Genomic DNA, 114,255 nt, shown 5'->3' on the forward strand with positions numbered 1-114,255 from the left:
AAGCAGACCCGCTTCACCTACAGCGATGTCGCCAACCGTTCGATCAACGGCACCCTGGTCCGCTCCATCAACACCACGGTGGTCGCGCTGCTGCCGGTCGCCGGCCTGCTGTTCATCGGTGGCGGCTTCCTCGGCGCGGGCACGCTCAACGACATCTCGCTGTCGCTGTTCGTAGGCCTCGCGGCCGGTGCGTACTCCTCGATCTTCATCGCCACGCCGCTCGTCGCCGACCTCAAGGAGCGCGAGCCGCAGATGAAGGCCCTGCGCAAGCGAGTCCTGGCCAAGCGCGCCCAGGCCGCCGCCGAGGAGGAGCTCGCGGAGGCCCGCGGGGACGCCGCCGGTGACCCCGAGGACGCCACCCCGGCCGTCGTCGGACCGCGCTCCACGCGCCGCCGTCCCTCGGGGAAGCGCCGATGACCGACATCCAGGAGCTGCTGCTCAGCCGCATCCGTGACGTGGCCGACTATCCGGAGCCGGGCGTGATGTTCAAGGACATCACCCCGCTCCTGGCGGACCCGGCGGCGTTCACGGCTCTGACGGACGCGCTGGCGGAGATCGCGGAGCGCACGGGTGCCACGAAGATCGTCGGCCTGGAGGCCCGCGGCTTCATCCTGGGCGCCCCGGTCGCCGTCCGCGCTGGGCTGGGCTTCATCCCCGTACGCAAGGCGGGCAAGCTCCCCGGAGCGACCCTGGCCCAGGCGTACGACCTGGAGTACGGCTCGGCGGAGATCGAGGTCCACGCCGAGGACCTGACCGGCGACGACCGCATCCTGATCGTCGACGACGTCCTCGCCACCGGCGGCACGGCCGAGGCCGCGATCCAGCTGATCCGCCGCGCGGGCGCCGAGGTGGCGGGCCTGGCGGTCCTGATGGAGCTGGGCTTCCTGGCGGGCCGCCCCCGCCTGGAACCGGCCCTGGAGGGCGCTCCACTGGAAGCGCTGCTGGTCGTCTGAGGTCTCGGACAGCACGGAAACGGCCGTCCTGGTATATCCAGGGCGGCCGTTTCACGCCCCGCGAGGGGCGGGGGGAACCGCGCGACCAGCCCCCACGGCGCGGCGGCCTGCAACGAATCAGAGGCTCATCGACCCCTCACGTTTCACCGGTAGACGGTCCTCACATCGGCCTGAAGGCGATCCCGAGCCGCAGGCTCGCTACCATGGGTTCTCCGGAGCCTGATCGGGGGACCCGGTTCGCGCACGAGGAGTCCTCTTGCCAGACGAGGCCCAGCCACTGACCGCCGCCAAGCCCGAGCCCGCCTCGGGCTCCGCGGCGACGCCCGCGAAGAACGCCACGCAGGGCTCGGTCGAGCACGCCCAGTCCGCGCCCGTCGACAAGTCGGCCGAGCAGCCACGCCCCAAGCCGGCCCCGCCCGAGCGTCCCGCGCCCGCGTCCGCGCCCCCCGCCTCCACGCCTCCCGCGGTCCGCCCGCCCGCCGGTCAGCCCGCCCGCTCCGGCTCCTCCAACCGCGTCCGCGCCCGCCTCGCCCGTCTCGGTGTCCAGCGCTCCAACCCGTACAACCCGGTCCTGGAGCCCCTGCTGCGGATAGTGCGCAGCAACGACCCGAAGATCGAGACCGCGACGCTCCGCCAGGTCGAGAAGGCCTACCAGGTCGCCGAGCGCTGGCACCGCGGCCAGAAGCGCAAGAGCGGCGACCCGTACATCACGCACCCGCTCGCCGTCACCACCATCCTCGCCGAGCTCGGCATGGACCCGGCCACCCTCATGGCCGGTCTGTTGCACGACACGGTCGAGGACACCGAGTACGGCCTCGACCAGCTGCGCCGCGACTTCGGCGACTCGGTCGCCCTGCTCGTCGACGGTGTCACCAAGCTGGACAAGGTCAAGTTCGGCGAGGCCGCGCAGGCCGAGACCGTGCGCAAGATGGTCGTCGCCATGGCCAAGGACCCGCGCGTCCTGGTCATCAAGCTCGCCGACCGCCTGCACAACATGCGCACCATGCGCTACCTCAAGCGCGAGAAGCAGGAGAAGAAGGCGCGCGAGACGCTTGAGATCTACGCGCCGCTCGCCCACCGCCTGGGCATGAACACCATCAAGTGGGAACTGGAGGACCTCGCCTTCGCGATCCTCTACCCCAAGATGTACGACGAGATCGTGCGTCTGGTGGCCGAGCGGGCGCCCAAGCGCGACGAGTACCTCGCCATAGTGACCGACGAGGTGCAGCAGGACCTGCGCGCGGCCCGCATCAAGGCGACCGTCACCGGCCGCCCGAAGCACTACTACAGCGTCTACCAGAAGATGATCGTCCGCGGGCGCGACTTCGCGGAGATCTACGACCTGGTCGGCATCCGAGTCCTCGTGGACACCGTCAGGGACTGCTACGCGGCCCTGGGCACCGTCCACGCCCGCTGGAACCCGGTTCCGGGGCGGTTCAAGGACTACATCGCGATGCCCAAGTTCAACATGTACCAGTCGCTGCACACCACGGTGATCGGACCCAACGGCAAGCCCGTCGAACTCCAGATCCGCACCTTCGACATGCACCGCCGCGCCGAGTACGGCATCGCCGCGCACTGGAAGTACAAGCAGGAGGCCGTCGCCGGCACCTCCAAGGTCCGCTCGGACCAGCCGCGGACCACCGGCAAGGACGACCACCTCAACGACATGGCGTGGCTGCGCCAGTTGCTGGACTGGCAGAAGGAGACCGAGGACCCCGGCGAGTTCCTGGAGTCCCTGCGCTTCGACCTGTCGCGCAACGAGGTCTTCGTCTTCACGCCCAAGGGCGACGTGATAGCGCTGCCGGCCGGCGCCACCCCCGTGGACTTCTCGTACGCGGTCCACACCGAGGTCGGCCACCGGACGATAGGGGCACGCGTCAACGGACGCCTCGTTCCCCTCGAATCCACCCTGGACAACGGCGACTTGGTGGAGGTCTTCACCTCCAAGGCGGCCGGCGCGGGACCGTCCCGCGACTGGCTGGGCTTCGTCAAGTCACCGCGCGCCCGCAACAAGATCAGGGCCTGGTTCTCCAAGGAGCGCCGCGACGAGGCGATCGAGCAGGGCAAGGACGCCATCGTCCGCGCGATGCGCAAGCAGAACCTGCCGATCCAGCGCATCCTCACCGGCGACTCCCTGGTCACGCTCGCGCACGAGATGCGCTACCCCGACATCTCCGCCCTGTACGCGGCGATCGGCGAGGGCCATGTCTCCGCGCAGAACGTGGTGCAGAAGCTGGTCTCCGCGCTCGGCGGCGAGGAGGCCGCCACCGAGGAGATCGACGAGTCGGTTCCGCCGACCCGCGGTCGCAGCCGCAAGCGCCGTTCCAGCGCCGACCCCGGTGTGGTGGTCAAGGGCGTCGACGACGTGTGGGTCAAGCTCGCCCGTTGCTGCACCCCCGTACCCGGCGACCCCATCATCGGTTTCGTCACGCGCGGTAGCGGCGTATCGGTTCACCGCAGCGACTGTGTCAACGTGGAGTCACTGTCGCGCGAGCCCGAGCGCATCCTCGACGTCGAGTGGGCGCCCACCCAGTCCTCGGTCTTCCTGGTCGCCATCCAGGTCGAGGCCCTCGACCGCTCCCGGCTCCTCTCCGACGTCACCCGCGTCCTGTCCGACCAGCACGTCAACATCCTCTCCGCGGCCGTCCAGACCTCCCGCGACCGCGTCGCCACCTCCCGCTTCACCTTCGAGATGGGCGACCCCAAGCACCTCGGTCACGTCCTGAAGGCGGTCAGGGGAGTGGAGGGCGTCTACGACGTCTACCGCGTGACGTCGGCGCGCACCAGGTCGTAAGGCATACGACGACGAGGGCCCCGTACGCGATGTACGGGGCCCTCGTCGTCGTAGCGGAGGTTTCCTGGCTTCCTAGCCGCCGAACTCGTGCAGACCCTTCAGCGCCTGGTCGAGCAGCGCCTGGCGGCCCTCCAGCTCACGCTCCAGCTTGTCCGCGCGGGCGTTGTTGCCCTGGGCGCGCGCCTGCTCGATCTGGCCGCGGAGCTTGTCCACGGCGGCCTGGAGCTGGCCCGTCAGACCCTCGGCACGCGCGCGTGCCTCCGGGTTCGTGCGACGCCACTCGGTCTCCTCGGCCTCCTGGATGGCCCGCTCGACGGCGTGCATCCGGCCCTCGACCTTGGGGCGGGCGTCGCGCGGGACATGGCCGATGGCCTCCCAGCGCTCGTTGATCTGACGGAACGCGGCACGCGCCGCCTTCAGGTCGGTCACCGGGAGGATCTTCTCGGCCTCGTCGGCCAGCTCCTCCTTGAGCTTGAGGTTCTCGCCCTGCTCGGCGTCGCGCTCGGCGAAGACCGAGCTGCGGGCGGCGAAGAAGACGTCCTGGGCGCCGCGGAAGCGGTTCCACAGGTCGTCCTCGTGCTCGCGCTGGGCGCGGCCCGCGGCCTTCCACTCCGCCATCAGCTCGCGGTAGCGGGCCGCCGTCGGACCCCAGTCGGTGGAGTTGGACAGCGCCTCGGCCTCGGAGACCAGCCGCTCCTTGGTCTTGCGGGCCTCCTCGCGCTGCGCGTCCAGCGAGGCGAAGTGCGCCTTGCGGCGCTTGGAGAACGCCGACCGGGCGTGCGAGAAGCGGTGCCACAGTTCGTCGTCCGACTTGCGGTCCAGACGCGGCAGACCCTTCCAGGTGTCCACCAGGGCCCGCAGCCGCTCGCCGGCCGCCCGCCACTGGTCGGACTGCGCCAGCTCCTCGGCCTCGACGACCAGCGCCTCCTTGGCGTGCCGGGCCTCGTCGGACTGCTTCGCGCGCTGCTGCTTGCGCTCCTCGCGACGCTTGTCGACGGTCTCCACGAGCTTGTCGAGCCGCACCTTGAGGGCGTCCAGGTCGCCGACCGCGTGGTGCGCGTCGACCTGCTCGCGGATGTGGTCGATGGCTACCTGAGCGTCCTTCGCGGACAGATCGGTGGTCTTCACTCGCTTCTCGAGGAGGCCGATCTCGACCACCAGGCCCTCGTACTTGCGCTCGAAGTAGGCCAGCGCCTCCTCAGGGGAGCCGGCCTGCCAGGAACCGACGACCTGCTCGCCGTCGGCCGTACGCACGTACACGGTCCCCGTCTCGTCGACGCGGCCCCACGGGTCGCTGCTCACAGCGCCTCCTCCACATGATGCCGGCGGAAGGCTTCAGCGCCCCCGGGCATCGTCCACAGTTTCGTCACGGCCAACATAGGCGACCGGCGGGTTGCCTGTCCGCATCCCGCGCGACCGAAATTTCGCTGCTGAGGGTCAGGATTTGCTGACCGTTGCCTTGTTGATCACGACCGTCGCGTTGGGAGCGCCGTCACCCGCGCCGGTGTTCTCACCTGCGGCGGCGATCTTCTTCAGGACGGTCATGCCGGATTCGGACACGGTACCGAACGGTGTGTAGTTGGCCGGCAGTGGACTGTCCTGGTAGACGAGGAAGAACTGGCTGCCGCCGCTGTTCTTGCCCTCGCCCGTCTGGGCGTTGTACTGGTTCGCCATCGCGACCGTGCCGGCCGGGTAGGTGTCGCCCTTGAGCGACTTGTCCTTCAGATTCTCGTCCGGGATCGTGTAGCCGGGGCTGCCGCTGCCGCTGCCCGTCGGGTCGCCGCACTGGAGCACGTAGATGCCGTTGGTGGTGAGCCGGTGGCACTTGGTGTGGTCGAAGTAGCCCTTCGACGCCAGGAAATTGAACGAGTTCACGGTGTGCGGGGCCGCGGACGTCTTGAGCGCTATGTCGATGTCGCCGCAGGTCGTCGCCAGCTTCATCGTGTACTTCGCCGACTTGTCGATCGTCATCGCCGGCTCCTTCTTCCACGTCGCCGTCTTGACCTTGCCCTCGGCGGCCTTCTTGCACGGATCGGAGACCGCGCTGGGCGTGGCGGACGCCGACGCGCTCGCGTTGGCCTTGTCGTCGCCGTCGTCCTTGAGGACACCGGTCGTGTAGAGCGCCAGGCTGCCCACCACGATCACGCCGAGCACCGACGCGATCACGGAGTTGCGCATGCGGGCCTTGCGCCGCGCGGCGGTGCGCCGCTGCTGCTGCCGCAGAAACTTCTCCCGGGCGAGCTGCCGCTTCCGCTGTTCCTGGGTGACCACCGGGTTCTCTCCTCATGCGTCTCGTACGCCGACTGGGACGCGTGCGTCTTATGAGCCGACCGCCTGCGTGTGCCCCGTACCGTATATGGGTTCGCTGAGGAAACGGCAGCGCCGGTAGGCTCTCACCACAGGTGCAGCCGTTTTGAGGCCACCGCAGTCCGCACTTATCGACACAACGAAGGACGATCGTGCTCATTGCCGGGTTCCCCGCCGGGGCCTGGGGGACGAACTGTTTTCTCGTCGCCCCCGCCGCGGGTGAGGAGTGCGTGATCATCGACCCGGGCCATCAGGCCGCCCAGGGAGTCGAGGAGACGCTGAAGAAGCATCGGCTCAAGCCCGTCGCCGTCGTCCTCACCCATGGCCACATCGACCATGTGGCCTCGGTCGTCCCGGTCTGCGGCGCGCACGACGTGCCCGCGTGGATCCACCCCGAGGACCGGTTCATGATGAGCGACCCCGAGAAGGCGCTCGGCCGCACCATCGGCATGCCGCTCCTGGGCGAGCTGGCCGTGGGGGAGCCCGACGACGTCAAGGAGCTGACGGACGGGGCGAAGCTGGAGCTGGCGGGCCTTGAGCTCACCGTCGCGCACGCGCCGGGCCATACCAGGGGGTCGGTGACCTTCGGCCTGCCCGAGACGGCGGACATCCCGCCGATCCTCTTCTCGGGCGACCTGCTGTTCGCCGGCTCCATCGGACGCACCGATTTCCCCGGTGGCTCCATGGACGACATGCTCGAGTCCCTGGCCCGCGTGGTCCTGCCGCTCGACGACTCGACCGTGGTGCTGCCCGGCCACAACGAGCAGACGACCATCGGCCGTGAGCGTGCCACCAACCCGTATCTGCGGCAGGTGGCAGCCGGCCCGGGAGCGGATGTCGACGCTCCCCGACGAGGAATGTGACGAGACCTTCCGTGAGCACCTTCAAGGCCCCCAAGGGCACGTACGACCTGATCCCGCCGGACAGCGCCAAGTTCCTCGCGGTCCGCGAGGCGATCGCGGCCCCGCTGCGCAACTCCGGCTACGGCTACATCGAGACGCCGGGCTTCGAGAACGTGGAGCTCTTCGCACGCGGTGTCGGCGAGTCCACCGACATCGTCACGAAGGAGATGTACGCCTTCGAGACCAAGGGCGGCGACCAGCTCGCCCTGCGCCCCGAGGGCACCGCCTCCGTGCTGCGCGCGGCCCTGGAGGCCAACCTGCACAAGGCGGGCAACCTCCCCGTCAAGCTCTGGTACTCGGGCTCGTACTACCGCTACGAGCGCCCGCAGAAGGGCCGTTACCGCCACTTCTCCCAGGTGGGCGCCGAGGCGATCGGCGCCGAGGACCCGGCGCTGGACGCCGAGCTGATCATCCTGGCCGACCAGGCGTACCGGTCGCTGGGCCTGCGTGACTTCCGCATCCTCCTCAACAGCCTGGGCGACAAGGAGTGCCGTCCGGTGTACCGGGAGGCGTTGCAGAACTTCCTGCGCGGCCTCGACCTCGACGAGGAGACGCTGCGCCGGGCCGACATCAACCCGCTGCGCGTCCTGGACGACAAGCGCCCCGACGTCCAGAAGCAGCTCGGCGACGCCCCGCTGCTCCGCGACTACCTCTGCGACGCCTGCAAGGCGTACCACGAGGAGGTCCGCGAGCTGATCACGGCCGCCGGCGTCGCCTTCGAGGACGACCCGAAGCTGGTCCGCGGCCTGGACTACTACACCCGTACGACCTTCGAGTTCGTCCACGACGGTCTGGGCTCCCAGTCCGCGGTGGGCGGCGGCGGTCGCTACGACGGCCTGTCCGAGATGATCGGCGGCCCGGCGCTCCCGTCCGTGGGCTGGGCCCTCGGCGTCGACCGCACGGTCCTCGCCCTGGAGGCGGAGGGCGTCGAGCTCCAACTCCCCTCCACGACCAGCGTCTTCGCGGTGCCGCTCGGCGAGGAGGCCCGCCGGGTCCTGTTCGGCAAGGTGACGGAGCTGCGCAAGGTCGGCATCGCGGCCGACTTCTCGTACGGGGCCAAGGGCCTCAAGGGTGCGATGAAGAACGCCAACCGCAGCGGCGCCCGCTACACGGTCGTCGCCGGCGAGCGCGACCTCGCCGACGGCGTGGTCCAGCTCAAGGACATGGAGTCCGGCGAGCAGACGGCGATCGGCGTGAACGAGATCGTGGCCGAACTGGAGGCCCGTCTCGGCTGACGGACCACCACTGGGGCCGGGCGGCGATGCGCTGTCCGGCCCTCAGGTCTTCATCAGGCCGGTGACCAGAACCAGCCAGATCGCCGCTCGGCGACCGCCTCCGCACGGGTCCGTACGACGGTCGGGGTCATCGCGCGTCCTCCTGTCGGGTCAGCCGGAGGTACCCGCCGGGCCGCCGGGTCGAAGCCGGTCGTCGGCTCGTCCAGGAGCAGGACCGTCAACTCGGCGGGCGTCGATTCGTCCTGTCGGACGATTCCCCCACGGGACCTCCACGCGCGCGTGCCGTTCACCGGAACCACGTTGAGCACGGACACCTCGTCCGCGTCCCGGTCGTGATGGCCCTGGAGGATCTCCACCGTCGTGCGCTTGCCCGCGCCGCTGGGCCTCAGCAGCCCGAACACCTCGCCCCTGGCGATGCCGAGATCGATACCGTCGACCGCGGTCACGTCCCCGTACTGCTTGCGCAGCCCCGTACGTCCACCGCGAGTTCGTTCGCGTGTGCCGTCATGCGTTCGAGGGTCGGCCGGAACCGAGCGTTCAGGGACGACCGCGCGTACTTCCTTATCTCCAGCGAACGGTGGGCAGAGCCCTGGGTACGGCACAATGGCCCTGCCCGAAGAAGGTCCAACTCTCAAGCAGACGGAATCGGCGTGATGAGCAAGACGACAGTCAAGGACGTCTCCACCGAGCCCGAGCCGGACCGCTCGGCCGCCGAGCCACGGACGGTGGGCGGCAGCCGTGCCTTCGCCATCCTGCTGGTACTCACCGGCGCGGCCGGCCTGCTCGCCGCGTGGGTCATCACGTTCGACAAGTTCAAGCTCCTCGAAGCCAAGGTCGAGGGCAAGACCTTCACGCCCGGGTGCAGCCTGAACCCCGTGGTCTCCTGCGGCAGCGTCATGGAGTCCAAGCAGGCCGCCGTCTTCGGCTTCCCCAACCCGATGCTCGGTCTCGTGGCCTACGGCATCGTCATCTGCGTCGGCATGAGCCTGCTCGCCCGGGCCCGCTTCCCGCGCTGGTACTGGCTGACCTTCAACGCCGGCACCCTCTTCGGTGTCTCCTTCTGCGCCTGGCTGATGTTCCAGTCCCTGTACCGGATCAACGCGCTGTGCCTGTGGTGCTCCCTGGCGTGGGTCGCGACGATCATCATGTTCTGGTACGTGACCTCGTTCAACGTGCGCAACGGCTTCATCCCCGCCCCGCGCTGGCTGAAGAGCTTCTTCGGCGAGTTCACCTGGGTCATGCCGGTCCTGCACATCGGGATCATCGGCATGCTGATCATGACGCGCTGGTGGGACTTCTGGACCAGCTGACACCGCGGGCCGCGTTGTCAGTGCGGTGACTTAGGGTTCTTGACGTGGAGCCCGATCTGTTCACCGCCGCCGCCGAAGAACGCCAGGAGAAGGACCCCGCCGGGAGCCCCCTGGCGGTCCGGATGCGCCCGCGCACCCTCGACGAGGTGGTGGGCCAGCAGCATCTGCTGAAGCCCGGCTCGCCCCTGCGCCGCCTGGTCGGCGAGGGTGCGAGCGGCCCGGCCGGGCCGTCCTCGGTGATCCTGTGGGGCCCGCCCGGCACCGGCAAGACGACCCTCGCCTACGTCGTCTCCAAGGCCACCAACAAGCGCTTCGTCGAAATGTCGGCGATCACCGCGGGCGTCAAGGAGGTCCGCGCGGTCATCGACGGCGCCCGCCGCGCCACCGGGGGATACGGCAAGGAGACCGTCCTCTTCCTCGACGAGATCCACCGCTTCAGCAAGGCCCAGCAGGACTCCCTGCTCCCGGCCGTCGAGAACCGCTGGGTCACCCTCATCGCGGCGACCACCGAGAACCCCTACTTCTCGGTGATCTCCCCGCTCCTGTCCCGGTCCCTCCTCCTCACCCTCGAACCCCTCACCGACGACGACCTGCGCGGCCTGCTCCGCAGGGCCGTCACCGACGAGCGCGGCCTCAAGGGCGCCGTCACCCTCCCCGAGGACACCGAGGACCACCTCCTGCGCATCGCCGGCGGTGACGCCCGCCGTGCGCTGACCGCACTGGAGGCCGCCGCCGGGGCCGCCCTCGACCAGGACGAGAGCGAGATCAGCCTCCAGACCCTGGAGCAGACGGTCGACCGCGCGGCCGTGAAGTACGACCGCGACGGCGACCAGCACTACGACGTCGCCAGCGCCCTGATCAAGTCCATCCGAGGCTCGGACGTCGACGCCGCGCTGCACTACCTGGCCCGCATGATCGAGGCCGGCGAGGACCCCCGCTTCATCGCCCGTCGGCTCATGATCTCCGCCAGCGAGGACATCGGCCTCGCCGACCCGAACGCGCTGCCCATCGCGGTCGCCGCCGCCCAGGCCGTCGCCATGATCGGCTTCCCCGAGGCCGCCCTCACCCTCAGCCACGCCACCATCGCCCTCGCGCTCGCCCCCAAGTCCAACGCCGCGACCATGGCGATCGGCGCCGCTCTGGACGACGTACGCAAGGGAATGGCGGGATCCGTGCCGCCCCACCTGCGGGACGGGCACTACAAGGGCGCCGCCAAGCTCGGGCACGCGCAGGGGTACGTGTATCCGCACGACCTGCCCGAGGGCATCGCCGAGCAGCAGTACGCCCCGGAGGAACTCAAGGACCGCGAGTACTACGCGCCGACCCGGCACGGCGCGGAGGCGCGGTACGCGGACGCCGTCGAGTGGACCCGTAAGCACCTCGGTCGCAAGCGGTCCTGAGCAGCCTGTAGAATCCCTCGAAGTGCTGTGTCCCGTGCAGTCAGAACGGGACGGTCAGCCGGAACCCCCAGGGGTTCCAGGAGCGTCGCGCACCGATCGAATGGTGTCGCGGGCCGCCCACCACCACTCACCAGCTGGTGAGACCGGTAGGTGGGCCACTCGCGTGCTGCACGTATGTGCCCAGACCAGGGAGCGGCTGCCCACCAGGCCCGGCAACGGACCCGGAGGGTTTCCCCGGCTGCGGATGCGACCTCCCGCAACCCTGACAAGCCGAACACTGAGAAATGAGAGATTGTGGCGAACCAGTCCCGCCCCAAGGTCAAGAAGTCGCGTGCCCTCGGCATCGCGCTGACCCCGAAGGCCGTCAAGTACTTCGAGGCCCGTCCCTACCCGCCGGGCGAGCACGGCCGTGGCCGCAAGCAGAACTCGGACTACAAGGTCCGTCTGCTCGAGAAGCAGCGTCTGCGTGCGCAGTACGACGTGTCCGAGCGTCAGCTCGTCCGCGCCTACGAGCGTGCCTCCAAGGTGCAGGGCAAGACCGGTGAGGCCCTGATCATCGAGCTCGAGCGCCGTCTCGACGCTCTGGTCCTGCGTTCGGGCATCGCCCGCACGATCTACCAGGCCCGCCAGATGGTCGTCCACGGCCACATCGAGGTCAACGGTGGCAAGGTCGACAAGCCGTCGTTCCGCGTCCGTCCCGACGACGTCGTGATGGTCCGCGAGCGCAGCCGCGAGAAGACCCTCTTCTCCATCGCCCGCGAGGGCGGCTTCGCCCCCGAGGGTGAGACCCCGCGCTACCTCCAGGTGAACCTCAAGGCCCTGGCGTTCCGCCTGGACCGTGAGCCGAACCGCAAGGAGATCCCGGTGATCTGCGACGAGCAGCTCGTCGTCGAGTACTACGCCCGCTGATCACCAGCAGGCCGTAGCACACGCACCACCTCAGCCCGCCGTCTCCCCGCCCTTCCGGGCGCGGGAGGCGGCGGGTTCGTGCATGCTCACGGGGCCTCGCGCATGCCGTGCCTGCCCGCGAGGGCCGGGCAGCGGCGCCGGCGGCCACCCCAGCGCACGGGCCACCGCCGCCTCCCGGTCGAGCCGGGCCCCTTCCCGTACGCACTCCTCGTACCGCTCGTCGCCCAGCCGTTCCCGCGCCGTCGCCTCGCACAGCTCGTGCGGGGCGTTGTAGTAGGCCGAGCCGAACAGCGGCAGCCCCACCGAGGGCCACATCGCCCCCGCCGCGCCCAGCAGCACCGCCGCCTCGGCGGCGTCCGCGGCCTCGCCCCGCGCGGCCGTGACCAGGGCCAGCAGCTCGATCGACAGCACCGAACCCAGCAGATCGCTGAAGGCGTGCGCGGCACCGAGGCAGTCGGTGAGCAGCTCCCGGGCGCCGGTCAGGTTCCCCTCGGTCCAGGCCGCGTACGCCAGCACATACAAGGCGTACGACCTGGTCCAGCGCTCCCCGTGGTCCTCGCAGACCCGGCGGACGTCCTCGCACAGCTTCACGGCCTCCGGCAGATCGCCCTGGAAGGCCCGCGTCATCGCCAGCTCGACCTGGCCCATCAGTACGTTGCTGTTGAGCTCGCCGATCTCCTGGTAGCGGTCTAGCGCCGAGCGCAGCAGCGTTTCTGCGCGGGGCATGTCGTCCGTGACCAGCGCCAGACAGCCGGTGCGGTGCACCGCGTAGGCGATCGCCGTCGGGTTCGCCGAGCGCTCCGCCTCCTCCCGGCACTCCTGGAGCGCGGCCAGCGCGGGCACCTTGTCGCCCTGGAGGATCGCCACATAACCGAGCACCCACAGCGCCTTCAGCCGCGACAGCTCATGGTCGGACTCCAGCTGCACGGACTGCTCCAGCCAGTGCCGGCCCTCCGACAGCCGCCCGCAGCCGACCCAGTAGAACCAGAGTGAACCGGCGAGGTACTGCCCCAGATACGCCTCGTCCGGGTCGGCCAGACAGCGCTCCAGGGCGCAGCGCAGATTCGGCAGCTCCGCCTCGATCCGCGCCGCCACCTCGCCCTGCCGCGGTGAGAACCAGTCCAGCTCGCACCAGGTGGCCAGGCCCAGATACCAGTCGCGGTGGCGCCGGCGCAGCCGGTCCGCGTCCCCGGTCGCCTCCAGCCAGTCCTCGCCGTACGCCCGGACCGTGTCCAGCATCCGGTAGCGCACCCCCGCCGTCGTCTCCTCGCGCGCGACCACGGACTGCGCGAGCAGTTCCGTCAGCACGTCCAGGACGTCCTGCTCGGCCAGGCCGTTGCCACTGCACACGTACTCCACGGCCTCCAGGTCGAACAGCCCGGCGAACACCGAGAGCCGCGACCACAGCAGCCGCTCCTCGGGCGTGCACAGCTCGTGGCTCCAGCCGATCGCCGTGCGCAACGTGCGGTGCCGCGCCGGGGCACCGTGGGCCGCGCCCGTCAGCAGCCGGAAGCGGTCGTCGAACCGGGCCAGCAACTGGGCGGGGGACAGGGCCCGCAGCCGCCCGGCCGCCAGCTCGACGGCGAGCGGGATGCCGTCCAGCCGCCGGCACAGCTCCCGTACGTCGGGATCGTCACCGACGGCCGCACCCTGCCTGCCCGCGCGGTCGACGAAGAGCTCCACGGCCTCGTCCTCGCCCAGCGGCGCCAGCGCGAACACCCGCTCGCCCGGCACGGACAGGGGTCTGCGGCCCACGGCGAGCACGGTGAGCCCCGGCACCCGGCCCAGCAGGTCCGTCACCAGCTCGGCGCACGCCTCGACGAGATGCTCGAACCCGTCCAGGACGAGGAGCAGTTGCCGGCCGGACCCCGTGAGATGCGCGAGCAGCGTCTCGCGCGGCAGCCGTGTGGTGTGGTCGGTCAGCCCCAGCGCCTGAACGACCGCGTAGTCGACGAACTCCGCGTCGCGCACCGGCGCCAGTTCGACCCGCCAGGCCGCCCTGCCCAGGGCCGCCCGGGCCGCCAGCCGTGACTTGCCCACGCCACCTGCGCCGGTCACCGTCACCAGGCGTGAGGTCTCCAGCAGTCGGGACAGCGCGGCGAGTTCGGCCGTGCGGCCCACGAACGCGTCCAGTTCGAGAGGCAGATTGCCGTCGCTGAGCCGATCATCCCGCATAGGACACGGAGCGTACTGAACCGTATTCACTCCGTACAATCGCTTCGTGCAACTCGGGCCCGCGCGGACGGTAATCCGGTGCGGAGCCGCGCCTGGGGCGCGATAGGCTCGGGCCACTGTTTTTTCTAGGTTCCGATGTTCAGAGCACGTATCAGGGAGCGGGTGCGCAGTGTCCGGTGGAGAGGTGGCCGGCATCCTGGTGGCCGTCTTCTGGGCGATCCTGGTCTCCTTCCTCGCCGTCGCGCTGGCGAGGCTGGCCCAGACGCTCAGGGCGACCACCAAGCTGGTGGCGGACGTGACCGACCAGGCCGTACCGCTCCTCGCGGACGCCTCCTCGGCGGTGCGCTCCGCGCAGACCCAGCTCGACCGGGTGGACGCGATCGCCTCCGACGTCCAGGAGGTCACCTCCAACGCCTCCGCGCTCTCCACCACCGTCGCCTCCACCTTCGGCGGCCCGCTGGTCAAGGTCGCGGCCTTCGGCTATGGCGTGCGCCGGGCGATCGCAGGCCGCAAGGACGACGTGCCCGCCAAGACGCCCCGGCGTACCGTGATCGTGGGCCGCACGGTTCCGGCCGGTCGGCGGAACCAGCGGAAGAAGGGCTGAGAGCCAACCGATGTTCCGCCGTACCTTCTGGTTCAGCACGGGCGTCGCCGCCGGTGTGTGGGCCACCACCAAGGTCAACCGCAAGCTGAGGCAGCTGACCCCGGAGCACCTCGCCGTCGCCGCGACGAACAAGGCGATCGAGGCCGGGCACAAGCTCAAGGACCGTGCGGTGGGCTTCGCGCTCGACGTCCGCGACAACATGGCCCAGCGGGAGGAAGAGCTGGGGGAGGCGCTGGGCATCAACGCGAACCCCGAACTCCCCGCGCCCCGGCGGTTCGCCGCCATCGAGAACCGCAACAACCCGAAGTACGCCGAGGGATCGACGTACAAGACGTACCCGTACAACCGGAATGAGGACCACTGATGGAGTCGGCCGAGATTCGCCGCCGCTGGCTGAGCTTCTACGAGGAGCGCGGTCACACCGTCGTCCCTTCGGCGTCGCTCATCGCGGACGACCCGACTCTGCTCCTGGTCCCCGCCGGCATGGTCCCCTTCAAGCCGTACTTCCTCGGTGAGGTCAAGCCGCCGTGGGCGCGCGCGACCAGCGTGCAGAAGTGCGTGCGCACGCCCGACATCGAAGAGGTCGGCAAGACCACCCGGCACGGCACGTTCTTCCAGATGTGCGGCAACTTCTCCTTCGGCGACTACTTCAAGGAAGGCGCCATCAAGTACGCCTGGGAGCTGCTCACCAGCCCCCAGGACAAGGGTGGTTACGGCCTGGAGCCGGAGAAGCTCTGGATCACCGTCTACAAGGACGACGACGAGGCCGAGCGCATCTGGCAGGACGTCATCGGTGTGCCGAAGGAGCGCATCCAGCGCCTCGGCATGAAGGACAACTACTGGTCCATGGGCGTCCCCGGCCCCTGCGGCCCCTGTTCCGAGATCAACTACGACCGCGGCCCCGAGTTCGGCGTCGAGGGCGGCCCCGCCGTCAACGACGAGCGGTACGTGGAGATCTGGAACCTCGTCTTCATGCAGTACGAGCGCGGTGAGGGCATCGGCAAGGACAACTTCGAGATCCTCGGAGAGCTGCCGAGCAAGAACATCGACACCGGTCTCGGACTTGAGCGTCTCGCCATGATTCTGCAGGGCGTGCAGAACATGTACGAGATCGACACCTCCATGGCCGTCATCAAGAAGGCCACCGAGCTGACCGGTGTCGCGTACGGCGACGCCCATGACTCGGACGTCTCCCTGCGCGTGGTCACCGACCACATGCGTACGTCGGTGATGCTCATCGGCGACGGCGTCACCCCCGGCAACGAGGGCCGCGGTTACGTGCTGCGCCGCATCATGCGCCGCGCCATCCGCAACATGCGCCTGCTCGGCGCCACCGGCCCGGTCGTCCAGGAGCTGGTGGACACCGTCATCGCGATGATGGGCCAGCAGTACCCGGAGCTCGTCACCGACCGCGAGCGCATCGAGAAGGTCGCCCTCGCCGAGGAGGCCGCCTTCCTCAAGACGCTCAAGGCCGGCACCAACATCCTCGACACCGCGGTCACCGAGACCAAGGCCTCCGGTGGCAAGGTCCTCGCCGGTGACAAGGCGTTCCTGCTCCACGACACCTGGGGCTTCCCGATCGACCTCACCCTGGAGATGGCCGCCGAACAGGGCCTCTCCGTGGACGAGGACGGCTTCCGGCGCCTGATGAAGGAGCAGCGGGAGCGCGCCAAGGCGGACGCCCAGGCCAAGAAGACCGGCCACGCCGGTGCCGGTGCCTACCGTGAGATCGCGGACAGGACCGGCGAGACCGAGTTCATCGGCTACGCGGACACCGAGGGCGAGTCCACGATCGTCGGCATCCTCGTCGACGGCGCCTCCTCCCCGGCCGCCACCGAGGGCGACGAGGTCGAGATCGTCCTGGACCGCACCCCGTTCTACGCCGAGGGCGGCGGCCAGATCGGCGACACCGGCAAGATCAAGGTCGACTCCGGTGCCGTCATCGAGATCCGCGACTGCCAGAAGCCGGTTCCGGGCGTGTACGTCCACAAGGGTGTCGTGCAGTTCGGCGAGGTCACCGTCGGCGCCAAGGCCCAGGCCTCGATCGACGCCCGCCGCCGCACCGCCATCGCCCGCGCCCACTCGGCCACCCACCTCACCCACCAGGCCCTGCGTGACGCACTCGGCCCGACGGCCGCCCAGGCCGGTTCCGAGAACCAGCCCGGCCGCTTCCGCTTCGACTTCGGCTCGCCGTCCGCCGTTCCGACGGCCGTGATGACCGACGTCGAGCAGAAGATCAACGAGGTGCTCGCGCGCGACCTCGACGTCCGCGCCGATGTCATGGGCATCGACGAGGCGAAGAAGCAGGGCGCCATCGCCGAGTTCGGCGAGAAGTACGGCGAGCGCGTGCGCGTCGTGACCATCGGCGACTTCTCCAAGGAGCTGTGCGGCGGCACCCATGTGCACAACACCTCGCAGCTCGGCCTGGTCAAGCTGCTCGGTGAGTCGTCCATCGGCTCCGGTGTCCGTCGTATCGAGGCTCTCGTCGGTGTCGACGCGTACAACTTCCTCGCCCGGGAGCACACGGTCGTCGCCCAGCTCCAGGAGCTGATCAAGGGCCGTCCGGAGGAGCTGCCGGAGAAGGTCTCCGCGATGCTCGGCAAGCTGAAGGACGCCGAGAAGGAGATCGAGAAGTTCCGCGCGGAGAAGGTGCTCCAGGCCGCGGCCGGTCTCGCCGAGTCCGCGAAGGACATCCGTGGCATCGCCGTCGTGACCGGCCAGGTCCCGGACGGCACCACCGCCGACGACCTGCGCAAGCTGGTCCTCGACGTGCGTGGCCGTATCCAGGGCGGTCGGGCCGCCGTGGTCGCGCTCTTCACCACGGCCAACGGCAAGCCGCTGACGGTCATCGCCACCAACGAGGCCGCCCGCGAGCGTGGCCTCAAGGCCGGTGACCTGGTCCGCACGGCCGCCAAGACCCTCGGCGGCGGCGGTGGCGGCAAGCCGGACGTCGCCCAGGGCGGCGGCCAGAACCCGGCCGCGATCGGCGAGGCCGTCGAGGCCGTCGAGCGTCTGGTCACGGACACCGCGAAGTGACGATGCGCAGAGGGCGTCGACTCGCGATCGACGTCGGGGACGCCCGGATCGGGGTCGCCTCGTGCGACCCCGACGGGATCCTCGCCACTCCGGTGGAGACGGTCCCGGGCCGGGACGTCCCGGCCGCCCACCGCCGGCTGAAGCAGTTGGTGGAGGAGTACGAACCGATCGAGGTCGTCGTCGGACTCCCCCGCTCCCTCAAGGGGGGCGAGGGCCCGGCCGCGGTCAAGGTACGAGGCTTCGCCCAGGAGCTGGCCAAGGGCATCGCGCCGATCCCCATCCGCCTGGTGGACGAGCGGATGACCACGGTCACGGCCAGCCAGGGACTGCGCGCCTCGGGTGTGAAATCCAAGAAGGGCCGCTCCGTCATCGATCAAGCAGCCGCTGTGATCATCCTTCAGCAGGCGCTCGAATCCGAACGGGTGTCAGGTAAAGCACCCGGAGAGAGCGTCGAAGTGGTCATCTGATCGCGATACGGTAACGTTCCGCGCGATCGCGGCGCTGTTCGAACAGGTGCCGCACAGAGAGAGGCGGAACGGATGCCGAGCCACAAGCCGCGCGACCGCCGCCTCGCGGCTCTAGGGGATCGATGACTGAGTATGGCCGGGGCCAGGAAGGCTCCGAACCGTGGCATCCGCAGGACCCGTATTACGGGGACGGCGGATGGGAAGGGCAGCAGGGCCACGTCGGCCAACAAGCTGCCTACGGCGGCCAGCCGCAGCACTTTCCGCAAGCGCCGCAGCAGCCGGAGTACGGCGACTGGGGCACCGGCCAACAGGCCGACTACGGTCAGGCGCAGCAGCAGTACCAGCAGCAGCACTACGACCAGCAGCACCAGCAGTACGACCCGAGCCAGCAGCAGTACGACCCGAACCAGCAGTACGGCCAGCAGCAGTACGCGCCCCAGCAGCCTCAGCAGCAGTACGACAACAGCGCCTGGGGCACCGGGACGCACACGCATGTCCAGTACACGGACCCCTCGGACCCGTACGGCCAGCAGGCCGCCGCGTACGGCGCCGGTGACCAGCCCGACTACTACGGCACCCCCGACGCGTACCCCCCGCCGGAGCCGCCGAGCCGTCGCCGCGCCGAGCCGGAACCGCAGCGGACGGACTGGGACCCCGGCCCCGACCAGGGCGAACACGCCTTCTTCGCGGGCGGCGGGGACGACGACGGCGCCGACGATGTCGATGACGAGGGCGGTCGTGGCGACCGTAAAGGCCGCGGGGGCAAGAAGCCGAAGAAGCGCCGCAGTGGCTGCGCCTGCCTGGTGGTCGTGCTGGTCTTCGGCGGCGGGCTCGGAGGCATCGGCTATTTCGGCTACCAGTTCTACAAGGATCGTTTCGTCTCGGCGCCGGACTATGCGGGTGACGGTACCGACACGACGGTGTCGATCGTTGTCCAGAAGGGGGCGGGCGGCGCCGACATCGGGCGATTGCTGAAGGCGAAGGGTGTCGTCAAGAGCGTCGACGCGTTCGTTTCTGCGTTCACCCGGAACGAGGGGGAGAAGAAAGTCCAGGCCGGCGCCTATCTGCTGAAGACGCAGATGTCCGCCGAGAGCGCCGTGAAGATGATGCTCGACCCGAAGAGCCAGAATGCCGTGATGGTCACGCCGGGTCAGCGCAATATCGCGGTCTACAAGCTTATCGACGACAAACTCGGCCTGAAGTCCGGTGCCACCCTCAAGGTCGCCAAGGCGGATTACAAGAGCCTCGGACTTCCGGACTGGATGGAAGTCAACAGCGAGATGAAGGACCCGCTGGAGGGCTTCCTGTATCCGGGCACCTATCCGGCGGCCAAGGGCATGAAGCCCGAGACGGTCCTGAAGGACATGGTGGCCGAGGCCACCAACAAGTACGACTCGCTCGACCTGGAAGCCAAGGCCAAGACGCTCAAGCTCGACAGCCCGATGGACATCATCACCATCGCGAGCCTTGTCCAGGCCGAGGGCAAGACCACCGACGACTACCGCAAGATGGCGGAAGTGGTCTACAACCGCCTCGACTACGCGAACCAGCAGACCTATGGATCGCTCCAGTTCGACTCGACGTACAACTACGCGAAGAACGAGAGCAACATCGACATCAGCGAGTCGGAGATCAGCAAGGACAAGGACCCGTACAACACGTACACCAACAAGGGTCTGCCGCCCGGCCCGATCGGGAACCCGGGCGCCGACGCGCTCAAGTCGACGCTGAATCCCACCGACGACGGCTGGTACTACTTCGTGGCGACCGACGGCGTGAGCAAGACAGAATTCGCCAAAACGCACGCAGAGTTCCTGAGACTCAAGGAAAAGTTCGATGAAAGCAGGGGCAACTGACGCCCGCCGGGCCGCTGTGCTCGGTTCGCCCATCACCCACTCCCTCTCCCCGGTGCTCCATCGAACCGCGTACGAGGAACTGGGGCTCAAGGGCTGGTCGTACGACCGCTTCGAGATCGACGAGGCCGCGTTGCCCGGGTTCTTCGCGGAACTCGGGCCCGAGTGGGCCGGACTGTCGCTGACCATGCCGCTGAAGCGGGCCGTCATCCCGCTGCTCGACGAGATCAGCGAGACGGCCGCCTCGGTCGAGGCGGTCAACACGGTCGTGTTCACCGAGGACGGCCGCAAGGTCGGCGACAACACCGACATCCCCGGCATGGTCGCGGCGCTGCGTGAGCACGGCATCGAGACGGTGGACTCCGCCGCGATCCTCGGCGCCGGCGCGACGGCGTCCTCGGCGCTGGCCGCGCTGGCCCGGGTCTGCACCGGTGAGGTGGTCGTCTACGTCCGCAGCGAGGCCCGCGCCGCCGAGATGCGGCAGTGGGGGGAGCGGCTGGACGTGGAAGTCCGTACGGAGGACTGGTCCGCGGCGGCCGACGCACTGCACCGGCCTCTGGTGATCGCCACCACCCCGGCCGGCACCACGGACGCCCTGGCCTCCGTGGTCCCGGAGCGGCCCACCACCCTCTTCGACGTGCTGTACGAGCCGTGGCCCACCCAGCTCGCGGCGCGCTGGTCGATGTTCGGCGGGGCCGTCGTCAGCGGCCTCGACCTGCTGGTGCACCAGGCGGTGCTCCAGGTCGAGCAGATGACGGGGCACCGACCCGCCCCCGTGGACGCCATGCGGAAAGCGGGCGAGCAGGCGCTGGCGGCCCGCTAGGAACCTCCGGATTCCGCAGGGGGAACCACGCGGCAGAGTGACGGCATCGCCTGAGCCTTGCTAGTGGATGGCCGTCCGCCTGGTGGACCGGCGGCCGGACATGTCCGTGGGACGTGGGAGGATCGAAGGTGGCGGGCCCGGGCCGCGCACCTGGTCACGCCATTGCCGTACGCGAGGACGCGCGTACGCAGGGCAGTACGAGGGCGCGAGCATAGAGGAGCACCGTTGAGCAGGTTGCGCTGGCTGACCGCGGGGGAGTCCCACGGTCCCGCACTCGTAGCGACGCTGGAGGGTCTGCCCGCCGGCGTGCCGATCACCACGGAGATGGTGGCGGACCACCTGGCCCGGCGTCGGCTCGGCTATGGACGCGGTGCCCGGATGAAGTTCGAGCAGGACCAGGTCACCTTCCTCGGTGGCGTCCGGCACGGCCTCACCCTCGGCTCGCCGGTCGCCGTCATGGTGGGCAACACCGAGTGGCCCAAGTGGGAGCAGGTCATGTCGGCCGACCCGGTGGACGAGGAGATCCTCGCCGGGCTCGCCCGTAACGCCCCGCTGACTCGCCCGCGTCCTGGTCATGCCGACCTCGCGGGGATGCAGAAGTACGGCTTTGACGAGGCTAGGCCGATCCTGGAGCGTGCCTCGGCGCGTGAGACGGCGGCGCGGGTGGCGCTGGGCGCGGTCGCCCGGTCGTACCTGAAGGAGACGGCCGGGATCGAGATCGTCAGCCATGTCATCGAGCTGTGTTCGGTGAAGGCGCCGCAGGGTGTGTACCCGACCCCGGCCGATGTGGAGAAGCTGGACGCCGATCCGCTGCGCTGCCTGGACGCGGACACGTCGAAGGCGATGGTGGCGGAGGTCGATCAGGCCCACAAGGACGGCGACACCCTCGGTGGTGTGGTCGAGGTCCTGGCCTACGGCGTCCCGGTCGGCCTCGGCTCACACGTCCACTGGGACCGCAAGCTGGACGCCCGCCTCGCCGGTGCGCTCATGGGCATCCAGGCCATCAAGGGTGTCGAGATCGGCGACGGGTTCGAGCTCGCGCGCGTGCCCGGTTCCAAGGCGCACGACGAGATCGTCAACACGCCCGAGGGCATCCGCCGCGTCTCCGGCCGCTCCGGCGGTACCGAGGGCGGCCTGACCACCGGCGAACTGCTGCGCGTGCGCGCCGCGATGAAGCCCATCGCCACCGTGCCCCGCGCCCTCCAGACCGTGGATGTGACCACCGGTGAGGCGGCTCCCGCCAACCACCAGCGTTCCGACGTCTCCGCGGTCCCGGCGGCCGGGATCGTCGCCGAGGCGATGGTGGCGCTCGTCCTCGCGGACGCGGTCGCCGAGAAGTTCGGCGGCGACAACGTCGTCGAGACCCGCCGCAACGTCCAGTCGTACCTCGACCACCTGGCCATCCGATGAGCCCTCGGGTGGTGCTCGTCGGCCCGATGGGCGTGGGCAAGTCCACCGTCGGGCAGCTGCTCGCCGAGCGGCTCGGAGTGAGCTACCGGGACACCGACGACGACATCGTCGCCGAGCAGGACCGGACCGTCGCCGAGATCTTCGTCGACGAGGGCGAGCCCGCCTTCCGTGCCATCGAGAAGGCGGCCGTACAGCGGGCGCTGACCGAGCACGACGGCGTCCTCGCCCTCGGCGGCGGCGCGATCCTCGACGAGGACACGCGCGCGTCGCTCGCCGGGCTGCCGGTCGTCTACCTCTCGATGGACGTCGAGGAGGCCGTCAAGCGCACCGGCCTCAACGCGGCCCGCCCGCTGCTCGCGGTCAACCCGCGCAAGCAGTGGCGCGAGCTGATGGAGGCGCGGCGGCACCTCTACGAGGGGATCGCCACGGCGGTCGTCGCGACGGACGGTCGTACGCCCGAAGAAGTCACCGAAGTCGCCCTGGACGCACTGGAGTTGAAGCAGGCATGAGTGAGGCAGTGACCCGGATCCAGGTCGGCGGCACCGCGGGCAGCGAGCCGTACGAGGTCCTGGTGGGTCGTCAACTCCTGGGCGAGCTCGGCGGGTTGATCGGCGAGAAGGCCAAGCGGGTGGCGATCGTGCACCCCGAGGCGCTCGCCGAGACCGGCGAAGCGCTGCGGGGCGACCTTGCCGAGCAGGGCTACGACGTCGTCGCCATCCAGGTGCCCAACGCGGAGGAGGCCAAGACCGCCGAGGTCGCCGCCTACTGCTGGAAGGCGCTCGGGCAGTCCGGCTTCACCCGCACCGACGTCGTCGTCGGCGTCGGCGGTGGCGCGACCACGGACCTCGCCGGCTTCGTGGCCGCCACCTGGCTGCGCGGGGTGCGCTGGATCGCCATCCCCACCACCGTCCTGGCGATGGTGGACGCGGCCGTCGGCGGCAAGACCGGCATCAACACCGCCGAGGGCAAGAACCTCGTCGGCGCCTTCCACCCGCCGGCCGGCGTCCTGTGCGACCTGGCCGCGCTGGACTCCCTCCCGGTCAACGACTACGTCTCCGGCCTCGCCGAGATCATCAAGGCCGGCTTCATCGCCGACCCGGCGATCCTGGAGCTCATCGAGTCCGACCCGCAGGCCGCGCGCACCCCGGCCGGCCCGCACACGGCCGAACTGATCGAGCGGTCCATCCGGGTCAAGGCCGAGGTGGTCTCCTCCGACCTCAAGGAGTCGGGCCTGCGGGAGATCCTCAACTACGGCCACACGCTCGCCCACGCCATCGAGAAGAACGAGCGCTACAAGTGGCGGCACGGCGCCGCGGTCTCCGTCGGCATGCACTTCGCCGCCGAACTCGGCCGCCTGGCGGGCCGGTTGGACGACGCGACGGCGGACCGCCACCGTACGGTCCTCGAGTCGGTCGGCCTGCCGCTGCACTACCGTTACGACCAGTGGCCCAAGCTGCTGGAGACCATGAAGGTCGACAAGAAGTCCCGCGGTGACCTGCTGCGCTTCATCGTCCTGGACGGACTGGGCAAGCCCACCGTCATGGAGGGCCCGGACCCGGCCGTCCTGCTGGCCGCGTACGGAGAAGTGGGCCAGTAGCCGGCCGCGGCACCCTCCGTCCCATGTGCCTTACGGTCCCGGGCACTTAGGGCCGTCCCCGGCCGTTCACCAAACGGCGACCGGGGACGGTACCGTTCGGTAAGGAGTGGGTCCGTACCCGCTCCGCCAGCGCCAATTGCCTTGTACGAGACGGAGTGGCACCGGATGCAGCACGCAGTGGGTTCTCCGCTGCCGCCGCCCCATCAGCCGGGGCACGGACCGGCCGTCGGCTGGTCGCCGGCCGCACACCACCCGGGGCCCCAGCACCCGGGCGCGCACCAGGGCCCGGCCCCGGTGCCCCCACCGCCCCCCGCTCCGGGTTTCGTGCCGTCGCACCAGCCCCCACCCCAGCACCCCTCCGCGCCCCCCGCCCCGCCGCACCAGCCGGCGGCACAGCACCCGTCGGCGCCCCCGGCCCCGGACACCACCGGTCATGTCCCGCTGCCGCCCGGCGGCCCGGTCGGCGTTCCCAGCAGCCCGTCCGCCGCGGCCCTGCCCGACCCGGCGGCCACGACCCTCGCGGTGCTGCTCATCGGCCCGGCCGGCGCGGGCAAGACCAGCGTCGCCAAGTACTGGGCCGAGCACCGCCGGGTGCCCACCGCCCACATCAGCCTCGACGACGTCCGCGAATGGGTCCGTTCCGGTTTCGCCGACCCCCAGTCCGGCTGGAACGACCACTCCGAGGCCCAGTACCGCCTGGCGCGCCGCACCTGCGGCTTCGCCGCCCGCAACTTCCTGGCCAACGGCATCTCCTGCATCCTCGACGACGCCGTCTTCCCGGACCGCCCGGTGGTCGGCCTCGGCGGCTGGAAGCGCCATGTGGGCCCCGGGCTGCTGCCCGTGGTCCTGCTGCCGGGCCTGGAGATCGTCCTGGAGCGCAACGCCGAGCGCTCGGGCAACCGCCGCCTCACGGACGAGGAGGTCGCGCGGATCCACGGCCGTATGGCGGGGTGGTACGGGTCGGGCCTGCCGATCATCGACAACTCGCAGTTGGACGTACCGCAGACGGCCCAGGTGCTGGACGACGTACTCGCACGTTCCATCGCAAGCCCACCTAGCTGGTAAAGGCTTTTGGCTTTTTAGGGGCGCGGCGAACTGCGCGACAAGCCCCACGGTCCCCAGACGGCTCACAACCACACATGACGCCCCGTCCCCCGAACGCTCTCTCAACCGGCACAAACCAGACACCGCTCCTACGCTCGTGTCATGTCAGAGGTCTACGCGGCCCGCCGCTCCAAACTGAGGGCACAGTGCAACGCCGCCGGCAGCTCGGCAGCGCTCGTCACGCGCCCCGCCAACGTGCGCTACCTGTCCGGCGCCGCCCCCCGGGGCGCCGTCCTGCTGCTCGGCAAGACTGAGGACCTGCTCGTGTGCGTCGGCCCACCGGAGGACCGTCCCACCGACGGCCGCCCGGACGAGGCGCTACGGGTGCACACCCTGCCCGGCGCCGGAGGCGACCCCGCCGTCGCCGCGGCCGACTTCGGCGCGGCGCAGGGCGCGGACTCGCTCGCCGTGGAGGAACATCACCTCACGGTGGCCCGGCACAGGGAGATCCGCTCCGTCGTCCCACGTCTGCGCCTCGCCGAACTGGGCGGTGCCGTGGAGCAGCTCCGCGTCGTCAAGGACGAGGAGGAGATCTCCTGCCTGCGCATCGGCGCCGAGATCGCCGACCAGGCCCTCGGTGAACTCCTCGAATCCATCCTCGTCGGCCGTACCGAACGGCATCTCGCCCTCGAACTCGAGCGCCGCCTAGTCGACCACGGCGCCGACGGACCCGCCTTCCCCACCTCCGTCGCCACCGGCCCCCACTCCGGCCGGCGCGCTCACCACCCCACCGACCGGCGCGTGGAGGAGGGCGACTTCCTCTCCGTCTGTCTCGGCGCGACGTACCGCGGCTACCGGTGTGAGATCGGCCGTACTTTCGTGATCGGTACGTCTCCCGCCGACTGGCAGATCGAGCTGTACGACCTCGTCTTCGCCGCTCAGCGCGCCGGACGGGAGAGCCTCGCACCCGGCGCCGCCTACCGTGACGTGGACCGCGCGGCACGCCAGGTGCTGGACTCCGCCGGGTACGGCGAGCGCCTGCCGACCCTGACCGGACACGGCGTCGGACTCGAAATCGACGAGGACCCGCAGCTGGCCCCCGCGGCCATGGGTAAACTGGACGCTTGCGTGCCGGTCACCGTCGAACCGGGGGTCCACCTCCCGGGCCGGGGCGGTGTCCGGATCGATGACACGCTCGTCGTACGCCCCGAGGCGGACGGCGGACCCGAGCTACTCACCATCACGACCAAGGAACTGCTCGCGCTCTAGCAATGAGCCGGGCGCGCGTCCCGGGGTCGTCCACGTCAGTCCAGGAGATTCCGCAACCGTGGCTTCCACGAACGACCTCAAGAACGGCCTGGTGCTCAAGCTCGACGGAGGCCAGCTCTGGTCCGTCGTCGAGTTCCAGCACGTCAAGCCCGGCAAGGGCCCGGCCTTCGTGCGCACCAAGCTGAAGAACGTGCTCTCCGGCAAGGTCGTCGACAAGACGTTCAACGCCGGCGTCAAGGTCGAGACGGCCACGATCGACAAGCGCGACATGCAGTTCTCGTACATGGACGGCGAGTACTTCGTCTTCATGGACATGGAGACCTACGACCAGCTCATGGTCGACCGCAAGGCCGTCGGCGACGCCGCCAACTTCCTGATCGAGGGCTTCACCGCCACCGTCGCGCAGCACGAGGGCGAGGTGCTCTTCGTCGAGCTGCCGGCCGCCGTCGAGCTCGTCATCCAGGAGACCGAGCCGGGTGTGCAGGGCGACCGCTCCACCGGTGGCACCAAGCCCGCCACCCTGGAGACCGGCCACCAGATCCAGGTCCCGCTCTTCATCACCACCGGTGAGAAGATCAAGGTGGACACCCGCACCAGCGACTACCTCGGCCGGGTGAACAGCTAACCGTGGCTGCCCGCAACACGGCCCGCAAGCGCGCCTTCCAGATCCTCTTCGAGGGCGACCAGCGCGGGGCCGACGTCCTGACGGTCCTCGCGGACTGGATCCGGCTCTCCCGGACCGACACCCGGCAGCCGCCGGTGAGTGAGTACACCATGCAGCTGGTGGAGGGCTACGCGCAGCACGCGAAGCGCATCGACGAGCTGATCGCTCAGTACTCCGTCGGCTGGACGCTCGACCGCATGCCGGTCGTCGACCGCAACATCCTGCGGCTCGGTGCCTATGAGCTGATCTGGGTCGACGGGACCCCGGACGCGGTCGTGCTCGACGAGATGGTCGAGATCGCCAAGGAGTTCTCCACGGACGAGTCTCCGGCGTTCGTGAACGGCCTCCTCGGCCGTTTCAAGGACCTGAAGCCCACGCTGCGCCGCGACGAGGCGTAAGCAGAGGTACGACATCGCCAGGGGCCCACAGCGTGAGCTGTGGGCCCCTGGCGTGTCCGTGCCGGTATCCGGTGCCCGGGAGACCCCTGAGGAGCGCAGAAAGCCGCCGGGGTGGCCGGAACCATGAAGTTCCGGCCACCCCGGCGGCACGTTTCTGCTGAGGCGGGAAGCGGCTCAGCTCTCCTCGTGGGACACCGCGCGACGCGCGTCCGCGTCCAGCACGCCCCAGCTGATCAGCTGCTCGGTGAGGACCGAGGGCGACTGGTCGTAGATGACGGCGAGTGTGCGCAGGTCGTCCTGGCGGATCGAGAGCACCTTGCCGTTGTAGTCACCGCGCTGGGACTGGATCGTCGCGGCGTAGCGCTGAAGGGGGCCCGCCTTCTCGGCCGGCACGTGGGCCAGCCGCTCCAGGTCGAGGACCAGCTTCGGCGGCGGCTCGGCGGCGCCGCCCGGGGTGGTGCCCGGCAGCAGTTCCTGAACGGGCACACCGTAGAAATCCGCCAACTCGGCGAGGCGCTGCACGGTCACGGCACGGTCGCCGCGCTCGTACGATCCGACCACGACCGCCTTCCAGCGTCCCTGGGACTTCTCCTCGACACCGTGGAGGGAAAGGCCCTGCTGGGTGCGGATGGCCCGGAGCTTGGCCCCGAGCTGTTTGGCGTATTCGCTGGACATATAGCTCCCCGGCACTGTGTCTACGCGGCCGGCAGGGGCGCCGTACCGCGCGGCTGGTAACTCACTGTGAGGTTACGCAGCGTTACTCTTCTGCGTCAAGCCGAATGAGCCGCACCGACTCTTCCGTGGTGGCGGTGGCCGATTAGGCCATGGGGGTGATCGGGGGTGTCCTCCGGGCCTGATAACGTGGATGGCGCAATTCCGACGTCCTTTAAGGTCCGTCCCGTGAGGCGGAGAAGGGGGTCCGTTTCGTATGGACAAGCAGGACATTCAGCAGGACTTTCAGCAGGACACGACGTCCGATGCGCGGCCCGTTCTCGAAGGCCCCGACATCGCACGCGTGCTGACCCGCATCGCCCACGAGATCGTCGAACGTGCCAAGGGCGCCGACGACGTGGTGCTCCTCGGTATTCCGACCCGAGGCGTCTTCCTCGCCCAGCGGCTCGCCGCCAAGCTGGAGGAGATCACCGACCGCAAGATTCCGGTCGGTTCGCTCGACATCACCATGTACCGCGACGACCTGCGCATGCACCCGCCGCGTGCGCTGGCCCGCACCGAGATTCCCGGTGACGGCATCGACGGCCGCCTCGTCGTCCTCGTCGACGACGTGCTCTTCTCCGGCCGCACCATCCGTGCCGCCCTCGACGCCCTGAACGACATCGGGCGTCCGCGCGCGGTGCAGCTCGCGGTCCTCGTCGACCGCGGCCACCGCGAACTGCCCATCCGCGCCGACTACGTCGGCAAGAACCTCCCCACGTCGTTGCGGGAGACGGTCAAGGTCCAGCTCGCCGAGGAGGACGGTCGCGACACCGTGCTGCTCGGTGCCAAGCCGACCCGGTAGCAGTCGTCCGCGCGCGCCTTTCGGTGTGCCTTCGCCTGCCCGGAATCTCCCCACTGAACTTCCTTACGGAGCCTGACAGATGCAGCGTCATCTCATCTCGGCCGCCGACCTCACCCGTGACGACGCCGTCCTGATCCTCGACACCGCCGAGGAGATGGCCCGGGTCGCCGACCGGCCGATCAAGAAGCTGCCGACCCTGCGCGGCCGCACGATCGTCAACCTCTTCTTCGAGGACTCCACGCGCACGCGTATCTCGTTCGAGGCCGCTGAGAAGCGCCTCTCGGCCGATGTCATCAACTTCACCGCCAAGGGGTCGAGCGTCTCCAAGGGCGAGTCCCTGAAGGACACCGCCCAGACGCTGGAGGCCATGGGCGTCGACGCCGTGGTCATCCGGCACGGCGCCTCCGGAGCGCCGTACCGTCTCGCCACCTCCGGCTGGATCGACGCCGCCGTCATCAACGCCGGTGACGGCACCCACCAGCACCCCACGCAGGCGCTGTTGGACGCCTTCACGATGCGCCGCCGGCTCGTCGGACGGGACGCCGGGCTCGGCCAGGACCTGGCAGGCAAGCGCATCACGATCGTCGGCGACGTCCTGCACAGCCGGGTCGCCCGCTCCAACGTCGACCTGCTGCACACCCTCGGCGCCGAGGTCACCCTCGTCGCGCCGCCGACCCTGGTGCCGGTCGGCGTCGAGAGCTGGCCGTGCGAGGTGTCGTACGACCTGGACAGCACCCTCGCCAAGTCCGACGCGGTGATGATGCTGCGCGTGCAGCGCGAGCGCATGAACGCCGCGTTCTTCCCGACCGAGCGCGAGTACTCGCGGCGCTACGGCCTCGACGGCGACCGCATGGCGCGGATGCCCGAGCACGCCATCGTGATGCACCCCGGCCCGATGGTCCGGGGCATGGAGATCACCGCCGAGGTCGCCGACTCCGACCGCTGCACCGTCGTGGAGCAGGTCGCAAACGGAGTCTCCATCCGGATGGCCGTTCTGTACCTGCTGCTGGGTGGAAACGAGCCCGCCGTCAGCCACACCCGTATCGAGGAGAAGTAAGAGACATGAGCAAGATCCTGATCCGTGGTGCGAAGGTGCTCGGCGGCGAGCCGCAGGACGTCCTGATCAGCGGTTCCTTGATCGAGGCGGTCGGCCAGGGGCTCTCGGACGAAGGAGCCGAGGTCATCGAGGCCGACGGCAAGGTCCTCCTGCCGGGCCTCGTCGACCTGCACACCCATCTGCGCGAGCCCGGCCGCGAGGACTCCGAGACCGTGCTGACCGGCACGCGCGCGGCTGCCTCCGGTGGCTACACCGCCGTGTTCGCCATGGCCAACACCTTCCCGGTCGCCGACACCGCCGGTGTGGTCGAGCAGGTCTACCGGCTCGGCCAGGAGCACGGCTACTGCGACGTGCAGCCCATCGGCGCCGTCACGGTCGGCCTGGAGGGCAGGAAGCTCGCCGAGCTCGGTGCCATGCACGAGTCGGCCGCCGGTGTCACCGTCTTCTCCGACGACGGCAAGTGCGTCGACGACGCGGTGATCATGCGGCGCGCCCTGGAGTACGTGAAGGCCTTCGGCGGGGTCGTCGCCCAGCACGCGCAGGAGCCGCGGCTGACCGAGGGCGCCCAGATGAACGAGGGGATCGTCTCCGCCGAGCTGGGGCTCGGGGGCTGGCCCGCGGTGGCCGAGGAATCGATCATCGCCCGGGATGTCCTGCTCGCCGAGCACGTCGGCTCCCGCGTGCACATCTGCCACCTCTCGACCGCCGGGTCCGTGGAGATCGTCCGCTGGGCCAAGTCCCGCGGCATCGACGTCACCGCCGAGGTCACCCCGCACCACCTGCTCCTGACGGACGAGCTCGTACGGACCTACAACCCGGTCTACAAGGTCAACCCGCCGCTGCGCACCGAGCGCGACGTGCTGGCCCTGCGCGAGGCGCTCGCCGACGGCACGATCGACATCGTCGCCACCGACCACGCCCCGCACCCGCACGAGGACAAGGACTGCGAGTGGGCCGCGGCCGCCATGGGGATGGTGGGCCTGGAGACCGCGTTGTCAGTGGTGCAGGAGACCATGGTGGACACCGGGCTCCTCACCTGGGCCGGGGTCGCCGAGCGCATGTCCGTCAAGCCCGCCGAGATCGGGCAGGCGAAGGGCCACGGGCGCCCCGTCTCGGCTGGTGAGCCCGCCAACCTCACGCTCGTCGACACGGCATACCGTGGGTCCGTGGACCCCGCGGGCTTCGCCTCGCGCAGCCGGAACACCCCGTACGAGGGGCGTGAGCTGCCGGGCCGTGTGACGCACACGTGGCTCCGGGGCAAGGCCACGCTCGTCGACGGGAAGCTCACGTGACACCTGTAATCCTGCTCGCCAACGGTCTCGCCACCGATCTCGCCGCCGAGAAGGAATCGGCCGAGGTCACCGACTGGGCCGCGCGCATCGGCTGGCTCGTCGGGCTGGCGCTGTTCGTCGCGCTCATCTACTGGCTGATGCGTGAGGGCTGGAAGTGGCGCGGCACGCTCCAGAGCGACCTGCCCGAGCTGCCCGACGCGCCGGACGACCCCGGTGCGGCGAAACTGACGATGAGCGGCCGCTACCACGGCTCCACCACCGCCGGGCAGTGGCTCGACCGCATCGTGGCGCACGGCCTGGGCACCCGCAGCCGGGTCGAGCTCACGCTGACGGACGCGGGACTGGACGTCGTACGTCCCGGTGCGACCGACTTCTTCATCCCGGTCGGCGCGCTGCGGGAGGCCGTGCTCGGCAAGGGCATCGCCGGCAAGGTGCTCACCGAGGGCGGCCTGCTCATCGTGACCTGGGAACACGGGGACAAGCTGATCGACTCCGGCTTCCGCTCCGACCACGCGGCCGAGCACAACGAGTGGGTCGACGTCATTAACTCCATGATCAACAAGAAGACGGAAACGGAAGGCGCACGATGACGACCTCCACAAGGGGAACTTCGAAGGTTCCCGCGGTACTCGTCCTGGAGGACGGCCGGATCTTCCGCGGCCGTGCCTACGGGGCCGTGGGGGTGACCTTCGGCGAGGCGGTGTTCTCCACCGGCATGACCGGCTACCAGGAGACCCTCACCGACCCGTCGTACCACCGCCAGGTCGTCGTGATGACCGCCCCGCACGTCGGCAACACCGGCGTCAACGACGAGGACCCGGAGAGCAAGCGGATCTGGGTCGCCGGATACGTCGTGCGCGACCCCGCGCGCGTGCCGTCCAACTGGCGCTCGCGCCGCTCCCTCGACGACGAGCTGGCCCAGCAGGGTGTCGTCGGCATCTCCGGCATCGACACGCGCGCGTTGACGCGCCATCTGCGCGAGCGCGGCGCCATGCGCGTCGGCATCTTCTCCGGCAACGCGCTGCCCGACGAGGGCACCATGCTCACCGAGGTGCGCCAGGCCCCCGAGATGAAGGGCGCCGACCTCTCCGCGGAGGTCGCCACCAAGGAGGCGTACGTCGTCCCCGCCATCGGCGAGAAGAAGTTCACCGTCGCCGCCGTCGACCTCGGCATCAAGGGCATGACCCCGCACCGGATGGCCGAGCGCGGCATCGAGGTGCACGTGCTCCCGGCGACGGCGACCGTGGAGGACGTCTACGCCGTCAACCCCGACGGTGTGTTCTTCTCCAACGGGCCCGGTGACCCGGCCACGGCCGACCACCCGGTCTCCGTCATGCAGGGCGTCCTGGAGCGCAGGACGCCGCTGTTCGGCATCTGCTTCGGCAACCAGATCCTGGGCCGCGCCCTCGGCTTCGGCACCTACAAGCTGAAGTACGGCCACCGCGGCATCAACCAGCCGGTGCAGGACCGTACGACCGGCAAGGTCGAGGTCACCGCGCACAACCACGGCTTCGCCGTCGACGCCCCGCTCGACAAGGTCTCCGACACCCCCTACGGCCGCGCCGAGGTCTCCCACGTCTGTCTCAACGACGACGTGGTGGAGGGCCTCCAGCTGCTCGACCAGCCGGCCTTCAGCGTCCAGTACCACCCCGAAGCGGCAGCGGGCCCGCACGACGCCGCCTACCTGTTCGACCGCTTCGTATCTCTGATGGAGGGCCAGCGTGCCTAAGCGCACCGATATCCAGTCCGTCCTGGTCATCGGCTCCGGCCCGATCGTCATCGGCCAGGCCGCCGAGTTCGACTACTCAGGCACCCAGGCCTGCCGCATCCTGCGCGCCGAGGGCCTCAGGGTCATCCTGGTCAACTCCAACCCGGCGACGATCATGACCGACCCGGAGATCGCCGACGCCACGTACGTCGAGCCGATCACCCCGGAGTTCGTCGAGAAGATCATCGCCAAGGAGCGCCCCGACGCCCTGCTGCCCACCCTGGGCGGTCAGACGGCCCTCAACACGGCCATCTCGCTGCACGAGGCGGGCACGCTGGAGAAGTACGGCGTCGAGCTGATCGGCGCCAACGTCGAGGCCATCAACAAGGGCGAGGACCGCGACCTGTTCAAGGACGTCGTCGAGGAGGTCCGCAAGAAGATCGGCCACGGCGAGTCCGCCCGCTCGGTCATCTGCCACTCCATGGACGACGTCCTCAAGGGCGTCGAGACCCTCGGCGGCTACCCGGTCGTGGTCCGCCCCTCCTTCACCATGGGCGGCGCCGGCTCCGGCTTCGCGCACGACGAGGAGGAGCTGCGCCGCATCGCCGGCCAGGGCCTCACGCTCTCGCCGACCACCGAGGTGCTCCTGGAGGAGTCCATCCTCGGCTGGAAGGAGTACGAGCTGGAGCTGATGCGCGACACGAACGACAACGTCGTGGTCGTCTGTTCCATCGAGAACTTCGACCCGATGGGCGTCCACACCGGCGACTCGATCACCGTCGCGCCCGCGATGACGCTGACCGACCGCGAGTACCAGCGCCTTCGCGACATCGGTATCGCGATCATCCGCGAGGTCGGCGTCGACACCGGCGGCTGCAACATCCAGTTCGCGATCGACCCGGTCGACGGCCGCGTGATCGTCATCGAGATGAACCCGCGCGTGTCGCGGTCCTCGGCGCTCGCCTCCAAGGCGACCGGCTTCCCGATCGCCAAGATCGCGGCCAAGCTCGCCGTCGGCTACACCCTCGACGAGATCCCCAACGACATCACGCAGGAGACCCCGGCCTCCTTCGAGCCCACGCTCGACTACGTGGTCGTCAAGGCTCCGCGCTTCGCCTTCGAGAAGTTCCCGCAGGCCGACTCCACGCTGACCACGACCATGAAGTCGGTCGGCGAGGCCATGGCCATCGGCCGGAACTTCACCGAGGCCTTCCAGAAGGCGCTGCGCTCGCTGGAGAAGAAGGGCAGCCAGTTCACCTTCGTCGGCGAGCCCGGCGACAAGGAGGCGCTGCTCGCGGAGTCCGTCCGGCCCACCGACGGCCGGATCAACACCGTCATGCAGGCCATCCGCGCGGGCGCCACGCCGGAGGAGATCTTCGAGTACACGAAGATCGATCCCTGGTTCGTCGACCAGCTCTTCCTCATCAAGGAGATCGCCGACGAGCTCGCCGAGGCCCCGGAGCTCACCTCCGAACTCCTCGCCTGGGCCAAGCGGCACGGCTTCTCCGACCAGCAGATCGGCGAGATCCGCGGCCTGCGCGAGGACGTCGTCCGCGAGGTCCGGCACGCGCTCGGCATCCGCCCGGTCTACAAGACGGTCGACACCTGCGCCGCCGAGTTCGCCGCGAAGACGCCGTACTTCTACTCCTCCTACGACGAGGAGACCGAGGTCGCCCGGCGCGAGAAGCCGGCCGTCATCATCCTCGGCTCCGGTCCCAACCGCATCGGCCAGGGCATCGAGTTCGACTACTCCTGCGTCCACGCCTCCTTCGCGTTGAGCGACGCCGGGTACGAGACCGTGATGGTCAACTGCAACCCGGAGACCGTCTCCACGGACTACGACACCTCCGACCGCCTGTACTTCGAGCCGCTGACGCTGGAAGACGTGCTGGAGATCGTCCACGCGGAGTCCCTCGCGGGCCCGATCGCCGGTGTCGTCGTCCAGCTGGGCGGCCAGACCCCGCTGGGCCTGGCACAGGCGCTGAAGGACAACGGCGTGCCGATCGTGGGCACCCCGCCGGAGGCCATCCACGCGGCCGAGGACCGCGGCGCCTTCGGCCGCGTGCTCGCCGAGGCCGGCCTCCCGGCCCCCAAGCACGGCACCGCGACCACCTTCGCCGAGGCCAAGGCCATCGCCGACGAGATCGGCTACCCGGTCCTGGTGCGGCCGTCGTACGTCCTCGGCGGACGCGGCATGGAGATCGTCTACGACGAGACCCGCCTCGCCTCCTACATCGCCGAGTCGACCGAGATCAGCCCCTCCCGGCCGGTCCTGGTCGACCGCTTCCTCGACGACGCCATCGAGATCGACGTCGACGCGCTCTACGACGGCGAGGAGCTCTACCTCGGCGGCGTCATGGAGCACATCGAGGAGGCCGGCATCCACTCCGGCGACTCGGCGTGCGCCCTGCCCCCGATCACGCTGGGCGGCTTCGACATCAAGCGTCTGCGGGCCTCGACCGAGGCCATCGCGCGCGGTGTCGGCGTACGCGGTCTGATCAACATCCAGTTCGCGATGGCCGGGGACATCCTCTACGTCCTGGAGGCCAACCCGCGCGCGTCCCGCACCGTCCCCTTCACCTCGAAGGCGACCGCGGTACCGCTGGCCAAGGCCGCCGCCCGCATCTCGCTCGGCGCGACCATCGCCGAGCTGCGCGCCGAGGGCCTGCTCCCGGCGAACAGCGACGGCGGCGAGCTGCCCTTCGACGCGCCGATCTCCGTCAAGGAGGCCGTCATGCCGTGGTCGCGTTTCCGCGACATCCACGGCCGCGGCGTCGACACGGTCCTCGGCCCGGAGATGCGCTCCACCGGCGAGGTCATGGGCATCGACTCGGTCTTCGGCACCGCGTACGCCAAGTCGCAGGCCGGCGCCTACGGCCCGCTGCCCACCAAGGGCCGCGCGTTCATCTCGGTAGCCAACCGCGACAAGCGGTCGATGATCTTCCCGGCCCGCGAACTGGTCGCCCACGGCTTCGAGCTGCTCGCCACCTCCGGCACCGCCGAGGTCCTCAAGCGCAACGGCATCAACGCCAGGATCGTGCGCAAGCAGTCCGAGGGCACCGGCCCGGGCGGCGAGAAGACCATCGTCCAGCTCATCCACGACGGCGAGGTCGACCTCATCGTCAACACCCCGTACGGCACCGGTGGCCGCCTCGACGGCTACGAGATCCGTACGGCGGCCGTGGCGCGGTCGGTGCCGTGCCTGACGACGGTCCAGGCCCTCGCCGCGGCCGTCCAGGGCATCGACGCCCTCAACCACGGCGACGTGGGCGTCCGTTCGCTCCAGGAACACGCGGAACACCTGACCGCGGCCCGCGACTAGCAGCCCTGAGGGGGACACCGGAAACGGTGTCCCCCTCTTCGTGAGGACACCATGTACAAGATCTTCTTCAAGCTCGTCTTCCAGCGGATGGACCCCGAGCGGGCGCACTACCTGGCCTTCCGCTGGATCCGCCTCGCGGCGCGTATCCCCGTGCTGCGCACCTTCGTCGCCGCCACCCTCGCGCCCCGCCACAAGGAACTCCGCACCGAGGCCTTCGGCCTCCGGATGCACGGCCCCTTCGGCCTCGCGGCCGGCTTCGACAAGAACGCGGTCGCGATCGACGGCATGTCGATGCTCGGCTTCGACCACGTCGAGATCGGCACGGTGACGGGGGAGGCCCAGCCCGGCAACCCCAAGAAGCGCCTGTTCCGCCTCGTACAGGACCGTGCGCTCATCAACCGCATGGGCTTCAACAACGAGGGCTCGCTGGCCGTCGCGGCCCGTCTGGCGTCCCGGGAGGCGGTCTTCAGGACCGTCGTGGGCGTCAACATCGGCAAGACCAAGGTCGTACCGGAGGCCGAGGCCGCCGCGGACTACGTGAAGTCGACCGAGCGACTCGCGCCGTACGCCGACTACCTGGTCGTGAACGTGTCGTCGCCGAACACACCGGGGCTGCGCAACCTCCAGGCCACGGAGTCCCTGCGGCCGCTGCTGAGCGCCGTACGCGAGGCCGCCGACCGTACGGTGACGAGTCGCCGTGTCCCGCTCCTGGTGAAGATCGCGCCCGACCTCGCCGACGAGGACATCGACGCGGTCGCCGACCTGGCCGTCGAGCTCGGTCTGGACGGGATCATCGCCACGAACACCACCATCGCGCGTGAAGGGCTCGGTCTGACATCCGCCCCTTCGCTCGTGAAGGAGACCGGCGGCCTGTCCGGAGCGCCCCTGAAGGCGCGCTCCCTGGAGGTGCTCAGGCGCCTCTACGCGCGCGTGGGCGACCGCGTCACGCTCGTCGGCGTCGGCGGCATCGAGAACGCCGAGGACGCCTGGCAGCGCATCCTCGCCGGTGCCACGCTCGTACAGGGCTACAGCGCGTTCATCTACGAAGGGCCCTTCTGGGGTCGGGCCATCCACAAGGGGCTCGCCGCGCGTCTGCGCACCAGCCCGTACGCCACGCTCGCCGACGCGGTCGGCGCCGATGTGAGGGAGATCGCATGACTGACGCCTTCGGCACCCGCCTGCGCCGCGCCATGGACGAGCGCGGCCCCCTGTGTGTCGGTATCGACCCGCACGCCTCCCTGCTCACCGAGTGGGGGCTGAACGACGACGTGGCCGGTCTGGAGCGGTTCAGCCGCACGGTCGTCGAGGCGCTGGCCGACCGGGTCGCGGTGTTCAAGCCGCAGGCCGCGTTCTTCGAGCGCTTCGGTTCGCGCGGCGTCGCCGTGCTGGAGAAGACCGTCGAGGAGGCGCGGGCGGGCGGCGCGCTGGTCGTCATGGACGCCAAGCGCGGCGACATCGGCTCGACCATGGCGGCGTACGCCGAGGCCTTCCTGCGCAAGGACTCGCCGCTGTTCTCCGACGCGCTGACCGTCTCGCCGTACCTCGGCTACGGCTCGCTGTCACCGGCGATCGCGCTGGCGCGGGAGAGCGGCGCGGGGCTGTTCGTGCTGGCGCTGACCTCCAACCCCGAGGGCGGCGAGGTCCAGCACGCGGTCCGCGCGGACGGCCGGAACATCGGCGCCACCATGCTCGCGCACCTCGCGGCCGAGAACGTCGGGGAGGAGCCCCTCGGTTCCTTCGGGGCGGTCGTCGGTGCCACGCTCGGCGATCTGTCGTCCTACGACCTGGACATCAACGGTCCCCTCCTCGCGCCCGGCATCGGCGCCCAGGGGGCCACTCCGGCCGATCTGCCGGCGGTGTTCGGCGGGGTGCTGCGCAACGTCCTGCCCAACGTCAGCCGGGGCGTGCTGCGGCACGGTCCGGACGTCGGCGCGCTGCGGGAGTCCGCGGAGCGGTTCGCGGCGGAGATCAAGGCGGCTGTGGCGCTCGTATGACGGTCGTTCGGGGCGTTCGAGACGCTCTCGCGAGTCCTCCGATGAGTGTTCGCGGGACGACTTGAGTCTGAATACATCCTCAAATCCGGGGCAGTATGTCTGAAATGTCCGGCCTGGCGGAGGCTGACCAGGACTTTTCCGCTGTTCTCGCTGACTCTGGCGGACTTGGCCGCTAGTCTCCGAGCAGTGGGGGTACCTCCCACACCCTTTAGGTAGTGGGGGAGAGTGGGCAAGCGTGTTGCTCGTGGCTCCCCAGGTGTGGGGCGACTAGGTTCCTCACCGGTCCGTATCCGACAGTTCAACATCCGAGGTGACGTAGGCGTGGCTCTTCCGCCCCTTACCCCTGAACAGCGCGCAGCCGCGCTCGAAAAGGCCGCCGCGGCTCGCCGGGAGCGGGCCGAGGTCAAGAATCGACTCAAGCACTCCGGCGCCTCCCTTCACGAGGTCATCAAGCAGGGCCAGGAGAACGACGTCATCGGCAAGATGAAGGTCTCCGCGCTGCTCGAGTCCCTGCCGGGCGTGGGCAAGGTCCGCGCCAAGCAGATCATGGAGCGTCTGGGCATCTCCGAGAGCCGCCGCGTGCGTGGTCTCGGTTCGAACCAGATCGCTTCCCTGGAGCGTGAGTTCGGCAGCACCGGTTCCTGAGTCCGGCACCGTCCGGACCGGGAGTCCCGGGCACCCCGGGATTGCTGGAATAATCGCTGCATGAGTGAACGTCCGCGGCTGACCGTGCTCTCCGGCCCCTCCGGGGTCGGCAAGAGCACGGTCGTCGCCCATATGCGCAAGGAACACCCCGAGGTCTGGCTCTCGGTGTCGGCGACGACCCGCAAGCCCCGCCCGGGCGAGCAGCACGGAGTCCACTACTTCTTCGTCGGTGACGAGGAGATGGACAAGCTGATCGCCAACGGCGAGCTGCTCGAATGGGCCGAGTTTGCCGGGAACCGCTACGGCACCCCGCGCAAGGCCGTCCTGGAACGGCTGGAGGCGGGGGAGGGGGTCCTGCTGGAGATCGACCTCCAGGGCGCCCGGCAGGTCCGGGAGTCCATGCCGGAGGCCCAGCTGGTGTTCCTGGCTCCTCCGTCCTGGGAGGAGCTCGTGCGCAGGCTCACCGGGCGCGGCACCGAGCCGCCCGAGGTGATCGAGCGCCGGCTCGATGCCGCGAAGGTGGAACTGGCGGCCGAGCCCGAGTTCGACGAGACCCTGGTCAACACCTCCGTCGAGGACGTGGCGCGCGAGCTGCTAGCCTTGATGGACGTTGTGTGATCGTTTTTTAGATCTCATCCCAACTTTCGGAAGGCAGAGCGTGTCCTCTTCCATCACCGCGCCCGAGGGCATCATCAACCCTCCGATCGACGAGCTCCTCGAGGCCACCGACTCGAAGTACAGCCTCGTGATCTACGCGGCCAAGCGTGCCCGTCAGATCAACGCGTACTACTCGCAGCTCGGCGAGGGTCTCCTTGAGTACGTCGGTCCGCTCGTCGACACCCACGTGCACGAGAAGCCGCTCTCGATCGCGCTCCGCGAGATCAACGCGGGTCTGCTGACGTCCGAGGCCGTCGAGGGCCCGGCGCAGTAGTACTTTCAGATTGCAGTTGGCTTTTCCACAGGCCCGACAGCGCGACTGTCGGGCCTGTGGTGTGTCATGGGAGTCGTAGGTTCGGGAGGGTCGAGGGATGGGAGACCTGGTGGACAAGCCGAAGGTCGTTCTGGGGGTCAGCGGTGGCATCGCCGCGTACAAGGCCTGTGAGCTGCTGCGCAGACTGACGGAGTCGGGGCACGACGTCCGTGTCGTCCCCACCGCCTCCGCGCTGCACTTCGTCGGCGCCGCCACCTGGTCCGCCCTGTCCGGTCACCCCGTCTCGACCGAGGTGTGGGACGACGTCCACGAGGTGCCGCACGTCCGCATCGGCCAGCACGCCGACCTGGTCGTCGTGGCCCCGGCGACCGCCGACATGCTCGCCAAGGCGGCCCACGGGCTGGCGGACGACCTGCTCACCAACACGCTCCTGACCGCCCGCTGCCCGGTTGTCTTCGCCCCCGCGATGCACACCGAGATGTGGGAACACCCGGCCACCCAGGAGAACGTGGCGACGCTGCGCCGCCGCGGCGCGGTCGTCATCGAGCCCGCCGTCGGACGCCTCACCGGCGTCGACACCGGCAAGGGGCGGCTGCCCGACCCGGGGGAGATCTTCGAGGTGTGCCGCCGGGTCCTCGCCAGGGGAGTGCGCGAGCCCGATCTCGTCGGCCGCCATGTCGTGGTCAGCGCCGGCGGCACCCGCGAGCCCCTCGACCCGGTCCGCTTCCTCGGCAACCGCTCCTCCGGCAAGCAGGGTTACGCCCTCGCCCGCACCGCCGCCGCGCGCGGCGCCCGTGTCACCCTCGTCTCCGCGAACACCGGTCTGCCGGACCCGGCGGGCGTGGACGTCGTCCCGGTCGGCACGGCCGTACAGATGCGCGAGGCGGTGCTGAAGGCGGCCGCGGACGCCGACGCGGTCGTGATGGCCGCGGCCGTCGCGGACTTCCGCCCCGGGAACTACGCGACCGGGAAGATCAAGAAGAAGGACGGTCAGGACCCGGACCCCATCGTGCTGGTGCGGAATCCGGACATCCTGGCCGAGATCTCGGCCGACCGCGCCCGCCCCGGGCAGGTGGTCGTCGGGTTCGCCGCCGAGACGGACGACGTCCTCGCCAACGGCCGGACCAAGCTCACCCGCAAGGGCTGCGACCTCCTCGTCGTCAACGAGGTGGGCGAGCGCAAGACCTTCGGGGCGGAGGAGAACGAGGCGGTGGTGCTCGGCGCCGACGGCACCGAGACCCCGGTGCCGCACGGCCCCAAGGAGGCCTTGGCCGAAATCGTGTGGGACCTGGTGGCCGGGCGCCTGCGCTGAATGTTTCCTTCACTTCACAGAGCCCTCGAACCTCACTATTTGAGGCGTGGCGGGCCTGGCCAAGCTCGCTCCGGATTGGGCAGAATGCCCGTGCCGCAGGTCACAGCGCTCCCGAGAATCGAGACGGGTGAGCCCGTGGCCGACCGCGACCGATAAACTGTTCTCGGACGATGCCGGGCGCAGCCCCCGAGCCCGTCCGCCCATGATCAGCCAGCAGCCGCTGCAACCTCAGGGAGCGTTGTGTCCCGTCGTCTCTTTACCTCGGAGTCCGTGACCGAGGGTCACCCCGACAAGATCGCTGACCAGATCAGCGACACCATTCTCGACGCGCTCCTGCGCGAGGACCCGACCTCTCGGGTCGCGGTCGAGACCCTGATCACGACCGGCCTGGTGCACGTGGCCGGTGAGGTCACCACCAAGGCGTACGCCCCGATCCCGCAGCTGGTGCGGGACAAGATCCTCGCGATCGGCTACGACTCCTCGAAGAAGGGCTTCGACGGCGCCTCCTGCGGCGTGTCCGTGTCGATCGGCTCGCAGTCCCCGGACATCGCGCAGGGCGTGGACACGGCGTACGAGTCCCGCGTCGAGGGCGACGAGGACGAGCTCGACAAGCAGGGCGCCGGCGACCAGGGCCTGATGTTCGGCTACGCGACGGACGAGACGCCGACGCTGATGCCGCTCCCGATCTTCCTGGCGCACCGTCTGTCGAGCCGTCTGTCCGAGGTCCGCAAGAACGGCACGATCCCCTACCTGCGCCCCGACGGCAAGACGCAGGTCACCATCGAGTACGACGGCGACAAGGCCGTCCGCCTCGACACCGTCGTGGTCTCCTCGCAGCACGCGTCGGACATCGACCTGGAGTCCCTCCTCGCCCCCGACATCCGCGAGTTCGTGGTGGAGCCGGAGCTGAAGGCGCTCCTCGACGAGGGCATCAAGCTCGACACGGAGGGCTACCGCCTGCTGGTCAACCCGACCGGCCGCTTCGAGATCGGCGGCCCGATGGGCGACGCCGGCCTCACCGGCCGCAAGATCATCATCGACACCTACGGCGGCATGGCCCGCCACGGCGGCGGCGCCTTCTCGGGCAAGGACCCGTCCAAGGTCGACCGCTCCGCCGCGTACGCGATGCGCTGGGTCGCCAAGAACGTCGTCGCCGCGGGCCTCGCCTCCCGTTGCGAGGTGCAGGTCGCGTACGCGATCGGCAAGGCCGAGCCCGTCGGCCTGTTCGTCGAGACCTTCGGCACCGCCAAGGTCGAGGCCGAGAAGATCGAGAAGGCCATCGACGAGGTCTTCGACCTCCGCCCGGCCGCGATCATCCGCGACCTGGACCTGCTCCGCCCGATCTACGCCCAGACGGCGGCGTACGGCCACTTCGGCCGTGAGCTGCCCGACTTCACGTGGGAGAAGACGGACCGCGTGGAGGCGCTGCGGAAGGCCGCGGGGCTGTAAGGCTCGGCTTTCCAGGGTTTTCGAGGCCCGGCATCCCTGAGGGGTGCCGGGCCTCGGCATGTCCGTGCGCGGTCGGATGTCAGTTGGGTTTGGTAAGAATGCAAGCGTGAGCAGCGGAGATGAGCGGGATGGTGGGCGGGGTGACGGGGCGCCGCCGCCTGAGCAGCTTGCGTTGATTCGGGAGAGTGTGCGGAAGGCTGAGGTGCCGCGGGCCAAGCCGCGGACGTGGCGGGGGGCCGCGCTCGCCAAGGAGCTGCCTGTCGCTCGGGTGCTCGTGGACAAGGGGGTGCTGCATCTTGATCGGTACTTCGACTACGCCGTGCCCGAGGAGCTTGATGCCGATGCGCAGCCCGGGGTGCGGGTGCGGGTGCGGTTCGGGGCCGGGCGGGGGCGGGTGCGGGACGGGCGGCGTGAGGGCGGGGGGCTGATCGACGGGTTTCTCATCGAGCGGGTCGCCGAGACTGACTACTCGGGGCCGTTGGCCGCGCTGGCGCAGGTCGTGTCGCCTGAACCGGTGCTCGGGCCGGAGTTGCTGGGGCTCGCGCGGGCGGTCGCTGACCGGTATGCGGGGAGTCTTGCCGATGTGCTGCAACTGGCTGTGCCGCCCCGGAGCGCTCGGGCCGAGCAGCGGGCCTCTGCGGAGCCCCTGCCGCCGCCCGCGGTGCCTGACGTGGGGTCCTGGGGGCGGTACGAGCGGGGGAGCGGGTTTCTTGAGGCGCTCGCCTCGGGTGGGGCGCCTCGGGCTGTCTGGAATGCGTTGCCCGGGCCCGAGTGGAGCGAGGAGCTGGCTCGGGCCGTGGCCGCCACGCTCGCTTCCGGGCGAGGGGCGCTGGTCGTCGTGCCGGACGGGCGGGCCGTCGCGCGCGTCGATTCCGCGCTGACCGCGTTGTTGGGGGAAGGGCGGCATGCCGTACTCACCGCCGATGCCGGGCCCGAGAAGCGTTACCGGGAGTGGCTCGCGGTGCGGCGGGGGAGCGTGCGGGCCGTCGTGGGGACCCGGGCCGCCATGTTCGCGCCGGTGCGGGATCTTGGACTCGTCGCCATCTGGGACGACGGGGACGACAGCCATAGCGAACCGCATGCCCCGCAGCCGCATGCCCGTGAGGTGTTGCTGCTGCGCGCCGCGCTGGACAAGTGCGGCTTCCTGCTGGGCAGTTGGAGCTGCACCGTCGAGGCGGCGCAGCTTGTCGAGAGTGGATGGGCTCGGCCGCTCGTCGCCGTGCGGGAGCAGGTGCGGGGGGCCGCGCCGCTCGTCCGGACGGTGGGGGACGGGGATCTGGCCCGGGACGAGGCCGCTCGGGCCGCTCGGCTGCCCACCCTTGCCTGGCAGACCGTCAGGGAAGGGCTGAAGCTGGGGCCGGTGCTGGTGCAGGTTCCGCGGCGGGGGTACGTGCCGCGGATGGCCTGTGCCAACTGCCGGGCGCCTGCGCGGTGTCGGCACTGTTCGGGGCCGTTGGAGGCGCAGGAGGGCGTGGACGCCCTGCGGTGCGGCTGGTGCGGGCGTGCGGACGGCTCCTGGCACTGTCCGGAGTGCGGTGGGTTCCGGCTGCGGGCTCAGGTCGTCGGGGCCCGGCGGACCGCGGAGGAGTTGGGGCGGGCGTTTCCTGCCGTGCCCGTGCGGACGTCCGGGCGGGAGCATGTGCTGGACACCGTGCCGGGGGCGCCCGCGCTGGTGGTGAGTACGCCGGGGGCCGAGCCCGTGGCCGAGGGCGGGTATGCGGCGGCCCTGCTGCTGGATGGGTGGGCGATGCTCGGGCGGCCGGATCTGCGGGCCGGTGAGGATGCGTTGCGGAGGTGGATCGCCGCGGCTGCGCTGGTGCGGCCGCAGGGGGTCGGGGGGACCGTGGTGGTCGTCGCGGAGCCCACGTTGCGGCCTGTGCAGGCGTTGGTGCGGTGGGATCCCGTCGGGCATGCGGTGCGGGAGCTGGCCGAGCGGGCCGAGCTGGGGTTTCCGCCGGTGTCTCGGATGGCGGCGGTGTCGGGGGCGGCGGAGGCGGTCGCGGGGTTCCTCGGTGCCGTGGAACTGCCGGGGGAGGCGGAGGTGTTGGGGCCGGTGCCGATGGCGGTCACGGCGGTGGGGGGGCCTCGGCGGGTGGGTGCGGCTCCGCCGGGGGAGCAGTGGGAGCGCGCGTTGATTCGGGTGCCGCCGGGGAAGGGGGGTGCGTTGGCTGCCGCGTTGAAGGCTGCGCAGGCTGCTCGGATGGCTCGGGGTAGTGGGAGTGGGAGGGGAGGTGGGAGTGGGGAGGCGGTGGTTCGGGTGCGGATCGATCCGCCTGATATTGGGTGATGGTTTGGGTTTTGGGTGCGGGTGGTTTGTGGGCACCCGGCCTTCGGCCGGGTTTGGGGTTCCCACCCGCACCGCCCGTGCGGGATTCGTTGTCGGGTGCGGGTGGCCCTCGTGGGGGCTGAGCATCGTCGGCGGCTGGCGGCTGGCGGCTGGCGGCTGGTGGCTGGTGGCGGACGGCCGGTCGCCAACCGCCGGTTGGCATTTGCCGGTTGCTGGGTTTGGGGGCTGCATAGGTGTGCCCTCCCGGGGTGGGGCGGGAGGGCGGGGGTGGGGTCAGCCGTTGCGGGGGCCAGGGAATGCCGTGGGTCTTACGTCGTCGCGCAGGGCGGCGCTGCCGGCCGTCGGCTGGGTCGGCATGGAGCGGGCCGCGGGGACCGTCGGCATCGTGGGCATCCCGGTGTTGACGCCGACCGTGCGGGTGGCCGACACGTCGGTGGTGCGCTCGGCGTCGGCCGCCGCCTGGGTCGCGGCGCGACGCGCACCGTAACGGCGGTGCACCGCCTGCTTGGTGACGCCGAGCGCGGAACCCACCGCGTCCCACGAGAAGCCCAGCGAGCGGTCGAAGTCGACCGCGGCCGTGACCAGGGTCTCGACACTGTCCCGCAGCTCCTGCGCGAGCCGCACGGTCGGAGCGGGGGCGCGTCCGTAGACGACGAAGCCCGTGGAGGGGCCGGAGCGGCGCGGGCGGTAGACATTGCCCAACTGGGCGGTGAGCGTGCGCAACGCGTCCACCTGCCGGCGGACCCGCTCGATGTCCCGCACCAGCAAGTGCAGGCTGGCCCGAGCCTGGGCGTCGTGGGTTGCGTGGTCGGCCATGAACAAGCCTCTCGAACCGGCGTTGAAAAGGATCGGGCCGCGACTGCGGCCCATGGTGGTCAACTCTTTCTTGACCAACGCGTTTGCGCTCCGCTGGTCACGCAGTGGGGGCGTGGTGGCATATGCGTGCGCCGTGGGGGGTGGGTTCGCGCCTCGGCCGTCGGCCTTCGGCGGGTTTCCGTTCCCGGTCATAGAATTGGGCGACCGTCCGCCCACAGAAGACATCCGCCCTTCCGCCCGAGAGGCCCTCACCCACCCATGCAGCTCGTCTTCGCCGGTACCCCCGAAGTCGCCGTTCCCGCTCTGGACGCCCTCATCGCCTCCGGGCGGCACGAGGTGGCCGCTGTCGTCACGCGGCCCGACGCGCCGGCCGGGCGTGGGCGCAGGCTGGTCGCGAGCCCGGTCGCGGAGCGGGCGGAAGAGGCGGGCATCGAGGTGCTGAAGCCCCTCAAGCCGCGGGACCCTGAGTTTCTGGAGCGGCTGCGGGAGATCGCCCCCGACTGCTGTCCCGTCGTCGCCTACGGCGCCCTGCTGCCCCGTGTCGCTCTCGACGTCCCCGCCCAGGGCTGGGTCAACCTGCACTTCTCGCTGCTGCCCGCCTGGCGTGGGGCGGCGCCCGTGCAGCACTCCATCATGGCGGGCGACGAGATCACCGGCGCCTCCACCTTCCTCATCGAGGAGGGGCTCGACTCCGGGCCCGTGTACGGGACCGTGACGGAGGAGGTCCGCGCCACCGACACCAGCGGCGACCTGCTCACCCGGCTCGCCTTCGCCGGCGCCGGGCTGCTCGCCGCGACCATGGACGGTATCGAGGACGGCACCCTGAAGGCCGTACCGCAGCCGAACGACGGCATCACGCTCGCGCCGAAGATCACCGTCGAGGACGCACAGGTGGACTGGGCGACCCCGGCGCTGCGCGTCGACCGGGTCGTGCGCGGCTGCACCCCCGCTCCCGGCGCCTGGACCGTCTTCCGCGGCGAGCGGCTCAAGCTCATCCAGGTCACCCCGGTGCCCGAGCGGACCGACCTCGCGCCGGGACAGCTGGCCGTCGGCAAGAACAGCGTCCATGTCGGCACCGGCTCCTACGCCGTGGAGCTGCTGTGGGTGCAGGCCCAGGGCAAGAAGCCGATGCGGGCCGCCGACTGGGCGCGCGGGGTGCGCATCGGTGAGGGAGAGGTCGTCGGCCGATAGCGCGCCGACGAGGGGGACGTAGGCTTGGTGCGTATTCCCTCAAGACATCCGGAGCACCTTTTTCGTGAGCGACCAGCCCCGTCGGCCCGGCACGTCCGGCAAGCCCTACCGTCGGCCCAAGAAGGACCCCGTCCGCATCCTCGCCTTCGAGGCCCTGCGGGCCGTGGACGAACGGGACGCCTACGCCAACCTCGTTCTGCCGCCGCTGCTGCGCAAGGCGCGGGAGAAGGAGGGGCCGGACAAGTTCGACGGGCGTGACGCCGCGCTCGCCACCGAGCTGGTCTACGGGACGCTGCGGCGGCAGGGGACGTACGACGCGGTCATCTCCGCGTGTGTCGACCGGCCGTTGCGCGAGGTCGACCCGCCGGTGCTGGATGTGCTGAGCCTCGGGGTGCATCAGCTGCTCGGGACCCGGATTCCCACGCATGCCGCCGTGTCCGCGTCCGTCGAGCTGGCCCGGGTCGTGCTCGGTGACGGGCGGGCCAAGTTCGTCAACGCCGTGCTGCGGAAGGTCGCGCAGGACGATCTGGAGGGATGGATCGCCAAGGTCGCGCCGCCCTACGACGACGATCCCGAGGATCACCTCGCCGTGGTGCACTCGCATCCCCGGTGGGTCGTCTCCGCGCTGTGGGACTCCCTCGGGGGTGGGCGAGCCGGGATCGAGGCGCTGCTCGCCGCCGACAACGAGCGGCCCGAGGTGACGCTGGTCGCCCGGCCCGGGCGGGCGACCGTCGATGAGTTGCTGCGGGAGGAGGCCGCCGTCGCCGGGACCTGGTCGCCGTATGCCGTACGGCTGGCCGAGGGCGGTGAGCCCGGGGCCATCGAGGCCGTACGGGACGGGCGCGCCGGTGTTCAGGACGAGGGCAGCCAACTGGTGGCGATCGCCCTTGCCAACGCGCCGCTCGACGGGCCCGACGAGAAGTGGCTCGACGGATGTGCGGGGCCGGGTGGGAAGGCGGCGCTGCTCGGTGCGCTGGCCGCCGAGCGGGGGGCGGCGCTGCTGGCCTCCGAGAAGCAGCCGCATCGGGCGGGGCTCGTCGCCAAGGCGTTGGCCGGGAATCCCGGGCCGTATCAGGTGATCGCCGCGGACGGGACGCAGCCGCCGTGGCGGGCCGGGAGTTTCGACCGGGTGCTGGTGGATGTGCCGTGCACCGGGCTGGGGGCGTTGCGGCGGCGGCCCGAGGCGCGGTGGCGTCGGCGGCCTGAGGATCTTGAGGGGTTCGGGCCGTTGCAGCGGGGATTGTTGCGGACCGCGCTGGACTCCGTGCGGGTGGGGGGCGTGGTCGGGTACGCCACGTGTTCGCCTCATCTTGCCGAGACCCGGGCCGTGGTGCAGGACGTGCTCAAGCAGGTGCCGGGTGCGGAGCTGATCGACGCGCGGCCTTTGTTGCCCGGGGTGCCTGAGCTTGGGGACGGGCCTGATGTGCAGTTGTGGCCGCATGTGCATGGGACCGATGCGATGTATCTGGCGTTGATTCGGAGGACCGCGCCGTAGGGGCTGGGGGCGGTGGGTCAGTGCGGGTCCGATGTGGCTTGTCGCGCAGTTCCCCGCGCCCCTGGGGGCGTTGCACTGCCGTCCTCTTTCGACAAACTGTGCGGCCACCACACCTTCGGGCCCACGTCCAGGAACAAGGACGTGACCAGCACCGACCTGACCACGAACGTGTCCAGGATGATGCCCAGGGCCACCGCGAAGCCGATTTCAGCGAAGGCGACCATCGGCAGGGTGCCCAGGGCGGCGAAGGTGCCGGCCAGGACCAGGCCCGCCGATGTGATCACCGCGCCCGTCGCCGCCAGGCCCGTCACCACGCCGGGGCGGGTGCCCTGGCGGGCGGCTTCCTCGCGGATACGGGTCGTCAGGAAGATGTTGTAGTCGATGCCCAGGGCCACCAGGAAGACGAAGACGAACAGGGGGAAGTCCGTCGACTCGCCCGCGTAGTCGAACACGTACCTGAACGCGAGCGCGCTGAGGCCGAGGGCCGCCGCGAACGACAGGATCACCGTGCCGATCAGCAGCAGCGGGGCGATCAGGGCCCGCAGCAGGGCGCACAGGATCAGCATGACCACGACCAGGACGAGCGGGATGATCAGCTGGTTGTCATGGGCGGTGGCCTTGTCCATGTCGAGCAGGGCCGCCGTACCGCCGCCCACCTGGGCGTCGGCGTCCGGGACCGCGTGGACGGCGTCACGGACGCGCTCGACCGTCTGTTTGGCGGCCTCGCTGTCGGACGGTGCGGTCATCGTCGCCTCGAAGAGGACCTGGCCGTCGTGGGAGGGTTTCGTACCTGGTGGCAGGCCCAGCGAGTCGGGGACGACGCCGCGGGTGCCGGCCACCGCCTCGCCCACCTGACGGGCCTGGGCCTGGTTGCTGACGATGACCAGGGGGTCGCCGCTGCCCGCCGGGAAGTACTTCGCGGAGACCTCCTGGCCGACGATCGAGTCCGGTTTGCCGGTGAAGGCGTCCGCGTTGCTGATGCCCTCCGCGCGCAGCTGGATCAGGCCCAGGGAACAGATCGCCAGGGCCACCGCCGTGACGCCCCAGATCAGCCGGGGGCGGCGGGCGATACGGCGGCCCGTGCGCGCCCAGACGCCTCGTTCCGTCGGGTCCGCGGTGCCGAAGTGCGGGATCGCCGGCCAGAAGATCCAGCGTCCGCAGATCACCAGCAGGGCGGGGAACAGGGTCATCATCGCCAGCAGGGCCACGGCGACGCCGATCGCGGCCACCGGGCCCAGACCCCGCGTCGAGTTCATCTCGGCCGCGAGCAGCACCAGCATGCTCAGGACCACCGTGGCGCCCGAGGCGATCACCGCGGGGCCCGCCCGGTGCAGCGCCAGGGCCATGGCCTCGTGACGGTCCTCGTGACGGCGCAGCTCTTCCCTGTACCGGGCCACCAGGAGCAGGGCGTAGTCCGTCCCCGCGCCGAAGACGAGGACCGTGAGGATGCCCGCGCTCTGGCCGTTGACCGTCAGGCCCGCGTGTTCGGCGAGGAGGTAGATGAAGGCCTGCGCGGTGAACAGGGCCGCGATCACCGACAGCAGAGGGACCAGGAGGAGCGTGGGGCTGCGGTAGGTGATCAGCAGCATCACGATGACGACGCCCATCGCGGACAGCAGGAGCGTGGAGTCGATGCCCTCGAAGGCCTCGGAGAAGTCGGCGGACGTGCCGCCCGGGCCCGTGATGTGCACGGCGAGGCCGGCGGTGCTCTTCCCGGTGATGTCCCGGATGGAGTCGACCGCCGGGGAGATCTCCTCCCAGCCCTTCTCGTCCATGGTGATGGGGACCTGGATCTGGGCCGCGCGCGGGTCCGTCTCGCGGTCGTAGACCGGGCCGCGGGTCTCGGCGCCGCGGACGCCGTGGTCGCGCAGCTGCCTGAGCTGCCGGGCGTCCTGCGTGATCTGTGCCCTGTCCTCGGCGGTGAGGCCGCTCTCACGGGCGTAGATGACGATGGCGGGGATCTGTTCGGGCCTGAAGTCCTCGGAGATCTGGAGGACTTGGGTGGACTCGGCGGAACCGGGCAGCCAGGAGGCGGCGTCGTTGTCCTGGGCGTCGGTGAGTTTGGAGGCGAGGGGTGCCGTCAGGAAGAGCAGCACCAGCCACAGCACCAGCACGACCCACTTGGCCCGCCGCCCGCACACCAGATGCGCGATGCCCCGGTTCTCGGTCATGGCCACCCCGGCAGCCGTTCGTCCTCACGGTCGGCGGCCCAATATGGCACGTACCGTCCCGGAGCAACATCCGATGAACGGCTTAGGTCTGGACCGACGCGAACATTCGTGCCCGGACATGGGAGGCTTGGCCTATGGCCGTGCAGATCAACCCCAGCATCCTGTCCGCAGACTTCGCCCGCCTCGCGGACGAGGCGAAGGCGGTGGAGGGAGCCGACTGGCTCCACGTCGACGTCATGGACAATCATTTCGTCCCGAACCTCACGCTCGGTGTGCCGGTCGTAGAGTCTCTGGCCCGCGCGACGGACACTCCGCTGGACTGCCATCTGATGATCGAGGCCCCCGATCGGTGGGCGCCCCAGTACGTCGAGGCGGGGGCCGGGTCCGTCACCTTCCATGTCGAGGCCGCCGCCGCCCCCGTCCGGCTCGCCCGGGAGATCCGCGCCAAGGGAGCCCGCGCCTCCATGGCGCTGAAGCCCGCGACGCCCATCGAGCCGTACGAGGATCTGCTCCCCGAGCTCGACATGCTGCTGATCATGACCGTGGAGCCGGGCTTCGGGGGACAGTCGTTCCTCGACATCATGCTCCCCAAGATCCGCCGCACCCGCGAGTTGATCAGCAAGCACGGCCTTGAACTGTGGCTCCAGGTGGACGGCGGTGTCGCGGCCTCCACCATCGAGCAGTGTGCCGACGCCGGGGCGGACGTCTTCGTCGCCGGTTCGGCCGTGTACAACGCGTCCGACCCGGCCGAGGCGGTACGTGCACTGCGCAACCAAGCGGAAGGGGCGACCGCCAAGGCGAGCTGGGCATGCGGCCACTGAGCCACAGGAACGTGAACGGCTCCCATCAGGGCTGATCAAGTCCGCCGGATCTGCAAGGATGAACGGCGAATCCAGAGTGTGAACAGCAGTGAGGAGATGGCCGTGTCGGGTATGTCGGCGGGCCGGTCAGCCATGCGGATGGGACCCGCTGAGCTGGTGCAGGCGGCGGCCATGGCCCGCCGCTTCTACCTCGAGGGCAAATCGAAGATCCAGATCGCCGAGGAGTTCGGCGTGAGCCGCTTCAAGGTGGCCAGGGTCTTGGAGACCGCTCTCGAACGGGATCTCGTACGCATCGAGATCCGCGTCCCGGCCGAGCTGGACGCCGAGCGCTCGGACGCGCTGCGCGCCCGGTACGGCCTCAGGCACGCCGTGGTGGTGGAGTCCCCGGCCGAGGCCGAGGAGTCGCCCGACCCCGAGAACCTCGGTGAGACGGCCGCCGACCTGCTCGGCGAGCTCGTCAACGAGGGCGATGTCCTGGGGCTCGCCTGGGGCCGGTCCACCATCCACATGGCGGCCGCCCTCGATCGGCTGCCGCCGTGCACGGTGGTGCAGCTGACGGGGGTGTACGACGCCGGGACCGCCGAGCGCGGATCGGTGGAGGCGGTACGGCGTGCGGCCCAGGTGTCGGGCGGGGACGCGCACCCCATCTACGCGCCGATGCTGCTGCCGGACGTGGCCACCGCGGCGGCGCTGCGCAACCAGACCGGGATCGCGCGGGCCTTCGAGTACTTCGACAAGGTCACCGTCGCCTGTGTGTCGATCGGCTCCTGGGAGCCGGGCATCTCCACGGTGCACGACATGCTCAGCGACGAGGAGCGGGCGCACTACGCCTCCCTCGGCGTCGCCGCCGAGATGTCCGCGCACCTCTTCGACGCCCAGGGGCGCCGGGTGGGCCGGGACCTGGGCGAGCGGTGCATCACGGTCAAGGCCGACCAGCTCCGCCGTATCCCCGAGGTCGTGGCGATCGCGGGCGGGGCCCGCAAGGCCATGGCGATCGACGCGGTGCTGCGGTCGGGGCTCGTCACCAGCCTCGTCACGGACACGTCCGCGGCCGATGTGCTGATGGCGGCGGGGTCGACGCCGAAGCCCGCGTTGAACAGGGCTGACCCGGACGGCCTCTGACGGAGGGTCGAGGGAGGGCGGCCGTGGCAGCGTGGAGCGCATGCTGCTGCGGTTCGTCTCCCGGGTGCTGCTGTGTGCGCTGGTGCTGGTGCCGGCCGGGTGCGCCTCGACCGATGCCGATGCTCCGGCGTGGGCCGGTGGCCTGGCCACCGTCCAGGAGTCGCACCTGCCCGTCCAGGCGCGTGAGACGCTGCGACTCATCGACGCGGGCGGGCCGTTCCCGTACCAGAAGGACGGCAGTGTCTTCGGGAACTTCGAAGGGCTGCTCCCCGCCCACCAGCGCGGTTACTACCACGAATACACCGTTCCCACGCCGGGCTCGCGCGATCGCGGGGCCCGGCGCATTGTCACCGGGCGGGGCGACGAGATCTACTACACCGATGATCACTACGACTCGTTCAGGGCGGTGCTGAGATGACGGAGGTCGTGGTCACGCTGGACCTCGACGGGGTCACCGACAAGGCGGGGCTGATGGACCGCTGCGCCCGGGACCTGCGGCTGCCGGACCACTTCGGCCGCAACTGGGACGCGCTGGCCGACGTCCTCTCCGACCCCGGCGTCTGGCCGGCGGAAGCCGTCGAGGCGGGGATCGTGGTCGTCGTACGGAACTGGGAGCCGTACGCGCAGGCGCGGCCGGAGGAGTGGGCGGTCGCCCGCGAGGTGTTCTCGGAGGCCTCCGTGGCCTCTGTGGCGCTCGCCCTTGGAGGATCCTCCTAAGGCCCCTCTGACCTGCTTGGACGATCTGTCCGGGCATCGCATTCCGGTTGACATGGGACAATGAAGTACGTGCTCTTCCCCCTGGCTGACCTGTCCGGGGGCCACCTCTGATCGACTGGGATGTGCAGCACGTGCGTTTCCTCAACGACATCCAGCCCCCGTACGACCTGACGTACGACGACGTCTTCATGGTCCCGAGCCGGAGCGCCGTCGGTTCGCGGCAGGGCGTGGACCTCAGCTCCCCGGACGGCTCGGGCACCACGATCCCGCTGGTCGTCGCCAACATGACCGCCATCGCCGGGCGCCGTATGGCCGAGACGATGGCCCGGCGCGGTGGCCTCGTCGTCATTCCGCAGGACATCCCGATCGACGTCGTCACCGAGGTCGTCTCCTGGGTGAAGAGCCGCCACCACGTCCTCGACACCCCGATCGTGCTGGCCCCGCACCAGACCGTCGCCGACGCCCTCGCGCTGCTGCCCAAGCGGGCGCACAACGCCGGTGTCGTCGTCGACGAGGACGGCTGTCCCGTCGGTGTCGTCACCGACCAGGACCTGACCGGCGTCGACCGGTTCACGCAGCTCACCGAGGTCATGTCCCGTGACCTGCTGCTGCTCGACGCGGACATCGACCCGCGCGAGGCCTTCAACCGCCTCGACGGCGCCAACCGCCGCTACGCCCCCGCCGTCGACCAGGACGGCAAGCTGGCCGGCATCCTCACCCGCAAGGGCGCCCTGCGGGCCACCCTCTACACGCCGGCCGTCGACGCGAACGGCAAGCTGCGGATCGCCGCCGCCGTCGGCATCAACGGCGATGTCGCGGGCAAGGCCAAGCAGCTGCTCGACGCGGGCGTCGACACGCTCGTCATCGACACGGCCCACGGCCACCAGGAGTCGATGATCAACGCGATCAAGGTCGTCCGGGCGCTCGACCCGCACGTCCCGATCGCGGCCGGCAACATCGTCGCCGCCGAGGGCGTGCGGGATCTGATCGAGGCGGGCGCGGACATCATCAAGGTCGGCGTCGGCCCCGGCGCCATGTGCACGACCCGGATGATGACCGGCGTCGGCCGGCCGCAGTTCTCCGCCGTTCTGGAGTGCGCGGCGGAGGCGAAGAAGTACGGCAAGCACGTGTGGGCCGACGGCGGTGTCCGGCACCCGCGCGATGTCGCCATGGCGCTGGCCGCGGGGGCGTCCAACGTGATGATCGGGTCCTGGTTCGCGGGGACGTACGAGTCGCCGGGCGACCTCCAGCAGGACGCCAACGGGCGTCTCTACAAGGAGTCGTTCGGCATGGCGTCGGCGCGTGCGGTGCGCAACCGTACCTCCGACGAGTCGTCGTACGACCGGGCCCGCAAGGCGCTCTTCGAGGAGGGCATCTCCACCTCCCGCATGTTCCTCGACCCGACCCGTCCGGGCGTCGAGGACCTGGTCGACTCGATCATCGCGGGCGTCCGCTCCTCCTGCACCTACGCCGGCGCGGGCTCCCTGGAGGAGTTCGCCGAGAAGGCGGTCGTCGGCATCCAGAGCGCGGCCGGCTACGCCGAGGGCAAGCCGCTGCACGCCAGCTGGAGCTGACCCCGTCGCCTGCGGCCCCCGGTGAGAACCGGGGGCCGTTCGCATGCCCGGGCGGCTACGGTCGCGGGCATGGAGATCGCACCGTGCCGGGCCGAGGATCTCGGCCGACTGGGGTCCTTCATGCCGTCGTCCAGCGTCGACGGCAGCCACGCGGCCCGCCTCGCGCGCCAGGAGGCGGGGGAGAGCACCTATCTGATCCCGTGGCTGGACGGCCGGCCCGTCGGCCACGCCGAGGTCCGCTGGACCGGCTGCGCGGCGCCCGAGGTGCGCGCGGCGCACCCCGGCTGCCCCGAGATCAACGGACTCCTCGTCCGGCCCGAGCAGCTGCGTTCACGGGGCGTCGGCAGCGCGCTGGTGCGGGCCGCCGAGAAGCTGGCACGGGCGCGCGGCATCGGGGTGATGGGGCTCGGGGTGGCGGGCGACAATCCGCGGGCGGCGGCGCTGTACGCGCGGCTCGGGTACCGGCCGACCGTGGACTACGTCGACCGGTGGGCGTACGTCGATCAGGCGGGCGTACGGCAGGAGCAGGCGGATGCGTGCACGTTCCTCGTCAAGGAGCTGACCGGCGTCCAGGACGCCTGACCGGGCCGCGCGCAACGAACGCCCGCCCCTCTGCGATGAACGCAACGATCTTGCGGAGGTGCGCAAGGTTGCTGCATGACGACCGTGATGTCTGGCTCATAGGGTCAAGCGCTGTACGTGGCGTGGCGGGGACCCCGCTCGGTGGGTTCCTGCTCCCGCAGGTGTGCCGCCGGTCCCCTCGCGCCGATCGCAGCGACGAAGGAGTCAGCGCGTGCTCGACCAAGGCGCACCCCCGCAACACCGCACCACACCGTCCCCGGGGTGGGGTGCGCGGCTCATGCGGCGCAAGCCCGTGGAACGCCTGGTCGCCGAGGGCGGCCAGGGCGAGGGCGGCCGTCTGCGCCGGACCCTCGGGCTGTGGCAGCTGACCATGATCAGCATCGGTGCCACCCTCGGCACCGGCATCTTCGTGGTCCTCGGCGAGGCCGTGCCGAAGGCCGGTCCCGCGGTCACCCTGTCCTTCGTCATCGCCGGACTGACCGCCCTCTTCTCGGCCCTGTCCTACGCCGAGCTCGCGGGCACCATCCCGGTCGCGGGCTCGTCGTACTCGTATGCGTACGCAACGCTGGGCGAACTGGTCGCCTGGGTCTGCGGCTGGTGTCTGCTCCTGGAGTACGGCGTCTCGGTCGCCGCCGTCGCGGTCGGCTGGGGCGAGTACCTGAACGAGCTGCTCGACGGGACGATCGGCGTCACCATCCCCGACGCGCTGTCCGCCCCGCCCGGTGACGGCGGTGTCTTCAACCTGCCGGCGCTGATCGTCGTGCTGCTGGCCATGGCGTTCCTGCTGGGCGGGGCGCGGGAGTCCGCCCGCGCCAACACGATCATGGTGGTCGTGAAGATCGCCGCGCTGGTGCTGTTCTGCGCCATCGGCGTCCAGGGCTTCCGCGCCGGCAACTACGAGCACTTCATGCCGCTCGGCATGGCGGGCGTCAGCGCGGCCGGGGCCACGCTCTTCTTCTCGTACATCGGCTTCGACGCCGCCTCCACCGCCGGTGAGGAGGCGAAGAACGCCCAGCGCGACCTGCCGCGCGCGATCATGCTGTCGCTGGTCATCGTCACCGCGCTGTACGTCCTTGTCGCGGCCGTCGCCGTCGGCGCCAAGCCCTGGCAGCGGTTCGGGGACTCCGAGGCCGCGCTCGCGCAGATCATGCGTGACGTGACCGGGCAGACCTTCTGGGGGACCCTGCTGGCCGCGTGTGCCGTCATCGCCATCGCGAGCGTCGTCCTGACCGTGCTCTACGGTCAGACCCGCATCCTCTTCGCGATGTCCCGGGACGGGCTGGTGCCCCAGGTGTTCGGGCGGGTGCATCCGAAGACGGGTACGCCGCGGGCCAACACCGTGATCGTGTCCCTGTTCTGCGGTGTCCTCGCCGCCGCGATCCCGCTGGGGCAGCTCGCCGACGCCACCAGCATCGGCACGCTGTTCGCCTTCGGGCTGGTCAACATCGCCGTCGTGGTGCTGCGCCGGACGCGTCCGGAGATGCCGCGCACCTTCCGGGTGCCGTTGTCGCCGGTGCTGCCGGTGCTGGGCCTCGGGTTCTGCGTCTGGATGATGGGCAGCCTGTCCGCCGTCACCTGGGTGGTCTTCGGAATCTGGATGGCGGCCGGGCTCGTGTTCTACTTCCTGTACGGCCACCGCCGCTCCCGTCTCGCGACGACCGCACCTACCGCACCGCCCGCATCACCTGAGAGCTGATCCACCCACCGTGCTCAACGATCTCGACGAACGCATCGTCCACGCCCTCGCCGAGGACGCCCGCCGCTCCTACGCGGACATCGGGCAGATCGTCGGTCTGTCCGCGCCCGCCGTGAAACGACGGGTGGACCGGCTGCGTGCCACTGGCGCCATCACCGGGTTCACGGTGCGGGTCGATCCGTCGGCGCTCGGCTGGGAGACCGAGGGGTTCGTCGAGATCTACTGCCGGCACAACACCTCGCCGGAGATCATCCGGCGGGGTCTTGAGCGGTACCAGGAGGTGGTGGCGGCGTCGACGGTCACGGGGGACGCGGATGCGATCGTGCAGGTGTTTGCGTCTGACATGCGGCACTTTGAACGGGTCCTGGAGCGGATTGCCGGGGAGCCGTTCGTCGAGCGGACCAAGTCGGTGCTGGTGTTGTCGCCGTTGTTGAGGCGGTTCTCCTCGGGGGCGCCCGGGTGATGGGTGGTGCGGCTGTGGGGCTGGTGCGGGTCCGTTGTGGCCGTTCGCGCAGTTCCCCCCGCCCCTACTCCGCCGTCTTTCTCGCCAGCGCGTTGTTGGCCGTCGAGTTGTGCACGCTGAAGCTCACCGCGTCCGAGCGGTAGCGGTCGTCCGACCACTCCACCGGGCGGCCCTCGCGGGTCGTCGTCACACGGCGGACCCTGAGAAGGGGGCTGGTGCGGCGGACCGACAGGAGGTCCGCGTCCTGCGCGCCCGCCGCGACCGCGTCGATGACATGCTCGCCGTACGCGAAGACCAACCCCGTCTCGTCGTACAGGCGTTGGGTGACGGAGGGGCAGTCCGGCTCGATCGGTTCGACGGCGGGGGAGATCCAGTCGGCGTACACCGTCCGTTCCAGCAGTACCGGCTCGCCGTCCAGGCCGCGGACCCGCAGGACGTGCAACACCGGTGTCCCGGCGGGTAGTTGGAGGCGTACGGCGTCCTCGGTGGACGCCGGTCGGTACTCCTGGGTGATGACCTGCCCCGTTGCCTCGCGGCCCATCGCCCGCGCCCACTGGGCGAAGCTGCGCAGTTCGGCGAAGCTCTGGCTGCGGCGGCTGGCCAGCACCACGCGGCGGGCGCCCTGGCGGGAGCCGATGAGGCCCTCGGCGGTCAGCGCGGCGACCGCCTGGCGGACCGTGCCCCGTGAGACGCCGTAGTGGGCGGCGAGGTCCGTCTCCGCGGGCAGGCGGCTGCCGACCGTGTACTCCTCGCGGTCGATCGCCCGGCGCAGTTCGTCGGCGATCTCTTCGTGTCGCGCCGCCATGCTTCCCCTCTGAGTCGAATGCTGTGCACAGCGTGACCAGCCTAGTCGACATCCGGCGGCGGCCGGAGGGGTACTTGATTGGCCCGGAGTTCGGGGGTCAGCGTTTCTTCAGTGTTTACGGGCGTGACACCAGCGGCAGCCTTACTGGGGCCAACTTGTTCAGACAAGTTCTTAACGCCCTGGAGAAGCCGTGACCGTTTCCCTGCCGAGAACCGCCGCCCTCGGCGCCATAGCCGCGCTCACCCTGAGCGCCTGCGGCGCCGCCCCCGACACCGCGTCCACCACCGCCGACGGCAAGAACGCCGCCACCGCCACCTCCGCCGCCGACTTCGGCGGCCTCGACGCCCTGGTGACCGCGGCCAAGAAGGAGGGCACGCTCAACGCCATCGCCCTGCCCCGCGACTGGGCCAACTACGGTGCCCTCATCGACGGGTTCGAGAAGAAGTACGGCATCAAGATCTCCGTCGAGAACCCCGACGGCGCCAGCCAGGACGAGATCAACGCCGTGACGTCGAGGAAGGGCCAGGGCCGCGCACCCGACGTGCTCGACCTCGGCAGCTCCTTCGCGATCAGCGCCGCCCAGCAGGGGCTGCTCGCCCCCTACAAGGTGCAGGGCTTCGCCGACATCCCCGAGGGGCAGAAGGACGCGCAGGCCCGCTGGTACAACGACTACGGCGGCTACATCTCCATCGGCTGCGACGCGAAGCGGGTCAAGAGCTGTCCCACCACCTTCGCCGACCTGCTCAAGCCGCAGTACAAGGGCCAGGTCGCCCTCAACGGCAACCCCACCAAGTCCGGTTCGGCGTTCGGCGGCGTGTGGGCGGCGGCGCTCGCGAACGGCGGCTCCTTCGACGACATCCAGCCCGGCCTCGACTTCTTCAAGAAGCTGAAGGACAACGGCAATTACACCCCCGTCGAGTCCACCCCGGCCACCGTCGAGAAGGGTGAGACGCCGATCAGCATCGACTGGGACTACCTCAACGCCGGGTACGCGGACGAGTTCAAGTCCAAGGGCGTGGACTGGAAGGTCACCGTCCCCGGCGACGGGCAGTTCTCCCAGTACTACTCCCAGGCCATCAACAAGGACGCCCCGCACCCGGCGGCCGCCCGGCTGTGGCAGGAGTACCTCTACAGCGCCGAGGGCCAGAACCTGTGGCTCAAGGGATACGCCCGCCCGGCCCTGATGGCCGCCATGGAGAAGGCCGGCACCCTCGACAAGACCGCGGCGGCCAAGCTCCCCGAGGTCTCCGGCACGCCCTCCTTCCCGACCGAGGCCCAGCAGGACAAGGCCAAGACGGTCCTCGGACAGGGCTGGGCGAAGGCCGTCTCCGGATGACGGCCACGCTCCCGCGGGTCGACACGGCGCCCGCCGCCGCGGTGGGGCGGCGGCGCCGGTCGCTCGGCTGGGTCGCCGTCGTCCCGCTGCTCGCCTTCACCGCCGTGGCCTTCGGGCTGCCCGCCTGGGCGGTCCTCGACGGAGCCTTCACGGTCAAGAGCACCGGCGCCTACAGCACGGCCAACCTGACCGCCTCGCTGCGGGGCGCCTATCTCACCGCCCTCGTCGGCAGCGTCAAGCTGTCCGCGGTGTCCGCCGCCCTCGCGACGCTCCTCGGACTGCCGCTCGCACAGGCCGTCGTCACCTCCCGGTACCGCGCGCTGCGCGAGGCCGTGCTCACCGCCTCCGGCGTCCTCGCCAACTTCGGCGGTGTCCCGCTCGCCTTCGCCTTCGTCGCCACGCTCGGCAACGCCGGCGTACTGACCCGGCACCTGGGCCTCACCGACAAAGGCTGGGACCTCTACAGCTTCTGGGGACTGGTCGTCGTCTACCTGTACTTCCTGATCCCGCTGATGGTCCTCACCATCACCCCCGCCCTGGAGGGGCTGCGCGTCCAGTGGCGGGAGGCCGCGCAGAACAACGGCGCGACCACCAGGCAGTACTGGCTGCATGTCGCCCTGCCCGTCCTGCTGCCCACGCTGCTGGGCGGGTTCGTGCTGCTCTTCGGCAGCGCCTTCGCCGCCTACGCCACCGCCGCCGCGATCGTGGGCAGTTCCGTCCCGTTGATCACCCTTCAGATCGCCGACGCCCTCTCCGGCAACGTGCTCGTCGGCCAGGAGAACGTGGCCCTCGCCCTCAGCCTCGACATGGTCCTCGTCGCGGGCCTCGTCATGGCCGTGTATCTGCCCCTGCAACGGAGGAGTGCGCGATGGCTCGCCTGAACCTGTGGCGGTGGGGTGTGTTCGGCCTCGCCGGGCTGTACTTCCTGCTGCCGCTGGCCGCCTCCGTGGTCTTCACGGTCGACGTGCCGGGACAGGGCCTGACCGTCGACGCCTACACCCAGATCGTCGCCACCGGCGGCTTCGGCTCCAGCCTGATGCTCTCGCTGGAACTGGCCCTCGCCACCATCGCCGTCGTCCTGCTGCTGATGGTGCCCGCCATGGTCGCGCTGCGGCTCGGCGCGCCGAAGCTGCGGCCGGTGGTGGAGGTGGTGTGCTCGCTGCCGCTGGTCGTGCCGCCGATCGCGTTCGTCGCCGGCATCGTCACGGTCCTCAAGTGGGGGCCCGAACACCTCTCCCGCACGCCGCTGTTCCAGACCTTCGTCGCCATCCAGAACCCCGACTTCCCCGTCGTACTCGTCCTGGCGTACGTCGTGATGGCGCTGCCCTTCGTGTACCGGGCCCTGGACGCCGGACTGCGCGCGATCGACGTCCCCACCCTCGTCGAGGCCGCGCGGAGCTGCGGCGCGAGCTGGCCGCAGGCCCTGGTCCAGGCGGTCCTGCCCAACCTGCGCGGCGCCCTGCTCAACGCCTCCTTCCTCACCCTGGCCCTGGTGCTCGGCGAGTTCACCGTCGCCCAGCTGCTGGGCTTCCAGCCCTTCGCGGTGTGGATCGTCAACGTCAGCGGCTCGCAGGCCCAGTTGTCCGTCGCCGTGTCCGTGATGAGCCTGCTCGTCACCTGGCTGCTGCTCCTCGTCCTGGCCGGCTTCGGCGGGCGCTCCCGTACCACCTCCCGGGGTTGAACCATGAAAACGAACGAGAACGCCGCCACCGTCGAATTCCGCGGACTGAGAAGGGAGTTCGGGCCCACGGTCGCGCTCGACGGCCTCGATCTCACCGTCCGCCCGGGTGAGCTGATCGCCCTGCTCGGCCCCTCCGGCTGCGGCAAGACCACCGCCCTCAGGATGCTCGCCGGCTTCGAGCACCCCGACTCCGGTGCGGTGTTGGTGGACGGCGAGGACGTCACCCGGATCCCGGCCCACCGCCGGGACGCCGGGATGGTCTTCCAGTCGTACAGCCTCTTCCCGCACCTCGACGCACTCGACAACGTGGCCTTCGGGCTGCGGATGCGCGGGGTGCGTACGGGCGAACGGCGGGCGCGTGCAGCCGAGTTGCTGGAGCTGGTCGGGCTCGCCGACAAGGGCGCGCGCTATCCGCACCAGCTCTCCGGGGGCCAGCAGCAGCGCGTCGCGCTGGCCCGGGCCCTCGCCCTGCGGCCGCGGGTGCTGCTGCTGGACGAGCCGCTGTCCGCCCTCGACGCCAAGGTGCGGCTCACGCTCCGCGAGGAGATCAGGCGGCTCCAGCAGGAGCTGGGCATCACCACGCTGTTCGTCACCCATGACCAGGAGGAGGCCCTGTCCATGGCGGACCGGGTCGCCGTGATGCACGCCGGGAAGCTCGAACAGTGCGCGGCACCCGCCGAGTTGTACGGCCGACCGGCCACCGCCTTCGTCGCCGAGTTCGTGGGGACGATGAGCCGCGTCCCGGGGCGGGTGGGCGACGGTGTGGTCGACGTGCTCGGGCAGCGGCTGCCGGTCGACGGTCCCGTGCCGGAGGCGGGCGACGTGGACGTGCTGGTGCGGCCCGAGGCGGTACGGGTGGCCGCGGACGCCGACGGGAAGGCACGGGTGCTCGCCACGTCCTTCCTGGGCGCGGCCGTCCGCGTCACCGTCCGGCTCGCCGACGGCGGTGAGGTCAAGGCCGATCTGCCCGCGCACGAGGCGGGTGCGCTCACGGCCGGTGCCACGGTGAGCGTCTCGCTGCCCGAGCGGCCGGTGCTGGTCGCGGAACGTACCGTATGAAAGAGATGGACATGACCCGACTCCCGCTCCAGGCCGTCCTGTTCGACATGGACGGCACACTCGTCGACACCGAGCGGCTGTGGTGGCAGGCGGTGGAGCGGGTCGCCGGGCGGGAACTGACCGAGGCGGACCGGGCGGACGTCCTCGGCCGTCCCGTCGAGCACACCGCCGACTGGCTGGCCGCCGCCACCGGCGCCCCGGCCGCCGACCTCGCCGACACCCTCCACCGGGAGTTCGCCGACCGGGTCCGCACCGGTGTCGTGCCCCGCCCCGGCGCCCTCGACCTGCTCGACGCGCTGGCCCGCGAGGGCGTACCGACCGCGCTGGTGACGGCGTCGCCGCGGTCGGTCGCGGACACCGTGCTGCGCGCACTGGGCACCGGCCGTTTCGCCGTCTCCGTCACCGCCGACGACACCGCCCGCACCAAGCCGGAGCCGGACCCCTATCTCGCCGCGTGCCGGGCGCTCGGCGTGGACCCCTCGGGGTGCGTCGCCGTCGAGGACACGGAAACCGGCGTGACCTCCGCCGAGGCGGCCGGCTGCACGGTGCTCGCCGTGCCCTCCCTCGCCCCCATCGAGGCGGCACCCGGCCGGACCGTCGAGGCCAGCCTGGCCGGGGTGACCCCGTCGGCGCTGCGCGCGCTGCTCCCGTCATGAGCACCGTCTATTCGCTGGGCAGCGGGCCCGCAAGTGTCTAGCATCGGTGTCATGACCTGGCGACATTGATCCACCAGCCGTGCCTCCCGAGGGCCGCCTCGGACGCCGTTGCGACGACGTCCGAACCGCCCTTCCGGGAAGGCCTCATGACACTCTCACCCGCACGTGTGCCCGCGACCGGCGTCCGCCGGCTGACGACCACGCTGTACGGCTACGCGTTCCTCGACGACTTCGTGCTGCTCTACCCGGTGTACGCGCTGCTGTTCGCGGACACCGGGCTGTCGCTCTGGCAGATCTCCTCGCTCTTCGCCCTGTGGTCGATCACGGCCGTCGTCCTGGAGGTGCCCTCCGGTGCCCTCGCCGACGCCGTGTCCCGCCGGCTGCTGCTGTGGGTCGGCCCGCTGTTCAACGCCGTCGGCTTCGCGCTGTGGGTGATCGTCCCGTCGTACGGCGCCTTCGCGCTCGGCTTCGTCCTGTGGGGCGTCGGCGGAGCGCTCTGCTCCGGTTCGCTGGAGGCGCTGGCCTACGACGAGCTGGACCGGCTCGGGGGCGCGCACCGCTACGCCCGGGTGATGGGGCGCGTCCGGGCGGCGCGGCTGGTCGCCACCATGGCCTCGATCGGGGCCGCGGGACCGGTGTTCGCGCTGGGCGGTTACCCGGTCGTGGGCGCGGCCAGCGTCGCGGCCTGTGTGCTGGCCGCCGTGGTCGCGACCCGGCTCCCGGAGCACCGGGCGGAGCGCGGGACGGGCGGTGACGGCTGGTGGGCGACCCTGCGGACCGGGCTCGGCGAGGCACGCGGGAACCGGTCCGTCCGCGGCGCTCTGCTGCTGATCCCGGCCGTCGCCGCGGTGTGGGGCGCGCTCGACGAGTACACGCCGCTCCTGGCCCGCGACACCGGCGTCGCCGAGGCGACCGTCCCCTATCTGATCCTGCTCGTCTGGACGCTCGTCACGGCGGCCAGCCTGCTGACCGGGCCCGCCGAACGCCTCGGCACCACCGGCACGGCATGGCTGCTCGCGGGCTCGGCCCTCGCGCTGGCCGTCGGCGCCGCGCTGCGCACCCCGGCCGGTATCGCCCTGGTGGGTCTGGCCTTCGGCGGCTTCCAGCTGGCCGAGGTGCTCGCCGACGTACGGCTCCAGCACCGCATCGACGACGCCCGCCGGGCCACGCTCACCTCGGTGGCGAGCCTCGGCACGGAGCTGGTCACGGTCCTCACCTTCGCCGCGTACGCCCTGCTCGGCGCGCGGGCCGACCACGGCACCGTCTTCGTGATCCTCTCGGTGCCCTACCTGGTCACCGCCCTGGTTCTCGGCCGCCGACGCAACGAATCGCCGCCGGAGCCGCCCCGCGCGCAATGAACCGCCCGGCGGCGCGCAACGGCTCCTTCTTGTCGGGCCTGGTCAGGCGCCCGTACCGTCTAGATGGCCCCCTCAACCACCCCTTCCGCCCCCGGTGAGGATCACGCATGCGCACCGCCCTGCTCCAGAGCTCCGGCCGCCCCGGCTCGGTCGACGGGAACCTCAAGGTCCTCGACGAGGCCGCGGGCCGTGCCGCCGCCGCGGGCGCCGGGCTGGTGACCGCGCCGGAGATGTTCCTCACCGGGTACGCGATCGGCGACGACATCGCCCGCCTCGCCGAGCCGGCCGACGGGGAGGGCGCGGACGCGGTCGCGGAGATCGCCGTACGGCACGGTCTCGCCATCGCGTACGGGTACCCGGAGGCGTTCTCCGGCTCCGTCTTCAACTCCGCCCAGCTGATCTCGGCCGACGGCGACCGTCTCGCCAACTACCGCAAGACCCACCTCTTCGGCTGTTTCGAGCGCGACCACTTCACCCCGGGCGAGCGGCACGTCGTCCAGACCGAGCTGAACGGGCTGACCGTCGGGCTCCTGATCTGCTACGACGTCGAGTTCCCGGAGAACGTCCGGGCGCACGCCCTGGCCGGGACGGACCTCCTCGTCGTCCCGACGGCACAGATGCACCCGTTCCAGTTCGTCGCGGAGTCGATGATCCCGGTGCGGGCCTTCGAGAACCAGATGTATGTCGCCTACGTCAACCGGGTCGGCCAGGAAGGGGAGTTCGAGTTCATCGGGCTCTCCGTCCTCGCCGGCCCCGACGGGGTCGCCCGCACCCGCGCCGGACGCGATGAGCAGCTGGTGTTCGCCGACGCCGACCCGGCCTTCCTCGCCGCCTCCCGCGAGGCCAACCCGTATCTGCGGGACCGGCGTCCCGAGCTCTACGTCTGAACACCCCGCATTCTTCGCAGCATTCGCAAGGAGTCCGTACCCCATGACGTCCACGGTGCCCAACGCCGTCCAGCACGCCGACGCGCAGCAGCCGCCGATCACCATGTTCGGCCCGGACTTCCCCTACGCGTACGACGACTTCCTCGCCCACCCGGCGGGCCTCGGCCAGATACCGGCGACCGAGCATGGCACCGAGGTCGCCGTCATCGGCGGCGGCCTGTCCGGCATCGTGGCCGCGTACGAGCTGATGAAGATGGGCCTGAAGCCGGTCGTCTACGAGGCCGACCGGATCGGCGGACGGCTGCGGACGGTCGGCTTCGAGGGCTGCGACAGCTCCCTGACGGCGGAGATGGGCGCGATGCGGTTCCCGCCGTCCTCCACCGCGCTTCAGCACTACATCGACCTGGTGGGTCTGGAGACCCGCGCGTTCCCCAACCCCCTTGCGGAGTGCACCCCTTCGACCGTCGTCGACCTCAAGGGCGAGTCGCACTACGCCGAGACCGTCGACGACCTGCCGCAGGTCTACCGTGATGTCGCCGCCGCCTGGAACAAGTGCCTCGAAGAGGGCGCCGACTTCTCCGACATGAACCAGGCCATGCGCGAGCGGGACGTCCCGCGCATCCGGGAGATCTGGGCGAGGCTCGTCGAGAAGCTCGACAACCAGACCTTCTACGGCTTCCTCTGCGACTCCGAGGCCTTCCGGTCCTTCCGGCACCGAGAGATCTTCGGCCAGGTCGGCTTCGGCACCGGTGGCTGGGACACCGACTTCCCCAACTCCATCCTGGAGATCCTGCGCGTCGTCTACACCGAGGCCGACGACCACCACCGCGGCATCGTCGGCGGTTCCCAGCAACTGCCGCTGCGGCTGTGGGAGCGCGAGCCCGAGAAGATCCTCCACTGGCCCCACGGCACCTCGCTGGCGAGCCTGCACGTGAACGGCGAACCCCGGCCCGCCGTGACCCGGCTGCACCGCACCGCGGGCAACCAGATCACGGTCACCGACGCGAACGGCGACATCCGCACCTACCAGGCGGCGATCTTCACCGCCCAGTCCTGGATGCTGCTGTCGAAGATCGCCTGCGACGACTCGCTCTTCCCGATCGACCACTGGACCGCCATCGAGCGCACCCACTACATGGAGTCCTCGAAGCTCTTCGTGCCCGTGGACCGGCCGTTCTGGCTGGACAAGGACGAGGAGACGGGCCGGGATGTCATGTCGATGACGCTCACCGACCGGATGACGCGCGGGACCTACCTCCTGGACGACGGTCCGGACAAGCCGGCCGTCATCTGCCTCTCCTACACCTGGTGCGACGACAGCCTGAAGTGGCTGCCGCTGTCCGCGAACGAGCGGATGGAGGTCATGCTGAAGTCGCTCGGCGAGATCTATCCGAAGGTCGACATCAGGAAGCACATCATCGGCAACCCGGTGACGGTGTCCTGGGAGAACGAGCCGTACTTCATGGGCGCGTTCAAGGCCAACCTGCCCGGCCACTACCGCTACCAGCGGCGCCTGTTCACCCACTTCATGCAGGACCGGCTGCCCGAGGACAAGCGGGGCATCTTCCTCGCCGGAGACGACATCTCCTGGACGGCCGGCTGGGCCGAGGGCGCGATCCAGACCGCGCTGAACGCGGTCTGGGGCGTCATGCACCACTTCGGCGGCGCGACCGACGCGACCAACCCGGGACCGGGTGACGTGTACGACGAGATCGCGCCGGTGGAACTGCCGGAGGACTGAGCCGCCGGGCACTCCTCAGTCGGGAAGCGGGGTCAGCAGCATCCGCCCCGCGAACCCCACCGCGGTGTCCAGCCGTTCCGTGAACTCGGCCGCCACGTCCGGCAGTCCGCGCAGCGCCCACAGGGCCCGCGCCGCGGTCCAGGTCGCGTCCCGGGCCCGCTCCAGGCTCCACGCGCCCAGCAGATGGGTGAGCGGGTCGGCGATCTGGAGCAGGTCGGGGCCCGGCATCAGATCCTCGCGGATGCGCTCCTCCAGCGAGACGAGGAGATCGCCCACGCGGTCGAACTCGTCCTCGACATCGGCGGGTTCGCAGTCGAGCGTACGACAGGTGTCCACGACGGCGAGCGCCAGATCGTGCCCGATGTGCGCATTGATGCCCGCGAGGGCGAATTGCAGCGGTCGTACGCCGGGATGGCGGCGGAACTGGAAGAGGGGCCGCCAGCAGGCGGGCGGGCGCCGGTCGCGGGCCACCGCGTCGACCGCCCGCAGATAGCGCTCGGCGAACCGCACGTCCAGCGTGATCGCGGTGCGGGCGTCCGCGAACCGGCCGCTGTCGATGCCCCGGTCGACCGCCTCGGTGACGGCGAGGTAGACGCGGTTGAACACCGCGATCCCGTCCCGTTCCGGAAGGGCCTCGTCCAGGCCACGCATCCGGTCGACGACTGTGTCGACGGGAGTGGTGAAGTGTTCCAACTGCGCCATGCAGGCAGGGTCCCAGGCCTAGGCTGGCCGACGTGGCGGCGGGCCCGACGCTTCCCCAGAACGGGGGAACGCACCCGCCGTGGGGGAGGGGATCAGCGGGTGTCAGGCTTACGTGCCCGTCGCCTGGCCGAGCGCAGGGCCGAGCGCCGGCGTGCCGCGCGCCGCAACGGCATGGTCGCTGCGGCGTCCGTCGTGGTGGCCGTCGGCGCCGCGACCGGGATGGTGTCGGCGCTGGGCGACGGACGCGGCGTCGACGAGGCCCGCCCCGAGGTGACGGAGTCGCCGACCCTGGACATCCGCCCGCCCGCCCCGTCGCCGTCCCCGTCCGTGACCACCAGGTCGGCGTCCCCGTCGGTCACCCCGAAGAAGAAGGCGAGCCCGACGCCGACGAAGACCGAGGCCGAGAAGCGGCAGCCCTCGACCGCGTCCGTCCGTCTCTACCGCCACCCCGACTCCCAGGTGCTCGACTGGGTCAGGGAGAACACCGGCGACCCGCGGCACGACGTCATCGAGTCCCGGATCGCCGACCAGCCGGCGGCCGTGTGGTTCGCCGAGTACGCGCCGGACACCGTCACCGCGCGGGTCGGGTCCGTCACCGCGGGCGCCGCCGCGCAGGGACGGGTGCCGGTCGTCGTGGCGTACACGATCCCGGGCCGCGACTGCGGCGGGGCCTCCCAGGGAGGGGCGCCGGACCTCGACGCGTACGACGCCTGGATCGACCGGTTCGCCGCGGGGCTCGGCTCCGGCGAGGTCGTGGTGATCCTGGAGCCCGACTCGATCGCCCAGTCCGAGTGTCTGTCCGGCGGCCGACGCGCCGACCGCTTCGCCTCGTTGGCCCGCGCGGGCCGGGTGATGAAGGCCGCGAATCCCAAGGCCCGCGTCTACTACGACGCCGGCCACTCCGGCTGGCACCCGGCGGCCAAGCAGGCGGAACTGCTGCGGCAGGCGGGCGCCGCGTCGGCCGCGTCCTCCGACGGGATCTTCAGCAACGTCTCCAACTTCCACCGCACCGCCGACGAGATCGCCTACGACCGCCAGGTCCTCGCTGCGCTGGGCGGCCCGGCGGGCCTCGGTGCCGTCATCGACACCAGCCGCAACGGCAACGGCGCCCCCGCCGACGGCGAGTGGTGCGACCCCGACGGCCGCAAGCTGGGCCGGACGCCGACGCTGAACACCGGCGAGGCGCGCATCGACGGCTATCTGTGGGTGAAACTGCCGGGCGAGTCGGACGGCTGCAAGGGCGCGCCGGGGACGTTCACCCCGTCGTACGCCTACGACTTGGCCGCGTCGTAGGCGGACGTCCCCTCGTCCAACAGCGGCTTCTGCTCCTTGAGATGGGCCGGGGCGAACGCCCGTAGCGCGTGGTAGCCGGTGATGACGACCAGCGTGCCCAGCGCGATGCCGCTCAGCGAGAAGGTGTCGGTGAACTTCATCGTCACGTTGCCGACGCCGATGATGATGCCCGCCGCGGCCGGCACCAGGTTCAGCGGATTGCGCAGGTCCACCTTGGAGTTGATCCAGATCTGCGCGCCGAGCAGACCGATCATGCCGTAGAGGATGACGGTGATGCCGCCGAGGACACCGCCCGGGATCGCGGCGACGACGGCGCCGAACTTGGGGCAGAGGCCGAAGAGCAGGGCGAAGCCGGCGGCGGCCCAGTAGGCGGCGGTCGAGTAGACGCGGGTCGCGGCCATCACACCGATGTTCTCGGAGTACGTGGTGTTGGGCGGACCGCCCAGCGCGGTGGACAGCATCGAGCCGACGCCGTCCGCCGAGATCGCCGTACCGAGCTTGTCGTCCAGCGGGTCGCCGGTCATCTCGCCGACCGCCTTGACGTGTCCGGCGTTCTCGGCGACCAGCGCGATGACGACGGGGAGGGCGACGAGGATCGCCGACCACTCGAAGGACGGACCGTGGAAGTCCGGCAGGCCGATCCAGTCGGCGTTGCCGACGGCGGAGAGGTCGAGCCGCCAGTGGTCGGTGAGCCTGCCGCTCGCGTCGACCGAGTGGATACGGCCGAAGATCCGGTCGAAGGCCCAGGAGATGCCGTACCCGAAGATCAGCCCCAGGAAGATCGCGATCCGGGACCAGAAACCGCGCAGACAGACGACCGCCAGGCCGGTGAACAGCATGACCAGCAGGGCCGTCCACTGGTCCTGCGGCCAGTAGGTGCTCGCGGTCACGGGGGCCAGGTTGAAGCCGATCAGCATGACCACCGCGCCGGTGACGATCGGCGGCATCGCGGCATGGATGATCCGCGCCCCGAAGCGCTGGACGGCGACCCCGACGAGGAACAGCGCGACGCCGACCACGAAGACCGCGCCGGTCACCGTCGCGCTGGTGCCGCCCTGGGCGCGAATCACGGCGGCGACGCCCACGAAGGACAGTGAGCAGCCGAGGTAGCTGGGCACCCGGCCGCGGGTGGCGAGCAGGAAGATCACGGTCGCGACGCCGGACATCATGATGGCCAGGTTGGGGTCCAGGCCCATGAGGACGGGGGCCACGAAGGAGGCCCCGAACATCGCCACCACGTGCTGGGCGCCGAGCCCGGCCGTGCGGGGCCAGGACAGCCGTTCGTCGGGGCGTACCACCGCTCCGGGCGCGGGCGTCCGCCCGTCTCCGTGCAGCTTCCAGCGCACGCCGAGGTCCATGGTGAGGTTTCGCTTTCTCTGTACGTGAAGCTTGTCCGGACCATTGTCACGGGTACCTCGGGTTCCCACGCCCGCTGCCGCCCGCCGCCACCGGAGCCGCCCCAGGGGGTTCCTGAGCGCTCGCTTAGGATGGGTCTGTACGGTCTGTACCCTCGCTTTTCAGCCACGTTCAGGAGCCTCACCCGTGACCGCCGACGTCTCGACCGCCCCCGCCCTGTCCCACGGCAGGCTGATCCCCGTCACCGTCCACTTCGACGACCTCGACGCGCTCGGGCTGCTGCACAACGCCCGCTACCCGCTCAAGGTCGAGCAGGCCTGGACCGAGCTGTGGCAGGGGTACGGCATCCACTTCGAGGGCGACTGGGCGGCGGCCGGCGACGCCTGCAACGCGGTCAGGGAACTGCGGATCTCGTACGAGGCACCGGTGACCAGGACCGGCGTCTACGCCGTCCACCTCTGGCTGGAACGGCTCGGCACGACCGGCCTGACGTACGGCTTCCGCTTCTGTTCGCGGGACGGCGCCGAGACCTACGCGCAGGGCACGCGTGTCCTCGTCCGGCTGGACTCGGAGACGCTGCGCCCCGCGCCGTGGAGCGACCGGTTCCGGTCCGCGGGCCGCGAACTCCTGCGCACGGAGGACTGACCGGGGCGGTGCCTCAGGCCCGCGGGTCGGACACCGGCACCGTCGGCCGGCTGAGCTTCGGCCGGTCACGGTCGCCCGCCCGCAGCACGTTCGCGAAGGCCACGAGCCCGCCGGCCAGCACCGTCACCAGGATGAACGACACCAGCAGACTGGTCGCCTGGGCGATGGTGCCGATCGCGCTCGGCGCGACCAGCCCCGAGGTGTAGGTGATCGTCGCGACACCGGCGATGGCCAGGCTCGGGTTCGAACCGCTGCGGCCGGCGGCGGCGAAGCACAGCGGTACGACCACCGCGATCCCCAGTCCCGTCAGCGCGAACCCGGCCATCGCGACCGCCGGATGGTTCGCGACGACGATCAGCAGCCCGCCGAGCACGGCGAGGACACCGCCCGCGCGGACCGTGCGCACCGAGCCGTACCGGTCCACGATCCGGTCGCCGGCCAGCCGCGCGATCGCCATCGTCAGGGTGAAGCCGGTCGTGCACGCGGCCGCGAGGCCCGCCGAGGTCTCCAGCTGGTCCCGGAGATACACCGCGGACCAGTCCAGGCTCGCGCCCTCCGCGAAGACCGCGCAGAACCCGACGGCACCGATGAGCAGCGCCGACTTGGGCGGCAGCGCGAACCGGGGCGGCGGCTCCTCGTCCTCGGTGGGCTGGAGGTCAAGCACCCAGCGGCAGGCCAGCATCCCGAGACAGGTCAGGACGGCCGACGCCAGGACGTGATGCAGACGCGCGTCCGAGCCCAGGTGGGCGGCGAGCGTACCGGCCGCCGAGCCGATCACCGTGCCCACACTCCACATGCCGTGCAGGCTGGACATGATCGACCGGCCGAGCCGGTTCTCGATCTCGACACCGAGCGCGTTCATGGCCACGTCCGCCATGCCCGCCGTGGCGCCGAAGACGAAGAGGGCGAGGCACAGGGCCGGCAGGTTGGGGGAGAGGGCCGGCAGGACCAGGGCCAGCGTCCACAGGGAGATCAGCCCGCGCAGGGCGTTCCGGGCGCCGAAGCGATGGCTGATCCGGCCCGCCAGCGGCATGGCCACGGACGCGCCGAGCGCGGGGAACGCCAGTGCCAGACCGAGCTGGCCCGCACTCACCGAGGCGTGGTCCTGGATCCACGGCACGCGGGTCGCGAACGATCCGGTGACGGCGCCGTGCACGGCGAAGACGGCGGCCACGGCGTACCGGGCGCGCTTCACCTGCCCCTGGTCGTACAGCACGTCACTCATACTCTCCCGCCCCTTTGCGGCCTGTGGACCCCTCGGCGTCGTAAACTATCAGGGACCCTGCCTGATAGATAGAGCACCAATAAGCCGCCGATCTGGAAGGATCCCCGGCATGCCCGCATCCCCCAGCACCGCCCGGGCCATCAACGACCGGCTCGCCCTGCGTCTGCTCCAGCAGGAAGGCCCGTTGACGGCAGGGCAGTTGAAGCAGCTCACCGGTCTGTCCCGGCCGACGGTCGCCGACCTCGTCGAGCGCCTCGCCGCGGCCGGTCTGATCGAGGTGGCCGGGGAGTCGGGCGAGCAGCGACGCGGCCCGAACGCGAAGTTGTACGGCATCGTCGCCGACCGGGCCCACCTGGCCGCGCTGGACGTCCGCACCGAGGGCGTCTCCGTCGTCGTATCGGATCTGCTGGGCCGGGTGCTGGCCGAGTCCTCGGTCCCGATCGCCGGGGACATCGGCACCGGACCTGCGGTCGAGCAGGCGGTGGCCCTGGTCGAACGGGTCGCCAAGGAGGCCGGGGCCGACCGCCTCCACACCGTCGGCATCGGCGCCCCCGGCCTCATCGACCCCGCCACCGGCGAACTCCGGAACTCCACGGGCCTGCCCGAGTGGCACCGCCGTCTGGTCGCCACCCTCCAGGAACGCCTCCCGGAAACCCGCGTCCACGTCGAGAACGAGACCAACCTGGCGGCCCTGGCCGAACAGCGCGACGGGGCGGCGCGGGACCGGGACACCTTCGTCCTCCTGTGGCTCGGTCACGGCACCGGCGCGGCCGTGGTCCTGGACGGCGCCCTGCGCCGCGGCGCGTCCGGCGGCACGGGCGAGATCGGCTTCCTGCCGGTACCGGGCACGCACGGCCTGCCGTCGGCGACGGGCTGCGAGGGCGGCTTCCACTCCCTGGCGGGCTCGGCGGCGATCGCGGAACTGGCGGGGGAGCACGGGGTGGTGGCGGAGGCGGCTGAGTACGAGCCGGTGGCGGCAGCCTTGGTGCGGGCGGCGGTGGCCTCGACAGCCACGGCATTCCTGAACACCCTCGCCGACCGCCTCGCCGTAGGCGTCTCGTCGGTCGTCGCCGTTCTGGACCCGGGGTGTGTGGTGCTGGGCGGCGAGGTGGGTCAGGCGGGTGGGGAAGAACTGGCGGCGAGGGTGGAGGAACGGGTCCGCCGCATGTCACCGCTGCCGACGAAGGTGCGATCCAGTGAGCTTGGCGGTACAGCCGTACTCCGAGGCGCCCTGCTGACGGCGCGGGACCGAGCCCAGGACGACCTGTTCAGCCCGCCTGAGCGCTGATGCCCTCAGGGGCGCGGGGCTGTGTCGATTTACGGCTCCGCCGCGGGGCGCGACCAGCCCCCCACCGGCCCGCACGATTCACACGACCCGCCCAGCAAATCGCCGCCGCAGATACTCCTCGAACGTCCCCTTCCCGACCCCCCGCTGCACCGCCAGATGCCCACCCGCCCGAAACTCCCGATACGCCTTCCCGCCCAGCCGCACATTGACCACCCGCCGCCGACGCCCCGTGGCCCTCAGATACGCCCGGGCCAGCTCCTCGAACGTCCGCACCTCGGGCCCGCCCATGTCATCCACCCGCCCCGCGGGTGCTCCCGCCGCCAACTCGGCCAGCCGCCCCGCGACTTCGGCCACCTCGATCGGCTGGTCGGACACCCCGGCCGGCAACAGCATCACCGGCACCCTGGACACCGCGTTGAAGAACATCACCAGCAGATCGTGGAACTGCGTCGTGCGCAGTACCGTCCACCGCAGCCCGGACTCCTCGATCTGCTTCTCCACGGCGAGCTTGGTCCGGTAGTAGGGGAACGGCACCTGGTCGACGCCGACGATCGAGATGTAGACGAGATGGCCCACCCCCGCCCGCCGCGCCGCCGCGATGAGGTTCGCGGCCGCCTTCTCGTCCCCGCCCGTCTGGGTGGTCGCACAGTGCACCACCGTGTCCACGCCCGCGACGGCCGCGTCCAGCGCGGCCCCGCCCTCGCGCAGATCGACGGCGTGAGGCTGCGCGTGCCGGCTGAGCACCCGTACCTCGTGCCCGTCCGCCCGCAGCCGCTCCGCGACGAGCCGGCCGAGTGTGCCGGTCCCGCCGGTCACCAGGATGGTGGTCATGCTGTTCAGCCCCTTTGCCCGACCTCGGCGCTCCCGGACGGAGCGCCCTACGTCGACTGGGACGCGGGTACCCCCGGCAAATGTGACATGCCTGAAGGCCCGGCGGCGGGCAAGGGCCGTCGTCACCGCCGCCGGGCCGGTCCATGGTGATCCAAAAAGGACTAGACCAGAGGGTCTTACAGTTGGGCCGGGTTGAGAAGTCCAGTCACCGCACGTGTGAGCCACTCCACATGACTCACCCGGATGGACCACGATCAGCCGTGGCACACTGGCCATGTACCAGAAGCAGCGCACTCCGGGGTCGGTGAAAGTCCGAACCGGCGGTTACAGTCCGCGACCCGACCGCTTCCAGCGGCCGGTTGACCAGGTGAAATTCCTGGACCGACGGTTAAAGTCCGGATGGGAGGCAGTGCGCGGCGGGCGGGCATTCGTGCGCGCCGCCGTAAGTGTTCGTCCTCAGGGGCGACTCTGTCCGGCGTCGCCCCCGGTGTTCCTGCTCGTTCTTTCTGTCGTCATCGACAGCCCCGGAGTCCGTGCCCGAATGAGGCAGGAGGACCCGGGAAGTGTTCACCGGAATCGTCGAAGAACTGGGTGAGGTCACCGCCGTCGAGAATCTCGGCGACGCCTCCCGTTTCCGGCTCCGCGGCCCCGTCGTCACCGACGGCGCGAAGCACGGCGACTCCATCGCCGTGAACGGGGTCTGTCTCACCGTCGTGGAGCACGAGGGCGACGAGTTCACCGCCGACGTCATGGCGGAGACCCTCGACCGCTCCAGCCTCGGCGCCCTCACTGTCGGCTCCCGTGTCAACCTGGAGCGCCCCACCGCCGTGGGCGCCCGGCTCGGCGGCCACATCGTGCAGGGCCATGTGGACGGCACGGGCCAGGTGCTGGAGCGCAAGCCCTCCGAGAACTGGGAGATCGTGAAGGTCTCCCTCCCCGCGGACCTCTCGCGCTATGTCGTGGAGAAGGGCTCCATCACCGTCGACGGCATCAGCCTCACCGTCGTCGACGCCGGGCCCGACTACTTCACCGTCAGCCTCATCCCCACCACCCTCGACCTGACCACGCTCGGCCGCAAGCAGCCCGGCGACCCGGTCAACCTCGAGGTCGACGTCGTCGCCAAGTACGTCGAGCGGCTGCTCGCGAGCGCGCAGGGAGCGGGCAAGTGAACTCGCTGAACACCGAGGCCTTCACCCTCTTCGACCAGCACATCCTCTGGTCGGACATGATCGGCAACATCTTCGGCCTGATCGCCCTCGCCCTCGGCTGGCGCCGCTCCATCTGGAGCTGGCCCGTCCAGTTCCTGGCCGGCCTCATCCTCTTCGGCGCCTTCTACGGCCACCTCACCGGCAGCGCGGGCAAGCAGGCGATCGTCATGGTCGTCGCGCTGTACGGCTGGTGGCAGTGGAACCGCAGCAAGCAGCAGGGGTCCGACGGCCACATTGCCCCGCGGTTCGCCACCTGGCGCGAGCGCGGCGCGATGATCGCCGCCGCGGCCGTCGGCACCGTCGCCGTCGCCCTGCTCTTCAAGGCCTACCCGACCCTGTCCTGGGACCCCTGGCCCGACGCCTACATCTTCGTCGGCACCGTCGTCGCCATGTACGCCCAGGCGCGCGGCATGGTCGAGTTCTGGATCGCCTGGCTCCTCGTCGACCTGGTCGGCGTCCCCCTCAACTTCGCCAACGGCTACGCCTTCTCCGGCTTCGTCTACGTCATCTACGGCGCGCTCGTCCTGTGGGGCATGCGCGACTGGTGGCTGCGCTCCCGCACGGCCGCGCGGCCCGCTCTGGAAGGAGCGCCGGCATGAGTACGGCAACGATCCTCTACAGCACGGACGGCATCGAGGACTTCGCGCTCGACCCCGTCGAGCAGGCCGTCGCCGACATCGCGGCCGGCCGCCCCATCGTCGTCGTCGACGACGAGGACCGGGAGAACGAGGGCGACCTCGTCGTCGCGGCCGAGAAGGTCACCCCCGAGATCGTGGCCTTCATGATGAGCGAGTGCCGTGGCCTGATCTGCGCCCCCATGGAGGGCGAGGAGCTGGACCGGCTCAAGCTCCCGCAGATGGTCGACGACAACACCGAGCAGATGAAGACGGCGTTCACCGTCTCCGTCGACGCCTCCGGCGCCCATGGCGTGACCACCGGCATCTCCGCCGCCGACCGCGCCACCACGCTCCAGCTGCTGGCGAGCGGCGACGCCGGGCCCACCGACTTCGTCCGCCCCGGCCATGTCTTCCCGCTGCGCGCCCAGCCCGGCGGTGTCCTGACCCGCAACGGCCACACCGAGGCCGCCGTCGACCTCGCCCGCCTCGCGGGCCTGCGCCCGGCCGGCGCGATCGTCGAGATCGCCGGCGAGGACGGCCGGATGCTGCGGCTGCCCGAGCTGATCCCCTTCGCCCGCAAGCACGGCCTGACGATCATCTCCATCGAGGACCTGATCGCCTACCGGCGCTCCGCCGAACCCACCGTCCGCCGCGAGGCCGAGGTCCAGCTGCCCACCGCCCACGGCGAGTTCACGGCGTACGGCTACCGCTCCACGGTCGACGGCGTCGAGCACGTCGCCCTCGTCCACGGCGAGATCGGTGACGGCGCGGACGTCCTGGTCCGGGTCCACTCCGAATGCCTCACCGGCGATGTCTTCGGCTCCGCCCGCTGCGACTGCGGCCCCCAGCTCGACGCCTCCCTGGAGCGCATCCAGTCCGAGGGCAGGGGAGTGGTCGTCTACCTGCGCGGCCACGAGGGACGCGGCATCGGCCTGCTGTCCAAGCTGCGGGCGTACGAACTTCAGGAGCGCGGCCGTGACACCCTCGACGCCAACCTGGAGCTCGGCCTGCCCGCCGACGCCCGGGACTACGGCGCCGGCGCCCAGATCCTCAAGGACCTCGGCGTGCGCAGCGTCCGTCTGCTGACCAACAACCCCGACAAGTCCGACGCCCTGCTGCGGCACGGCATCGAGGTCAACAGCCGGGTGCCCATGCCCGTCCAGGCGGGCGAGCACAACCTCCGCTATCTGCGCACCAAGCGGGACCGGATGGGCCACGACCTGCCCTGGCTGGACACCGCCCCCGCGGCCCCCGTGTCGGCCTGCAACAACCAGTAACCCCGGTAAAGAGCACATCTAGGAGATCTGAGAACGTGAGCGGCAAGGGTGCACCGGAGCTGTCCGTACGCAACGTGGGTGACCTGCGGGTCGCCGTCATCGCGGCGCAGTGGCACGAAAAGGTGATGGACGGACTGGTCGACGGCGCCCTGCGCGCCCTGCACGACCTGGGGATCGACGAGCCGACCCTGCTCCGGGTCCCCGGCAGCTGGGAGCTCCCGGTCGTCGCCAAGGTGCTGGCCGGGCGGGGCTACGACGCGATCGTCGCCCTCGGCGTGGTCATCCGCGGCGGCACCCCCCACTTCGAGTACGTCTGCCAGGGCGTCACCCAGGGCCTCACCCAGGTCTCCGTCGACACCGGCGTCCCCGTCGGCAACGGAGTGCTGACCTGTGACACCGAGGAGCAGGCCCTGGACCGGGCCGGCCTGGAGGGCTCCAACGAGGACAAGGGGCACGAGGCGGTGACGGCGGCGGTGGCGACCGCGGCCACCCTCCGCTCAGTATCTGAACCGTGGCACTGACGTATCGGGTGTGTGGCATAGGCTGAGCGTCACCATGTCCAATAAGACGTTCGAGGAGCTCTTCACCGAGCTCCAGCACAAGGCCGCAAACGGCGACCCCGCCACCTCCCGCACCGCGGAACTGGTCGGCAAGGGCGTCCATGCCATCGGCAAGAAGGTCGTCGAGGAAGCCGCCGAAGTCTGGATGGCCGCCGAGTACGAGGGCAAGGAGGCAGCCGCCGAGGAGATCTCGCAGCTGCTGTACCACGTCCAGGTGATGATGGTCGCCCGCGGCATCTCGCTGGACGACGTCTACGCCCACCTGTAAACCAGCCACTTCCGTAAAACACTCCATCACGCAAAGGAAGCCGACCTCATGCTGCGCATCGCCGTCCCCAACAAGGGTTCCCTGTCAGGCCCTGCGGCGGAGATGCTGCATGAGGCCGGCTACCAGCAGCGCCGCGAGTCCAAGGAACTGCGGATCGTCGACCCGGAGAACGAGGTGGAGTTCTTCTACCTTCGCCCCCGCGACATCGCGATCTACGTCTCCTCCGGCCGCCTCGACATCGGAATCACCGGCCGCGACCTGCTCATCGACTCCGGCGCCAAGGCCGAGGAGATCCTCCCGCTCGGCTTCGCCCGCTCCACCTTCCGCTTCGCCGCCAAGCCCGGCACCGCGACCGGCGTCCAGGACCTCAAGGGCAAGACGGTCGCCACCTCCTACGAGGGCATCGTCGAGGGCCACCTCGCCGAGCACGGCGTCGACGCCTCCGTCGTCCACCTCGACGGCGCCGTGGAGACCGCCATCGAACTCGGCGTCGCCGAGGTCATCGCGGACGTCGTCGAGACCGGCACCTCGCTGCGCAACGCGGGCCTGGAGGTCTTCGGCGAGCCGATCATGAAGTCCGAGGCCGTCGTGATCCGCCGCACGGACGCCGACACCTCCTCGGAGAACGAGCCCAAGGTCCAGCAGTTCCTGCGCCGCCTCCAGGGCGTCCTGGTCGCGCGGACGTACGTGATGATGGACTACGACTGCCGCGTCGAGCAGTTGGAGAAGGCCGTCGCCCTCACGCCGGGCCTGGAGTCACCGACCGTCTCCCCGCTGCACAACGAGGGCTGGGTCGCCGTCCGCGCGATGGTCCCCGCCAAGGAAGCCCAGCGGATCATGGACGACCTGTACGACATCGGCGCCCGGGCCATCCTGACCACGGCCATCCACGCCTGCCGTCTCTGAGGACCCCCGCAGCCATGTCCGACCTTCCCGCCCTCCCCGTCACCTTCCGCCCCGGCCGCACCCGGGCCGTCCTGCTCACCGCGGGCGTGGCGATCTTCGCCACCATCACCGCGGTCGCGCTGCTCCTGGAGAAGCTCGGCCCCGGTGAGCGGCTCAGCTTCGTCTTCACCGCGGCCCTCATCTTCGGTGTGCTGGCCATGCTGGCCCGCGTGAAGGTGGTCGCCGACGACTCCGGCGTCACCGTGGTGAACGTCGCCAGCAGGCGCCGACTGGAGTGGGCCGAGATCATCCAGGTGAACCTGCGGCCCGGCGACCCCTGGGTGTTCCTCAACCTCAGCGACGGCACCAGCCTGCCCGCCCTGGGCATCCAGCCCGGCATCGCCAAGCAGCAGGCCATCACCGACGCCCGCGCCCTGCGGGCACTCGTCGAGGCCCGCGGCACAAGGGATCTGCCGTAGAAGGCCCTGTCTTGATTAATCTGTTGGCGGAGACGTTTTCGTCGCGCCTCCGCCGCTGATGTCCGAACCGGCCCTCAGCGGCCCACTGCTACCCGAGGAGTGATTCCCTCCAGCGATGGACGGATCGTCCTGTAGTACCTGCGCCGCCCCCTCCCGACATTTCGGTGAGGCGGCGGCATCATGACCATCCCCCTGCTGCTCCTCGCAGCCGCCTTCGTGCTGATTCTCGCCAACGGCTTCTTCGTCGCGGCCGAGTTCGGCCTGGTGACCGTCGAGCGGCCGGACGCCGAGAAGGCCGCCGCCGAGGGCGACAAACGCGCCCGTACGGTCGTCGAGTCGCTCAAGGAGCTCTCCTTCCAGCTCTCCGGCACCCAGCTCGGCATCACCATCACCTCCCTGGTCGTCGGCATGCTCGCCGAACCGGCCCTCGCGGAGCTGCTGCACGGCCCGTTCACCGCGATCGGCATCCCCGAGGGTGCCGTCTCCGGGGTCGCGGTCGTCTTCGGCATGCTGCTGGCGTCCGCCGTGCAGATGGTGATCGGCGAACTGGTGCCCAAGAACTGGGCGGTGTCCAAGCCGCTCCAGGTCGCCCGCTTCGTCGCCGGCCCGCAGCACGCGTTCGCGCGCCTGTTCCGCCCGGTCATCGCCGCGCTGAACGCCGTCGCCAACCGTCTCGTCCGCGCCCTCGGCGTCGAGCCGACCGAGGAGCTGGCCTCCGCCCGCACCCCCGGTGAACTCGTCTCCCTGGCCCGGCACTCGGCGCAGGCCGGCACCCTGGAGCAGGACACCGCCGACCTGTTCGTGCGGACCCTGTCGCTCGCCGAACTCACCGCGCAGCACGTCATGACCCCGCGCGTGAAGGTCAGCTCGCTCCAGTCGTCGGCGACCGCCGAGGACGTCGTCAACCTGACCCGGGCGACCGGCCTGTCCCGCTTCCCGGTCTACCGGGAGAAGATCGACGAGATCGTCGGCATGGTCCACCTCAAGGACGCCCTGGCCGTTCCCACCCACGACCGGCTGCGCACCCCGGTGGGCCGGATCGCCCGCCCCGCGCTGCTCGTCCCGGAGACCCTCCCGGTCCAGCCGCTCCTCGCGCAGCTGCGCAGCGAGCAGCCGATCGCCGTCGTCGTCGACGAGTACGGCGGTACGGCCGGCGTGGTCACCCTGGAGGACATCGTCGAGGAGATCGTCGGCGAGGTCCGTGACGAGCACGACGGCCAGGACGTGCCCGAACTGGCCGCCGCCCCGCCGGAGGACGGCCGTCCCGCCTGGGACGCCGACGGCAGCTGCCGTGTCGACATCCTCCAGCGCATAGGCCTCGATGTGCCCGAGGGGCCCTACGAGACGGTCGCCGGCCTGGTCGCCGACCTGCTCGGCCGGATCCCCGCCGTCGGTGACAAGGCGGAACTGCCCGGCTGGCGGCTCTCGGTGCGCCGGGTCGGGCACTACCGCGCCGAGCGGGTCCGGCTGGTCCGGACGGGCGTCGTCGTGGAGGCTGCCCGATGAGTGTGCTCCAACTCCTCTTCGCCGGGCTGCTCGTGCTCGCCAACGGCTTCTTCGTCGGCGCCGAGTTCGCGCTCGTCTCCGTCCGCCGCAGCCAGATCGAACCGCTCGGCACGGCCCGCGCCCGTCAGGTCCTCTACGGTCTGGAGCGGCTGCCCCAGATGATGGCCGCCGCGCAGTTCGGCATCACCGTCTGCTCGCTGACGCTGGGCGCGGTGGCCGAACCGACCGTCGCGCAGCTGCTGGAGCCGGTCTTCGAGGGGATCCATCTGCCGCAGGGCATGATCCACCCCCTCGGCTATGTGATCGCGCTCGCCGCGGTGGTCTTCTTCCATCTCGTCATCGGCGAGATGGTCCCGAAGAACCTCGCGATGGCCGCACCGGAGAAGGCCGCGCTGTGGCTGAGCCCCGGTCTGGTCGTCTTCGCCCGCTTCTGCAAGCCGATCACGATCGCCCTCGGTGCCTGTGCCCGGGCCATCCTGCGGCTCTTCGGCGTCGAGCCCAAGGACGAGGTCGAGTCGGTCTTCACCAGTGAACAGCTCAACCGCCTGGTGGAGGACTCCGGTCAGGCCGGTCTCCTCGACCCCGAGGAGCAGGAGCGTCTGGAGGACGCGCTGGAGCTGGGCTCCCGCCCGGTCACGGACGTCCTGCTGGGACGTGAGTCGCTGGTCACCGTCGGCCCGTCGATCACCCCGGGCCAGGTGGTCGAACTGACCGCGCGCACCGGCTACTCCCGCTTCCCGGTGGTCGCCGAGAACGGCGCCTTCATGGGCTACCTGCATGTGAAGGACGTACTGGACCTGGAGGAGTCCGAGCGCGCGGTGCCGCAGCACATCTGGCGCTCCATGACGACCCTGCGCTCCGAACTCCCCCTGGACGACGCCCTGACGGTGATGCGCCGTGCGGCGACCCATCTGGCCCAGGTCGCGGACGCGTCCGGCAAGGTGCTCGGGCTGGTCGCCCTGGAGGACGTACTGGAACTCCTGGTCGGCGAGGTCACCGACCCGGCCCACCGGGAGACGACGCAGGTCAAGGTGACGGAACCCCGCGCGAGCGGGGAGCCCGAGGAGGCGCTGGCCAAGTAGCGCCGGGCGGGGGCTACAGGGCCGACGGGTCCTGGGGTCCCCGCCCCGACAGCACCTCTCCGTACGCCTGCATCAGATCGGGCAGCCGCAGGGTCGACAGGTCGTCCCGGGTCAGCATCCCCGGGTAGGTCGACAGCCGCAGATCCCGGTAGGCGCAGCTCTTCTCGTACAGCGTCCGCAGGAACCGTCCGTTGCCGAGCTCGTCGATCCAGCCCTGGTCCACCACGTGCCCGGCGATGGACCGCAGTTCGTCCAGCGCCTCCTCGTCCCAGATGTCACCGTTCTCCGCGGCGAGGACCTCACCGATCGAGGTCAGTTCCAGGGGCCGGTAGGACGGGAAGTCGACGCGGCTGGTGAAGCGCGACGACAGTCCGGGGTTGGCGGCGAGGAGGCGGTCCATGCCCTCCGGGTAGCCGGCCAGGATGACGACCAGGTGGTCCCGGTTGTCCTCGGCCCGCTTCAGCAGCACTTGGAGGGCCTCGTCGCCGTACGCGTCGCCCTTGCCGTAGCCGGAGTTGGAGAGGGAGTACGCCTCGTCGACGAAGAGGACCCCGCCGATCGCGGAGTCGATGAGTTCGTTGGCCTTCACGGCGGTCTGCCCGAGGTACTCGCCGACGAGGTCGGCCCGCTGGGCCTCCACCAGATGGTCCCCGCCGAGCAGGCCGAGGGCGTAGAAGACGCGGCCCAGGATGCGGGCGACGGTGGTCTTGCCGGTGCCGGAGGGGCCGGAGAAGACGAAGTGGCGCTTGGGCGGCTGGACCGGCAGTCCCTGCCCGGCGCGCAGCCGTGCCATGTTCAACTGGGCGGAGAGCGCCTTGACCTGCCGTTTCACGGGCTCCAGGCCCACCATGCGCTCCAGTTCGGTGAGCGCCTCCTCAAGTAAGACGGGGTCGGTGGGCCCGGCGGGCAGCGGCGGGGACGGGACCAGCTTCTCGCGCACCGCGGGATCGGTCACCGACGGCAGCGGGCCGGTCGGAAGGTCGGGCTCGGACAGCCTGAGGTCACGGCCCTCCGAGCCGAAGAGCGGATCCAGCCCGTCCGGGCCGTCCAGTACGTCCTGCGCGCCGGACAGCGTGATCGCGGCGAGGTCGGCCGCGTCGTCGTACCCGTCGCTCTCGGCGATCGCCGCCAGTCGGGCCGAGGTGTCCATGAAAGCCGGGTCGACCCGGTGCACGGCGCGGTAGAGGGGGAGCGCGGCGGCTGAGCGGCCGGTGCCCTCGTGCGCCCGGGCGAGCCAGTAGCGCAGCTCCTTGCGCTGCGGCTGCTCGCTGCGACAGCGCATCAGCGCCGCGGAGAGGAGCGGTTCGGCCTGCCCGTACACCTCCAGGCGCACCCGGGCCATGCCACCGAACAGCCCCGCCTCGATGCCCAGCAACGGATCGTCGATCAACGGGTCGGTGTGCCGGACGAGTTGATCCCAGTCCTTGACCAGATAGGACCGGCAGGCGTGCAGGAACCGCACCTGCGGATCGGCGTCCACCGGCGGCAGACCCGCCAACGCCCGGTCCAGCTCCGGGACATGGCGTCCGTCGAGCCAGTGCGAGGCGTGCGCGAGCAGCAGGTCGCGCGGGCTCTCCAGCACCGGCTGCACCCACCAGCCCAGCCAGTACCAGGAGTTGAGGGTGCGGCGATGCCGGGCGCGCTGTTCCCCGAAGCGCTCCCGGTGCCGGAACATCCGCAGCAGCGCGGTCGTCGTGTCGATGCGCAGCGCGTGCAGCCCGAGCCAGCCGTCGGCCATCCCCGGGTCCATCCGCACCGCGGCCCGGAACTCCTCCTCCGCCTGCGGATAGGCGCCCATCGTGTAGGCATCCACACCTCGCAGCCAGGCGAGGTCGGCCGGGGCCTGCGGGCCCTGCGTGCCGAAGTCCATCACGTCCCCCACAAACCGTGCCCCCGCTGGTTGGCCACCGAGCCGTCGCCCGCCGACCGCCTTGATCGAACCGCCTTGCGGCGGACCGGAGTTGCGACGGTGCGCAGAGCTGCCGTCCGTAGGTCGCACCGAGGGCATCGTACCCGCGGGGGTGGGCCCGCCGAAGGGTGCCGCACAGGACGTTTGACGAGGTGGGAGCAGATGGGGCGCATTCCGGATGGTGACCGAGGGTGAGCGAATCGCGCCTCGGAGCGCCCGAAAAGAAGGCCCAGGGCAGAACGAAGCCCCCGATCACGGGGGAACAACCGGGGGCTTCGCGACTGCGGGCGGCTGCGAAAGGCCGCACATTGAGAACGTAAGTCCTGTACGGCCCCTCGGTCAAGCCGAGTTGAGGCACTCCGGGAAGTTCTGCCGCAAGGGTCTTCACAAGTTCAGCACATTGCGGATGGCCCGTCACCCTGAGTGATTTTCTGGTCCGGTCCAGCGGTCCCGGCAGGCCCGGGAAGCAGCTCGTACCCCTTCTCTCCCTGCCGCACCAGAAGATCGGCGAACGGCCGGGAAGGGTCCTCCGCGAAGTGCTCGCGTTCCGCCCGGACCCACCCGGCCCAGAACTCCCGCTGTTCCGCCCCGTCCCGCGAGCGCCCCCGGGTCCAGGACTCCTCACGGGGCAACTCCATCCACAGCAGCTGCGCGAGGTGCGGCCGCAGCGCCCGGCGCCCCGCACCGACACCTTCGACGAGGACCACAGGGGCCGGGGCCAGACCCCGGACCGGTCCGAAGCGCCGCGCGTGCCAGTCGTAGGGGGCGTAGCGCGCGCTCTCCCCTCGCCGCCACGGCTCGATCACCTGCTCCAGCAACCGCCCGGTCCAGCCGAACAACTCCTCATGGCTGGCGATGTCGTCGAGATGCAGCACCGGCGCACCACCGAGGACGACCGCCAACTCCCCGGCGAACGTGGATTTCCCGGACCCGGCGTGTCCATCGACCCCGACCACCCGCACCGGCCCGCAGGACGGGGGCAGCCGGCGGAGCCGGGAGGCGAGGTCGCGCATGGGGCGGGTTCCAGGGGCGTCGAAGGGCGGTCGGCGCTGTGCACTTTAGCCTCCGCAGGTCATGCCAGTGGTAGAGGCCAATATTCGTGGGCGTGGCATGGGGCGAAGTGCTGGCAGGAGCCTGTCGGGTGTGGTCATAGTGGGCGCACAAACGTGCAGGGGATCTGCCCGAACTCGGACACACTTGGGGGTCGTTCCACCCATGAGCAGAGCCGAACAGCCGTCCCGGAGAACCGTTCTGGCCGCCGCGGTCGCCGCCGCGGTGGCGGGCAGCGCGGGCCCGGCCGTCGCCGCCGACGCCACGACCGGCGCCGGAGGGTCCGCCGAAGCGCCCGCCCGCCTGGTCGACAACCGTTTCTGGACGTCGTACGCCGACTGGCGCGGCGGCCTCACCAAGGGCACGCGCGCCGTCGCGGGCGCCCGTCCGGGGCTGGTGATCGGCGCCGCCGCCGGCACCGTCGACTACACCGACCCGCACACCGGGACGACGGCCTCCTGGGAGTACGCGACCTGGACGTCCCCCGTCCACAAGCTCGCCGTCCCGTCCACGGAGGCCATCGCGTCCTGGAACGCGCACACGCCGGACGGCACCTGGATCCAGGTGGAGCTGAAGGGTACGTACTCCGACGGCACGGCGACGCCCTGGTATGTGATGGGCCGCTGGGCGGCCGGTGACCAGGACATCCGGCGGACCTCGGTGGACGACCAGAGCGACGACAAGAGCAGCATCTGGACGGACACCTTCGCCATCGACGACCCGGCCACAGGGCTGCGCCTGACCTCGTACCGTCTGCGGCTGACCCTCTATCGCAAGCCGGGGACGAAGCGGACCCCCACGGTGTGGCGGCTCGGCGCGATGGGGTCCGACATCCCCGACCGGTTCACCGTGCCCGCCTCCGCGCCGGGGCTCGCCCAGGAGCTGAGCGTCCCGCGGTACTCGCAGGAGATCCACGCGGGCCAGTACCCCGAGTACGACAACGGCGGCGAGGCCTGGTGCAGCCCCACCTCCTCGCAGATGATCATCGAGTACTGGGGCGGCCGGCTCACTCCCGAGCAACTGGCCTGGGTCGATCCGACGTACGCCGATCCGCAGGTGTGCCACGCGGCCCGGTACACGTTCGACTACCAGTACGCCGGCTGCGGCAACTGGCCGTTCAACGCGGCCTACGCGGCCACCTTCGACGGCCTCCAGGGCGTGGTCACCCGGCTCGGCTCGCTCACCGACCTGGAGACGCTGATCGCGGCCGGCATCCCGGCCATAACCTCCCAGTCCTTCCTCAAGGAGGAACTCACCGGCGCGGGATACGGCACCTCCGGGCACCTGATGACCGTCATCGGCTTCACCGCCGAGGGCGATGTGATCGCCAACGACCCGGCCTCGCCGAACGACGAGGCGGTGCGGCGCGTCTACAAACGGGCCGAGTGGGAGAAGATCTGGCTCCGCACCAAGCGGTACAACGCCAGCGGGAAGGTGGTCTCCGGCACAGGCGGGGTCTGCTACCTGTACTTCCCCGCGCGCCCGACCCCGCGGCAGTGCAAGGCGCTCGCGGCGGTGGGAGTGCGCTGAACCGATGCGGGGCCCCGGTGTACGCCGGGGCCCTGTGACCAAGCTCTCGGCCGCAAAAGCCCTGGTCGGTGGCAAGGTGGACGAATGACCGCATCAGCAGCCACAGCCACCCGTACCCGCACCGGCGGCCCCCAGGACGACAGCCCGAAGGTCCTCGAACACCTCGCGGGCTGGACGCTCGTCCTGGTGATCGCGATGCTCGTGACCCAGCTCGGCCTTCTGTGACCTGACTCCTGCTTGACCTGACATACTGCGGGTGTCCCGCCATCAGCCCGAGACCAGGGTCGAAATTGAATATCAGTGATCAGCGTGCAGCCGCCCGGCCACGGGCGCGCGGCACCGAGCGCTCGGTCGCACGCCGCGCCGAACTCATCGCGATCGGGCGGCGGTTGTTCGCCGACACGTCGTACGACGCGCTCTCCATGGACGACATCGCCCGTCAGGCGCATGTCGCCAAAGGACTGATCTACTACTACTTCCAGTCCAAGCGCGGCTACTACCTGGCGATCATCCAGGACTCCGTCGCCGACCTGGTCACCTTCGCGGCGAGCGGCCTCCAACTGCCCCAGCTGGACCGGGTCCAGCGCACGATCGACAGCTATCTGCGCTACGCCGAGCACAACCAGGCCTCCTACCGCACGGTCGTCAGCGGCGGCGTCGGCTTCGACACCGAGGTGCACGCCATCCGGGACGGCGTGCGCGAGGCGATCGTCGCGACCATAGCCGAAGGGGCCTACGGCCGCACCGACATCGCCCCCCTGGCCCGCATGGGCCTGCTGGCCTGGGTGTGCAGCGTCGAGGGCGCCACCCTCGACTGGATCGACAGCCCCGAACTGCCCCGCGACACCATGCGCGAGCTCCTCGTGAGGACGCTGGGCGGCGCGTTGCGCGCCATCGAGGAACTGGACCCGTCCTACCCGGCCCCGCAGCCGGCCCGCCGGGATCTCTGACGCCCGACGCCATTCGGGGCGGAGGCTTCAGCCCCCACCCCAAGTGCGGTCACTGGCCGGTCAGTTGATCGCCTTGATCAGCTCACCGCCCGTGGTGTCACCGCTCAGCTCCCAGAAGAAGGTGCCACCGAGGCCCTGCTGGTTCTTGTACGTCATCTTCGTCGCGATGGTGGAAGGCGTGTCGTAACTCCACCAGTTGTTCCCGCACTTGGCGTATGCGGTACCGGCCACGGTCCCGGTCGCCGGGCACTTCGACTTCAGCACCTTGTAGTCCTCGATGCCCTGTTCGTACGTCCCCGCCGCCGGGCCGGTCGCCGTGCCGCCGGGCGCCGCCTGGGTGACGCCGGTCCAGCCGCGGCCGTAGAAGCCGATGCCGAGCAGCAGCTTCGAGGCCGGGACGCCGAGGCCCCTGAGCTTGGCGATGGTCGCCGAGGTGTAGTAGTTCGCCGTCGGGATGCCCGAGTAGGAGTTCAGCGGCGAGTGCGGTGCCGTCGGCCCGGTCGAGGCCCAGGCGCCGAAGTAGTCGTACGTCATCGGGTTGTACCAGTCGACGTACTGGGCCGCGCCCGCGTAGTTCGCCGCGTCGATCTTGCCGCCCGAGGTGGCGTCGGCGGTGATGGCCGCGGTGACCAGGTTGCCGCCGCCGAACTTCGAACGCAGGGCCGCCATCAGGTTCTTGAACGCCTCACGACCGCTGGTGTCACAGGTGTTGCCGCAGGCGTTCGGGTACTCCCAGTCGATGTCGATGCCGTCGAAGACATCGGCCCACTTCGAGTTCTCGACCAGGTCGTAGCAGGACTGGGCGAACGCGGCCGGGTTCTTCGCGGCCTCACCGAAGCCGCCCGACCAGGTCCAGCCGCCGAAGGACCACAGGATCTTGAGGCCGGGGTGCTTCTTCTTCAGCTCCCGCAGCTGGTTGAAGTTGCCGCGCAGCGGCTGGTCCCAGGTGTCGGCGACCCCGTCCACCGACTCGGCGGCGGTGTAGGTCCTGTCGGTGGCGGCGTAGGAGTCGCCCATCGCGCACTTGCCGCCGGTGACGTTGCCGAAGGCGTAGTTGATGTGCGTGAGCCTGGCCGCGGAGCCGGAGGTCTCGATGTTCTTGACGTAGTACTTGCGGTCGTAGGTGCCCCATTCGGTGAAGTAGCCGACGACCTTCGAACCGGCTTTCACCGTGGGCCGCGCGGCCGGCTCGGCGGTCGCGGTACCCGCGCCGGCCAGCAGTCCGGCGCCCAGGACCGCGCAACAGGCGGCCGAAACGAGCGCCCGGAATCGGGTGCGGGGACGGGGGGAGTCGTGCATCCGGTGTCTCCTCGTGGGGGAGAGGGGAGCGTGCGCCGATTGGCATGAACGCGGTAAGGCGTGTGGTCCGTCACGGTAGGAGGACTAGACCAGTACGTCAATGGTTCGGACCAATTTCGCGCTCTTCGAGCCCCGCTCCAGGTTTCCTGAAGTAAGCGGTCGTTAACTGGTGACTCGGTGCCGCCGATCGGGCATACTCACAGCGCAGAGCCGCTGGTCAGCAGCTTCCGAGACCCGGGAGTGCGAGCATCGGCACAGCCCTCAGCAAGACCCGGCGAAGTCGCCCCCACCCAGGGCGCACATCCGCCGAAGTGCCCGACAGGGAGGAGAGCGTCGCCATGCCCGACCGCGCCCCGCAGCCGGTGGACCGTCAACTGCCCACGGACGAGGCCCGGGATCTGATCTCACTCGTCCGCGACATCGCGCAGCGAGAGATCGCCCCGAAGGCGGCCGAGGAGGAGGACGCCGGGCGGTTCCCCCGCGAGGTCTTCACCCTGCTCTCGGAGTCCGGCCTGCTCGGACTGCCCTACGACACCGAGTACGGGGGCGGCGACCAGCCGTACGAGGTCTACCTCCAGGTCCTCGAAGAGCTGGCCGCGGCCCGCCTCACCGTCGGCCTCGGGGTCAGCGTGCACACCCTCGCCTCCTACGCCCTCGCCGCCTACGGCAGCAAGGAGCAGCAGGCCGAGCATCTGCCCGCGATGCTCGGCGGCGGCCTGCTCGGCGCCTACTGCCTCTCCGAACCCGCGTCCGGCTCGGACGCGGCGTCCCTGCGCACCCGGGCGGTCCGGGAGGGTGACGACTGGGTCATCACCGGTACCAAGGCCTGGATCACCCACGGCGGCATCGCCGACTTCTACACCGTCATGGCGCGCACCGGCGAGGAGGGCGCCCGCGGGATCACGGCCTTCCTGGTGCCGGGCGACGCGCCGGGCCTCAGCGGGGCGGTGCCGGAGAAGAAGATGGGCATGAAGGGCTCGCCCACCGCCCAGGTCCACCTCGACGGCGTGCGCGTGGGCGACGACCGGCGGATCGGTGACGAGGGCCAGGGCTTCGCGATCGCCCTGTCCGCGCTGGACTCCGGGCGCCTCGGCATCGCGGCCTGCGCGATCGGCGTGGCCCAGGCGGCGCTGGACGCGGCCGTGGGATACGCGACGGAGCGGCGGCAGTTCGGCAAGCCCATCGCCGACTTCCAGGGGCTGCGCTTCATGCTCGCCGACATGGCCACCCAGATCGAGGCGGGCCGCGCCCTGTATCTGTCGGCGGCGCGGCTGCGGGACGCGGGCCGGCCGTTCGCCAAGCAGGCCGCGATGGCCAAGCTGCTGTGCACCGACGCCGCGATGAAGGTCACCACGGACGCCGTCCAGGTCCTCGGCGGCTACGGCTACACCGCGGACTTCCCGGCGGAGCGCTATATGCGCGAGGCCAAGGTCCTCCAGATCGTCGAGGGCACCAACCAGATCCAGCGGATGGTCATCGCCCGTCACCTGGCGGGGCCGGAGACACGCTGAACTGGCCCGGTCCGACCTGCGGCGCCGCGAGCCGGACCCACTCCGGGTCGTGGCGCCCGGGCAGGGTCCGGCCCCGGTCGGCCCACACCCGCATCAGATCGCGGTAGATCGGCGGATCCTGCTGCTGCGGCGGCGGAACCGATTCTGCGGGGGGCGGCACAAACACTCGGCGCTGACGCCCGGTCGCTGAATATGTGGGGGTCATACCAGGGCAACGCGGTGACGCCCGGGCAGGTCACCCGCCGACGGAATCGACCGTGAGTTCACGGCCGTCCCCGTGTCTGGCCTCCTACGCCCGTCTGACGTACCGTCAGCCCAGCCGCCTCCAGGGAGGTTTGCCGTGGCCGACGACCGCCCCGTACCGCTCGACGAGTACCCGGTGCACCAGGTCCCCCTCTCCATGAAGCATGTGGCGACCGGCGACCGGAACGCCTACGACCGCTGCATCTTCCACGTCCTCGACCACGAGGGCCGCGCCCTGCTGATCCTCGGGCTCGGCGTGTACCCGAACCTGGGCGTGATCGACGCCTACGCCACCCTGCGCACCGGCGAGGTCCTGCATGCCGTGCGCGCCTCGGACGCCCTCGGCGAGGACCGCATGCGGCTCGTCGTCGGCCCGCTCAGGATCGAGGTCGAGGACCCGCTGCGCCGGCTGCGCCTCGTCTGCGACGACGACGCCCTGTCGTACGACCTCGTCTGGACCGCCGACTTCCCGGCCCTCTGGGAACCCCACCACGTCCAGCGCCGCGGCGACCGGCTCACCCTGGAGGGGCGGCGGTTCGTGCAGGCGGGAAGCGTGGCGGGGGTCGTGCGCGCGGCGGGCGAGGAGTTCCGGGTCACGCCGGGGGAGTGGACCGGCACCCGGGACCGCAGCTGGGGTGTGCGACCGATGCCCGGCGAGGAAGGCGGCCGACTCGCCGCGGAGCACCCCACCGAGGGCTTCCACTGGATCTGGTGCCCCGTCCGCTTCACGGACCGGTTCCTGATGGTGATCGTCCAGGAGGACGCCGACGGCTACCGCACCCTCAACGACGCCACCCTCGTGCGCCCCGGCCATCGCGACCGCCAACTCGGCTGGCCCCAGCCGGAGATCACCTACCGCCCCGGCACCCGCCACCCCGAGCGGGCCGTCGTCCATCTCGGAGACCCGCGCAAGCCCCAGGAGCTGGAGGTGGAGATCCTCACCTCCTCCCCGCTGGCCCTCGGCGCCGGCTACCCGCCCGCCGACGACTGGCAGCACGGCACCTGGCGCGGCCGCGGCTGGACCGACCGCCGCACCTACGACCTCACCGAGCCGCACCCGCTCGCCGGGTACGGGGTCACCGACCACGCCGCCCGCTTCCGCCTCGACGGACAGACCGGCCACGGCATCTTCGAGCACGGCTCCTTCGGCCGGCACGACCCGAGCGGCTTCACCGGCTTCGACTCTGTCGCCCGATAAGGGGGGTTGCCTCATGGCCACGGCACCTCGGCCCCGTACGACCACCCGCGACCCGGAGGACCTCGCCCGCCGCCTCACCGCCTGGCTCGACACCCGGCTGCCCGGCGCCAAGGCCACCGGCGTGACCGTGCCCGCCTCGAACGGCATGTCCAGCGAGACGCTCCTCTTCGACATCGAGCACCCCGAACCACCCCTGCGGTCCTGCGCGTTGAGACTGGCGGCGGACCCGGCGGCGTACACCGTCTTCCCGGTCTACGACATGGTCCGCCAGTACCGCACGATGCGCGCGGTCGGCGAACACTCCGACCTGCCCGTGCCGAAGGTGCTGTGGCTGGAGGAGGACCCGGGACCGCTCGGCGCGCCCTTCTTCGTCATGGAGCGTGTGGAGGGCCGCGTCCCGCCGGACGTCATGCCGTACACCTACGAGGGCAACTGGCTGCACGAGGCGAGCGACGAGGAACGGGAGCGTCTGGAGGCCGACACGATAGGGCTGTTGGCCCGACTGCACGACCAAGTACCGCTGAAGGAGGCCGAGTTCCTCACTCTGCCCGGTGAGGGCGACGCGCTGCGCCGCCACTTCGCGGCCCAACGGACGTACTACGACTGGGTCGTCGGCGGAGTCGCCCGCTCACCGCTCATCGAGGCGGCCTTCGACCGCCTGGAGGAGATGTGGCCCCACGAACCCGGCCCGCCCGTCCTCAACTGGGGCGACGCGCGCATCGGGAACATCGTCTACGACGGTTTCGCACCCGTCGCCGTCCTCGACTGGGAGATGGCGGCCCTCGCTCCACGCGAGGTCGACCTCGGCTGGACCGTTTATCTGCACCGCTTCTTCCAGGACCTGACCGAAGCCTTCGGGCAGCGCGGACTGCCCGACTTCCTGCGCCGCGACCGCATCGAGGCGCGCTACGCCGAACTCACCGGCCACACCCCTCGCGACATGGACTTCTACACCCTCTACGCCGCTCTGCGGCAGGCCGTCGTCATGCTGCGGGTCGCCTATCGGCAGGTGCACTTCGGCGAGGTCGTCGTCCCGCCCGACCCGGACACACTGATCCTGCACCACGGCAGCCTGCGAGCCATGGTGCAGGGCAGCTACTGGGATTGAGCGACGAACGACCGGCCGGCGTGTGGGCTCAGGCGGCGTGGCGTCGCATCTCGGGGACCCTCATGGGGCGCGAGCCCGGTCCGCCGACGTGCGAGAAGGGCTGGGTCCGCCAGTCGAGACCCTGAGGCAGCGTCAACAGCAGGGCGGTGTCCTGCTCCTGGGGCTCGACGTCCTCGTCCGCGGGGCGCGCCTCGGCGGCGCGGCGGCCGGTACCGGCGCAGACCGTGAGACCGAAGGGGTTCCAGGGCGAGGCGCACAGCGCGTGCTCCGGCAGGACCTCCTCGTCCGCCAGCAGGGCGATGGGCTGCGCACAGTCCGGGCAGATCACCCGGAACATCTCGAAGGTGTCGTACGCGTCGAACTCGTCGTCGAGAGCGTCGGGTTCGACGCCCTCCGGCTCGGGCTCGGCGACCGCCTGGAGTCGCTTGGGTGCGGTACGACCAGGGCGCTGAAGACTCTGCATGGGTTCTCCCCCTCGGGCTGGGCCGTGAAGGCACTGCGGCCTCGACCACAGCAAGCACTTCCCGCCCCGTCTCGGCGGTAATCACGAGAACATCACGGAGACCGTTCGGGCGCTGTGTCCTTCGTCACATGCCCCGCGCAGGTGCCCGGCGCGGCCGTTTTGTCCCTCAGTCGGCGCACAGGCTGCTCTCGGCCACATCACGAACCGGGTATGACCTGGGCTGCTCAGGTATCCGAGGAGATCACCCGCGCTGTAAGTTCTTGCGTCATGGAGGAGCTGGACCGTCAAATCGTGCAGCTGCTCGTCAAGGACGGGCGGATGAGCTACACAGACCTCGGCAAGGCCACGGGCCTGTCCACGTCGGCCGTGCACCAGCGGGTGCGCCGGCTGGAGCAGCGTGGCGTCATCCGTGGCTATGCCGCAGTCGTCGACCCGGAGGCCGTCGGGCTGCCCATGACCGCCTTCATCTCGGTGAAGCCGTTCGACCCCAGCGCACCGGACGACATCGCCGAGCGCCTCGCGGGGGTGCCGGAGATCGAGGCATGCCACAGCGTCGCGGGCGACGAGAACTACATCCTCAAGGTGCGCGTGGCGACCCCGCACGAACTGGAGGAGCTGCTGGCTCGGCTGCGGTCGTTGGCGGGGGTGTCGACGCGCACGACGGTGGTGTTGTCGACGCCGTACGAGGCACGGCCGCCGAGGATCTGAGCGCCGTTCCACGGTCGGTGGTTCGTCGGCCGTGGGCTGTTCGTGACTGGTCGCGCCCACGCGGCGGAGCCGCACAGCGAAACAGCCCCGCGCCCCTTTCAGGGGCGTTGAAGGCGCCCTCCGTTCAGAGCGGCCGGACGAAGGCGCGAGACTGGTCCCCATGAGTGAGCGCAGCCCCGAGCCCCAGACCGTCCTCCTCCGCCGCGGAGAGGTCCACAGCCCCGCCGATCCCTTCGCCACCGCGATGGTCGTCGAACGGGGCCAGGTCGCGTGGGTGGGCTCCGAGGGCGCCGCCGACGCCTTCGCGGACGGGGTCGACGAGGTCGTCGACCTGGACGGTGCCCTGGTCACCCCCGCGTTCACCGACGCCCACGTCCACACCACCGCCACCGGCCTCGCCCTGACCGGCCTCGACCTGTCCGACGCACCCTCCCTGGAGGCGGCCCTCGCCCTCGTCCGGGACTTCGCCGCCGCCCGCCCGGACGACCGTGTGCTGCTCGGCCACGGCTGGGACGCCGCCCGCTGGCCCGGTGGCCGTCCGCCCACGCGCGCGGAGCTCGACGCGGCCACCGGAGGCCGCCCGCTCTACCTCTCCCGCATCGACGTCCACTCCGCGGTCGCGACGACGGCCCTGCTCGACATGACCTCCCTGGGGCGCCCGGAGGGGCCGCTCACCGCCGACGCCCACCACGCCGTACGCGCCACCGCGCTCGGTGCCATCACCCCGGCCCAGCGCGTCGAGGCCCAGCGCACCGCCCTCGCCCGGGCCGCCTCCCTCGGGATCGGCTCCGTGCACGAGTGCGCCGGGCCTGACATCTCCTCCGAGGACGACTTCACCGGGCTGCTGCGGCTGGCCGCCGAGGAGGCCGGGCCGCGGGTCGTCGGCTACTGGGCCGAGCGGGACGTCGAGAAGGTGCGGGAGCTGGGCGCTCTCGGCGCCGCCGGGGACCTGTTCGTCGACGGTGCCCTCGGCTCCCACACCGCCTGTCTGCACCGCCCGTACACCGACGCCGAGCACACCGGCACCGCCTACCTGGACGCGGCCGCCGTCGCCGCCCATGTCGCGGAGTGCACCGAGGCGGGCCTCCAGGCGGGCTTCCACGCCATCGGCGACGCCGCCGTGGCCGCCGTGGCCGAGGGCGTCCGCGCCGCCGCGGAGAAGGTCGGCCTGGCCCGCGTCCGCGCCGCCCGCCATCGCGTCGAGCACGCCGAGATGCTCACGCCCGAGACGATCGCCGCCTTCGCCGAGCTCGGCCTCACCGCCTCCGTGCAGCCCGCCTTCGACGCGCTGTGGGGCGGCGAGGAGGGCATGTACGCCCAGCGTCTGGGCGAGGAGCGGGCCCGCACCCTGAACCCCTTCGCGGCCCTCCTGCGCGCCGGCGTACCGCTCGCCTTCGGCTCCGACAGCCCGGTCACCCCACTCGACCCGTGGGGCACCGTCCGCGCCGCCGCCTTCCACCGCACGCCCGAGCACCGGGTCTCGGTCCGTGCCGCGTTCACCGCCCACACGCGGGGCGGCTGGCGGGCGGTCGGCCGGGACGACGCGGGCGTCCTGGTACCGGGCGCGCCCGCCGATTACGCCGTCTGGCGCACCGACGAGCTGGTCGTCCAGGCCCCGGACGACCGGGTCGCCCGCTGGTCCACCGACCCCCGCTCCGGCACCCCGGGTCTGCCCGACCTCTCCCCGGGCGCCGACCTGCCGATCTGCCTGCGCACCGTGGTGGGCGGGCGGACGGTGTTCGTGCGGCCGAGCGAGTGATCTCCGGGGGTGGGGCAGCTCCGTTCGGCTGTCGTCGCCGCCTCTCGCGACCTGCGCATCCTCCGCACTGACCAGGGCATTGAGGAAAGAGCCGCAGGTCAAACGGCTGTTGACAGCCAACGGCAGGGGGCCGGTAGGTTCGGCCCAGTCCACCACCGGACGCCCTACCGGGGAACGTCCGTGAACTCGTCGCCGCGCCGCTGGGTCAGGGACGGTGTGCCGCACCGGGGCACCGCCACTGGGAGCCAGGCTCAGCGCCCGCGCCGCTGCGAGGGAACGTTCCGGCCGGTCGGGGAGGTGTGACCCGGGTGGGGCCCGGGCGCTCAGTAGACAACGGCTTTCGGTCGATCCGCAGCCAGCGGGTCCCAGGTCGGCCCGAAGGGCGCCGGGCCCCCATCCGCCGTACGCACAGCTGTCGAAAAGCGGGTACTTACCCAGCTCTTGTTAAAACGACACCACCATACGAACCTCCTGTCACGTCGGTGCACGCGCCGCCCACTATGGTGGACGCCTGCGTACGGACTGAAGGGGCAGTAGTGAACGACGGCGACGGGACCCTCGCGGGGAGGCAGTTCGGCCCGCTCGGCACGGCCTTGGTGATCATCCCGACCTACAACGAGGCGGAGAACATCAAGAAGATCGTCGGCCGGGTCCGCAAGTCGGTCCCCGACGCGCACGTGCTCGTCGCCGACGACAACAGCCCCGACGGCACCGGCAAGCTGGCCGACGAGCTCGCCGCCTCCGACGACCACGTGCAGGTTCTGCACCGCAAGGGCAAGGAAGGCCTCGGCGCCGCCTACCTCGCGGGCTTCCAATGGGGCCTGGACAACGGCTACGGGGTCCTGGTCGAGATGGACGCCGACGGCTCGCACCAGCCCGAGGAACTGCCCCGGCTGCTGACCGCCCTCAAGGGCGCCGACCTCGTCCTCGGCTCGCGCTGGGTGCCCGGCGGCCGGGTCGTGAACTGGCCCAAGTCCCGCGAGTTCATCTCCCGCGGCGGCAGCCTCTACTCGCGCGTCCTGCTCGACGTCCCCATCCGGGACGTCACCGGCGGCTACCGCGCCTTCCGCCGCGAGACCCTGGAGGGCCTCGGCCTCGACGAGGTCGCCTCACAGGGCTACTGCTTCCAGGTCGACCTGGCCCGCCGCGCGGTCAAGGCCGGCTACCACGTCGTCGAGGTGCCCATCACCTTCGTCGAGCGCGAACTCGGCGACTCCAAGATGAGCCGCGACATCCTCGTGGAGGCCCTGTGGCGGGTCACCACCTGGGGCGTGGGGGAGCGGGTCGGCAAGGTGCTGGGCAGCGACAAGAAGGCGGACGTCAAGGCGGAGGCGAAGGCCGACGCCAAGGCGGACGCGAGCGCCGAAGCCAAGGCGGACACGAAGGCCGGCGCTGAGGCCGACACGAAGGCCGACAAGCAGGCCTGACCTCGGTCGTCGTACGGCCGCACAGGCCCTGCTGATCGTCCCTTATCCCGCGTTGAGCCGGGCCCAGGCACACTGGACGCATGACGACTGGCGCTCCGACCCCCACGTACCCCGCCCGGCCCCGGCGCTCCCGGCTGCGCACCTTTCTGCCGCTGGGGATCGCGGCATGGCTGGTGCTGGAGATCTGGCTGCTGACCATGGTCGCCGGCGCCGCGAGCGGGTTCACGGTGTTCCTGTTGCTGCTCGCCGGGTTGGTGCTCGGCGCGGTGGTCATCAAGCGGGCGGGCCGACGTGCCTTCCAGAACCTCAACCAGGCGCTCCAGCGCGGCACGGCCCCCTCCAGCGGCGGTGGCAACGGCCTGTTGATGCTGGGCGGCCTGCTCCTGATGATCCCGGGCCTGATCTCGGACGTGATCGGCCTGGCGTTGCTGATCCCGCCGGTCCAGAGGGCTCTGAGCCGCTACACGGAGCGCACGGTCGAGCGTCGGCTGCGCGAGGCCGCCCCGGGCACCCTGGGCGACGCCTTCCAGCAGGCCCGGATGCGCCGTCCCGACGGCAGGGTGGTCCAGGGCGAGGTCATCCGGGACGAGCCGGGCCGGACCCCCGAGGAGCCGCGCCCGCCGCTGACGGGCTGACGGCCCGCCCGCTGACGTCCCGCGGACATGACTACGGGCGCCGTACGTGAAACTCACGTACGGCGCCCGTGATCATGTCGTGCGCAGTGTTTTCCGCTCAGGCCCTGGGGACTATGCGGACTTGCGGCTGTCTCGGGGGTGAACGGCGATGTTCATCGCCCCCGAGCGGAGTACCGCCAGACGCTCCTCGAGGACCTCTTCGAGTTCCTCGCGGGTGCGTCGCTCCATCAGCATGTCCCAATGTGTACGCGCGGGCTTGGCCTTCTTCTCTTCAGGGCCATCGCCGTCAACGAGGAGTGCCTGGGCCCCGCAGACCTTGCACTCCCACTCCGGCGGAATCTCCGCCTCGACCGAGAAGGGCATCTCAAAGCGGTGCCCCTTCTCGCATGCGTACTCCACGGCCTGGCGCGGGGCCAGGTCGATGCCGCGGTCCGTCTCGTAGCTGGTCACCACGAGGCGCGTGCCGCGAAGAGCTCGCTCACTCATGAATCGTGCCTCCCGGGCTTGTCGCCCACAGAACAGGTGTCGCTGTCGTCGTCATCCGGTCAACGTCCGGTCGGCGGTAAAGATTCCCGTTCTGGGTCATGCGTCGCCGTCGTAGCCGCCCCTTGTTGTACCCACCAGCGCCCGGTTTGTCACATCTGCTAGCAGATATCACCCAGCGTTTCGGCATCTTTGACGCGCAGTAACGGTACGCCAGGCAGGCCAAACGCGTACACTACCGCCCTTTGGCGTCGAACGCTAAATCTTCTCCGGAACGGGATTGCCCGCGTCGCCGATCGCCTGCCGTACCGGCACCCGCGCGAGCAGGACGAACCCGATCGCGAAGAAGGCGACCAGGGAGATGATCGCGTCCCGATAGCTCCCGGTCAGCTGGTAGGTGATCCCGAACAGCAGGGGTCCCAGCCAGCTCATGCCCCGATCGCTCATCTCGTACGCCGAGAAGTATTCGGCCTCCTTGCCGGGCGGTACGAGATGGGAGAACAGGGAGCGGGACAGGGCCTGGCTGCCGCCGAGGACGAGACCGATCCCGGCGGCCAGCACGAAGAACCACACCGGTGCTCCGGCGGGCAGGAAGTACCCGGCCGCCAACGTCACCGTCCACGCCACCAGCGAGCCGAGGATCGTCCGCTTGGCTCCGTAGACGCGGGCCAGTCGGCCCATCCCGAGCGCGCCCGCGACCGCGAGCACCTGGACCAGCAGCACCGCGCCGATGAGCGTCGACTGGCCGAGGTCCAGTTCCTCGGAGCCGTAGACCGACGCCTGGGAGATCACGGTCTGGATGCCGTCGTTGTAGACGAGGTACGCCAACAGGAACGCCAGCGTCAGCGGGTGGCGGCGCATGTCGCGGACGGTGGCCGCCAGCTGCCGGACGCCCGGCGCCGTCGCCTCCCTCGCCGGTACCCGGCGGTCGCGCAGCCGCCGTAGCGGTACCAGGGTGAAGGCGCCCCACCACAGGCCCGCCGAGGCCAGACAGATCCGGACGGCCATGCCCTCCGAGAGGCCGAAGGAGTCGTGGCCGGTGTAGAGGATCAGGTTCACGATCAGGACGAGGGAGCCCGCCGCGTAGCCGAAGGCCCAGCCCCGGGAGGAGACCGCGTCACGCTCCTCGGGCGGGGCTATCTGCGGCAGATAGGAGTTGTAGAGCATCGTCCCGACGGCCGACGCCGCGTTCGCGACGATCAGCAGCACGCCGCCGAGCAGATAGCGGTCGCCGCCGAGGAAGAACATGGCCGTCGTGGCCGCGGCTCCGGTGTAGGCGGCGGCTGCCAGGAGCGGTTTCTTGCGGCCCGTGCGGTCGGCCGCCGCGCCCACCAGGGGCATCACGAGGACGGCCGCGATCACCGACAGGGACACCGAGTAGGCGAAGAAGGACCCCGCGCGCACCGGGATGCCCAGGGGGTGGACATAGCCGTCGACGTCGGCGGCGTCCTTGGCCACCGACGTCAGATAGGGGCCGAGGAACACGGTGAGCACGCTCGTCGAGTAGACGGAGCACGCCCAGTCGTAGAAGTACCAGCCGCGCTGTTCGCGCCGCCGGTCGGCGGCCTCTGCCACCAGGGTGTCCGTGCCCATCCCGCCCCTCGCTGGTCCCGCGCGCGGGTCGCGGTTCCGGGGGCGGGAGGTCGGTCAGACCCAGACGCCGCGGTCCTCCATGACCTTGCGCAACGTGTCGATGTGATCGGTCATGATGCCATCGACTCCCAGGTCCAGAAGACGGTGCATGCGATCGGGATCGTTGATGGTCCACACGTGCACGTGCAGCCCGCGCGCGTGGGCGGCGCGGACGAAACGGTGGTCGACGACCTGGATGCCCGACTGGGCCTCCGGCACCTGGGCGGCGACCGCGGAGCGGCGCAGCGCGGCCGGGACGCCCCAGGAGCGCAGCCGCAGATTGAGCACGCCTCGGGTGCCGTAGGAGGTGGCCAGGCGCGGGCCCGCCAGCCGCTGTGCGCGCATGACCCGGGCCTCGGAGAACGAGCCGACGCAGACGCGGTCCCAGGTGTCGGTGCGCTCGACGAGGTCGAGGAAGGGGTGGAGCGCCGACTCCGTCTTCAGGTCGACGTTCCAGCGCGCGTCCGGGAAGGTCTCCAGGAGCTCCTCGAACAGCGGCACCGGTTCCCTGCCCGCCACGCGCGCGTGGCTCACGTCCGTCCAGGACAGGTCCTCGATCCGGCCCGCCCCGTCCGTCATCCGGTCCAGCGTCGGGTCGTGGAAGGCGACGAGCTTCCCGTCCGCCGTGGCGTGGACGTCGGTCTCCAGATACCGGTAGCCCGTCTCCACCGCCCGCCGGAACTGCGGCAGGGTGTTCTCCAGGCCGTCCGCCGCCCCGCCCCGGTGGGCGAAGGGGATCGGGCCGGGATGGTCGAGGTAGGGGTGGCGTATCCGGGTGCTCACCGACGCAGTATCGCCCGCCGGGGTTGCCCGCCGGCAACGACCGTGCTGCCGCCCGATGCCGACGGGACGTCGAAGACCCTCAGGAAGAACTGGGCGAGGGGGCCGATGGCGACCGCGTACAGCACCGTTCCCACGCCGATCGTGCCGCCGAGGAGGAAGCCGGTCACGACGACCGTGATCTCGACGGCCGTCCGCATCAGCCGGACGGAGTGTCCCGTGCGCCGGTGCAGACCGGTCATCAGGCCGTCCCGGGGGCCGGGTCCGAAGCGGGCGGCGATGTAGAGGCCGGTCGCCACGCCGTTCAGGACGATGCCGGCGACAAGGAAGGGGATCCGCACGGCCAGGGTGTGGGCCTCGGGGACCGCCGCGAGGGTGCCGTCCATCACGACGCCGATCACGAAGACGTTGGAGACGGTGCCGAGGCCGGGCCGCTGGCGCAGCGGGATCCACAGGAACAGCACGGCCGCGCCCACGACGATCGACACGACCCCGATCGTCAGCCCGGTCAGCTCGGCGAGGCCCTGGTGCAGCACGTTCCAGGGTTCAAGGCCCAGGCCCGCCTCGACGAGCAGCGCGGAACTCGCTCCGTAGAGGGCGAGACCGACGTACAGCTGGATCAGCCGACGCCCGAGTCGGCTCTGTGCGGACAAGTGGTGCCCCTTGTGGTCGTGGTGGCCTGCTCCATGACACCCTGGGGCTTGGGTGGAAGCCTCATCCATGGCCAATTCTGGGAAGGTGGACTGATTTCCATGGCGCAGTGGACCTCGGCGGTGGGACCGGCGCAGCTCGCGCGGCTGCTCAACTCCCAGCAGGACCGCCCCGCGGGCCCCGGCACCCGCCGCCCGCCCGCCTACCGCGCCCTGGCCGACGGCATCCGACTGCTGGTCCTGGAGGGCCGCGTCCCGGTGGCCGCCCGCCTGCCCGCGGAACGCGAACTGGCCCTGTCCCTGTCCGTCAGCCGTACGACGGTGGCGGCGGCCTACGAGGCGCTGCGCACGGAGGGGTTCCTGGAGTCACGGCGCGGGGCGGGAAGCTGGACGGCGGTACCGGCCGGCAACCCGCTGCCCGCGCGCGGGCTGGAGCCCCTGCCGCCCGAGGCCCTGGGCTCGATGATCGACCTCGGCTGCGCGGCCCTGCCGGCGCCCGAGCCGTGGCTGACCCGAGCGGTGCAGGGCGCCCTGGAGGAGCTGCCGCCGTACGCCCACACGCACGGCGACTACCCCGCAGGCCTGCCCGCGCTGCGCTCGATGATCGCCGAGCGGTACACCGCGCGGGGCATCCCGACCATGCCCGAGCAGATCATGGTGACGACCGGCGCGATGGGAGCCATCGACGCCATCTGCCATCTCTTCGGGGGGCGAGGCGAACGCATCGCCGTCGAGTCGCCGTCGTACGCCAACATCCTCCAGCTGATGCGGGAGGCGGGCGCGCGGCTGGTGCCGGTCGCGATGGCCGACGGGCTCGCCGGATGGGACATGGACCGCTGGCGCCAGGTGCTGCGGGACGCGGCGCCCCGGATCGCCTATGTCGTCGCCGACTTCCACAACCCGACCGGCGCGCTCGCCGGCGACGACCAGCGGCGGCAACTGGTCGACGCGGCGCGCTCCGCGGGGACCGTGCTGGTCGCCGACGAGACGATGACGGAGCTGTGGCTGGAGGACGTCGAGATGCCGCGGCCGGTCTGCGGCTTCGACCCCGCGGGCTCCACCGTGATCACCGTCGGCTCGGCCAGCAAGGCGTTCTGGGCGGGGATGCGGATCGGGTGGGTGCGGGCCGCGCCGGACGTGATCCGCAGCCTCGTCGCCGCGCGGGCCTACGCGGATCTGGGCACGCCGGTGCTGGAGCAGCTGGCGGTGAACTGGCTGTTCAGCACCGGCGGCTGGGAACAGGCCGTACAGGTGCGGCGGGAGCAGGCCCTGGAGAACCGGGAGGCCTTGGTGACGGCGATGCGCAGGGAACTGCCGACCTGGGAGTTCGACGTGCCGCGCGGCGGTCTGACCCTGTGGGTAAGGGCGGGCGGGCTGTCCGGATCGCGGCTGGCCGAGGCGGGGGAGCGGGTGGGCGTACGAGTGCCGTCAGGGCCCAGGTTTGGGGTCGACGGCGCCTTCGAGGGCTATGTTCGACTGCCGTTCACGGTGGGAGGCGCGGTCGCGGACGAGGCGGCGGCGCGGCTGGCGGCGGCGGCGCGGATCGTGGAGAGCGGGGGGACGGGGGGAGGAGAGGCGCCGCGTACGTTTGTGGCGTAGCGGCGCCCGTAGCTACCCAGGGGCGCGGGGCTGTGTCGATGTGCGGCTACCGCCGCGTGGGCGCGATCAACCCCTATGCACCCGCGGTCGCACGACCAACCGCACCACCTACGGCGCCTCGGCGACCAAGGCCTCCGCTTCCGTCGGAATCTGCTCTGCCTCCACGGGAGTGGTCCGCGGCGGCAACAGCGCCAGCACCGCCTGCCGATCCGCGTCGCTCGTCTCGTCGTCGTACGGATCCGGCGTCGACGGCACCTGGAGACGGTGCACCGGCCCCGTACCGAGGCGGGCGTAACCCCGGCCCGGCGGGACGTCGGCGACCGGAGTGGTGCGCGGGGGAGCGCCCAGGACCGCCTCCAACTGCCCCGGCGTCGCCGGGCCGAGGACGACACGCGCGCGCGTGTGCTGGCGTACCGCGTCGCTCAGCGCGTCCGCGCTGTCGATCTGGTCGGCCACGACGACCGTGACGCTCGCCGCGCGGCCGTGCCGCAGCGGGACCTGGAGGAGGGACTGCGGGTCGCGGTGGCCGTCGGACGTGGCCAGATGCGTGAACGCGCTGGGACGGTCCAGGAGGATCCACAGCGGGCGCCGGGTGTCGTCCGGCGGCGGATGGCCCGCCTGACGGGCCCGGTTCAGGGCGATCAGGCGCCGCTCGGTCTCGGTGGCCGCCCACTCGAGACTGGCCAGGGCCCCGGTCAGCCCGCACTCGACCGCCAGGACGCCGTCCCGGCCGGTGAGGCAGGCGTACTCGCCGGTGCCGCCGCCCTCGACGATGACGATGTCGCCGTGCGGCAGCGCCTGGAGGGCGATGGAGCGCAGCAGGGTGGAGGTGCCGCTGCCCGGCTGGCCCATGATCAGGAGGTGGGGCTCCGTGGAGCGGACGCCGGTGCGCCAGACGACGGGGGGTACGTCGCGCTGTTCCTCGCCGTACGTGAGGGGGAGGGTGCGCTGGACCTCGGTGGGGTCGGTGAAGCCGAGGACCGTCTCGCCGGGGGCCGTGACGAATCGCTGGGCGGCGATGTCGGTGGGGAGCGGCGGCAGGACGGTGACGGAGAGCTGGTTGCCCTCCTCGTCCCAGGCGAAACGGTACTCACGGCCGCGGCCCGACTTGGCGTGCAGCAACTGCTCGATACGCGCGCGTGAGTCGGCCTCGCCGTCCGTGAAGTAGGCGGGGTAGCGGATCACGAGCTGGGTGATCCGGCTCGTCTCGTCGAACTCGTACTCCGGGAAGGCCTTCTCCCACTCGCCGCCGTGGGCGTAGAGCGGAGCCGGGTCCTCGGCGGTCGAGAAGTACGGCACCAGGGCGTCGTAGAGGGACTTCAGCCGCTGGGTCTGCGACTCGTCCGGGCCGTCCGGCGCGGGCGGGGTGCGGTCCCTGCCCTGCCATGCTGCCGCCGCCATCAGGGCGATGACGGCGAGCAGCGGACCGTACGGCACCAGTGCCACGACCAGGACCACCGACGCCACCAGGAACAGCAGCGGCCCGCGCTTGTCCTTGGGGGTGTCGGCCCACCTGCGCCGCCCGGCCGAGGCCAGCCGGCGCAGTCCGCGGGTGATCGTGATCAGTGGGTGGAGGACGTCGGTGGCGCTGTCGGCCGCCGTCCGGGCCAGCTCCCGGCTCCGGGCGATCTGCGCGCTGCCTGTGCTCAGGATGCGGGGGAGGGGGCGCCGGGCCACTGCGATCTCCTGAAAGTGCGTACGGACGGGACGACGGACGGGGTCAGAACTTGATGCCGCCCAGCAGGCTCGCCAGGCTCTCCCCGCCGGCTCTGATGCTCGGAGCGATGGCGGTGCTCGCGAGATAGAAGCCGAAGAGGGCGGCCACGAAGGCGTGCGACGCCTTGAGTCCGTCCTTGCGGAAGAAGAGGAAGACGATGATGCCGAGCAGGACCACGCCTGAGATGGACAGGATCATTTGAGGTCTCCTGGTTCGGGGGGACAGTCACCATGAGTACTTCCAGGCTCACAGGATGTATCCATACGATAAAAGGTGCAACTGGGTGAATTCCGGGATGTTTCACCCGTCTGACGGTGGCGACTTGGGCCGGATGGGCAGGGGACTTGCGTCCGACCGGGTCAGTGGTGATCTTTACCTCCGGCACATCGGGTCATGTGCCGCGCGAGCCAGTACCCTGGCGATTCACCTGAACGGTTGTATGAGAGGCGGTCCGGCCGATGACTGAAGCCCCCGACCCCGAGGTCGTGGAGCTGGCGACCAAGATCTTCGATCTGGCCCGCAGGGGGCAGACCGAGGCGCTCGTGTCGTATGTCGACGCGGGAGTTCCGGCCAACCTCACCAACGACCGCGGTGACTCCCTCGTGATGCTCGCCGCCTATCACGGCCACGCCGAGGCGGTGCGCGCGCTGCTCGCCCGCGGGGCCGCGGCCGACGAGGTCAACGACCGAGGCCAGACCCCGCTCGCCGGGGCGGTCTTCAAGGGGGAGACGGACGTCATCAAGGCACTTCTCGAGGGTGGTGCCGATCCGGCCGAGGGAACCCCGTCGGCCGTCGACACCGCCCGCATGTTCGGCAAGACGGAACTGCTGGAGTTGTTCGGCGCACACTGATCCGAACGTACTGACCAGCGAAGACACGGAAAACGGGGGAGGCGGTACAGGGCCGCCGAAATTTCGGTCGCGGCAGATGTAAGTGCCGAGTCATCATGACGTCGTGATTCACGGACGCGATGGCTGGGCAGATGTTGCCGCACCGCGCGGGCCGTGACGCGGCCCGTATGGGCCACCGACGAGAGGCAGAGGAAAATGGTCTACAGCAAGCAGGAAACGGCGGGCGCCCCGACGTGTTGTCACGCGGCCAGGTGAAGCAAGAACCCCGGTTGCGTCGACGCTTGATGTGAGGCTGTTTCCCATGTTCGAACCGGTCATAGCGCCCAGCGGTACGCTGCTCGGCCTGCTCCAGCGGGGCCGCGGCGACGGCACACTGCACGCGCTCACCGCCCCGCGGGCCGAAGCGCTCGCGGCCCTGAACCACTGTGTGCTGCGGGACCCCCGCCACGACTGGCAGGTGGAGAACCGCTCCCTTTACTACGCCCGTCTCTACCTCGACCTGGGCGGCGAGCTGGACCGTATCGAGGCCCACCTCTTCGACGTCGAGGACCACTTCGACGGAGAGGAGTCACGGACGGGGCTCGCCCTGGCCGTCCTCGGGCACCTCGCCTCCTACGGCAGGCAGGACGCGCTCGAACTGCTGCGCAGGTACGCCGCCTCGGGCACCAACTGGGCCTGGGCCCTGGACGAGCTGGCCCTCAGGGACGACGACGCCGGGCTGCGCGCCCTGGCCGTGCCCGTGCTGGCCCGTTTCGCCACCGACGCCGAGGGCGAGGCCGAGCTGGCCGCGACCGTGCGGGACGCCTTCGAACCCCGGCCCTGGCGGCTGTGGGCCGAGGATCCGCGCGAAGCGATCGCCACGCGCGTGCGTGCCGCTCAGGAGGCCGGCTGCTTCGACCGCTGGCAACGGCAGATGCGACCTGCCGGGCCCCGTCCGGGGTGGAGCGTGCAGGCCGTCTTCGAGTGGGCCGAGCAGGGCGTCGAACGCGGCGCCGCGCTCCATGTGCCCGCCGCCCGCTGCCTCATGGCGGTCGCCGGACCCGAGGACCGGCCCGAGATCGTCGCCGCCGCCAAGGACGGCACCGAGGCGGCCCGCTGCACCGCGCTGCGCTACCTCGCCGACACCAATGATCCCGACGCCCTCGATCTGATCGAGGCGGCCGTGGTCACCGGCTCGGCACCGGTCGTCGAGGCCGCCGTCGACGCCTTCGAACGCATGCGCAGCATCGCCGCCGTCGACCGTGCCCGCAGCTGGGCCCACCGGCCCGATCCGCTGGGCGCCGCCGCCGGACGCATGCTCGCCTGCCGCGGCGGAGTCGAGGACAAGGACCTGGTCCTCGCCGCCCTGCGCGAGGCCGTACGGGGCGAGGGGCCGGACGCGCCGACCCTGTGGACCCTCGTCGACGGCACCGGACGGCTCGGTATCGCCTGCGCCGCCCCCGTACTGCGCCATATCTACCGCGAGACCGCCTCGTCCCATCTGCGCGGCCGGGCCGCCCGGGCCCTCGCCGCCACCGACCCCTCCTTCGCCACCGGCTTCGCCGTCGAGTGTCTCTGGGACTGCGAGGAGACCACGCGCGAGATCGCCGCCCGGCACGCCGAGACCGCCGACGCCCGCGTCGTCGAGCAGCTCCGCCGCCTCGCCGCTGACCCGGCCGAGGAGGCCGAGGTCCAGACCGCCGTACGCAGCCGGATCAGCCCCCCGGACGCAGCCGCCATGTGACGGCATGCCCTCAGGGTGAACTCGGGACGACCCGCGGGTCAGGCGCGCATGGACACGGCCTGACCTGCGTGGGTGTGCGACGGAACGCTCACGGGACGTTCCTCGTCCGGAAAGATCCACGTTGACGCGTCCACGTCCGGTGCGGCGACAACACCGGTATGCGTGTCGTCATCGTGACCGAATCCTTTCCCCCCGACGTGAACGGCGTGGCCCACTGCGCGCTCCAGACCGCCCGGCACCTCGTGGATCGCGGTCATTCCCCGCTCGTCGTCGCGCCGGCCACCGCGGCCGGTCCCGGGCCCGACGCAGCCGCGCCGTGCCCCGTCGTCCGTGTCCCCTCCCTCCCCCTCCCGGGCTACCCCCAGGTCCGGGTCGCCCTCCCCAGCCGGCGCGTCGCCGCGGCCATCGCCGAGCACCGCGCGGACCTCGTCCATCTGGCCAGTCCATTCGTCCTCGGCGTCCGCGGCATGGCGGCGGCGGCCCGGCTCGGCATCCCCGCCGTCGCCGTCTACCAGACCGACCTCGCGGGGTACGCCCGCACCTACGTCCACGCGGGCGAGGCGGCGGCGTGGCGTCGCATCCGCTCCGTCCACGCCGCCGCCGACCTCACCCTCGCCCCGTCCGGCGCCGCCCTGCACGACCTCGAGTCCCACGGCGTGCCCCGGGTACGGCTGTGGCCGCGCGGCGTGGACACCGCCCGCTTCCGCCCCGCACTGCGCGACGAGGCACTGCGCCGTGAACTCGCCCCGAACGGCGAGCTGATCGTCGGCTACGTCGGACGGCTCGCCCCCGAGAAGCAGGTGGAGCTGCTGGCGGGCGTGTGCGCTCTGGAGGGCGTCCGCGTGGTCGTGGTGGGAGACGGGCCGAGCCTGCCCTCGCTCACGGCGGCCTTGCCGGGCGCGGTCTTCCTGGGGCGTCGCACCGGCGACGAACTGGCGCGGATCTTCGCCTCCCTGGACGTCTTCGCGCACACCGGCCCCTTCGAGACCTTCTGCCAGACCGTGCAGGAGGCCATGGCCAGCGGGGTTCCCGTGGTGGCGCCCGCCGCGGGCGGTCCGCTGGACCTCGTCGCCCACGGCCGCACCGGCCTGCTGGTCCCGCCGCGCGACGCGGCAGCCGTACGGGACGCCGTCCGGGCCCTGGCCGCCGACCCCGGCCTGCGGGCCGCGTACGGCGCCGCGGGACGGGCGACGGTCGAGGGACGCACCTGGGCGGCTGTCGGCGATCAGCTGCTGGGCCACTACGCGGGTGTGCTGGCGATGCGGCGGACGGCGGTGGCGGCGTGAACGGTTCGTGGACCAAGGCCGGGGGCGGTGTCCGTCCGTTGCGGATCGTCCGGCTCGCGAACTTCGTGGCGCCCGCCTCGGGCGGCCTGCGGACCGCGCTGCGGGAGCTCGGCAAGGGCTACAAGGCGGCCGGACACGAGCCCGTGCTCGTCGTGCCGGGTGAGCGGGTGAGCGACGTCGAGACCGAGCAGGGGCGGGTGATCACCCTCCCCGGGCCGCTGCTGCCGGGCACCGGCGGCTATCGCGTGCTCGCCGACCGGCGGCGGGTGGCCCGGCTCCTGGAGAGGCTGGCCCCCGACCGCCTGGAGGTCTCCGACCGTACGACCCTCAGGTGGACCGGGAAGTGGGCGCGGCGGGCGCGGGTGCCGGCCGTGATGGTGTCCCACGAGACCGCCGACGGTGTGCTCCGCACCTGGGGGGTCCCGGAGGGCGCGGCCCGGCGTACCGCGGACGCGCTGAACCTCCGTACGGCACACACCTACGCGCGCGTGGTGTGCACCACCGAGTTCGCCGAGCGGGAGTTCGTGCGGATCGGCGCGCGCAACGTCGTACGGGCGCCGCTCGGCGTCGATCTGGCCGAACGGCACCCCGCGCTGCGCGACGCCAGGTTGCGTGGCGTCTACGCGCGCGTGGACGAGACGCTGCTCGTGACGTGCACCCGGCTGTCGGTGGAGAAACGACCCGGCACCGCGCTGGACGCCTTGGAGGCGCTCGTACGGCGTGGCCGGCGGGCGGTGCTGGTGGTGGCGGGGGACGGGCCGTTGCGGTCGCGGCTGGAGCAGCGGGCGCGGGAGCGTGGGCTGCCGGTGGTGTTTCTCGGGCACGTTGCCGACCGTGGGCTGCTCGGCGCGCTCCAGGCCTCCGCCGACGTGTGTCTGGCTCCCGGCCCCGCCGAGACCTTCGGGCTCGCCGCGCTGGAGGCGATGGCCTGCGGTACGCCCGTCGTGGCGAGCGCCTCGTCCGCGCTGCCCGAGGTGATCGGGGCGGCGGGAGCGGTGGCGGCGGATCACGGGGGTAGCTTCGCGGATGCCGTGGAGACGCTGCTCGGGCGTCCCGCCGACGAGCGCCGGGGTGCCGCACGCGCGCGTGCGGAGTGCTTCGGGTGGAGGACGGCTGTCGAGGCGTTCCTTGCCGCGCATGACGCGGGGGCGGTGGCTGGGGCTGGGGTGGACGGGGCCGGTATTGACGGTGCCTCGGTTCCCGGCGGCTCGGTGGGTGGCGGGTCGGTGGGCGGCCGTGGCGGGTTGTTTCACGGGGGCCCGCCATGAGGGCGCTGCGGTTCGTCGCCCTGGGTGATTCGCTGACCGAGGGGGTGGGCGGCCCTGCTCGTCGGCGGGCTGGGACCGTCGGTGGAGTTCACCAACCTCGCGGTCAGCGGGGCGCAGACCCGGGACGTGCTGGAACGGCAACTGCCCGCCGGGCTGGCCCTGCGCCCGGACATCGCGTCCGTCGTCATCGGTGTCAACGACACCCTGCGGTGCACCTTCGACATCCATGCCGTGGCCGCCCGGCTGGACGCGGTGTACTCGGCCCTCACCGAACAGGGCGCGGTGCTGCTCACGGCCTGCTTGCCCGATCCCGGCGCGATGCTGGGGCTGCCGGGGGCGCTGGCGAGCCCGCTGGCCCGGCGGCAGCGGGCGGTCAACTCCGTGGTCCACGCGCTGTCCGAGCGGTACGGGGCGGTGCATCTGCATGCCGCCGAGGGGGAGTGGATCAGCGACCGCGCGATGTGGAGCGCGGACCGGCTCCACCCGGGTGAGCGGGGGCACCGGCAGGTGGCCGTACGGTTCCACGCGCTGCTGGCGGAGGCGGGGGTGGCGACGGGGGCCGCGCCCTCTACCGAGCCGGAGTTCCCGGTTCCCACCAGGTCGGCGAGCCTGTGGTGGCTGGCGACGGCGGGAACCGGGTGGGTGGCTCGGCGGTGCACCGATCTGCTGCCGCAGTTGCTGAGGCTCGCGGCTGATGAGATGCGGCATCGGGCGCGGGGGACGAGTGCTCGGCTGGATCTGGGTACGGCTGCCGCGGTTTCGGATGCTTTGTCTGCTCTGTCCGCGTCGGAGGCGGCCTAGCAGTTTTGGCTGCGGGCGCGTGGGGTTGGTCGCGCCCACGCGGCGGCAGCCGCACATGGACACAGCCCCGCGCCCCTGAGCCTGTCAGTGCCTCCGCACTTCCAGGAAGCGAATCGGCGTTCCTGGTACCGCCTGGGCTGCTGCCGAGAGGTCTTCTGTACGCACTACCGCGATCACGGGGTAACCCCCCGTCGTCGGATGGTCGGCCAGGAACACCACCGGCCGTCCGTCCGGCGGGACCTGCACCGCGCCCAGGACCATGCCCTCGCTGGCGAGTTCGCCCGGCCGGGCCCGCTCCAGGGCCGGCCCCTCCGTGCGCAGGCCGATGCGGTTGCTCGCGGGGGACACCCGGTAGGCGCGGGACGTGAAGGCCCGTACCGCCTCGGGCGTGAACCAGTCGTCGCGCGGGCCGAGCGTCACCCGCAGGACGAGTTCCGTCGGAGGCGCCGGCTGTGGAGCGACGTCCACGCGCGCGGGGAGGGCCGTCGGGGTGCCCAGGGGCAGGACGGCTCCGTCCGTGAGCGGGGCCGGGCCCAGGCCGGAGAGGAGGTCCGTGGAGCGGCTGCCGAGGACCGGCTCGACGGCGATGCCGCCGGAGACGGCCACATAGCCTCGTACGCCGCCGAGGGCGGCTCCGACGTCCAGGAGCGCCCCGGCGGGCACGTGCACCGGCGCACCCCAGGCGACCGGGCGGCCGTCGACCCTGACCGGGCAGGGGGCGCCCCCGACGGCCACGGTGACCGCCGAACGCGGCCGTACCGAGCAGCCGTTGAGCGTGGTCTCCAGGACGGCCGCCTCCGGTGGATTGCCGACGAGGCGGTTGACGAGTGCGGCGGTCGGCCCGTCGAGGGCTCCCGAGCGGGGCACGCCGAGGTGGGCGTGGCCGGGGCGGCCCAGGTCCTGCACGGTGGTCAGTGCTCCGGCGCGTACGACGCAGAGCGCGCGGTCCGTCACGCTCCCACCGTCCCCGCCGGCACGAACCTCACGCACGTGCCGGGCGACAGCAGTGCGGCCGGTACGCGCGCGTGGTCCCAGAGCACGGCCTCCGTGGTGCCGATCAACTGCCAGCCGCCGGGGGAGGAGCGGGGGTACACGCCCGTGTACGGCCCCGCGAGTGCCACCGCCCCGGTGGGGACGGCCGTGCGCGGGGTCGCGCGGCGTGGGACGTCGTACCGCTCGGGCAGACCGGTCAGGTAGCCGAATCCGGGGGCGAACCCGCAGAAGGCGACGGTGAATTCGGTGGCGGTGTGGATCCGGGCCACCTCGTGCGGCGGGACGCCCCAGTGCGCGGCCACGTCGGCCAGGTCCGGACCGTCGTATTGGACGGGGATTTCGACGACGGCACCCGCGCGTGGGGGAGCGGGCGGTACGTCGGCGGCGGTCAGTTCGGCGGCCAGGCGGGCCGGTTCGGCGAGGCCGTCGAGGAGGACCGTGCGGGCCGCGGGGACGATCTCCCGGACGGACAGGGAACCCTCCGCGCGGCGGCGCAGCAGCTCCGCGTGCAGGGCCTGGGCCTCCTCGCCCGAGGACACCTCCACGAGCAGTGCCGTGTCGCCGACGGGCAGCGCCCTCATGCGAAGGCCTCCACGCGGATGCCCGATCCGGTCAGCCGCTCGCGCACCCGTCGGGCCAGTTCCACGGCCCCCGGTGTGTCCCCGTGCAGGCACAGCGAGCGCGCCCGGACCGCGATGCGGGAGCCGGAGTGCGAGGTGACCGCGCCGTCGCGGGCCAGGCCCAGCGAGCGCTCCACCACGGCCTCCGGGTCGCTCACCACCGCCCCCTCCTCGCCGCGCGGCACCAGCGTGCCCGCAGCCGTGTACGCGCGGTCCGCGAACGCCTCCGCGACCGTCGGCAGACCGGACTCGCCCGCGATCTCCAGCAGGCGTGAGCCGGGCAGCCCGAGCACGGGCAGGGTGGCGTCCGCGAGGAGGACCCCGTCGACGACCGCGCCGGCCTGCTCCGCGTCGTGCACGACGCGGTTGTAGAGCGCGCCGTGCGGTTTGACGTACGACACGCGCGTGCCGGCCGCTCGCGCGAAGACCTCCAGGGCGCCGATCTGGTAGGCCACCTCGGCCGCCAGTTCGGCGGGCGGCACGTCCATCGCGCGCCGTCCGAAGCCGGCCAGGTCCCGGTAGGAGACCTGGGCCCCGATCCGTACGCCGCGCTCGGCCGCCTGCTCGCACACCCGCCGCATGGTAGCCGCGTCCCCGGCGTGGAAGCCGCAGGCCACGTTGGCGCTGGTGACGACGGACAGCAGCGCTTCGTCGTCGGTCAGCCGCCAGCGGCCGAAGCCCTCGCCGAGATCGGCGTTGAGATCGATCGAGGTCATGGAACTTCTCAATCTCCTTCCGTCCTTGGACCGGTGGCGCTCACGCCACGCGGTACTGCTGGTCGCGGGCGTCGGTCAGGAACATCTGGCCCGGCGCGTGGGTGAGGGCGAACGGCGGGCGCGAGGCCATCACCGCGGCCTGCGGAGTCACTCCGCAGGCCCAGAACACGGGGATGTCGTCCGGCTCGACGTCCACCGGGTCCCCGAAGTCGGGGCGGGCGAGGTCGTCGATGCCGAGGGGCGACGGGTCGCCGCAGTGCACGGGACCGCCGTGGACGGCGGGGAGCAGGCTGCTCTCCCGGATCGCCGCCGACAGATGCTGCGGCGGCACCGGCCGCATCGAGACCACCATCGGGCCGTGCAGCCGCCCCGCCGGCCGGCACTGCCAGGTCGTCTCGTACATCGGGACGTTGCGCCCCTGCTCCAGGTGGCGCAGGGGCACGCCCGCCTCGGCCAGCGCCCACTCGAAGGTGAAGCTGCACCCGATGAGGAACGACACCAGGTCGTCCCGCCAGTGCGCCCGCACATCGGTCGGCTCGTCCACGAGTTCGCCGTCCTGCCACACCCGGTAACGCGGCAGGTCGGTACGGAGGTCGGCACCGGGCGCCAGGACCGTCGTAGGAGATCCGGCGTCGGTGACGTCGAGCACCGGGCACGGCTTGGGGTTGCGCTGGCAGAACAGGAGCATGTCGTACGCCCACTCCGCGGGCACCGAGATCAGGTTGGCCTGGGTGTGGCCCGCGGCGACCCCGGCGGTGGGGCCCGTGAGTCCGTCCCGGAAGCGGGCGCGCGCCTCTTGCGGGCTCCACGCGTGCGCGTGCTCGTCGACGAGGGCGAGGGGGCGGTCTTCCGTACGGTTCACGCGAGTTCCTTCCCACGGGTCTCCGGCAGTCCGAACAGCGCCAGCGCGGCGAGCGCGTAACCCAGGGCGCCGAAGACCAGCGCGCCGCCCACGCCCCAGCTGTCGGCCAGAAAGCCGACCGTGGTGGGGAAGACGGCACCCACGGCCCGTCCGGCGTTGTACGTGAAGCCCTGTCCGGCCCCGCGTACTGCCGTCGGGTACAGCTCGGCGAGGAAGGAGCCGAAGCCGCTGAAGATCGCCGACATGCAGAACCCGAGCGGGAAGCCGAGCACCAGGAGCAGGGTGTTGGCGCCGTCCGGGATGTTGGCGTACGCCAGGATGCAGATCGCCGAGAGCAGGGCGAAGAGCCAGATGTTGCGGCGGCGGCCCAGCCGGTCGGTGAGGTAGCCGCCGGTGAGATAGCCGAGGAAGGCGCCTGAGATCAG

The 114,255-nt window shown here is 71.0% G+C and carries 106 protein-coding genes, 2 pseudogenes and 1 riboswitch (2 of these 109 running past the window's edge); of the genes and pseudogenes, 81 read left to right on the forward strand and 27 right to left on the reverse strand.

Annotated elements, in window-relative coordinates; all coding sequences use genetic code 11:
* The 3 genes from secF to OG866_RS36020 form a co-directional block, all read left to right on the forward strand.
* Window positions 1-417 carry the 3' portion of a protein translocase subunit SecF gene (gene secF, locus OG866_RS36010; RefSeq protein ID WP_329344453.1) on the forward strand. Its footprint begins 669 nt before the window's first position, so the window shows 417 of its 1,086 coding nt (coding positions 670-1,086); the start codon falls outside the window, past its left edge; it ends in the stop codon at window positions 415-417.
* The gene (locus tag OG866_RS36015) at window positions 414-953 is read left to right on the forward strand and encodes an adenine phosphoribosyltransferase (protein WP_329341318.1); all 540 of its coding nucleotides are present in this window, start codon (window positions 414-416) and stop codon (window positions 951-953) included. Before secF ends, OG866_RS36015 begins: the two co-directional genes overlap by 4 nt.
* A gap of 256 nt (window positions 954-1,209) precedes the next feature.
* Window positions 1,210-3,750, forward strand: a complete 2,541-nt coding sequence (locus OG866_RS36020) for a RelA/SpoT family protein (protein WP_329341319.1) — start codon at window positions 1,210-1,212, stop codon at window positions 3,748-3,750.
* 72 nt (window positions 3,751-3,822) lie between these two features.
* On the opposite strand, the gene OG866_RS36025 is transcribed toward OG866_RS36020, so the two are convergent.
* The gene (locus OG866_RS36025; RefSeq protein WP_329341321.1) at window positions 3,823-5,052 is read right to left on the reverse strand and encodes a DUF349 domain-containing protein; all 1,230 of its coding nucleotides are present in this window, start codon (window positions 5,050-5,052) and stop codon (window positions 3,823-3,825) included.
* A gap of 135 nt (window positions 5,053-5,187) precedes the next feature.
* The gene (locus OG866_RS36030) at window positions 5,188-6,021 is read right to left on the reverse strand and encodes a peptidylprolyl isomerase (RefSeq protein WP_329341322.1); all 834 of its coding nucleotides are present in this window, start codon (window positions 6,019-6,021) and stop codon (window positions 5,188-5,190) included.
* Between the two features lie 188 nt (window positions 6,022-6,209).
* Here OG866_RS36030 and OG866_RS36035 point away from each other — a divergent pair, with 188 nt between their 5' ends.
* Both OG866_RS36035 and hisS read left to right on the forward strand, forming a co-directional pair.
* Window positions 6,210-6,920 carry an MBL fold metallo-hydrolase gene (locus OG866_RS36035; RefSeq protein WP_329341324.1) on the forward strand — a complete coding sequence of 237 codons (711 nt, stop codon included), beginning with the start codon at window positions 6,210-6,212 and terminating at the stop codon, window positions 6,918-6,920.
* A gap of 11 nt (window positions 6,921-6,931) precedes the next feature.
* On the forward strand, window positions 6,932-8,194 hold the full coding sequence (gene hisS, locus OG866_RS36040; RefSeq protein ID WP_329341326.1) for a histidine--tRNA ligase: 1,263 nt from the start codon (window positions 6,932-6,934) through the stop codon (window positions 8,192-8,194).
* 53 nt (window positions 8,195-8,247) lie between these two features.
* On the opposite strand, the gene OG866_RS36045 is transcribed toward hisS, so the two are convergent.
* On the reverse strand, window positions 8,248-8,640 hold the full coding sequence (locus tag OG866_RS36045; RefSeq protein ID WP_329341328.1) for an ATP-binding cassette domain-containing protein: 393 nt from the start codon (window positions 8,638-8,640) through the stop codon (window positions 8,248-8,250).
* A gap of 207 nt (window positions 8,641-8,847) precedes the next feature.
* On the opposite strand from OG866_RS36045, the gene OG866_RS36050 reads away from it, so the two are divergent.
* The 3 genes from OG866_RS36050 (at window position 8,848) to rpsD (ending at window position 11,813) form a co-directional block, all read left to right on the forward strand.
* A complete protein-coding gene (locus OG866_RS36050) occupies window positions 8,848-9,504 on the forward strand; it encodes a vitamin K epoxide reductase family protein (RefSeq protein WP_329341330.1) in 657 nt (218 codons plus the stop codon).
* 44 nt (window positions 9,505-9,548) lie between these two features.
* Window positions 9,549-10,904 (forward strand): replication-associated recombination protein A, encoded by a 1,356-nt coding sequence (locus OG866_RS36055; RefSeq protein ID WP_329341333.1) that lies wholly within the window; start codon window positions 9,549-9,551, stop codon window positions 10,902-10,904.
* A gap of 294 nt (window positions 10,905-11,198) precedes the next feature.
* Entirely contained in the window at window positions 11,199-11,813 is a 615-nt protein-coding gene (gene rpsD, locus OG866_RS36060) for a 30S ribosomal protein S4 (RefSeq protein WP_030053239.1), read from the forward strand.
* A gap of 30 nt (window positions 11,814-11,843) precedes the next feature.
* On the opposite strand, the gene OG866_RS36065 is transcribed toward rpsD, so the two are convergent.
* On the reverse strand, window positions 11,844-13,988 hold the full coding sequence (locus OG866_RS36065; RefSeq protein ID WP_329341335.1) for an ATP-binding protein: 2,145 nt from the start codon (window positions 13,986-13,988) through the stop codon (window positions 11,844-11,846).
* Window positions 13,989-14,157: 169 nt separating this feature from the next.
* Here OG866_RS36065 and OG866_RS36070 point away from each other — a divergent pair, with 169 nt between their 5' ends.
* The 13 genes from OG866_RS36070 (at window position 14,158) to nusB (ending at window position 27,153) form a co-directional block, all read left to right on the forward strand.
* Complete coding sequence (locus OG866_RS36070; protein ID WP_329341337.1) at window positions 14,158-14,592, forward strand: DUF948 domain-containing protein; 435 nt, start codon at window positions 14,158-14,160, stop codon at window positions 14,590-14,592.
* Between the two features lie 10 nt (window positions 14,593-14,602).
* Window positions 14,603-14,956: a hypothetical protein gene (locus OG866_RS36075; RefSeq protein ID WP_329341339.1), complete on the forward strand. Its 354-nt coding sequence runs from the start codon at window positions 14,603-14,605 to the stop codon at window positions 14,954-14,956.
* Window positions 14,956-17,628 (forward strand): alanine--tRNA ligase, encoded by a 2,673-nt coding sequence (gene alaS, locus OG866_RS36080; RefSeq protein ID WP_329341341.1) that lies wholly within the window; start codon window positions 14,956-14,958, stop codon window positions 17,626-17,628. The genes OG866_RS36075 and alaS overlap by 1 nt, the downstream gene beginning before the upstream one ends.
* Before the next feature lie 2 nt (window positions 17,629-17,630).
* A complete protein-coding gene (gene ruvX, locus OG866_RS36085) occupies window positions 17,631-18,095 on the forward strand; it encodes a Holliday junction resolvase RuvX (protein ID WP_329344455.1) in 465 nt (154 codons plus the stop codon).
* Between the two features lie 122 nt (window positions 18,096-18,217).
* A complete protein-coding gene (gene mltG / locus OG866_RS36090) occupies window positions 18,218-19,951 on the forward strand; it encodes an endolytic transglycosylase MltG (RefSeq protein ID WP_329341343.1) in 1,734 nt (577 codons plus the stop codon).
* Window positions 19,932-20,771: a shikimate dehydrogenase gene (locus OG866_RS36095; RefSeq protein WP_329341345.1), complete on the forward strand. Its 840-nt coding sequence runs from the start codon at window positions 19,932-19,934 to the stop codon at window positions 20,769-20,771. Before mltG ends, OG866_RS36095 begins: the two co-directional genes overlap by 20 nt.
* Before the next feature lie 225 nt (window positions 20,772-20,996).
* The gene (gene aroC / locus OG866_RS36100) at window positions 20,997-22,181 is read left to right on the forward strand and encodes a chorismate synthase (protein WP_329341347.1); all 1,185 of its coding nucleotides are present in this window, start codon (window positions 20,997-20,999) and stop codon (window positions 22,179-22,181) included.
* Window positions 22,178-22,690, forward strand: coding sequence for a shikimate kinase (locus tag OG866_RS36105; protein ID WP_329341349.1), 513 nt, complete (start codon window positions 22,178-22,180; stop codon window positions 22,688-22,690). The genes aroC and OG866_RS36105 overlap by 4 nt, the downstream gene beginning before the upstream one ends.
* Window positions 22,687-23,778, forward strand: coding sequence for a 3-dehydroquinate synthase (aroB, locus tag OG866_RS36110; RefSeq protein ID WP_329341351.1), 1,092 nt, complete (start codon window positions 22,687-22,689; stop codon window positions 23,776-23,778). The genes OG866_RS36105 and aroB overlap by 4 nt, the downstream gene beginning before the upstream one ends.
* 165 nt (window positions 23,779-23,943) lie before the next feature.
* Entirely contained in the window at window positions 23,944-24,843 is a 900-nt protein-coding gene (locus OG866_RS36115) for a Pro-rich N-terminal domain-containing protein (protein WP_329341352.1), read from the forward strand.
* Between the two features lie 141 nt (window positions 24,844-24,984).
* Window positions 24,985-26,091, forward strand: coding sequence for an aminopeptidase P family protein (locus tag OG866_RS36120; RefSeq protein WP_329341355.1), 1,107 nt, complete (start codon window positions 24,985-24,987; stop codon window positions 26,089-26,091).
* Between the two features lie 58 nt (window positions 26,092-26,149).
* On the forward strand, window positions 26,150-26,716 hold the full coding sequence (gene efp / locus OG866_RS36125) for an elongation factor P (RefSeq protein WP_059196374.1): 567 nt from the start codon (window positions 26,150-26,152) through the stop codon (window positions 26,714-26,716).
* Between the two features lie 2 nt (window positions 26,717-26,718).
* On the forward strand, window positions 26,719-27,153 hold the full coding sequence (gene nusB, locus OG866_RS36130) for a transcription antitermination factor NusB (protein ID WP_329341357.1): 435 nt from the start codon (window positions 26,719-26,721) through the stop codon (window positions 27,151-27,153).
* Window positions 27,154-27,327: 174 nt separating this feature from the next.
* On the opposite strand, the gene bldD is transcribed toward nusB, so the two are convergent.
* Window positions 27,328-27,828 (reverse strand): transcriptional regulator BldD, encoded by a 501-nt coding sequence (gene bldD / locus OG866_RS36135; protein WP_003956405.1) that lies wholly within the window; start codon window positions 27,826-27,828, stop codon window positions 27,328-27,330.
* A 253-nt stretch (window positions 27,829-28,081) separates the two neighbouring features.
* Between bldD and pyrR the strand changes: the two genes are divergently transcribed.
* The 14 genes from pyrR (at window position 28,082) to OG866_RS36205 (ending at window position 44,666) form a co-directional block, all read left to right on the forward strand.
* Window positions 28,082-28,669, forward strand: coding sequence for a bifunctional pyr operon transcriptional regulator/uracil phosphoribosyltransferase PyrR (pyrR, locus tag OG866_RS36140; RefSeq protein WP_329341359.1), 588 nt, complete (start codon window positions 28,082-28,084; stop codon window positions 28,667-28,669).
* 79 nt (window positions 28,670-28,748) lie between these two features.
* Entirely contained in the window at window positions 28,749-29,726 is a 978-nt protein-coding gene (locus OG866_RS36145; RefSeq protein WP_329341361.1) for an aspartate carbamoyltransferase catalytic subunit, read from the forward strand.
* 5 nt (window positions 29,727-29,731) lie between these two features.
* A complete protein-coding gene (locus OG866_RS36150; RefSeq protein WP_329341363.1) occupies window positions 29,732-31,018 on the forward strand; it encodes a dihydroorotase in 1,287 nt (428 codons plus the stop codon).
* Window positions 31,015-31,608, forward strand: coding sequence for a PH-like domain-containing protein (locus OG866_RS36155; protein ID WP_329341365.1), 594 nt, complete (start codon window positions 31,015-31,017; stop codon window positions 31,606-31,608). Before OG866_RS36150 ends, OG866_RS36155 begins: the two co-directional genes overlap by 4 nt.
* Entirely contained in the window at window positions 31,605-32,747 is a 1,143-nt protein-coding gene (gene carA, locus OG866_RS36160; protein WP_329341367.1) for a glutamine-hydrolyzing carbamoyl-phosphate synthase small subunit, read from the forward strand. The genes OG866_RS36155 and carA overlap by 4 nt, the downstream gene beginning before the upstream one ends.
* Window positions 32,740-36,048, forward strand: a complete 3,309-nt coding sequence (gene carB, locus OG866_RS36165; RefSeq protein WP_329341369.1) for a carbamoyl-phosphate synthase large subunit — start codon at window positions 32,740-32,742, stop codon at window positions 36,046-36,048. Before carA ends, carB begins: the two co-directional genes overlap by 8 nt.
* 51 nt (window positions 36,049-36,099) lie before the next feature.
* Entirely contained in the window at window positions 36,100-37,206 is a 1,107-nt protein-coding gene (locus OG866_RS36170; RefSeq protein ID WP_329341371.1) for a quinone-dependent dihydroorotate dehydrogenase, read from the forward strand.
* Window positions 37,203-38,042 (forward strand): orotidine-5'-phosphate decarboxylase, encoded by an 840-nt coding sequence (gene pyrF, locus OG866_RS36175; RefSeq protein ID WP_329341373.1) that lies wholly within the window; start codon window positions 37,203-37,205, stop codon window positions 38,040-38,042. The genes OG866_RS36170 and pyrF overlap by 4 nt, the downstream gene beginning before the upstream one ends.
* Before the next feature lie 321 nt (window positions 38,043-38,363).
* A complete protein-coding gene (locus OG866_RS36180) occupies window positions 38,364-38,687 on the forward strand; it encodes an integration host factor (RefSeq protein WP_003977346.1) in 324 nt (107 codons plus the stop codon).
* Between the two features lie 60 nt (window positions 38,688-38,747).
* Window positions 38,748-39,305: a guanylate kinase gene (gmk, locus tag OG866_RS36185; protein ID WP_329341374.1), complete on the forward strand. Its 558-nt coding sequence runs from the start codon at window positions 38,748-38,750 to the stop codon at window positions 39,303-39,305.
* Between the two features lie 40 nt (window positions 39,306-39,345).
* Window positions 39,346-39,618: a DNA-directed RNA polymerase subunit omega gene (gene rpoZ / locus OG866_RS36190; protein WP_003982715.1), complete on the forward strand. Its 273-nt coding sequence runs from the start codon at window positions 39,346-39,348 to the stop codon at window positions 39,616-39,618.
* 109 nt (window positions 39,619-39,727) lie between these two features.
* Window positions 39,728-40,930 (forward strand): bifunctional phosphopantothenoylcysteine decarboxylase/phosphopantothenate--cysteine ligase CoaBC, encoded by a 1,203-nt coding sequence (gene coaBC, locus OG866_RS36195; protein ID WP_329344456.1) that lies wholly within the window; start codon window positions 39,728-39,730, stop codon window positions 40,928-40,930.
* A 240-nt stretch (window positions 40,931-41,170) separates the two neighbouring features.
* Entirely contained in the window at window positions 41,171-42,379 is a 1,209-nt protein-coding gene (gene metK, locus OG866_RS36200) for a methionine adenosyltransferase (protein ID WP_329341376.1), read from the forward strand.
* A gap of 76 nt (window positions 42,380-42,455) precedes the next feature.
* A complete protein-coding gene (locus OG866_RS36205) occupies window positions 42,456-44,666 on the forward strand; it encodes a primosomal protein N' (RefSeq protein WP_329341378.1) in 2,211 nt (736 codons plus the stop codon).
* 273 nt (window positions 44,667-44,939) lie between these two features.
* On the opposite strand, the gene OG866_RS36210 is transcribed toward OG866_RS36205, so the two are convergent.
* Entirely contained in the window at window positions 44,940-45,482 is a 543-nt protein-coding gene (locus OG866_RS36210; RefSeq protein ID WP_329341379.1) for a hypothetical protein, read from the reverse strand.
* Between the two features lie 258 nt (window positions 45,483-45,740).
* Here OG866_RS36210 and fmt point away from each other — a divergent pair, with 258 nt between their 5' ends.
* Window positions 45,741-46,673 (forward strand): methionyl-tRNA formyltransferase, encoded by a 933-nt coding sequence (gene fmt / locus OG866_RS36215; protein ID WP_329341380.1) that lies wholly within the window; start codon window positions 45,741-45,743, stop codon window positions 46,671-46,673.
* A gap of 64 nt (window positions 46,674-46,737) precedes the next feature.
* The gene (locus tag OG866_RS36220) at window positions 46,738-48,168 is read left to right on the forward strand and encodes an RsmB/NOP family class I SAM-dependent RNA methyltransferase (protein ID WP_329341382.1); all 1,431 of its coding nucleotides are present in this window, start codon (window positions 46,738-46,740) and stop codon (window positions 48,166-48,168) included.
* 17 nt (window positions 48,169-48,185) lie between these two features.
* Here OG866_RS36220 and OG866_RS36225 read toward each other — a convergent pair whose 3' ends face one another.
* Entirely contained in the window at window positions 48,186-50,339 is a 2,154-nt protein-coding gene (locus OG866_RS36225) for an MMPL family transporter (RefSeq protein WP_329341385.1), read from the reverse strand.
* A 134-nt stretch (window positions 50,340-50,473) separates the two neighbouring features.
* Between OG866_RS36225 and rpe the strand changes: the two genes are divergently transcribed.
* From rpe to OG866_RS36265, 8 genes are all read left to right on the forward strand, one after another.
* The gene (rpe, locus tag OG866_RS36230) at window positions 50,474-51,160 is read left to right on the forward strand and encodes a ribulose-phosphate 3-epimerase (protein WP_329341386.1); all 687 of its coding nucleotides are present in this window, start codon (window positions 50,474-50,476) and stop codon (window positions 51,158-51,160) included.
* 78 nt (window positions 51,161-51,238) lie between these two features.
* Complete coding sequence (locus OG866_RS36235; protein ID WP_329341388.1) at window positions 51,239-52,282, forward strand: sugar-binding transcriptional regulator; 1,044 nt, start codon at window positions 51,239-51,241, stop codon at window positions 52,280-52,282.
* Between the two features lie 40 nt (window positions 52,283-52,322).
* Complete coding sequence (locus OG866_RS36240; RefSeq protein ID WP_329344458.1) at window positions 52,323-52,700, forward strand: ribonuclease domain-containing protein; 378 nt, start codon at window positions 52,323-52,325, stop codon at window positions 52,698-52,700.
* Entirely contained in the window at window positions 52,697-52,999 is a 303-nt protein-coding gene (locus OG866_RS36245; protein ID WP_329341390.1) for a barstar family protein, read from the forward strand. The genes OG866_RS36240 and OG866_RS36245 overlap by 4 nt, the downstream gene beginning before the upstream one ends.
* A gap of 131 nt (window positions 53,000-53,130) precedes the next feature.
* The gene (locus OG866_RS36250; protein ID WP_329344460.1) at window positions 53,131-54,573 is read left to right on the forward strand and encodes a GuaB1 family IMP dehydrogenase-related protein; all 1,443 of its coding nucleotides are present in this window, start codon (window positions 53,131-53,133) and stop codon (window positions 54,571-54,573) included.
* Window positions 54,574-54,642: 69 nt separating this feature from the next.
* Window positions 54,643-55,155, forward strand: coding sequence for a GNAT family N-acetyltransferase (locus OG866_RS36255; RefSeq protein ID WP_329341391.1), 513 nt, complete (start codon window positions 54,643-54,645; stop codon window positions 55,153-55,155).
* A 211-nt stretch (window positions 55,156-55,366) separates the two neighbouring features.
* Window positions 55,367-56,851, forward strand: a complete 1,485-nt coding sequence (locus OG866_RS36260) for an amino acid permease (RefSeq protein WP_329341392.1) — start codon at window positions 55,367-55,369, stop codon at window positions 56,849-56,851.
* Between the two features lie 10 nt (window positions 56,852-56,861).
* Complete coding sequence (locus OG866_RS36265) at window positions 56,862-57,314, forward strand: Lrp/AsnC family transcriptional regulator (protein WP_329341394.1); 453 nt, start codon at window positions 56,862-56,864, stop codon at window positions 57,312-57,314.
* A 64-nt stretch (window positions 57,315-57,378) separates the two neighbouring features.
* Here the strand turns inward: OG866_RS36265 and OG866_RS36270 are convergent, their stop codons facing one another.
* Complete coding sequence (locus tag OG866_RS36270) at window positions 57,379-58,119, reverse strand: GntR family transcriptional regulator (protein ID WP_329341396.1); 741 nt, start codon at window positions 58,117-58,119, stop codon at window positions 57,379-57,381.
* Between the two features lie 190 nt (window positions 58,120-58,309).
* Here OG866_RS36270 and OG866_RS36275 point away from each other — a divergent pair, with 190 nt between their 5' ends.
* The 8 genes and pseudogenes from OG866_RS36275 (at window position 58,310) to OG866_RS36310 (ending at window position 66,837) form a co-directional block, all read left to right on the forward strand.
* Entirely contained in the window at window positions 58,310-59,455 is a 1,146-nt protein-coding gene (locus OG866_RS36275) for an ABC transporter substrate-binding protein (RefSeq protein WP_329341397.1), read from the forward strand.
* A complete protein-coding gene (locus OG866_RS36280; protein ID WP_329341398.1) occupies window positions 59,452-60,336 on the forward strand; it encodes an ABC transporter permease in 885 nt (294 codons plus the stop codon). The genes OG866_RS36275 and OG866_RS36280 overlap by 4 nt, the downstream gene beginning before the upstream one ends.
* Window positions 60,324-61,136, forward strand: a complete 813-nt coding sequence (locus OG866_RS36285; RefSeq protein ID WP_329341400.1) for an ABC transporter permease — start codon at window positions 60,324-60,326, stop codon at window positions 61,134-61,136. The genes OG866_RS36280 and OG866_RS36285 overlap by 13 nt, the downstream gene beginning before the upstream one ends.
* A 3-nt stretch (window positions 61,137-61,139) precedes the next feature.
* Window positions 61,140-62,195, forward strand: coding sequence for an ABC transporter ATP-binding protein (locus tag OG866_RS36290; protein WP_329341401.1), 1,056 nt, complete (start codon window positions 61,140-61,142; stop codon window positions 62,193-62,195).
* Window positions 62,196-62,206: 11 nt separating this feature from the next.
* Window positions 62,207-62,842, forward strand: a pseudogene (locus OG866_RS36295) (HAD family hydrolase); the annotation flags it as partial.
* A 155-nt stretch (window positions 62,843-62,997) separates the two neighbouring features.
* Window positions 62,998-64,209: an MFS transporter gene (locus tag OG866_RS36300; protein WP_329341402.1), complete on the forward strand. Its 1,212-nt coding sequence runs from the start codon at window positions 62,998-63,000 to the stop codon at window positions 64,207-64,209.
* A gap of 107 nt (window positions 64,210-64,316) precedes the next feature.
* On the forward strand, window positions 64,317-65,096 hold the full coding sequence (locus OG866_RS36305; RefSeq protein ID WP_329341403.1) for a carbon-nitrogen hydrolase family protein: 780 nt from the start codon (window positions 64,317-64,319) through the stop codon (window positions 65,094-65,096).
* Between the two features lie 43 nt (window positions 65,097-65,139).
* Window positions 65,140-66,837: a flavin monoamine oxidase family protein gene (locus tag OG866_RS36310; RefSeq protein ID WP_329341406.1), complete on the forward strand. Its 1,698-nt coding sequence runs from the start codon at window positions 65,140-65,142 to the stop codon at window positions 66,835-66,837.
* A 15-nt stretch (window positions 66,838-66,852) separates the two neighbouring features.
* On the opposite strand, the gene OG866_RS36315 is transcribed toward OG866_RS36310, so the two are convergent.
* Entirely contained in the window at window positions 66,853-67,539 is a 687-nt protein-coding gene (locus OG866_RS36315) for a DUF5995 family protein (protein ID WP_329341407.1), read from the reverse strand.
* Between the two features lie 171 nt (window positions 67,540-67,710).
* On the opposite strand from OG866_RS36315, the gene OG866_RS36320 reads away from it, so the two are divergent.
* Window positions 67,711-68,832, forward strand: a complete 1,122-nt coding sequence (locus tag OG866_RS36320) for a glycoside hydrolase family 6 protein (protein ID WP_329344461.1) — start codon at window positions 67,711-67,713, stop codon at window positions 68,830-68,832.
* Here the strand turns inward: OG866_RS36320 and OG866_RS36325 are convergent.
* Window positions 68,811-70,190, reverse strand: a complete 1,380-nt coding sequence (locus tag OG866_RS36325) for a uracil-xanthine permease family protein (protein WP_329341408.1) — start codon at window positions 70,188-70,190, stop codon at window positions 68,811-68,813. The genes OG866_RS36320 and OG866_RS36325 overlap by 22 nt on opposite strands.
* A 184-nt stretch (window positions 70,191-70,374) precedes the next feature.
* On the opposite strand from OG866_RS36325, the gene OG866_RS36330 reads away from it, so the two are divergent.
* Entirely contained in the window at window positions 70,375-70,833 is a 459-nt protein-coding gene (locus OG866_RS36330) for an acyl-CoA thioesterase (RefSeq protein WP_329341409.1), read from the forward strand.
* A gap of 13 nt (window positions 70,834-70,846) precedes the next feature.
* Here OG866_RS36330 and OG866_RS36335 read toward each other — a convergent pair whose 3' ends face one another.
* Window positions 70,847-72,058 carry an MFS transporter gene (locus OG866_RS36335; protein ID WP_329341410.1) on the reverse strand — a complete coding sequence of 404 codons (1,212 nt, stop codon included), beginning with the start codon at window positions 72,056-72,058 and terminating at the stop codon, window positions 70,847-70,849.
* 109 nt (window positions 72,059-72,167) lie between these two features.
* Between OG866_RS36335 and OG866_RS36340 the strand changes: the two genes are divergently transcribed.
* Window positions 72,168-73,346, forward strand: a complete 1,179-nt coding sequence (locus OG866_RS36340; RefSeq protein WP_329341411.1) for an ROK family transcriptional regulator — start codon at window positions 72,168-72,170, stop codon at window positions 73,344-73,346.
* 78 nt (window positions 73,347-73,424) lie between these two features.
* Here the strand turns inward: OG866_RS36340 and OG866_RS36345 are convergent, their stop codons facing one another.
* Window positions 73,425-74,177 (reverse strand): SDR family oxidoreductase, encoded by a 753-nt coding sequence (locus OG866_RS36345; protein WP_329341413.1) that lies wholly within the window; start codon window positions 74,175-74,177, stop codon window positions 73,425-73,427.
* Between the two features lie 286 nt (window positions 74,178-74,463).
* Window positions 74,464-74,594, forward strand: a riboswitch (FMN riboswitch).
* Window positions 74,595-74,740: 146 nt separating this feature from the next.
* Between OG866_RS36345 and OG866_RS36350 the strand changes: the two genes are divergently transcribed.
* The 9 genes from OG866_RS36350 (at window position 74,741) to OG866_RS36390 (ending at window position 82,059) form a co-directional block, all read left to right on the forward strand.
* The gene (locus OG866_RS36350) at window positions 74,741-75,346 is read left to right on the forward strand and encodes a riboflavin synthase (protein WP_329341414.1); all 606 of its coding nucleotides are present in this window, start codon (window positions 74,741-74,743) and stop codon (window positions 75,344-75,346) included.
* A complete protein-coding gene (gene pnuC, locus OG866_RS36355; protein ID WP_329341416.1) occupies window positions 75,343-75,984 on the forward strand; it encodes a nicotinamide riboside transporter PnuC in 642 nt (213 codons plus the stop codon). Before OG866_RS36350 ends, pnuC begins: the two co-directional genes overlap by 4 nt.
* Window positions 75,981-77,279 (forward strand): bifunctional 3,4-dihydroxy-2-butanone-4-phosphate synthase/GTP cyclohydrolase II, encoded by a 1,299-nt coding sequence (locus tag OG866_RS36360; protein WP_329341418.1) that lies wholly within the window; start codon window positions 75,981-75,983, stop codon window positions 77,277-77,279. The genes pnuC and OG866_RS36360 overlap by 4 nt, the downstream gene beginning before the upstream one ends.
* A 35-nt stretch (window positions 77,280-77,314) precedes the next feature.
* Window positions 77,315-77,800 carry a 6,7-dimethyl-8-ribityllumazine synthase gene (gene ribH / locus OG866_RS36365; protein ID WP_329341420.1) on the forward strand — a complete coding sequence of 162 codons (486 nt, stop codon included), beginning with the start codon at window positions 77,315-77,317 and terminating at the stop codon, window positions 77,798-77,800.
* A 34-nt stretch (window positions 77,801-77,834) separates the two neighbouring features.
* Window positions 77,835-78,107, forward strand: a complete 273-nt coding sequence (locus OG866_RS36370; RefSeq protein ID WP_020117406.1) for a phosphoribosyl-ATP diphosphatase — start codon at window positions 77,835-77,837, stop codon at window positions 78,105-78,107.
* A gap of 48 nt (window positions 78,108-78,155) precedes the next feature.
* The gene (gene hisG, locus OG866_RS36375) at window positions 78,156-79,013 is read left to right on the forward strand and encodes an ATP phosphoribosyltransferase (RefSeq protein WP_329341422.1); all 858 of its coding nucleotides are present in this window, start codon (window positions 78,156-78,158) and stop codon (window positions 79,011-79,013) included.
* A gap of 14 nt (window positions 79,014-79,027) precedes the next feature.
* On the forward strand, window positions 79,028-79,471 hold the full coding sequence (locus OG866_RS36380; RefSeq protein WP_329341424.1) for a PH domain-containing protein: 444 nt from the start codon (window positions 79,028-79,030) through the stop codon (window positions 79,469-79,471).
* Between the two features lie 180 nt (window positions 79,472-79,651).
* Entirely contained in the window at window positions 79,652-80,977 is a 1,326-nt protein-coding gene (locus tag OG866_RS36385; RefSeq protein ID WP_329341426.1) for a hemolysin family protein, read from the forward strand.
* Window positions 80,974-82,059: a hemolysin family protein gene (locus OG866_RS36390; protein ID WP_329341428.1), complete on the forward strand. Its 1,086-nt coding sequence runs from the start codon at window positions 80,974-80,976 to the stop codon at window positions 82,057-82,059. Before OG866_RS36385 ends, OG866_RS36390 begins: the two co-directional genes overlap by 4 nt.
* A gap of 13 nt (window positions 82,060-82,072) precedes the next feature.
* Here the strand turns inward: OG866_RS36390 and OG866_RS36395 are convergent, their stop codons facing one another.
* Together OG866_RS36395 and OG866_RS36400 are read right to left on the reverse strand one after the other, a co-directional pair.
* Entirely contained in the window at window positions 82,073-83,929 is a 1,857-nt protein-coding gene (locus OG866_RS36395) for an AAA family ATPase (RefSeq protein WP_329341429.1), read from the reverse strand.
* Between the two features lie 431 nt (window positions 83,930-84,360).
* Window positions 84,361-84,981: a uridine kinase family protein gene (locus OG866_RS36400; RefSeq protein ID WP_329341430.1), complete on the reverse strand. Its 621-nt coding sequence runs from the start codon at window positions 84,979-84,981 to the stop codon at window positions 84,361-84,363.
* Between the two features lie 202 nt (window positions 84,982-85,183).
* On the opposite strand from OG866_RS36400, the gene OG866_RS36405 reads away from it, so the two are divergent.
* The 3 genes from OG866_RS36405 (at window position 85,184) to OG866_RS36415 (ending at window position 87,498) form a co-directional block, all read left to right on the forward strand.
* The gene (locus OG866_RS36405; protein ID WP_329341433.1) at window positions 85,184-86,548 is read left to right on the forward strand and encodes a peptidase C39 family protein; all 1,365 of its coding nucleotides are present in this window, start codon (window positions 85,184-85,186) and stop codon (window positions 86,546-86,548) included.
* A gap of 84 nt (window positions 86,549-86,632) precedes the next feature.
* Entirely contained in the window at window positions 86,633-86,773 is a 141-nt protein-coding gene (locus tag OG866_RS36410) for an SCO1431 family membrane protein (RefSeq protein ID WP_329341435.1), read from the forward strand.
* Window positions 86,774-86,838: 65 nt separating this feature from the next.
* Window positions 86,839-87,498: a TetR/AcrR family transcriptional regulator gene (locus tag OG866_RS36415; protein ID WP_329341436.1), complete on the forward strand. Its 660-nt coding sequence runs from the start codon at window positions 86,839-86,841 to the stop codon at window positions 87,496-87,498.
* 60 nt (window positions 87,499-87,558) lie between these two features.
* Here the strand turns inward: OG866_RS36415 and OG866_RS36420 are convergent, their stop codons facing one another.
* On the reverse strand, window positions 87,559-88,797 hold the full coding sequence (locus OG866_RS36420) for a glycoside hydrolase family 18 protein (RefSeq protein ID WP_329341438.1): 1,239 nt from the start codon (window positions 88,795-88,797) through the stop codon (window positions 87,559-87,561).
* Window positions 88,798-89,135: 338 nt separating this feature from the next.
* Between OG866_RS36420 and OG866_RS36425 the strand changes: the two genes are divergently transcribed.
* From OG866_RS36425 to OG866_RS36435, 3 genes are all read left to right on the forward strand, one after another.
* Window positions 89,136-90,308, forward strand: coding sequence for an acyl-CoA dehydrogenase family protein (locus OG866_RS36425; protein ID WP_329341439.1), 1,173 nt, complete (start codon window positions 89,136-89,138; stop codon window positions 90,306-90,308).
* 340 nt (window positions 90,309-90,648) lie between these two features.
* Window positions 90,649-91,749, forward strand: a complete 1,101-nt coding sequence (locus tag OG866_RS36430) for a hypothetical protein (protein WP_329341440.1) — start codon at window positions 90,649-90,651, stop codon at window positions 91,747-91,749.
* 13 nt (window positions 91,750-91,762) lie between these two features.
* Window positions 91,763-92,857, forward strand: coding sequence for a phosphotransferase family protein (locus OG866_RS36435; RefSeq protein WP_329341441.1), 1,095 nt, complete (start codon window positions 91,763-91,765; stop codon window positions 92,855-92,857).
* A 28-nt stretch (window positions 92,858-92,885) separates the two neighbouring features.
* On the opposite strand, the gene OG866_RS36440 is transcribed toward OG866_RS36435, so the two are convergent.
* Window positions 92,886-93,320: a hypothetical protein gene (locus OG866_RS36440; RefSeq protein WP_329341442.1), complete on the reverse strand. Its 435-nt coding sequence runs from the start codon at window positions 93,318-93,320 to the stop codon at window positions 92,886-92,888.
* A 267-nt stretch (window positions 93,321-93,587) separates the two neighbouring features.
* Here OG866_RS36440 and OG866_RS36445 point away from each other — a divergent pair, with 267 nt between their 5' ends.
* The 4 genes from OG866_RS36445 to fxsA all read left to right on the forward strand — a co-directional run bounded on the left by OG866_RS36445 (window position 93,588) and on the right by fxsA (window position 97,849).
* Window positions 93,588-94,028: an Lrp/AsnC family transcriptional regulator gene (locus OG866_RS36445; RefSeq protein WP_030677853.1), complete on the forward strand. Its 441-nt coding sequence runs from the start codon at window positions 93,588-93,590 to the stop codon at window positions 94,026-94,028.
* A 160-nt stretch (window positions 94,029-94,188) separates the two neighbouring features.
* Window positions 94,189-95,787, forward strand: a complete 1,599-nt coding sequence (locus tag OG866_RS36450) for an amidohydrolase (protein WP_329341444.1) — start codon at window positions 94,189-94,191, stop codon at window positions 95,785-95,787.
* A 536-nt stretch (window positions 95,788-96,323) separates the two neighbouring features.
* On the forward strand, window positions 96,324-97,214 hold the full coding sequence (locus OG866_RS36455; RefSeq protein WP_329341446.1) for a polyprenol monophosphomannose synthase: 891 nt from the start codon (window positions 96,324-96,326) through the stop codon (window positions 97,212-97,214).
* A gap of 80 nt (window positions 97,215-97,294) precedes the next feature.
* A complete protein-coding gene (gene fxsA / locus OG866_RS36460) occupies window positions 97,295-97,849 on the forward strand; it encodes an FxsA family membrane protein (RefSeq protein WP_329341447.1) in 555 nt (184 codons plus the stop codon).
* A 111-nt stretch (window positions 97,850-97,960) separates the two neighbouring features.
* On the opposite strand, the gene OG866_RS36465 is transcribed toward fxsA, so the two are convergent.
* The 4 genes from OG866_RS36465 to yczE form a co-directional block, all read right to left on the reverse strand.
* Window positions 97,961-98,335, reverse strand: a complete 375-nt coding sequence (locus OG866_RS36465; RefSeq protein WP_003977404.1) for an RNA polymerase-binding protein RbpA — start codon at window positions 98,333-98,335, stop codon at window positions 97,961-97,963.
* A gap of 255 nt (window positions 98,336-98,590) precedes the next feature.
* On the reverse strand, window positions 98,591-99,925 hold the full coding sequence (locus tag OG866_RS36470; protein WP_329341449.1) for an MFS transporter: 1,335 nt from the start codon (window positions 99,923-99,925) through the stop codon (window positions 98,591-98,593).
* Between the two features lie 54 nt (window positions 99,926-99,979).
* Window positions 99,980-100,747, reverse strand: a complete 768-nt coding sequence (locus tag OG866_RS36475) for a glycerophosphodiester phosphodiesterase (protein ID WP_329341450.1) — start codon at window positions 100,745-100,747, stop codon at window positions 99,980-99,982.
* Entirely contained in the window at window positions 100,744-101,397 is a 654-nt protein-coding gene (gene yczE, locus OG866_RS36480) for a membrane protein YczE (RefSeq protein WP_329341451.1), read from the reverse strand. The genes OG866_RS36475 and yczE overlap by 4 nt, the downstream gene beginning before the upstream one ends.
* A gap of 99 nt (window positions 101,398-101,496) precedes the next feature.
* On the opposite strand from yczE, the gene OG866_RS36485 reads away from it, so the two are divergent.
* Entirely contained in the window at window positions 101,497-102,993 is a 1,497-nt protein-coding gene (locus tag OG866_RS36485; RefSeq protein WP_329341453.1) for an SCO1417 family MocR-like transcription factor, read from the forward strand.
* 108 nt (window positions 102,994-103,101) lie between these two features.
* On the opposite strand, the gene OG866_RS36490 is transcribed toward OG866_RS36485, so the two are convergent.
* Together OG866_RS36490 and OG866_RS36495 are read right to left on the reverse strand one after the other, a co-directional pair.
* On the reverse strand, window positions 103,102-104,670 hold the full coding sequence (locus OG866_RS36490) for an ATP-binding cassette domain-containing protein (protein ID WP_329341455.1): 1,569 nt from the start codon (window positions 104,668-104,670) through the stop codon (window positions 103,102-103,104).
* Window positions 104,671-104,713: 43 nt separating this feature from the next.
* Window positions 104,714-104,908: a hypothetical protein gene (locus tag OG866_RS36495; RefSeq protein WP_059196315.1), complete on the reverse strand. Its 195-nt coding sequence runs from the start codon at window positions 104,906-104,908 to the stop codon at window positions 104,714-104,716.
* Between the two features lie 260 nt (window positions 104,909-105,168).
* Between OG866_RS36495 and OG866_RS36500 the strand changes: the two genes are divergently transcribed.
* The 5 genes and pseudogenes from OG866_RS36500 (at window position 105,169) to OG866_RS36520 (ending at window position 110,639) form a co-directional block, all read left to right on the forward strand.
* Window positions 105,169-105,561 carry an ankyrin repeat domain-containing protein gene (locus OG866_RS36500; RefSeq protein WP_329341457.1) on the forward strand — a complete coding sequence of 131 codons (393 nt, stop codon included), beginning with the start codon at window positions 105,169-105,171 and terminating at the stop codon, window positions 105,559-105,561.
* A gap of 301 nt (window positions 105,562-105,862) precedes the next feature.
* Window positions 105,863-107,284, forward strand: a complete 1,422-nt coding sequence (locus tag OG866_RS36505; RefSeq protein ID WP_329341458.1) for a HEAT repeat domain-containing protein — start codon at window positions 105,863-105,865, stop codon at window positions 107,282-107,284.
* 158 nt (window positions 107,285-107,442) lie between these two features.
* On the forward strand, window positions 107,443-108,570 hold the full coding sequence (locus tag OG866_RS36510) for a glycosyltransferase family 4 protein (protein WP_329341460.1): 1,128 nt from the start codon (window positions 107,443-107,445) through the stop codon (window positions 108,568-108,570).
* Entirely contained in the window at window positions 108,567-109,838 is a 1,272-nt protein-coding gene (locus OG866_RS36515) for a glycosyltransferase (protein ID WP_329341461.1), read from the forward strand. The genes OG866_RS36510 and OG866_RS36515 overlap by 4 nt, the downstream gene beginning before the upstream one ends.
* Window positions 109,835-110,639: pseudogene (locus OG866_RS36520) on the forward strand (SGNH/GDSL hydrolase family protein). Before OG866_RS36515 ends, OG866_RS36520 begins: the two are co-directional and overlap by 4 nt.
* Window positions 110,640-110,723: 84 nt before the next feature.
* Here the strand turns inward: OG866_RS36520 and OG866_RS36525 are convergent.
* The 5 genes in view from OG866_RS36525 to OG866_RS36545 are tightly spaced (at most 40 nt apart) and all read right to left on the reverse strand, a layout consistent with a single transcriptional unit that may run on beyond the window.
* Complete coding sequence (locus OG866_RS36525; protein WP_329341462.1) at window positions 110,724-111,593, reverse strand: biotin-dependent carboxyltransferase family protein; 870 nt, start codon at window positions 111,591-111,593, stop codon at window positions 110,724-110,726.
* Window positions 111,590-112,213, reverse strand: a complete 624-nt coding sequence (gene pxpB / locus OG866_RS36530) for a 5-oxoprolinase subunit PxpB (protein WP_329341464.1) — start codon at window positions 112,211-112,213, stop codon at window positions 111,590-111,592. Before pxpB ends, OG866_RS36525 begins: the two co-directional genes overlap by 4 nt.
* The gene (locus OG866_RS36535) at window positions 112,210-112,968 is read right to left on the reverse strand and encodes a LamB/YcsF family protein (RefSeq protein ID WP_329341466.1); all 759 of its coding nucleotides are present in this window, start codon (window positions 112,966-112,968) and stop codon (window positions 112,210-112,212) included. The genes pxpB and OG866_RS36535 overlap by 4 nt, the downstream gene beginning before the upstream one ends.
* A gap of 40 nt (window positions 112,969-113,008) precedes the next feature.
* On the reverse strand, window positions 113,009-113,830 hold the full coding sequence (locus OG866_RS36540; RefSeq protein ID WP_329341467.1) for a putative hydro-lyase: 822 nt from the start codon (window positions 113,828-113,830) through the stop codon (window positions 113,009-113,011).
* Window positions 113,827-114,255 carry the end of an MFS transporter gene (locus tag OG866_RS36545; RefSeq protein WP_329341468.1) on the reverse strand. 867 nt of this gene lie beyond the right edge of the window, so only the last 429 of its 1,296 coding nucleotides appear in the window; its start codon lies off the right edge, out of view; the stop codon is at window positions 113,827-113,829. The genes OG866_RS36540 and OG866_RS36545 overlap by 4 nt, the downstream gene beginning before the upstream one ends.

This window comes from Streptomyces sp. NBC_00663, from assembly GCF_036226885.1.
Classification (GTDB): Bacteria; Actinomycetota; Actinomycetes; order Streptomycetales; family Streptomycetaceae; genus Streptomyces.

What these genes read in the sequence shown, in the direction of transcription:
- fxsA (WP_329341447.1), top strand. Translation starts at nt 97,295, where the DNA reads ATGACGACTGGCGCTCCGACCCCCACGTACCCCGCCCGGCCCCGGCGC.
- OG866_RS36410 (WP_329341435.1), top strand. Translation starts at nt 86,633, where the DNA reads ATGACCGCATCAGCAGCCACAGCCACCCGTACCCGCACCGGCGGCCCC.
- OG866_RS36225 (WP_329341385.1), bottom strand. Translation starts at nt 50,339, where the DNA reads ATGACCGAGAACCGGGGCATCGCGCATCTGGTGTGCGGGCGGCGGGCC.
- OG866_RS36535 (WP_329341466.1), bottom strand. Translation starts at nt 112,968, where the DNA reads ATGACCTCGATCGATCTCAACGCCGATCTCGGCGAGGGCTTCGGCCGC.
- OG866_RS36145 (WP_329341361.1), top strand. Translation starts at nt 28,749, where the DNA reads ATGCAGCGTCATCTCATCTCGGCCGCCGACCTCACCCGTGACGACGCC.
- OG866_RS36405 (WP_329341433.1), top strand. Translation starts at nt 85,184, where the DNA reads ATGAGCAGAGCCGAACAGCCGTCCCGGAGAACCGTTCTGGCCGCCGCG.
- mltG (WP_329341343.1), top strand. Translation starts at nt 18,218, where the DNA reads ATGACTGAGTATGGCCGGGGCCAGGAAGGCTCCGAACCGTGGCATCCG.
- OG866_RS36440 (WP_329341442.1), bottom strand. Translation starts at nt 93,320, where the DNA reads ATGCAGAGTCTTCAGCGCCCTGGTCGTACCGCACCCAAGCGACTCCAG.
- OG866_RS36115 (WP_329341352.1), top strand. Translation starts at nt 23,944, where the DNA reads ATGCAGCACGCAGTGGGTTCTCCGCTGCCGCCGCCCCATCAGCCGGGG.
- OG866_RS36360 (WP_329341418.1), top strand. Translation starts at nt 75,981, where the DNA reads ATGAGTACGGCAACGATCCTCTACAGCACGGACGGCATCGAGGACTTC.
- OG866_RS36420 (WP_329341438.1), bottom strand. Translation starts at nt 88,797, where the DNA reads ATGCACGACTCCCCCCGTCCCCGCACCCGATTCCGGGCGCTCGTTTCG.
- rpe (WP_329341386.1), top strand. Translation starts at nt 50,474, where the DNA reads ATGGCCGTGCAGATCAACCCCAGCATCCTGTCCGCAGACTTCGCCCGC.
- OG866_RS36395 (WP_329341429.1), bottom strand. Translation starts at nt 83,929, where the DNA reads ATGGACTTCGGCACGCAGGGCCCGCAGGCCCCGGCCGACCTCGCCTGG.
- OG866_RS36445 (WP_030677853.1), top strand. Translation starts at nt 93,588, where the DNA reads ATGGAGGAGCTGGACCGTCAAATCGTGCAGCTGCTCGTCAAGGACGGG.
- aroB (WP_329341351.1), top strand. Translation starts at nt 22,687, where the DNA reads ATGAGTGAGGCAGTGACCCGGATCCAGGTCGGCGGCACCGCGGGCAGC.
- OG866_RS36210 (WP_329341379.1), bottom strand. Translation starts at nt 45,482, where the DNA reads ATGGCCGACCACGCAACCCACGACGCCCAGGCTCGGGCCAGCCTGCAC.
- OG866_RS36345 (WP_329341413.1), bottom strand. Translation starts at nt 74,177, where the DNA reads ATGACCACCATCCTGGTGACCGGCGGGACCGGCACACTCGGCCGGCTC.
- OG866_RS36450 (WP_329341444.1), top strand. Translation starts at nt 94,189, where the DNA reads ATGAGTGAGCGCAGCCCCGAGCCCCAGACCGTCCTCCTCCGCCGCGGA.
- OG866_RS36310 (WP_329341406.1), top strand. Translation starts at nt 65,140, where the DNA reads ATGACGTCCACGGTGCCCAACGCCGTCCAGCACGCCGACGCGCAGCAG.
- OG866_RS36255 (WP_329341391.1), top strand. Translation starts at nt 54,643, where the DNA reads ATGGAGATCGCACCGTGCCGGGCCGAGGATCTCGGCCGACTGGGGTCC.
- OG866_RS36340 (WP_329341411.1), top strand. Translation starts at nt 72,168, where the DNA reads ATGCCCGCATCCCCCAGCACCGCCCGGGCCATCAACGACCGGCTCGCC.
- OG866_RS36280 (WP_329341398.1), top strand. Translation starts at nt 59,452, where the DNA reads ATGACGGCCACGCTCCCGCGGGTCGACACGGCGCCCGCCGCCGCGGTG.
- OG866_RS36335 (WP_329341410.1), bottom strand. Translation starts at nt 72,058, where the DNA reads ATGAGTGACGTGCTGTACGACCAGGGGCAGGTGAAGCGCGCCCGGTAC.
- bldD (WP_003956405.1), bottom strand. Translation starts at nt 27,828, where the DNA reads ATGTCCAGCGAATACGCCAAACAGCTCGGGGCCAAGCTCCGGGCCATC.
- OG866_RS36015 (WP_329341318.1), top strand. Translation starts at nt 414, where the DNA reads ATGACCGACATCCAGGAGCTGCTGCTCAGCCGCATCCGTGACGTGGCC.
- carA (WP_329341367.1), top strand. Translation starts at nt 31,605, where the DNA reads ATGACGACCTCCACAAGGGGAACTTCGAAGGTTCCCGCGGTACTCGTC.
- fmt (WP_329341380.1), top strand. Translation starts at nt 45,741, where the DNA reads ATGCAGCTCGTCTTCGCCGGTACCCCCGAAGTCGCCGTTCCCGCTCTG.
- OG866_RS36470 (WP_329341449.1), bottom strand. Translation starts at nt 99,925, where the DNA reads ATGGGCACGGACACCCTGGTGGCAGAGGCCGCCGACCGGCGGCGCGAA.
- OG866_RS36245 (WP_329341390.1), top strand. Translation starts at nt 52,697, where the DNA reads ATGACGGAGGTCGTGGTCACGCTGGACCTCGACGGGGTCACCGACAAG.
- OG866_RS36075 (WP_329341339.1), top strand. Translation starts at nt 14,603, where the DNA reads ATGTTCCGCCGTACCTTCTGGTTCAGCACGGGCGTCGCCGCCGGTGTG.
- OG866_RS36390 (WP_329341428.1), top strand. Translation starts at nt 80,974, where the DNA reads ATGAGTGTGCTCCAACTCCTCTTCGCCGGGCTGCTCGTGCTCGCCAAC.
- OG866_RS36315 (WP_329341407.1), bottom strand. Translation starts at nt 67,539, where the DNA reads ATGGCGCAGTTGGAACACTTCACCACTCCCGTCGACACAGTCGTCGAC.
- OG866_RS36300 (WP_329341402.1), top strand. Translation starts at nt 62,998, where the DNA reads ATGACACTCTCACCCGCACGTGTGCCCGCGACCGGCGTCCGCCGGCTG.
- OG866_RS36205 (WP_329341378.1), top strand. Translation starts at nt 42,456, where the DNA reads ATGTCAGTTGGGTTTGGTAAGAATGCAAGCGTGAGCAGCGGAGATGAG.
- OG866_RS36320 (WP_329344461.1), top strand. Translation starts at nt 67,711, where the DNA reads ATGGTCGCTGCGGCGTCCGTCGTGGTGGCCGTCGGCGCCGCGACCGGG.
- OG866_RS36065 (WP_329341335.1), bottom strand. Translation starts at nt 13,988, where the DNA reads ATGCGGGATGATCGGCTCAGCGACGGCAATCTGCCTCTCGAACTGGAC.
- OG866_RS36425 (WP_329341439.1), top strand. Translation starts at nt 89,136, where the DNA reads ATGCCCGACCGCGCCCCGCAGCCGGTGGACCGTCAACTGCCCACGGAC.
- gmk (WP_329341374.1), top strand. Translation starts at nt 38,748, where the DNA reads ATGAGTGAACGTCCGCGGCTGACCGTGCTCTCCGGCCCCTCCGGGGTC.
- OG866_RS36290 (WP_329341401.1), top strand. Translation starts at nt 61,140, where the DNA reads ATGAAAACGAACGAGAACGCCGCCACCGTCGAATTCCGCGGACTGAGA.
- OG866_RS36380 (WP_329341424.1), top strand. Translation starts at nt 79,028, where the DNA reads ATGTCCGACCTTCCCGCCCTCCCCGTCACCTTCCGCCCCGGCCGCACC.
- alaS (WP_329341341.1), top strand. Translation starts at nt 14,956, where the DNA reads ATGGAGTCGGCCGAGATTCGCCGCCGCTGGCTGAGCTTCTACGAGGAG.
- OG866_RS36400 (WP_329341430.1), bottom strand. Translation starts at nt 84,981, where the DNA reads ATGCGCGACCTCGCCTCCCGGCTCCGCCGGCTGCCCCCGTCCTGCGGG.
- OG866_RS36435 (WP_329341441.1), top strand. Translation starts at nt 91,763, where the DNA reads ATGGCCACGGCACCTCGGCCCCGTACGACCACCCGCGACCCGGAGGAC.
- OG866_RS36240 (WP_329344458.1), top strand. Translation starts at nt 52,323, where the DNA reads ATGCTGCTGCGGTTCGTCTCCCGGGTGCTGCTGTGTGCGCTGGTGCTG.
- OG866_RS36095 (WP_329341345.1), top strand. Translation starts at nt 19,932, where the DNA reads ATGAAAGCAGGGGCAACTGACGCCCGCCGGGCCGCTGTGCTCGGTTCG.
- hisG (WP_329341422.1), top strand. Translation starts at nt 78,156, where the DNA reads ATGCTGCGCATCGCCGTCCCCAACAAGGGTTCCCTGTCAGGCCCTGCG.
- ruvX (WP_329344455.1), top strand. Translation starts at nt 17,631, where the DNA reads ATGCGCAGAGGGCGTCGACTCGCGATCGACGTCGGGGACGCCCGGATC.
- OG866_RS36485 (WP_329341453.1), top strand. Translation starts at nt 101,497, where the DNA reads ATGGCGCAGTGGACCTCGGCGGTGGGACCGGCGCAGCTCGCGCGGCTG.
- pxpB (WP_329341464.1), bottom strand. Translation starts at nt 112,213, where the DNA reads ATGAGGGCGCTGCCCGTCGGCGACACGGCACTGCTCGTGGAGGTGTCC.
- OG866_RS36495 (WP_059196315.1), bottom strand. Translation starts at nt 104,908, where the DNA reads ATGATCCTGTCCATCTCAGGCGTGGTCCTGCTCGGCATCATCGTCTTC.
- OG866_RS36510 (WP_329341460.1), top strand. Translation starts at nt 107,443, where the DNA reads ATGCGTGTCGTCATCGTGACCGAATCCTTTCCCCCCGACGTGAACGGC.
- OG866_RS36270 (WP_329341396.1), bottom strand. Translation starts at nt 58,119, where the DNA reads ATGGCGGCGCGACACGAAGAGATCGCCGACGAACTGCGCCGGGCGATC.
- OG866_RS36170 (WP_329341371.1), top strand. Translation starts at nt 36,100, where the DNA reads ATGTACAAGATCTTCTTCAAGCTCGTCTTCCAGCGGATGGACCCCGAG.
- OG866_RS36050 (WP_329341330.1), top strand. Translation starts at nt 8,848, where the DNA reads ATGAGCAAGACGACAGTCAAGGACGTCTCCACCGAGCCCGAGCCGGAC.
- OG866_RS36385 (WP_329341426.1), top strand. Translation starts at nt 79,652, where the DNA reads ATGACCATCCCCCTGCTGCTCCTCGCAGCCGCCTTCGTGCTGATTCTC.
- pyrF (WP_329341373.1), top strand. Translation starts at nt 37,203, where the DNA reads ATGACTGACGCCTTCGGCACCCGCCTGCGCCGCGCCATGGACGAGCGC.
- OG866_RS36500 (WP_329341457.1), top strand. Translation starts at nt 105,169, where the DNA reads ATGACTGAAGCCCCCGACCCCGAGGTCGTGGAGCTGGCGACCAAGATC.
- OG866_RS36305 (WP_329341403.1), top strand. Translation starts at nt 64,317, where the DNA reads ATGCGCACCGCCCTGCTCCAGAGCTCCGGCCGCCCCGGCTCGGTCGAC.
- OG866_RS36465 (WP_003977404.1), bottom strand. Translation starts at nt 98,335, where the DNA reads ATGAGTGAGCGAGCTCTTCGCGGCACGCGCCTCGTGGTGACCAGCTAC.
- OG866_RS36150 (WP_329341363.1), top strand. Translation starts at nt 29,732, where the DNA reads ATGAGCAAGATCCTGATCCGTGGTGCGAAGGTGCTCGGCGGCGAGCCG.
- OG866_RS36285 (WP_329341400.1), top strand. Translation starts at nt 60,324, where the DNA reads ATGGCTCGCCTGAACCTGTGGCGGTGGGGTGTGTTCGGCCTCGCCGGG.
- pyrR (WP_329341359.1), top strand. Translation starts at nt 28,082, where the DNA reads ATGGACAAGCAGGACATTCAGCAGGACTTTCAGCAGGACACGACGTCC.
- OG866_RS36325 (WP_329341408.1), bottom strand. Translation starts at nt 70,190, where the DNA reads ATGGACCTCGGCGTGCGCTGGAAGCTGCACGGAGACGGGCGGACGCCC.
- OG866_RS36105 (WP_329341349.1), top strand. Translation starts at nt 22,178, where the DNA reads ATGAGCCCTCGGGTGGTGCTCGTCGGCCCGATGGGCGTGGGCAAGTCC.
- OG866_RS36120 (WP_329341355.1), top strand. Translation starts at nt 24,985, where the DNA reads ATGTCAGAGGTCTACGCGGCCCGCCGCTCCAAACTGAGGGCACAGTGC.
- OG866_RS36505 (WP_329341458.1), top strand. Translation starts at nt 105,863, where the DNA reads ATGTTCGAACCGGTCATAGCGCCCAGCGGTACGCTGCTCGGCCTGCTC.
- OG866_RS36370 (WP_020117406.1), top strand. Translation starts at nt 77,835, where the DNA reads ATGTCCAATAAGACGTTCGAGGAGCTCTTCACCGAGCTCCAGCACAAG.